Source organism: Orbus hercynius (genome assembly GCF_003634275.1).
In the GTDB taxonomy this organism is placed as follows: Bacteria; Pseudomonadota; Gammaproteobacteria; order Enterobacterales; family Orbaceae; genus Orbus; species Orbus hercynius.
In genome coordinates this window covers 230,687-346,029 of record NZ_RBWY01000002.1, presented here as the reverse complement: position 1 = coordinate 346,029, position 115,343 = coordinate 230,687, and the positions used below count along the sequence as shown (strand labels likewise).

121 protein-coding genes, 1 other RNA gene and 1 pseudogene (2 of these 123 running past the window's edge) are annotated in these 115,343 nt (G+C 39.0%); 54 read left to right on the top strand and 69 right to left on the bottom strand.

The window, feature by feature from the left end; translation table 11 throughout:
• On the top strand, positions 1 to 1,622 hold the 3' portion of the coding sequence (gyrB, locus tag DES39_RS07215) for a DNA topoisomerase (ATP-hydrolyzing) subunit B (protein ID WP_121145109.1). 790 nt of this gene lie to the left of the window's left edge; only the last 1,622 of its 2,412 coding nucleotides appear in the window; the start codon falls outside the window, past its left edge; it ends in the stop codon at positions 1,620 to 1,622.
• Positions 1,623 to 1,705: 83 nt separating this feature from the next.
• Here the strand turns inward: gyrB and DES39_RS07210 are convergent, their stop codons facing one another.
• Positions 1,706 to 2,887: an FAD-dependent monooxygenase gene (locus DES39_RS07210; protein ID WP_170143363.1), complete on the bottom strand. Its 1,182-nt coding sequence runs from the start codon at positions 2,885 to 2,887 to the stop codon at positions 1,706 to 1,708.
• Between the two features lie 362 nt (positions 2,888 to 3,249).
• On the opposite strand from DES39_RS07210, the gene DES39_RS07205 reads away from it, so the two are divergent.
• The gene (locus tag DES39_RS07205; protein ID WP_121145107.1) at positions 3,250 to 3,933 is read left to right on the top strand and encodes a LexA family transcriptional regulator; all 684 of its coding nucleotides are present in this window, start codon (positions 3,250 to 3,252) and stop codon (positions 3,931 to 3,933) included.
• A 57-nt stretch (positions 3,934 to 3,990) separates the two neighbouring features.
• On the opposite strand, the gene aroG is transcribed toward DES39_RS07205, so the two are convergent.
• Positions 3,991 to 5,046: a 3-deoxy-7-phosphoheptulonate synthase AroG gene (gene aroG / locus DES39_RS07200; protein ID WP_121145106.1), complete on the bottom strand. Its 1,056-nt coding sequence runs from the start codon at positions 5,044 to 5,046 to the stop codon at positions 3,991 to 3,993.
• Between the two features lie 165 nt (positions 5,047 to 5,211).
• Here aroG and DES39_RS07195 point away from each other — a divergent pair, with 165 nt between their 5' ends.
• The gene (locus tag DES39_RS07195; RefSeq protein ID WP_121145105.1) at positions 5,212 to 6,132 is read left to right on the top strand and encodes a LysR family transcriptional regulator; all 921 of its coding nucleotides are present in this window, start codon (positions 5,212 to 5,214) and stop codon (positions 6,130 to 6,132) included.
• Positions 6,133 to 6,225: 93 nt separating this feature from the next.
• Positions 6,226 to 6,681 (top strand): DUF2628 domain-containing protein, encoded by a 456-nt coding sequence (locus tag DES39_RS07190; protein WP_121145104.1) that lies wholly within the window; start codon positions 6,226 to 6,228, stop codon positions 6,679 to 6,681.
• A 52-nt stretch (positions 6,682 to 6,733) separates the two neighbouring features.
• Here the strand turns inward: DES39_RS07190 and DES39_RS07185 are convergent, their stop codons facing one another.
• The gene (locus DES39_RS07185; protein ID WP_121145103.1) at positions 6,734 to 7,774 is read right to left on the bottom strand and encodes a tagatose 1,6-diphosphate aldolase; all 1,041 of its coding nucleotides are present in this window, start codon (positions 7,772 to 7,774) and stop codon (positions 6,734 to 6,736) included.
• Between the two features lie 388 nt (positions 7,775 to 8,162).
• Here DES39_RS07185 and DES39_RS07180 point away from each other — a divergent pair, with 388 nt between their 5' ends.
• Positions 8,163 to 9,476, top strand: a complete 1,314-nt coding sequence (locus DES39_RS07180; protein WP_121145102.1) for an MFS transporter — start codon at positions 8,163 to 8,165, stop codon at positions 9,474 to 9,476.
• A gap of 51 nt (positions 9,477 to 9,527) precedes the next feature.
• Here DES39_RS07180 and DES39_RS07175 read toward each other — a convergent pair whose 3' ends face one another.
• Complete coding sequence (locus DES39_RS07175) at positions 9,528 to 11,492, bottom strand: MacB family efflux pump subunit (RefSeq protein ID WP_121145191.1); 1,965 nt, start codon at positions 11,490 to 11,492, stop codon at positions 9,528 to 9,530.
• 4 nt (positions 11,493 to 11,496) lie between these two features.
• Positions 11,497 to 12,681, bottom strand: coding sequence for an efflux RND transporter periplasmic adaptor subunit (locus DES39_RS07170; RefSeq protein WP_121145101.1), 1,185 nt, complete (start codon positions 12,679 to 12,681; stop codon positions 11,497 to 11,499).
• A 498-nt stretch (positions 12,682 to 13,179) separates the two neighbouring features.
• Between DES39_RS07170 and lptC the strand changes: the two genes are divergently transcribed.
• The 6 genes from lptC to DES39_RS07140 all read left to right on the top strand — a co-directional run bounded on the left by lptC (position 13,180) and on the right by DES39_RS07140 (position 18,060).
• Positions 13,180 to 13,764, top strand: a complete 585-nt coding sequence (gene lptC / locus DES39_RS07165; protein ID WP_121145100.1) for an LPS export ABC transporter periplasmic protein LptC — start codon at positions 13,180 to 13,182, stop codon at positions 13,762 to 13,764.
• Positions 13,765 to 13,775: 11 nt separating this feature from the next.
• The gene (gene lptA / locus DES39_RS07160) at positions 13,776 to 14,324 is read left to right on the top strand and encodes a lipopolysaccharide transport periplasmic protein LptA (RefSeq protein ID WP_121145099.1); all 549 of its coding nucleotides are present in this window, start codon (positions 13,776 to 13,778) and stop codon (positions 14,322 to 14,324) included.
• Between the two features lies 1 nt (position 14,325).
• On the top strand, positions 14,326 to 15,051 hold the full coding sequence (lptB, locus tag DES39_RS07155) for an LPS export ABC transporter ATP-binding protein (protein WP_121145098.1): 726 nt from the start codon (positions 14,326 to 14,328) through the stop codon (positions 15,049 to 15,051).
• Entirely contained in the window at positions 15,051 to 16,481 is a 1,431-nt protein-coding gene (locus tag DES39_RS07150; protein WP_121145190.1) for an RNA polymerase factor sigma-54, read from the top strand. Before lptB ends, DES39_RS07150 begins: the two co-directional genes overlap by 1 nt.
• A 37-nt stretch (positions 16,482 to 16,518) precedes the next feature.
• Positions 16,519 to 17,379, top strand: coding sequence for an RNase adapter RapZ (rapZ, locus tag DES39_RS07145; RefSeq protein WP_121145097.1), 861 nt, complete (start codon positions 16,519 to 16,521; stop codon positions 17,377 to 17,379).
• Positions 17,380 to 17,688: 309 nt separating this feature from the next.
• On the top strand, positions 17,689 to 18,060 hold the full coding sequence (locus tag DES39_RS07140; protein WP_121145096.1) for a DUF805 domain-containing protein: 372 nt from the start codon (positions 17,689 to 17,691) through the stop codon (positions 18,058 to 18,060).
• Positions 18,061 to 18,079: 19 nt separating this feature from the next.
• Here the strand turns inward: DES39_RS07140 and DES39_RS07135 are convergent, their stop codons facing one another.
• From DES39_RS07135 to rpmB, 5 genes are all read right to left on the bottom strand, one after another.
• Entirely contained in the window at positions 18,080 to 18,907 is an 828-nt protein-coding gene (locus DES39_RS07135) for a divergent polysaccharide deacetylase family protein (protein ID WP_170143362.1), read from the bottom strand.
• Complete coding sequence (gene envC, locus DES39_RS07130; RefSeq protein WP_121145094.1) at positions 18,904 to 20,118, bottom strand: murein hydrolase activator EnvC; 1,215 nt, start codon at positions 20,116 to 20,118, stop codon at positions 18,904 to 18,906. The genes DES39_RS07135 and envC overlap by 4 nt, the downstream gene beginning before the upstream one ends.
• Before the next feature lie 143 nt (positions 20,119 to 20,261).
• Positions 20,262 to 21,812: a 2,3-bisphosphoglycerate-independent phosphoglycerate mutase gene (gene gpmM / locus DES39_RS07125; RefSeq protein ID WP_121145093.1), complete on the bottom strand. Its 1,551-nt coding sequence runs from the start codon at positions 21,810 to 21,812 to the stop codon at positions 20,262 to 20,264.
• A 297-nt stretch (positions 21,813 to 22,109) separates the two neighbouring features.
• Complete coding sequence (rpmG, locus tag DES39_RS07120; protein WP_121145092.1) at positions 22,110 to 22,277, bottom strand: 50S ribosomal protein L33; 168 nt, start codon at positions 22,275 to 22,277, stop codon at positions 22,110 to 22,112.
• Between the two features lie 22 nt (positions 22,278 to 22,299).
• Positions 22,300 to 22,536 (bottom strand): 50S ribosomal protein L28, encoded by a 237-nt coding sequence (gene rpmB, locus DES39_RS07115; RefSeq protein ID WP_121145091.1) that lies wholly within the window; start codon positions 22,534 to 22,536, stop codon positions 22,300 to 22,302.
• A gap of 441 nt (positions 22,537 to 22,977) precedes the next feature.
• On the opposite strand from rpmB, the gene plsB reads away from it, so the two are divergent.
• Positions 22,978 to 25,407, top strand: a complete 2,430-nt coding sequence (gene plsB, locus DES39_RS07110) for a glycerol-3-phosphate 1-O-acyltransferase PlsB (protein ID WP_121145090.1) — start codon at positions 22,978 to 22,980, stop codon at positions 25,405 to 25,407.
• Between the two features lie 2 nt (positions 25,408 to 25,409).
• Here the strand turns inward: plsB and ubiA are convergent, their stop codons facing one another.
• The gene (gene ubiA, locus DES39_RS07105) at positions 25,410 to 26,255 is read right to left on the bottom strand and encodes a 4-hydroxybenzoate octaprenyltransferase (protein WP_121145089.1); all 846 of its coding nucleotides are present in this window, start codon (positions 26,253 to 26,255) and stop codon (positions 25,410 to 25,412) included.
• A gap of 241 nt (positions 26,256 to 26,496) precedes the next feature.
• On the opposite strand from ubiA, the gene slyD reads away from it, so the two are divergent.
• From slyD to DES39_RS07085, 3 genes are all read left to right on the top strand, one after another.
• Entirely contained in the window at positions 26,497 to 27,105 is a 609-nt protein-coding gene (gene slyD / locus DES39_RS07095; RefSeq protein ID WP_121145087.1) for a peptidylprolyl isomerase, read from the top strand.
• Between the two features lie 157 nt (positions 27,106 to 27,262).
• Positions 27,263 to 27,910, top strand: coding sequence for a RadC family protein (gene radC, locus DES39_RS07090; protein WP_121145086.1), 648 nt, complete (start codon positions 27,263 to 27,265; stop codon positions 27,908 to 27,910).
• A 111-nt stretch (positions 27,911 to 28,021) separates the two neighbouring features.
• Positions 28,022 to 28,240: a SlyX family protein gene (locus DES39_RS07085; protein ID WP_121145085.1), complete on the top strand. Its 219-nt coding sequence runs from the start codon at positions 28,022 to 28,024 to the stop codon at positions 28,238 to 28,240.
• 88 nt (positions 28,241 to 28,328) lie between these two features.
• On the opposite strand, the gene rplQ is transcribed toward DES39_RS07085, so the two are convergent.
• The 36 genes from rplQ to gntR form a co-directional block, all read right to left on the bottom strand.
• On the bottom strand, positions 28,329 to 28,721 hold the full coding sequence (gene rplQ / locus DES39_RS07080; RefSeq protein WP_121145084.1) for a 50S ribosomal protein L17: 393 nt from the start codon (positions 28,719 to 28,721) through the stop codon (positions 28,329 to 28,331).
• 29 nt (positions 28,722 to 28,750) lie between these two features.
• The gene (locus DES39_RS07075; protein ID WP_121145083.1) at positions 28,751 to 29,740 is read right to left on the bottom strand and encodes a DNA-directed RNA polymerase subunit alpha; all 990 of its coding nucleotides are present in this window, start codon (positions 29,738 to 29,740) and stop codon (positions 28,751 to 28,753) included.
• Positions 29,741 to 29,764: 24 nt separating this feature from the next.
• Positions 29,765 to 30,385 carry a 30S ribosomal protein S4 gene (rpsD, locus tag DES39_RS07070; protein ID WP_121145082.1) on the bottom strand — a complete coding sequence of 207 codons (621 nt, stop codon included), beginning with the start codon at positions 30,383 to 30,385 and terminating at the stop codon, positions 29,765 to 29,767.
• A gap of 34 nt (positions 30,386 to 30,419) precedes the next feature.
• Entirely contained in the window at positions 30,420 to 30,812 is a 393-nt protein-coding gene (gene rpsK, locus DES39_RS07065) for a 30S ribosomal protein S11 (protein ID WP_121145081.1), read from the bottom strand.
• 15 nt (positions 30,813 to 30,827) lie between these two features.
• Complete coding sequence (gene rpsM, locus DES39_RS07060) at positions 30,828 to 31,184, bottom strand: 30S ribosomal protein S13 (RefSeq protein ID WP_121145080.1); 357 nt, start codon at positions 31,182 to 31,184, stop codon at positions 30,828 to 30,830.
• Between the two features lie 175 nt (positions 31,185 to 31,359).
• On the bottom strand, positions 31,360 to 31,473 hold the full coding sequence (gene rpmJ, locus DES39_RS07055) for a 50S ribosomal protein L36 (RefSeq protein WP_025314403.1): 114 nt from the start codon (positions 31,471 to 31,473) through the stop codon (positions 31,360 to 31,362).
• A gap of 26 nt (positions 31,474 to 31,499) precedes the next feature.
• Positions 31,500 to 32,843, bottom strand: coding sequence for a preprotein translocase subunit SecY (gene secY / locus DES39_RS07050; RefSeq protein WP_121145079.1), 1,344 nt, complete (start codon positions 32,841 to 32,843; stop codon positions 31,500 to 31,502).
• 8 nt (positions 32,844 to 32,851) lie between these two features.
• Positions 32,852 to 33,286, bottom strand: coding sequence for a 50S ribosomal protein L15 (gene rplO / locus DES39_RS07045; protein WP_121145078.1), 435 nt, complete (start codon positions 33,284 to 33,286; stop codon positions 32,852 to 32,854).
• 6 nt (positions 33,287 to 33,292) lie between these two features.
• Entirely contained in the window at positions 33,293 to 33,472 is a 180-nt protein-coding gene (gene rpmD, locus DES39_RS07040) for a 50S ribosomal protein L30 (protein ID WP_039103338.1), read from the bottom strand.
• 6 nt (positions 33,473 to 33,478) lie between these two features.
• Positions 33,479 to 33,979: a 30S ribosomal protein S5 gene (gene rpsE / locus DES39_RS07035; RefSeq protein WP_121145077.1), complete on the bottom strand. Its 501-nt coding sequence runs from the start codon at positions 33,977 to 33,979 to the stop codon at positions 33,479 to 33,481.
• Positions 33,980 to 33,993: 14 nt separating this feature from the next.
• Entirely contained in the window at positions 33,994 to 34,347 is a 354-nt protein-coding gene (gene rplR, locus DES39_RS07030) for a 50S ribosomal protein L18 (protein WP_121145076.1), read from the bottom strand.
• Positions 34,348 to 34,356: 9 nt separating this feature from the next.
• Positions 34,357 to 34,890, bottom strand: a complete 534-nt coding sequence (gene rplF, locus DES39_RS07025; protein ID WP_121145075.1) for a 50S ribosomal protein L6 — start codon at positions 34,888 to 34,890, stop codon at positions 34,357 to 34,359.
• An 11-nt stretch (positions 34,891 to 34,901) separates the two neighbouring features.
• Positions 34,902 to 35,294, bottom strand: a complete 393-nt coding sequence (rpsH, locus tag DES39_RS07020) for a 30S ribosomal protein S8 (protein ID WP_121145074.1) — start codon at positions 35,292 to 35,294, stop codon at positions 34,902 to 34,904.
• A 17-nt stretch (positions 35,295 to 35,311) separates the two neighbouring features.
• A complete protein-coding gene (gene rpsN / locus DES39_RS07015) occupies positions 35,312 to 35,617 on the bottom strand; it encodes a 30S ribosomal protein S14 (protein ID WP_121145073.1) in 306 nt (101 codons plus the stop codon).
• A gap of 15 nt (positions 35,618 to 35,632) precedes the next feature.
• Positions 35,633 to 36,172, bottom strand: coding sequence for a 50S ribosomal protein L5 (gene rplE, locus DES39_RS07010; protein WP_121145072.1), 540 nt, complete (start codon positions 36,170 to 36,172; stop codon positions 35,633 to 35,635).
• A gap of 13 nt (positions 36,173 to 36,185) precedes the next feature.
• Entirely contained in the window at positions 36,186 to 36,500 is a 315-nt protein-coding gene (gene rplX, locus DES39_RS07005; RefSeq protein ID WP_121145071.1) for a 50S ribosomal protein L24, read from the bottom strand.
• A gap of 10 nt (positions 36,501 to 36,510) precedes the next feature.
• On the bottom strand, positions 36,511 to 36,882 hold the full coding sequence (rplN, locus tag DES39_RS07000) for a 50S ribosomal protein L14 (protein WP_025314392.1): 372 nt from the start codon (positions 36,880 to 36,882) through the stop codon (positions 36,511 to 36,513).
• Positions 36,883 to 37,079: 197 nt separating this feature from the next.
• Positions 37,080 to 37,334 carry a 30S ribosomal protein S17 gene (gene rpsQ, locus DES39_RS06995; protein ID WP_121145070.1) on the bottom strand — a complete coding sequence of 85 codons (255 nt, stop codon included), beginning with the start codon at positions 37,332 to 37,334 and terminating at the stop codon, positions 37,080 to 37,082.
• Positions 37,334 to 37,525, bottom strand: coding sequence for a 50S ribosomal protein L29 (gene rpmC, locus DES39_RS06990; RefSeq protein ID WP_121145069.1), 192 nt, complete (start codon positions 37,523 to 37,525; stop codon positions 37,334 to 37,336). The genes rpsQ and rpmC overlap by 1 nt, the downstream gene beginning before the upstream one ends.
• The gene (rplP, locus tag DES39_RS06985; RefSeq protein WP_039103321.1) at positions 37,526 to 37,936 is read right to left on the bottom strand and encodes a 50S ribosomal protein L16; all 411 of its coding nucleotides are present in this window, start codon (positions 37,934 to 37,936) and stop codon (positions 37,526 to 37,528) included.
• 12 nt (positions 37,937 to 37,948) lie between these two features.
• Positions 37,949 to 38,653 carry a 30S ribosomal protein S3 gene (rpsC, locus tag DES39_RS06980; protein ID WP_121145068.1) on the bottom strand — a complete coding sequence of 235 codons (705 nt, stop codon included), beginning with the start codon at positions 38,651 to 38,653 and terminating at the stop codon, positions 37,949 to 37,951.
• Positions 38,654 to 38,668: 15 nt separating this feature from the next.
• Positions 38,669 to 39,001 (bottom strand): 50S ribosomal protein L22, encoded by a 333-nt coding sequence (gene rplV, locus DES39_RS06975; protein ID WP_121145067.1) that lies wholly within the window; start codon positions 38,999 to 39,001, stop codon positions 38,669 to 38,671.
• Positions 39,002 to 39,014: 13 nt separating this feature from the next.
• Positions 39,015 to 39,293, bottom strand: coding sequence for a 30S ribosomal protein S19 (gene rpsS, locus DES39_RS06970; RefSeq protein ID WP_039103318.1), 279 nt, complete (start codon positions 39,291 to 39,293; stop codon positions 39,015 to 39,017).
• An 18-nt stretch (positions 39,294 to 39,311) separates the two neighbouring features.
• The gene (gene rplB / locus DES39_RS06965; RefSeq protein ID WP_121145066.1) at positions 39,312 to 40,136 is read right to left on the bottom strand and encodes a 50S ribosomal protein L2; all 825 of its coding nucleotides are present in this window, start codon (positions 40,134 to 40,136) and stop codon (positions 39,312 to 39,314) included.
• A gap of 18 nt (positions 40,137 to 40,154) precedes the next feature.
• On the bottom strand, positions 40,155 to 40,457 hold the full coding sequence (rplW, locus tag DES39_RS06960; RefSeq protein WP_121145065.1) for a 50S ribosomal protein L23: 303 nt from the start codon (positions 40,455 to 40,457) through the stop codon (positions 40,155 to 40,157).
• Positions 40,454 to 41,071 (bottom strand): 50S ribosomal protein L4, encoded by a 618-nt coding sequence (gene rplD / locus DES39_RS06955; protein WP_121145064.1) that lies wholly within the window; start codon positions 41,069 to 41,071, stop codon positions 40,454 to 40,456. The genes rplW and rplD overlap by 4 nt, the downstream gene beginning before the upstream one ends.
• Before the next feature lie 16 nt (positions 41,072 to 41,087).
• The gene (rplC, locus tag DES39_RS06950) at positions 41,088 to 41,714 is read right to left on the bottom strand and encodes a 50S ribosomal protein L3 (protein ID WP_121145063.1); all 627 of its coding nucleotides are present in this window, start codon (positions 41,712 to 41,714) and stop codon (positions 41,088 to 41,090) included.
• A 34-nt stretch (positions 41,715 to 41,748) separates the two neighbouring features.
• Positions 41,749 to 42,060 carry a 30S ribosomal protein S10 gene (gene rpsJ / locus DES39_RS06945; RefSeq protein WP_009639175.1) on the bottom strand — a complete coding sequence of 104 codons (312 nt, stop codon included), beginning with the start codon at positions 42,058 to 42,060 and terminating at the stop codon, positions 41,749 to 41,751.
• 350 nt (positions 42,061 to 42,410) lie between these two features.
• Complete coding sequence (locus DES39_RS06940; RefSeq protein WP_121145062.1) at positions 42,411 to 43,505, bottom strand: iron-containing alcohol dehydrogenase family protein; 1,095 nt, start codon at positions 43,503 to 43,505, stop codon at positions 42,411 to 42,413.
• Between the two features lie 80 nt (positions 43,506 to 43,585).
• Positions 43,586 to 44,572 (bottom strand): hypothetical protein, encoded by a 987-nt coding sequence (locus tag DES39_RS06935; RefSeq protein WP_121145061.1) that lies wholly within the window; start codon positions 44,570 to 44,572, stop codon positions 43,586 to 43,588.
• A gap of 175 nt (positions 44,573 to 44,747) precedes the next feature.
• Complete coding sequence (locus tag DES39_RS06930) at positions 44,748 to 45,194, bottom strand: PTS sugar transporter subunit IIA (protein ID WP_121145060.1); 447 nt, start codon at positions 45,192 to 45,194, stop codon at positions 44,748 to 44,750.
• Between the two features lie 14 nt (positions 45,195 to 45,208).
• Positions 45,209 to 45,703, bottom strand: coding sequence for a PTS sugar transporter subunit IIB (locus DES39_RS06925; RefSeq protein WP_121145059.1), 495 nt, complete (start codon positions 45,701 to 45,703; stop codon positions 45,209 to 45,211).
• A 34-nt stretch (positions 45,704 to 45,737) separates the two neighbouring features.
• Complete coding sequence (locus DES39_RS06920) at positions 45,738 to 46,598, bottom strand: PTS system mannose/fructose/sorbose family transporter subunit IID (protein ID WP_121145058.1); 861 nt, start codon at positions 46,596 to 46,598, stop codon at positions 45,738 to 45,740.
• 52 nt (positions 46,599 to 46,650) lie between these two features.
• The gene (locus tag DES39_RS06915; RefSeq protein WP_121145057.1) at positions 46,651 to 47,487 is read right to left on the bottom strand and encodes a PTS mannose/fructose/sorbose/N-acetylgalactosamine transporter subunit IIC; all 837 of its coding nucleotides are present in this window, start codon (positions 47,485 to 47,487) and stop codon (positions 46,651 to 46,653) included.
• 85 nt (positions 47,488 to 47,572) lie between these two features.
• Positions 47,573 to 48,550, bottom strand: a complete 978-nt coding sequence (locus DES39_RS06910; RefSeq protein WP_121145056.1) for a D-isomer specific 2-hydroxyacid dehydrogenase family protein — start codon at positions 48,548 to 48,550, stop codon at positions 47,573 to 47,575.
• 495 nt (positions 48,551 to 49,045) lie between these two features.
• Positions 49,046 to 50,044 (bottom strand): gluconate operon transcriptional repressor GntR, encoded by a 999-nt coding sequence (gntR, locus tag DES39_RS06905; RefSeq protein ID WP_121145055.1) that lies wholly within the window; start codon positions 50,042 to 50,044, stop codon positions 49,046 to 49,048.
• 289 nt (positions 50,045 to 50,333) lie between these two features.
• Here gntR and fmt point away from each other — a divergent pair, with 289 nt between their 5' ends.
• The 8 genes from fmt (at position 50,334) to dacB (ending at position 58,680) form a co-directional block, all read left to right on the top strand.
• A complete protein-coding gene (gene fmt, locus DES39_RS06900) occupies positions 50,334 to 51,293 on the top strand; it encodes a methionyl-tRNA formyltransferase (protein WP_121145054.1) in 960 nt (319 codons plus the stop codon).
• 194 nt (positions 51,294 to 51,487) lie between these two features.
• On the top strand, positions 51,488 to 52,780 hold the full coding sequence (gene rsmB, locus DES39_RS06895; protein ID WP_121145053.1) for a 16S rRNA (cytosine(967)-C(5))-methyltransferase RsmB: 1,293 nt from the start codon (positions 51,488 to 51,490) through the stop codon (positions 52,778 to 52,780).
• A gap of 98 nt (positions 52,781 to 52,878) precedes the next feature.
• Entirely contained in the window at positions 52,879 to 53,529 is a 651-nt protein-coding gene (locus tag DES39_RS06890; protein ID WP_121145052.1) for a hypothetical protein, read from the top strand.
• Positions 53,530 to 53,538: 9 nt separating this feature from the next.
• Positions 53,539 to 54,192: a hypothetical protein gene (locus DES39_RS06885; protein ID WP_121145051.1), complete on the top strand. Its 654-nt coding sequence runs from the start codon at positions 53,539 to 53,541 to the stop codon at positions 54,190 to 54,192.
• 9 nt (positions 54,193 to 54,201) lie between these two features.
• The gene (locus DES39_RS06880; protein ID WP_121145050.1) at positions 54,202 to 55,560 is read left to right on the top strand and encodes a COG3014 family protein; all 1,359 of its coding nucleotides are present in this window, start codon (positions 54,202 to 54,204) and stop codon (positions 55,558 to 55,560) included.
• Positions 55,561 to 55,570: 10 nt separating this feature from the next.
• Positions 55,571 to 56,203, top strand: a complete 633-nt coding sequence (gene lpoB, locus DES39_RS06875; RefSeq protein ID WP_121145049.1) for a penicillin-binding protein activator LpoB — start codon at positions 55,571 to 55,573, stop codon at positions 56,201 to 56,203.
• Between the two features lie 15 nt (positions 56,204 to 56,218).
• On the top strand, positions 56,219 to 57,184 hold the full coding sequence (locus DES39_RS06870; RefSeq protein WP_121145048.1) for a hypothetical protein: 966 nt from the start codon (positions 56,219 to 56,221) through the stop codon (positions 57,182 to 57,184).
• 26 nt (positions 57,185 to 57,210) lie between these two features.
• Positions 57,211 to 58,680: a serine-type D-Ala-D-Ala carboxypeptidase gene (gene dacB, locus DES39_RS06865; protein ID WP_121145047.1), complete on the top strand. Its 1,470-nt coding sequence runs from the start codon at positions 57,211 to 57,213 to the stop codon at positions 58,678 to 58,680.
• A gap of 49 nt (positions 58,681 to 58,729) precedes the next feature.
• Here the strand turns inward: dacB and DES39_RS06860 are convergent, their stop codons facing one another.
• Both DES39_RS06860 and DES39_RS06855 read right to left on the bottom strand, forming a co-directional pair.
• Positions 58,730 to 59,356, bottom strand: coding sequence for a LysE family translocator (locus tag DES39_RS06860; protein ID WP_121145046.1), 627 nt, complete (start codon positions 59,354 to 59,356; stop codon positions 58,730 to 58,732).
• Entirely contained in the window at positions 59,353 to 60,819 is a 1,467-nt protein-coding gene (locus tag DES39_RS06855) for an LTA synthase family protein (RefSeq protein WP_121145045.1), read from the bottom strand. Before DES39_RS06855 ends, DES39_RS06860 begins: the two co-directional genes overlap by 4 nt.
• 221 nt (positions 60,820 to 61,040) lie before the next feature.
• Between DES39_RS06855 and DES39_RS06850 the strand changes: the two genes are divergently transcribed.
• Positions 61,041 to 62,108, top strand: coding sequence for an MJ1255/VC2487 family glycosyltransferase (locus tag DES39_RS06850; RefSeq protein WP_121145044.1), 1,068 nt, complete (start codon positions 61,041 to 61,043; stop codon positions 62,106 to 62,108).
• Positions 62,109 to 62,127: 19 nt separating this feature from the next.
• Positions 62,128 to 62,625, top strand: coding sequence for a type 3 dihydrofolate reductase (folA, locus tag DES39_RS06845; protein WP_121145043.1), 498 nt, complete (start codon positions 62,128 to 62,130; stop codon positions 62,623 to 62,625).
• 86 nt (positions 62,626 to 62,711) lie between these two features.
• On the opposite strand, the gene relA is transcribed toward folA, so the two are convergent.
• From relA to coaD, 3 genes are read right to left on the bottom strand one after another with little or no spacing between them, the layout of a single operon-like run.
• Positions 62,712 to 64,958 carry a GTP diphosphokinase gene (gene relA, locus DES39_RS06840; RefSeq protein ID WP_121145042.1) on the bottom strand — a complete coding sequence of 749 codons (2,247 nt, stop codon included), beginning with the start codon at positions 64,956 to 64,958 and terminating at the stop codon, positions 62,712 to 62,714.
• Complete coding sequence (gene rlmD, locus DES39_RS06835) at positions 64,924 to 66,294, bottom strand: 23S rRNA (uracil(1939)-C(5))-methyltransferase RlmD (RefSeq protein ID WP_121145041.1); 1,371 nt, start codon at positions 66,292 to 66,294, stop codon at positions 64,924 to 64,926. The genes relA and rlmD overlap by 35 nt, the downstream gene beginning before the upstream one ends.
• A 4-nt stretch (positions 66,295 to 66,298) precedes the next feature.
• The gene (gene coaD / locus DES39_RS06830; RefSeq protein ID WP_147405427.1) at positions 66,299 to 66,781 is read right to left on the bottom strand and encodes a pantetheine-phosphate adenylyltransferase; all 483 of its coding nucleotides are present in this window, start codon (positions 66,779 to 66,781) and stop codon (positions 66,299 to 66,301) included.
• Positions 66,782 to 66,937: 156 nt separating this feature from the next.
• On the opposite strand from coaD, the gene DES39_RS06825 reads away from it, so the two are divergent.
• Complete coding sequence (locus DES39_RS06825; RefSeq protein ID WP_121145039.1) at positions 66,938 to 67,768, top strand: glycosyltransferase family 2 protein; 831 nt, start codon at positions 66,938 to 66,940, stop codon at positions 67,766 to 67,768.
• Positions 67,761 to 68,519, top strand: coding sequence for a glycosyltransferase family 2 protein (locus DES39_RS06820; RefSeq protein ID WP_121145038.1), 759 nt, complete (start codon positions 67,761 to 67,763; stop codon positions 68,517 to 68,519). Before DES39_RS06825 ends, DES39_RS06820 begins: the two co-directional genes overlap by 8 nt.
• 5 nt (positions 68,520 to 68,524) lie before the next feature.
• Here the strand turns inward: DES39_RS06820 and DES39_RS06815 are convergent, their stop codons facing one another.
• The gene (locus DES39_RS06815; RefSeq protein WP_121145037.1) at positions 68,525 to 69,094 is read right to left on the bottom strand and encodes a YiiX/YebB-like N1pC/P60 family cysteine hydrolase; all 570 of its coding nucleotides are present in this window, start codon (positions 69,092 to 69,094) and stop codon (positions 68,525 to 68,527) included.
• A 1-nt stretch (position 69,095) separates the two neighbouring features.
• The gene (locus DES39_RS06810; RefSeq protein WP_170143361.1) at positions 69,096 to 69,680 is read right to left on the bottom strand and encodes a biotin transporter BioY; all 585 of its coding nucleotides are present in this window, start codon (positions 69,678 to 69,680) and stop codon (positions 69,096 to 69,098) included.
• A gap of 335 nt (positions 69,681 to 70,015) precedes the next feature.
• Here DES39_RS06810 and DES39_RS06805 point away from each other — a divergent pair, with 335 nt between their 5' ends.
• The 8 genes from DES39_RS06805 to priA all read left to right on the top strand — a co-directional run bounded on the left by DES39_RS06805 (position 70,016) and on the right by priA (position 80,461).
• Positions 70,016 to 71,572, top strand: coding sequence for an anthranilate synthase component 1 (locus DES39_RS06805; RefSeq protein ID WP_121145035.1), 1,557 nt, complete (start codon positions 70,016 to 70,018; stop codon positions 71,570 to 71,572).
• A complete protein-coding gene (gene trpD, locus DES39_RS06800) occupies positions 71,572 to 73,221 on the top strand; it encodes a bifunctional anthranilate synthase glutamate amidotransferase component TrpG/anthranilate phosphoribosyltransferase TrpD (RefSeq protein WP_121145034.1) in 1,650 nt (549 codons plus the stop codon). The genes DES39_RS06805 and trpD overlap by 1 nt, the downstream gene beginning before the upstream one ends.
• A gap of 35 nt (positions 73,222 to 73,256) precedes the next feature.
• Entirely contained in the window at positions 73,257 to 74,627 is a 1,371-nt protein-coding gene (trpCF, locus tag DES39_RS06795; protein WP_121145189.1) for a bifunctional indole-3-glycerol-phosphate synthase TrpC/phosphoribosylanthranilate isomerase TrpF, read from the top strand.
• A gap of 13 nt (positions 74,628 to 74,640) precedes the next feature.
• Complete coding sequence (trpB, locus tag DES39_RS06790; RefSeq protein ID WP_121145033.1) at positions 74,641 to 75,834, top strand: tryptophan synthase subunit beta; 1,194 nt, start codon at positions 74,641 to 74,643, stop codon at positions 75,832 to 75,834.
• Positions 75,831 to 76,655, top strand: a complete 825-nt coding sequence (gene trpA / locus DES39_RS06785; RefSeq protein WP_121145032.1) for a tryptophan synthase subunit alpha — start codon at positions 75,831 to 75,833, stop codon at positions 76,653 to 76,655. The genes trpB and trpA overlap by 4 nt, the downstream gene beginning before the upstream one ends.
• A gap of 190 nt (positions 76,656 to 76,845) precedes the next feature.
• Positions 76,846 to 77,697, top strand: a complete 852-nt coding sequence (gene ypfJ / locus DES39_RS06780) for a KPN_02809 family neutral zinc metallopeptidase (RefSeq protein ID WP_121145031.1) — start codon at positions 76,846 to 76,848, stop codon at positions 77,695 to 77,697.
• 70 nt (positions 77,698 to 77,767) lie between these two features.
• Positions 77,768 to 78,226, top strand: coding sequence for a DUF1097 family protein (locus DES39_RS06775; protein ID WP_121145030.1), 459 nt, complete (start codon positions 77,768 to 77,770; stop codon positions 78,224 to 78,226).
• 45 nt (positions 78,227 to 78,271) lie between these two features.
• Positions 78,272 to 80,461, top strand: coding sequence for a primosomal protein N' (gene priA / locus DES39_RS06770; RefSeq protein WP_121145029.1), 2,190 nt, complete (start codon positions 78,272 to 78,274; stop codon positions 80,459 to 80,461).
• An 83-nt stretch (positions 80,462 to 80,544) separates the two neighbouring features.
• On the opposite strand, the gene fbaA is transcribed toward priA, so the two are convergent.
• Both fbaA and pgk read right to left on the bottom strand, forming a co-directional pair.
• Complete coding sequence (gene fbaA, locus DES39_RS06765; protein ID WP_121145028.1) at positions 80,545 to 81,624, bottom strand: class II fructose-bisphosphate aldolase; 1,080 nt, start codon at positions 81,622 to 81,624, stop codon at positions 80,545 to 80,547.
• An 88-nt stretch (positions 81,625 to 81,712) separates the two neighbouring features.
• Positions 81,713 to 82,873, bottom strand: coding sequence for a phosphoglycerate kinase (pgk, locus tag DES39_RS06760; RefSeq protein WP_121145027.1), 1,161 nt, complete (start codon positions 82,871 to 82,873; stop codon positions 81,713 to 81,715).
• A gap of 188 nt (positions 82,874 to 83,061) precedes the next feature.
• Here pgk and rpsT point away from each other — a divergent pair, with 188 nt between their 5' ends.
• The 6 genes from rpsT to rnpB all read left to right on the top strand — a co-directional run bounded on the left by rpsT (position 83,062) and on the right by rnpB (position 87,835).
• Complete coding sequence (rpsT, locus tag DES39_RS06755) at positions 83,062 to 83,325, top strand: 30S ribosomal protein S20 (protein WP_121145026.1); 264 nt, start codon at positions 83,062 to 83,064, stop codon at positions 83,323 to 83,325.
• Between the two features lie 142 nt (positions 83,326 to 83,467).
• Positions 83,468 to 84,148 (top strand): SPOR domain-containing protein, encoded by a 681-nt coding sequence (locus DES39_RS06750; RefSeq protein WP_121145025.1) that lies wholly within the window; start codon positions 83,468 to 83,470, stop codon positions 84,146 to 84,148.
• A 42-nt stretch (positions 84,149 to 84,190) separates the two neighbouring features.
• Entirely contained in the window at positions 84,191 to 85,054 is an 864-nt protein-coding gene (locus DES39_RS06745) for a virulence factor BrkB family protein (RefSeq protein ID WP_121145024.1), read from the top strand.
• The gene (gene dtd / locus DES39_RS06740) at positions 85,051 to 85,485 is read left to right on the top strand and encodes a D-aminoacyl-tRNA deacylase (protein WP_121145023.1); all 435 of its coding nucleotides are present in this window, start codon (positions 85,051 to 85,053) and stop codon (positions 85,483 to 85,485) included. Before DES39_RS06745 ends, dtd begins: the two co-directional genes overlap by 4 nt.
• 167 nt (positions 85,486 to 85,652) lie before the next feature.
• Positions 85,653 to 87,332, top strand: coding sequence for a C4-dicarboxylic acid transporter DauA (gene dauA, locus DES39_RS06735; RefSeq protein ID WP_121145022.1), 1,680 nt, complete (start codon positions 85,653 to 85,655; stop codon positions 87,330 to 87,332).
• 122 nt (positions 87,333 to 87,454) lie between these two features.
• Positions 87,455 to 87,835, top strand: an RNA gene (rnpB, locus tag DES39_RS06730) — RNase P RNA component class A.
• A 35-nt stretch (positions 87,836 to 87,870) separates the two neighbouring features.
• Here rnpB and DES39_RS11125 read toward each other — a convergent pair.
• The 6 genes and pseudogenes from DES39_RS11125 to DES39_RS06700 all read right to left on the bottom strand — a co-directional run.
• Positions 87,871 to 88,524, bottom strand: a pseudogene (locus DES39_RS11125) (DedA family protein); the annotation flags it as partial.
• Between the two features lie 30 nt (positions 88,525 to 88,554).
• On the bottom strand, positions 88,555 to 90,012 hold the full coding sequence (gene tldD, locus DES39_RS06720; RefSeq protein WP_121145021.1) for a metalloprotease TldD: 1,458 nt from the start codon (positions 90,010 to 90,012) through the stop codon (positions 88,555 to 88,557).
• A gap of 49 nt (positions 90,013 to 90,061) precedes the next feature.
• Entirely contained in the window at positions 90,062 to 91,531 is a 1,470-nt protein-coding gene (rng, locus tag DES39_RS06715) for a ribonuclease G (RefSeq protein WP_121145020.1), read from the bottom strand.
• 11 nt (positions 91,532 to 91,542) lie between these two features.
• Positions 91,543 to 92,031, bottom strand: a complete 489-nt coding sequence (gene mreD / locus DES39_RS06710) for a rod shape-determining protein MreD (RefSeq protein ID WP_121145019.1) — start codon at positions 92,029 to 92,031, stop codon at positions 91,543 to 91,545.
• Positions 92,024 to 92,911, bottom strand: a complete 888-nt coding sequence (mreC, locus tag DES39_RS06705; protein ID WP_121145018.1) for a rod shape-determining protein MreC — start codon at positions 92,909 to 92,911, stop codon at positions 92,024 to 92,026. The genes mreD and mreC overlap by 8 nt, the downstream gene beginning before the upstream one ends.
• Before the next feature lie 57 nt (positions 92,912 to 92,968).
• A complete protein-coding gene (locus DES39_RS06700; protein WP_121145188.1) occupies positions 92,969 to 94,012 on the bottom strand; it encodes a rod shape-determining protein in 1,044 nt (347 codons plus the stop codon).
• A gap of 414 nt (positions 94,013 to 94,426) precedes the next feature.
• Between DES39_RS06700 and accB the strand changes: the two genes are divergently transcribed.
• The 7 genes from accB to DES39_RS06665 all read left to right on the top strand — a co-directional run bounded on the left by accB (position 94,427) and on the right by DES39_RS06665 (position 101,508).
• The gene (gene accB, locus DES39_RS06695; RefSeq protein WP_121145017.1) at positions 94,427 to 94,894 is read left to right on the top strand and encodes an acetyl-CoA carboxylase biotin carboxyl carrier protein; all 468 of its coding nucleotides are present in this window, start codon (positions 94,427 to 94,429) and stop codon (positions 94,892 to 94,894) included.
• A gap of 63 nt (positions 94,895 to 94,957) precedes the next feature.
• Complete coding sequence (accC, locus tag DES39_RS06690; RefSeq protein ID WP_121145016.1) at positions 94,958 to 96,304, top strand: acetyl-CoA carboxylase biotin carboxylase subunit; 1,347 nt, start codon at positions 94,958 to 94,960, stop codon at positions 96,302 to 96,304.
• 225 nt (positions 96,305 to 96,529) lie between these two features.
• On the top strand, positions 96,530 to 98,194 hold the full coding sequence (recN, locus tag DES39_RS06685; RefSeq protein ID WP_121145015.1) for a DNA repair protein RecN: 1,665 nt from the start codon (positions 96,530 to 96,532) through the stop codon (positions 98,192 to 98,194).
• Between the two features lie 124 nt (positions 98,195 to 98,318).
• Positions 98,319 to 99,545, top strand: coding sequence for a bifunctional phosphopantothenoylcysteine decarboxylase/phosphopantothenate--cysteine ligase CoaBC (gene coaBC, locus DES39_RS06680; RefSeq protein WP_121145014.1), 1,227 nt, complete (start codon positions 98,319 to 98,321; stop codon positions 99,543 to 99,545).
• Positions 99,529 to 99,987, top strand: coding sequence for a dUTP diphosphatase (gene dut, locus DES39_RS06675; protein ID WP_121145013.1), 459 nt, complete (start codon positions 99,529 to 99,531; stop codon positions 99,985 to 99,987). The genes coaBC and dut overlap by 17 nt, the downstream gene beginning before the upstream one ends.
• Positions 99,988 to 99,989: 2 nt before the next feature.
• Positions 99,990 to 100,577, top strand: a complete 588-nt coding sequence (gene slmA / locus DES39_RS06670) for a nucleoid occlusion factor SlmA (RefSeq protein WP_245959575.1) — start codon at positions 99,990 to 99,992, stop codon at positions 100,575 to 100,577.
• A 106-nt stretch (positions 100,578 to 100,683) separates the two neighbouring features.
• Positions 100,684 to 101,508, top strand: coding sequence for a mechanosensitive ion channel domain-containing protein (locus DES39_RS06665; protein WP_121145011.1), 825 nt, complete (start codon positions 100,684 to 100,686; stop codon positions 101,506 to 101,508).
• Positions 101,509 to 101,569: 61 nt separating this feature from the next.
• Here DES39_RS06665 and cysE read toward each other — a convergent pair whose 3' ends face one another.
• The 4 genes from cysE to DES39_RS06645 are packed head-to-tail and all read right to left on the bottom strand — an operon-like array spanning position 101,570 to position 104,411.
• Complete coding sequence (gene cysE, locus DES39_RS06660) at positions 101,570 to 102,346, bottom strand: serine O-acetyltransferase (RefSeq protein WP_121145010.1); 777 nt, start codon at positions 102,344 to 102,346, stop codon at positions 101,570 to 101,572.
• Between the two features lie 55 nt (positions 102,347 to 102,401).
• Positions 102,402 to 103,436, bottom strand: coding sequence for an NAD(P)H-dependent glycerol-3-phosphate dehydrogenase (gpsA, locus tag DES39_RS06655; RefSeq protein WP_121145009.1), 1,035 nt, complete (start codon positions 103,434 to 103,436; stop codon positions 102,402 to 102,404).
• 21 nt (positions 103,437 to 103,457) lie between these two features.
• Positions 103,458 to 103,955 carry a protein-export chaperone SecB gene (secB, locus tag DES39_RS06650; RefSeq protein WP_121145008.1) on the bottom strand — a complete coding sequence of 166 codons (498 nt, stop codon included), beginning with the start codon at positions 103,953 to 103,955 and terminating at the stop codon, positions 103,458 to 103,460.
• Positions 103,956 to 103,979: 24 nt separating this feature from the next.
• On the bottom strand, positions 103,980 to 104,411 hold the full coding sequence (locus DES39_RS06645; protein WP_170143368.1) for a rhodanese-like domain-containing protein: 432 nt from the start codon (positions 104,409 to 104,411) through the stop codon (positions 103,980 to 103,982).
• Positions 104,412 to 104,861: 450 nt separating this feature from the next.
• Between DES39_RS06645 and glnA the strand changes: the two genes are divergently transcribed.
• The 5 genes from glnA to DES39_RS06620 all read left to right on the top strand — a co-directional run bounded on the left by glnA (position 104,862) and on the right by DES39_RS06620 (position 110,380).
• Complete coding sequence (gene glnA, locus DES39_RS06640) at positions 104,862 to 106,271, top strand: glutamate--ammonia ligase (protein ID WP_121145007.1); 1,410 nt, start codon at positions 104,862 to 104,864, stop codon at positions 106,269 to 106,271.
• Positions 106,272 to 106,358: 87 nt separating this feature from the next.
• The gene (gene glnL / locus DES39_RS06635) at positions 106,359 to 107,411 is read left to right on the top strand and encodes a nitrogen regulation protein NR(II) (protein WP_121145006.1); all 1,053 of its coding nucleotides are present in this window, start codon (positions 106,359 to 106,361) and stop codon (positions 107,409 to 107,411) included.
• A 12-nt stretch (positions 107,412 to 107,423) separates the two neighbouring features.
• Positions 107,424 to 108,956, top strand: a complete 1,533-nt coding sequence (glnG, locus tag DES39_RS06630) for a nitrogen regulation protein NR(I) (RefSeq protein ID WP_121145005.1) — start codon at positions 107,424 to 107,426, stop codon at positions 108,954 to 108,956.
• Positions 108,957 to 109,155: 199 nt separating this feature from the next.
• Positions 109,156 to 109,752, top strand: a complete 597-nt coding sequence (locus DES39_RS06625; protein WP_121145004.1) for a Dps family protein — start codon at positions 109,156 to 109,158, stop codon at positions 109,750 to 109,752.
• Between the two features lie 79 nt (positions 109,753 to 109,831).
• Complete coding sequence (locus DES39_RS06620) at positions 109,832 to 110,380, top strand: NADPH-dependent FMN reductase (protein ID WP_121145003.1); 549 nt, start codon at positions 109,832 to 109,834, stop codon at positions 110,378 to 110,380.
• Between the two features lie 40 nt (positions 110,381 to 110,420).
• On the opposite strand, the gene DES39_RS06615 is transcribed toward DES39_RS06620, so the two are convergent.
• The gene (locus DES39_RS06615) at positions 110,421 to 111,191 is read right to left on the bottom strand and encodes a TerC family protein (RefSeq protein WP_121145002.1); all 771 of its coding nucleotides are present in this window, start codon (positions 111,189 to 111,191) and stop codon (positions 110,421 to 110,423) included.
• 120 nt (positions 111,192 to 111,311) lie between these two features.
• Here DES39_RS06615 and mutH point away from each other — a divergent pair, with 120 nt between their 5' ends.
• Complete coding sequence (gene mutH, locus DES39_RS06610) at positions 111,312 to 112,001, top strand: DNA mismatch repair endonuclease MutH (protein WP_121145001.1); 690 nt, start codon at positions 111,312 to 111,314, stop codon at positions 111,999 to 112,001.
• On the opposite strand, the gene argA is transcribed toward mutH, so the two are convergent.
• Entirely contained in the window at positions 111,998 to 113,326 is a 1,329-nt protein-coding gene (gene argA / locus DES39_RS06605) for an amino-acid N-acetyltransferase (protein ID WP_121145000.1), read from the bottom strand. The two genes, mutH and argA, sit on opposite strands and share 4 nt — an antisense overlap.
• Before the next feature lie 256 nt (positions 113,327 to 113,582).
• Positions 113,583 to 115,343, bottom strand: partial view of a glutamine--fructose-6-phosphate transaminase (isomerizing) gene (gene glmS, locus DES39_RS06600; RefSeq protein ID WP_121144999.1) — the 3' portion only. Its footprint extends 72 nt past the window's final position; the window shows 1,761 of its 1,833 coding nt (coding positions 73-1,833); its start codon lies off the right edge, out of view — the gene reads right to left on this strand; its stop codon occupies positions 113,583 to 113,585.

Below are 115,343 nucleotides of genomic sequence, written 5' to 3'. Positions count from 1 at the left end.
ATATTTACTGTTTTACCAACAATATTCCACAACGCGATGGCGGTACTCATTTAGCTGGCTTTAGAGGTGCAATGACACGAACCTTAAATAACTATATGGAGAATGAAGGATATAGTAAAAAAGCTAAAATAAGTGCAACTGGAGACGATGCAAGGGAAGGTCTAATTGCCGTTGTTTCTGTTAAAGTTCCCGATCCTAAATTCTCCTCGCAAACCAAAGATAAGTTGGTTTCATCAGAAGTGAAATCAGCTGTTGAATCGATTATGGCGGAAAAATTATCTGAATATTTACTTGAAAAGCCAGGTGATGCAAAGATTGTTGTTGGTAAAATTATCGACGCAGCAAGAGCACGAGAAGCCGCTCGTAAAGCACGAGAGATGACTCGTCGAAAAGGTGCACTTGATCTCGGTGGTTTACCTGGAAAACTGGCTGATTGTCAGGAAAAAGATCCAGCATTATCTGAATTATACTTAGTGGAAGGGGACTCGGCAGGTGGCTCTGCCAAACAAGGGCGTAATCGTAAAAATCAGGCTATTTTACCGTTAAAAGGTAAAATTCTAAATGTTGAAAAAGCGCGTTTTGATAAAATGCTGTCCTCACAAGAAGTTGCTACCTTAATTACCGCACTAGGTTGTGGTATTGGTCGCGATGAATATGATCCAAATAAAATGCGCTACCATAGCATCATCATCATGACCGATGCTGATGTGGATGGATCACATATCAGAACGTTATTATTAACCTTCTTCTATCGTCAAATGCCTGAAATTATTGAACGTGGCTATGTCTATATCGCACAACCGCCACTTTATAAAGTGAAAAAAGGTAAGCAAGAACAATATATTAAAGATGACGATGCCATGACTGCATTTCAAATTGCCTTAGCACTTGAGGATGCTTCTTTGCATGTTAATAATCATGCTCCAGCATTAGCAGGTGAGCCACTAGAAAAGTTAATTGCAGAATACCAAAAAGTTGAAAAATTGTTAGGTAAAATGGAACGCCGTTATCCAAAAACGCTATTAGCGGAATTAATTTACCATGATGTACTAACTGAAGCGATGATGCTAGATCAGCAACTCACAGATAGCTGGGCCAGCAAAATCATCGAAAAACTCAGTACCAAAGAGCAAAATGGTAATCTTTATCATTATGATATTGAATATAATGAAAGCAAAAAGCACTATATTCCTGTGATCAAAATCCGAACCCATGGTGTAGACAATCGTTATCATCTTGATCTGGCTTTTGCACACAGTAACGAATATAAAAATATCCTGCATTTAGGTTCACAATTGAAAGGACTCATTGAAGAAGGTGCTTTTGTAAAACGCGGCGAAAGAAAAGAGGCCATCACCAGTTTTGAAAGTGCAGTAGAGTGGCTAATTAAGGAATCCAAAAGAGGATTAACCATTCAGCGTTATAAAGGTCTTGGCGAGATGAATCCAGATCAGCTATGGGAGACGACAATGGATCCAACTAGTCGTCGAATGCTGCAAGTCAATATCAGAGATGCTATTGCTGCAGATCTACTATTCACCACGTTAATGGGCGATGAAGTAGAACCTAGACGCGCATTTATTGAAGAAAATGCGTTAAAGGCATCAAATCTAGATTTTTAATTGATTGATTTTTCTAATTAATAAAACCAGCCAATCATATGCTGGTTTTTTTGTCATCGCTGAAAAGAATAATGAGTTTTAATCTATATTCCTAATGCATATTTGATCAAATGTTTCTTAATGGGTGATGCCATATTAATAACATTCATACCAATGCCTCTAGCACGTTTTTTTAGCCACGATTCTCCCTCAAACATATCCTGAATCATTTGCATAGCGCTTAGCATGGCAATCACATCTTTATTACGAATGCGCTGATATGCCCTAAATTGCTGCTTCAACCCAATGTCTTGATCTGCGGCATAACTTTTTAGGATGACATTGACCAACTGTCTGGAGTCCTCAAGCCCCAAATTAACACCTTGGCCGGCTAAAGGATGAATCGTATGGGCAGCATCACCAATTAAAATCAGTCGATCTTGTACTGATTGAGGACAGTAACGAGCAGTCAAAGGGAAGGCTAACCGTTCACTCATAACACGGCAATCCCCCAAACAAGCCTCGGTCACGTTAGTCAATGCTTGTGCGAATGAAACATCATCCATTGCTAACAATTCTCTCGATGGTACCGGTTTTGCAGACCATACTAAGCAACTGGTATTTGATTGCCATAACGGTAGAAATGCGACAATTCCATCTGGATAAAAAATTTGCCGAGCACAAGCTCGATGAGGAAGCTGGGTCTCTACTGTTGCAATTATGGCTTGATGACGGTAAGGTCTTTGAATTAAAGGCACCCGCTGTTTTTGTCGAATCAATGAATTGGCACCATCAGCGGCAATAATTAGCTTAGCCGAGATTTGCTGACCATTGTCGAATTGCACAAACCCTCTATCACTACTGAAAAAAAGTTCCTGGACATTATGGTGTAAAAAATGAACATTTGGTTGACTAATTGCCCGTTGATAAAGGACATTTAACATCAGTTGATTTTCTATAATATAACCCAAATTAGAATAATCATAATGAGTACTATCAGCAGCGAGTCTTGCATTGCCGTGCTTTTCAAACACATCAATTGAATCAAATGCCAGAACACGATTACTCTCTTCAATATCTCGCCAAACACCAATATCTTCAAAAAAACGCTGACTCGCTAAATTGATCGCAGAGGCTCTGATCATGGGCTGCTCTGTAATAAGTTGGCGATAAATATCGTGCTTTGCATCAACAACGGCAATATTCATAGTTGACTTACATAAGGCATTGGCCGTTGCTAACCCAACTAATCCGCTACCAACCACAATTACATCAAAATCGACCACAATATCCTCTTATATCCAATCTTTTGATTGTGTCAAAGCATATCATAATTTGAGAACAATAAATATTATAGAAAAAACCCACATAAGTGGGTAAAAATTAGATGAGTTTAAAATGAAAATATTTCACCCTGGTAAAATAACACGCTTAAAAAAATAAAACAACTTTTTTAAATCGCAAAACGTGTTAATTAGTTTAAAATAAAAATAATAATCACGTTTAACACCAAAAATAAAACTTTAAATTTAAAGATACTCTAAAAAAAACATTAAATCTTTTTAAAGATATTGCATTATTGAATTGTAATTTAACAAAAAAATGATTTATAATTATTTTTTTTACGCATAAAGAATAGGAAATACTTGTGATAATAAATAAAAGTGTGCAAACATTCAAGAATCGTTTAACTGAGGTTATGCAAGGCGATTCCGTATCTGTATTTGCTAAAAAGTGTAACATGTCAGAAACAGTAATAAGAGACTATTTATCAGGAAAAACATATCCCTCGCTTAGTCGTCTGGCTTCTATCGCCGAGAAATGTAATGTTTCTTACTGCTGGCTGGCAACTGGCCATAAGCTGGAAGATATCAGTGATACTGAAAATGATAATGTCTACAACGAATATATTCATCGTATTCCAGTCTATGCGAAACAATTGCCAACCATTGAAGAGGCTAGAACACAAAAATACGTGCGAGGAACGCCGCCAGTGATGAACTACCCAGCACTTGATGGGTGGTTAGAATATCGTGGTTTAGATGCCAAAAAACTCATTATCTATTGGGCCAAAGGCGATCTTATGGAGCCTGAGATCAAGCATAATAATGGCTTGATCATCAATACTGATATTCGTGAAGTTGTTGATGGGGCAATTTATCTGCTTGAGTACAAAGATATGACACTTCTTAGACGTATCCGCTTAACACTTGATGGCTGGGAACTGCAATGTAATAATGATCGCTGTGCAACGATCTCAGTTCTTCGTAAAGATTTTAAACAATATAAAGTGGTCGGGTGTGTTGTACAAATCATTAAAGATTTGTACTAAACGCGAGATCATGGCTAATTACAGCCGATAAGATAATTGCGCTTATCGGCTATTGAATTACGCGTTGCGCCGTTGTTTGACTGCCAGTGCTAATACATCTAATAACGCGGCTGAATCATCCCAACCGATACAACCATCTGTAATACTTTTACCGTACACTAACGGTTGGTCGCTATCTGGGTTTTGCGTCCCTTCAACAAGATGACTTTCTATCATCACACCTATAATTGCCTTCTCACCCTCTGCAATTTGCTGTGCAACAGCATTACCAACATTTATTTGCTCTTTAAATTGCTTACGGCTATTAGCATGACTAAAATCAATCATAATATTCGATTGCATACTGGCGTGTTCTAAATCCTGTTTCACCGCAGCGATATGTGCAGCACTATAATTAGGTTCCTTACCGCCACGTAAAATAATATGGCAATCAGGGTTACCCGTAGTTGAAACAATCGCAGAATGACCAAATTTGGTTACCGATAAGAAACAATGTGGCGCATTTGCAGCGTTAATTGCATCGATCGCGACTTTCATTGTTCCATCGGTACCATTTTTAAATCCAACAGGGCATGACAAGCCTGATGCTAATTCACGATGCACTTGAGACTCAGTTGTTCTTGCGCCAATCGCGCCCCAACTCATTAAATCCGCTAAGTACTGAGGTGAAATCATATCTAAAAATTCGCTCGCCGCAGGTACACCCAACTCATTGATATCAATTAATAGCTTACGTGCAATTCTAAGCCCTTCATTTATATCAAAGGTATGGTTAATGAAGGGATCATTAATTAAGCCTTTCCAACCAACTGTTGTTCTTGGTTTTTCAAAATAAACTCGCATCACAATTTCTAACTCATTTTGATATTGAGCACGCAGGCTGTTAAGGCGGTTTGCATATTCTAATGCAGCCTTCGTATCGTGAATAGAACATGGTCCAATTACAACCAATAAACGATCGTCTTGATGGGTTAATATGTGGTGAATTTTCTGGCGGGTATCACAAACCAGATTAGCCACAGAATGTGTTACGGGAAATTTTTCTAATAACGCAATCGGAGGTAAAAGTTCTCGAATACTCGAAATATGGACATCATCATTTTTATAATTCATTTTCATACCTAGCTACTTAAACAAAACTAGACTAGTATATACCCAGTTAACAAAAAAATGATAATTTAGTTTATTGCCCGTAGGTAAAACAATTATCTTAGACTCGGACACTTAAGTAGATTTGTTGTTTGAATATGATCAAACGTTGATATTAGAGAATAGCCAATGAAATTAAATCAACTCCGTTATATTATTGAAGTTGCTCGCACCGGTTCAATGAATGAGGCCGCTAAAAAACTATATATCACCCAACCGAGCCTATCTACAGCAATAAAAGAGCTTGAGGACGAATTTGATTTAAAAATATTTATTCGTACCACAAAAGGCGTATCTTTAACGACCGAAGGCACTGAGTTTTTAGGCTACGCCAAACAGATTCTCGAACAAACCGAACTACTGGAACAACACTATAATAAAAAATTACCATCAAAACAGTTATGTAGTATATCCACTCAGCATTATGCCTTTGCGGTTAATGCATTTGTTAATCTAATCAAAAAGAATCATACTGATGAGTATGAATTTACATTAAGAGAAACTCGCACCCATGATATTATTACCGATGTCACCACTTTACGTAGTGAAGTTGGTATTTTATATCTAAATGATTTCAACCAAAAAGTGATTCGGCGACTACTCAAAGAGAATAATTTAACATTCTATCCATTATTTGACGCCGATCCCCATGTGTTTATCAGTACGAAGCACCCGCTAGCGCTAAATAGCAAAATCACATTAGAAGAGTTAGAAGACTACCCTTACTTGTCATTTGAGCAAGGAGAGTATAACTCTTTCTATTTTTCAGAAGAGATCTTAAGTACGGTATATCATAAAAAAAGTATTCATGTGAGCGATCGCGCCACGTTATTCAATTTACTACATGGATTAAATGGCTACACAATTAGTACCGGTGTCCTAAGCACTGATTTAAATGGTTCTGATATTGCCTCAATCCCATTAAAAACAGAGGAAAAAATTCTGGTCGGTTGGATTACGTCTCAAAAAGTTCAGTTAAGTCAATCTGCTCAGCACTATATTAGTGAATTAAAAAGATTAATTGAACAATATGGATTTAAACTAAAATAAATACTCGGCAAAATTTTCGTCGCGATATTGTTTTTTATAAAAAAAATACTATACAATACCAATTCCTTTATTTATTGAAAATAAAACAAAAAGATGAAAAATTATAAATTATTTAAACATGATGATGGGCGAATTGAGGCAGTAAAACAAGGTTGGTCGTGGCCTGGATTTGTGTTAGAAATTTTTGGGTTAGGATTTATTTGGGGATTAGTCAAAAAATTATGGTTTGTAGCGATTTTATTAATCATATTTAGAATAGCACTGTTTATAATCTCAGATAGTGTTTCGCCAGATATGGATGGATACACGTCTTCTTATCAATATCAAAATGCACTTAATACAGCACTAATGTGGTCCATCGTATTTTTTATTGTTCAACTTGCTGTAGCTATTGTGATTGGCGTTCAAGGCAATAGTCTTCGAGAAAAAAATCTCATCAGTAAAGGATATGAACTCGTAGGTACAGCAGAAGCACTCAATCCAGATATGGCAATTTTTGAAATGAAAAAAGCTGAGAGTCAACATCACGATATCGTTTCCCATCTGTAATTCAATAAAAATGCCACCTTGTATATTGTGGCATTTTATTGACGACAAGCAGTTAATCAGCTAAGTTAATATCAAATACCTCAATATTATCTAGGCCACCATAAGCATGGTACCAAGGATGTGCATACTGTGTTAAAATTTTATTAAGATGCTCAACATTATCGCGACCAACCGAGTCTAACCATTCAAGAAGCCCTGCTTTTCCGCCTTTTCCATAAGCAGCGACGCCATCAAACCAAGTTGCCCTACCGCCTAAAATACCACTATATTTTGCGCCAGATTGACCTGCAAATATAAGCTCCTCATGGAAAGTCTTAGTCGGTACGCCAGCACTTAAATAGATAAATGGGCGCGTTGTTGCATCACTCGCTTCTTTAAAATAATTCGCGGCATCTTTTTGCGAATAAACGATAGGATTATTGTCGTTAAATCCTGCTACGTATTTAAATAACACCGGCACTTCAACTTTTAATACATCAATGTGGTATGCTTTTTTGGTGAACTCTTCAATGGTTTTTATCACTTTACGAGGTTTTATTTTCGCAAATTCAGGGCTTTTATCATCAATTATCTCATTATCATACACAATAGGCTCAACAAACACAGGTAAATCCACCGCTCTTGCTTCTTCGCCTAATCGCTCTAAAAAAGCATGTTTTTTATCTAAAATATCCTTTGGGTCATCTGGATTATAGTAAACTAATACTTTTGCCGCATCTGCCCCTTTCTTAATTAAACGCTGAATGGACTCTTCCGGTAAAAGTTCAGGTAAACGGCCTGGTGTATTCACATCATATCCCGTTTTTTCATATGATAGGATCAGTCCTGAATTGGCATTTTTAGCATTCATTCCTTTAAAACCATACTCTTCATCCAATAAAATGGCACTCACATACTTGGTCAACTCTTGAGAAACTAACTCTTTAAACTCGTAAACCATATCAACATGATAGCGTTCTTTGCCAACAGCACTTTCCATCATTTTAACCATTGATCCTCGTTGATCAATCGCTAATGCGGCAATCACGCCATCATGATTGGATAATTGCTGCATACAATTAAATTTTCTGCGGGAGATTCTCTTTTTAGACATGTTCAATACTCCTAATGTTGATAAGTGGATGTTTTTATAGTGTAAACCTATAACTGGACTAGAGTGGTGAAAATTGTGCTTATTTTAAGCATCATAGTGCTGATTATGTTATTTGCAAGGCCGTAGATGATATCAAATATGAGTTTATATTTACCTACTCATTTAAAGCAGCTGCTCGAAAATCAACAATATCACCCAACACATAATATTGATAATCAAAACATAGGTAAAACAAATCTTATTAGAAGATTGTCGTAAATTAAGGTATATTTAGCATCAATTTTATTGCCTCGATACTGACTTATCGTGTTGTTTTCCTTACTAATGCAATAATTAAAACGATTTTCATTACTTAATCAATACTAATTATAAAACTAGGTTATATCATATGGATCATTCTGTCACGTCAACATTACAATCTCATCCATTACAAGCACAAGATTATAAAACCCTTGCGCTCGCATCACTTGGAGGTGCACTGGAGTTTTATGATTTTATTATCTTTGTTTTCTTCTCTACGACGATTGGTCATTTGTTTTTTCCACCCGATATGCCGGGTTGGTTAAGCCAAATACAGACATTTGGCATCTTTGCAGCGGGCTATTTAATTCGTCCTTTTGGTGGTATTGTCATGGCACACTTTGGTGACAAATTTGGTCGCAAAAAAATGTTCACATTAAGTATCTTACTCATGGCACTACCGACTTTATGTATTGGTTTATTACCGACTTATGCTACGCTTAATTATGCCGCACCAATTCTATTGTTGATAATGCGATTATGCCAAGGACTCGCCGTAGGCGGCGAAGTGCCAGGCGCATGGACATTTGTTGCCGAGCATGTACCACCTCGTCGTGTTGGCCTAGCATGTGGCATATTAACGAGTGGACTCAGTTTAGGCATTTTATTTGGCTCACTCATTTCAACTGCCATCAATATGATCTTTGTTGGCGAGGCAATGAATACTTGGGGCTGGCGTATTCCCTTTATTATTGGTGGTGGATTTGGCTTTTTAGCGATGTATTTGCGTCGCTGGTTAAAAGAAACACCGATTTTTATCGCGATGCAGCAACGTAAATCGCACGAGTCAACTCAGCGCTTACCGGTCTTAACCGTTCTCATTTATTACCTGCCACAAACGCTATTATCAATGTTATTAACGTGGATTTTATCAGCAGGTATTATGGTTGTTATTCTCATGGCACCAATTTATCTACAGCAGCAATTTGGTTTCTCAGCAACAGAATCATTACAAGCCAATACTTGTGCCATCATTGGCTTAATTATCAGCTGCACAGTATATGGGGTTTTAGCAGATAAATTTATGCTCGGCAAAATTATCATCATCGGTAGTATGATTGCCGTTATCACCATTGCAGGGTTCTATTTTTCCCTTGAACATCATGCTGAGTTATTATTTATCACATATCCTCTTGCTGGCTTTGGCGTCGGTATTGTCGGTTCATTTGCATGTTTTATGGTGAAGGCGTTTCCAACGGCAGTGCGTTATAGTGGCGTGTCATTCTCATTTAATATGGCATATGCGATTGCCGGAGGCATCACGCCATTACTGCTGTCAGTTTTCACCAATTTATTTAGTAAACTCGCACCGGCCTTTTATGTCATTTCACTGTTTGCACTCGGGGCAATCATTGGCATTATTTTATTAATCAATAAACATATCACCAAAGAGATGACGTAATCACGAAATAAGCTCACCACTATTTTATAAAATCAAATAGTGGTGACGTATTTATTCTCGCTCTAATGCGTAAATAGGATCTAAACCAGCTGCTCGTTTAGCTGGAAAATAGCCAAAAACAATCCCAATAAGACTCGAGCATGTAAAGGCGGCAATAATGGCTGATAATGAAAAGATCATCGAAAATGTGGTGACAAAATAAGCAAACAATCCACCAATCAGTAAAGATAATAAAATCCCCAATATTCCACCAATTAAACAGACTAATACAGCTTCAATCAGGAATTGTTGTAAAATATCGCTTGATCTTGCCCCAACAGCCATCCTGACACCGATTTCCCGTGTTCTTTCCGTAACAGACACTAGCATAATATTCATTACCCCAATACCACCCACAATCAATGAAATCAAAGCGATAGCGGATACTAATAGCGTCATAGTTGCTGTTGCCGATTCGATCGTTTGGCGAATCGAGTCGGAATTAAAAATGAAGAAATCTCTGGTTCCGTGCCTTTTGAGCATAATACGCTCAAGATCTTGCTCCGCAACAGAGAGATCGATATTATCTTTTACCCTAACCGTAATACTCTTTAACGTCGTTTGACCAATCATACGATTAATGACCGTTGAATAAGGTAACCATACATTTAAGCTTTCATTGCTCCCCCAACCTTGATTTTTTCGCGTTGCAACACCAACGACCCTAACGGGTAATTGCCCAACGTAAAATACTTGCCCGATAGGGTCTTGATTAGGAAATAAGCGTTTCACTGTGTTTTCATCAATAACGACATCTTGAGCAGAATTAGTAATACTATTAGCATCGAAGAATTTACCTTGCATGATATCATAGCCCCTAACCGCAAAAAACTGCTCGCCGACACCATTTACCGTGCCAGAAAGTGCTTGATTATCTTTTCTAAAATAAACACTCGTTGATACATTCGGTGTTGCACTATGAACATAACTCTGCTGCGCTAACGCATCAGCATCGGCCGAACGTAAGGTATTAATCCTCCCCGCATTACGATCACCAAAACCGGTACCAGGAAAAATCTCTAACGTACTCGTTCCCATCGAACTGATATCGGCTAAAATTTGCTGTCTTGAACCTTCTCCCAACGCCACCACCGATACAACAGATGCAATACCAATAATAATTCCAAGCATGGTTAAAAATGTACGCAGTTTTTGAGAAAGCATCGACAAAATGGCCATTTTAAAGGCATCTTTAAAGCGATCTGCTTTTGCCGATAAGGTATCTTGTGTTTTAGTAATATCAATCTGTTTAACTTCATTAGGCTGATTAGCATTCACCGCAAACGCAGGGTTTTGCGTATCGGCAATAATTCGCCCATCACTGATTTCAATAATCCGCTGCGCGCTTTGTGCAATATTGGGATCATGCGTAACAATAATAATCGTGTGTCCTTGTCCATGCAATTCGCGCAAAATTGCCATGACCTCATGACCGCTTTTTTGATCTAAAGCGCCAGTAGGTTCATCAGCTAAAATAATTTGCCCTCCGTTCATCAAAGCACGACCAATACTAACACGTTGCTGTTGCCCGCCAGATAATTGTGTCGGCTTATTGTGCATTTTATCTGCCAGTCCGAGCCTTGTTAAAATGTCACTTGCTTTTTGATGCCGTTGTGCTTTTTTGCATCCAGCATAAATTGCCGGCACCTCAACATTACCTTCAGCGGTTAACGCATTGAGTAAATGATAACGCTGGAAAATAAAGCCAAAATGTTCTCGCCGTAGCTCGGCTAGTTCGTCAGGCGTAAGTTTACTCGTTTCTCTTCCTCCAATGGTATAAACGCCATTGGTAGCTTTATCTAAGCAACCTAATATATTCATTAGTGTTGACTTACCCGAACCAGATGAACCAACAATCGCCACCATCTCGCCTGCATTGATTGTGAGATCAATATTTTTTAATACTCTAATTGTCGACTCCCCTGCGGGAAATTCACGAACAATATTTTTTAATTCAATGAGTGGAATGTTATTCATCACATTAAAATCCCATTCGTGGCGTTCTAGACTTGCTGACAGAACCACCATCCAAGCGACTCACCACAATAGTATCACCCAAATCAAGCCCAGATTTGACTTCTACATTAACATTATTATCAATACCAATTTCAATCGCTTTTTCGCGAATATTTTGCCCATCATCTAATACAAATACCGTTGCTTTGCCATCACCAAAATTTTGTTGAATCGAGGTAGATGGTATATAAAGTACATTTTCTGCATTAGCTAATACAATGTAAACCTGAGCAGTCATCGAAATACGTAAAAGATGTTCAGGATTATCCACATCAAATAATCCATTGTAATAAATAGCAGTAGTCGTTGTGGTTGAAGTCGATGTTTCGTTATTAATCGAAGTTGGTGCTGGCTCAACCGCGCGAAGAGTCATACCACTAAAATGCATATTCGGTCGTCCCAGAATCGTAAAGTATACAGGCATACCCGTTTTGACCTTAATAACATCAGCTTCTGAAATTTGAGCCTCTACAGTCATTTTATCAAGCTGGGCAACTTTAACAATCGTTGGCGCACTTTGCACCGAGTTAACCGTTTGACCTTCTTCTACGGGTGTTGCAACCACAATCCCATCAATCGGTGAAGTGATTTTTGTATAACCAAGATTAACTTCAGCAGTGTCTACTGCAATTTTAGCTCGGATAATATCAGCATCAAGCGAAGCGATATCCGCCTTAATAACATCTAGTTGCGCCTCAGCGGCATCTAAATCAGATTGTATACCAACACCTTTATTCACCAATTTCAATTGGCGTCCATAAGTTAACTGATAATTTTTTAAATTCGCCTCTTTTGCTGTTCGTTGTGCTTGTAAGCTTGCTAATGATGCTTTTGATTGCATTAAGTCATTTTTTTGTTTAAGGTCATCGATTTCAGCAATCATGTCCCCGGCTTTTACTTTATCACCTAATTGAACATATAACTTTTGAATCTGACCCGAAACTTGTGCGCCGACATTCACTAGTTTAAATGCGCTAATTTTCCCATCAGCGAGTACCGTCTGCTCAATATGACCTTTTTCAACTTTAGTCGTAATATATCGCGTATCTGACTCCTCAGTAAAAAATAGACGACTTACGCCATAGATAATGATAAGTATCACTAGTAACACAAGAATATATTTAAATTTTATTTTTCTCAAAAATGTCATTAATAACTAGCCTCAACTAAATAAATTTCCACAGATATCTCAACTAAGGAGATAAAAACCGATACCATCTTTGGTGTTATCGTGTAATATAACTAATTATTGCAGTAAATAGCTAATAATAAATTGTAATGATAATAAAAACAGCTTAGCGATTTAGATAAAAATTTACTTAGCCAAGTACTTCCTCTTTGTATAATGACTATCCATGTTGCCGGAAGCATTCCAGCTATTGTGCGGTATTCTATTTTTGCTTATCAACAAGGTGTGCCAACTTAATCTAATTGGTTATGTGAAAACGATGCAGTCCTAACGCTGAAATCGCTGATTGTGCAATCAAAACACATATCGATGTTTTAACTGAAATGTAAAAAACAATACTCATAAAAATCGCATAACCGTTTAATGTAAGATATTATTTTAAGCAAAATTAACGTAAAATAGGCTCAATAGCTAGCGCATACAGTAAGATATTCATTATAAGGATCTCACACATTGGCAATGAAGAAAAAAAATATCATTTATATTTTACTCATTATTCTAATTATCGGTATTTATTATTACCAACGAGAAGAGAGCAATGCTAATTTGGTTGAAACAATTGACTTAGCGACTCAACCTATCTATCAAAGTGATCGGATGGAAACAACAATATATGATCCGGTCGGTAATTTAAGTTACAAAATTATTGCCAGCCAGGTAAAACATTTTGACAGTCAAGGCGAAACATTATTTCAAATGCCAAATATTACATTATATAATCGAGACGTGATAGAAACTTGGCACATTTCTGCAAATCAATCGACATTAACACGTGATAAACTTTTATATCTTGAGGGCAATGTGATACTGCAAAATATTCTACCCGATTCACAATTACAAAAAATTATCACAGATAATGCGACTGTTGATTTAACGACTCAGGTTGTGACGTCTAAAGATTTTGTAACAATTGAAGGGACAAATTTCACCTCAACAGGTACAGGCCTCTTCGGTAATTTAAGAAATAAAACAGCCGATATATTAGAAAATGTAAAAACTTATTATAATACACCCAACATTCAAACTCAGAGCCCAACTAACTAAGGATACCACTAATGAGACGTCATGTTCCCTCTCGTTCCACAAAAATTAAATTTATGTTAGTTGGCCTAATAATTAGTTTACTATCATCATTATCACACGCTCAAACATCACCAAGTGCAACGATTAACAATAAACCAATTTCGATCGATGCCGATAATCAACAGATAGATTTAAAAAACAATACCATTACCTTTACAGGGAATGTCGTTATCATTCAAGATAATTTGGAAGTCAAAGCGCATACGGTCGTCATTACCGATATGAATAGTAAAGAGAACCAAATCATTACCGCCAATGGCAGTCCTGTATATTTCAAACAAATGAATGCCCAGTCGCCAAAACAGACAATTATAGGCCATGCTAATCAATTAATTTATCAAGTTAAAGAAAACAGTGTTACGCTAATTGGTGATGCAGAGTTATTACAGCAAGATAATCACATTGTGAGTAATAAAATTATTTATGATGTCAACCAGCAAAAAATTCTCGCACAAGCAAATAAAGGTAGCAGAGTAAAAACGACAATCATTCCTAATCAAGTCCAAGAGATAAAACGATAACATGGCCACTCTACAAGCAGTCAATTTAGCGAAAGTATATAAAAATCGCCGCGTTGTTGAAGACGTCAGTCTTACTGTCAACTCAGGTGAAATAGTTGGTTTATTAGGACCGAATGGCGCAGGAAAAACTACAACATTTTATATGGTAGTAGGTATTGTGCCTCTGAATGCAGGTAATATTTATCTTGATAATAAAGACATTAGTTTATTACCGCTACACGAACGTTCTCGAATTGGTATCGGTTATTTACCACAAGAGGCATCTATCTTTAGGCGTTTATCGGTTTTTGACAATATCATGGCTATTCTCGAAACCCGCAAATCGTTGACAAAAGAGCAGCGAGTCGAAAAAGCACAAGCGTTACTCGAAGAATTTCATATTACTCATATCCGCGACAGTATAGGGCAAGCTTTATCAGGGGGAGAAAGACGACGAGTGGAGATAGCCAGAGCACTGGCTGCTGATCCCAAGTTTATTCTACTAGATGAACCTTTTGCCGGTGTAGATCCCATTTCGGTTATTGATATTAAAAATATCATTAGAGCACTACGCGATAGAGGACTTGGTGTTTTAATTACTGATCATAATGTGCGTGAAACCCTCGATGTATGCGAACGCGCTTACATTGTTAGTAAGGGACATTTGATTGCTGAAGGTAGCCCAAATCATATCCTAAACGATGAACATGTTATACGTGTTTACTTAGGTGAAGAATTTAGGCTATGATGAAACCGAGTTTACAACTAAAGATTTCACAGCAGCTGACAATGACCCCACAACTGCAACAAGCCATTAGGCTGTTGCAACTTTCTACTCTTGAACTATGTCAAGAAATTCAAACTTCATTAGAAAATAACCCACTACTCGAAATTGACGAGCATTATGAGGAAATCACAGTAGAAGCGCAAAGCGAAACAGATATCATCGACACATATGAAATGATGGAAAATCGTGAAATTTCTGAAGATATTCCATTTGATGCCTCTTTAGAGGATATCTATACAGCCGGAACCCCATCAGGCACGCATTCCGACTATCGTAATGATGAATTTTCCCTTTATCAAGGCGAAACCCATCAGACCCTTAATGACTACTTAATGTGGCAACTCAATTTGAGTCCATTTAGCGAACGAGATAAAACAATTGCCGTTTCGCTCATTCAAGCTATTGATGATAGAGGCTATTTAACCTGCTCATTACAGGATATTTTAGAAGAACAAGGTAATGAAGATATCGAAATTGATGAAGTAGAAACGGTGTTAAAGCGTGTACAGTATTTTGATCCAGTAGGTATCGGCGCAAGATCATTACAAGAGTGCTTATTAATTCAAATTAATCAATTAATACCAATAACTAATGAAATTAAACTTGCAACATGTATTATTAAAGACTATTTGGATCAACTTGGCCAAAAAGACTATAAATCTTTGACTAGACAGCTTAATATTACACCCGCGCAATTAAAACAGGCCATTGATATTATACAGCAATTGCAACCCTATCCTGGTGAGTCGATTAATACCTCACCACCAGAATATGTCATCCCAGATGTGTTAGTCAAAAAAGTCTCTCAAAAGTGGCATGTCATAATCAATCATGATTCATTTCCAAAACTTAAAATTAACCAACATTATGCTTCAATGGTAAATATTTCTAATGAAAGTGATGGGCAATATATTCGGCAATCGTTGCAAAACGCAAATTGGTTAATCAAAAGCATCGAAAATCGCAATGAAACACTGACTAAAGTCAGTCAGTTTATTGTCGATCATCAACAAGACTTTTTTGAATATGGTGAAGAACACATGAAACCAATGATATTAGCGGACATTGCCAATGCGATTAATATGCATGAATCAACAATTTCACGTGTGACAACATTAAAATATTTACAGTGTCCACGTGGTATTTTTGAATTAAAATATTTTTTTTCGAGCCATGTGACAACAAAATCCGGCGGCGAGGCATCTTCGACAGCAATACGAGCTTTAATCAAAAAATTAGTCCAAAACGAAAATAGCCAAAAACCGTTAAGTGATAGTAAAATAACTAATCTATTAAAAGATCAAGGTATGATAGTTGCTAGGCGCACGATAGCAAAATATCGAGAATCTTTATCGATTCCGCCATCAAGCCAACGTAAGCAGCTTAAATAACCTACCCTTCAAATTAACAGAGTAAAGGATTCAGATTATGCTATTAATGATAGTAAGTGGTCGTTCAGGTTCAGGAAAATCCATTGCTTTAAGGGCATTAGAAGATATGGGATTTTACTGTGTTGATAACATTCCAATTATACTGCTTCCCGAGCTTGCCAAAGTATTAGAAGATAGTAAAACTCCCGTTGCCGTAAGTATTGATATTCGAAACCTACCCGCAAGTTTTATTCAATTTGGTGAGATTATTACACAACTACCCAAATCGATTACGCCACAAATTCTGTACTTAAATAGTAGTCGTAATACCTTAATCCGCCGTTATAGCGAAACAAGGCGCAATCATCCTTTAGCCATACAGGGGAGATCGCTTGAAGAAGCTATCGATTTAGAAGAGCAATACCTTGAACCACTTCGAGACCGTGCTGATTTAATGATTAACAGTGATAATTTATCTGTTCACGAATTATCAGATATTTTACGTCAACGTATTTTAGGTAAAAAAGAACGTGAATTGACCATTATATTTGAATCCTTCGGCTTTAAATATGGATTACCAACCGAGTCTGATTTTGTTTTCGACGTGCGCTTTTTACCAAATCCTCACTGGGATCCAAGTCTAAGGCCACTAACCGGTTTAGATGAGGCGGTACAACAATATTTAGCTAAGCACTGGGAAGTCAACAATTTTATCTACCAGACCGCAAACTATATGCAGCAGTGGTTACCTTTACTGCAAAAAAATAATCGCAGTTACCTCACAATTTCTATTGGTTGTACCGGCGGTCAGCATCGCTCGGTCTATATTGTTGAAAAACTGGCTAAATTATTTAATGTTCATGGTCAACAAGTGCAAACCCGCCACCGCAGCTTAGAAAAAGGTTTGCATCAAAAGTAACAGCAACGCTATCTTTTTAATTGATGAAAAGATAGCTGTTTTTTGCAATACTTATTTTTATTTTGGTTCGTCTATTGATAATACTGTTCAGCTAAACTACCCATTCACAACTGTTGTCATCGCTAAATAAAAAGCACTAGCATCATACAAGCCATAATTGATCTTGATTAATTTCTAAGACAACACACGATAAGATGATGGCAAAAAGCCTAGCTAGTTTCAGTTTATTTTTCACTATTTTTCGATTAAAATAACGACGCAATAGATAACATCTCTATTGAAAATTAACAATATAAAAAAGGATAAGAAATGGATTGGTATTTAAAATGTATTAAAGATAATTACGCTAATTTTAATGGTCGTGCTCGTCGTAAAGAGTTTTGGATGTTTACGCTATTTAATTGGATTGTGATTTTTGTTCTCATGATTCTAGCTGGAATTTTCGGTTCTTTCAGCCACTCATTGGCAAGCATTGTTGTTTTTATTTATTTTATATTTGCCGCAGCAGTTATTATTCCAACGATTGCCGTCACTGTGCGTAGATTACACGATACAGGAAGATCTGGTTGGTGGTACTTAATTATCTTTGTCCCGATTGTTGGACCAATTATCTTATTAGTGTTTATGTTTCTTGATTCTATGCCTATAGAGAATCAATATGGGCTAAACCCTAAAGCGTAATCTAAAATTAAACCGGAGATTAATCCGGTTTTTTATTAGTTTGTTTTAACAACATGTAGTCAAATACTTTCTGCTCTATCTCTCTTTTATACTGTTCGGCTAAATCACCTAATGTAATTTTTTCGGGTGCTAAAACTAAGCTGCTTACATTGACTAGCTCAATATCATCGGGTAATTGAATGAGTTTTTCCTTCAAGACCTTAACCGTTGCATTATAAGGATGACCAATGGCGATCGCACTGCCATGTTTTTGTGCAAACCTGATCGCAATATCCAATTGATGAGCAATTGACTGTTCGTCTTGAGAATCATCGAGAAAAACATTCCGAGTCGCATAAGCAACGCGATACTCTTGCGCAGCAATTATAGCCTGACTTCTCGCTATCGTTCTGCTATCTAAAAAGAATAGTGAATACGGTGATAAGCTACTCATCACTTTACGCATTCCCGCCAAATCTGATGTCATCAAGCTGCCCATGTGATTATTTACACCAATCGCATAAGGAACTTTTTCAACAGACTCATCAATAATTCGCTTAATCTCCAACTCGCTCATGGATGGAAAAAGCGTATCAATTTCAAGAGGCTGCTTACCCATTGGCGCCATCGGTAAGTGAATAATCACATCTTTATCATTTTGATGAGCAAGTGTTGCCATATGAGCTGCATTAGGGGAATGGGGTAGCACTGCAATCGTAATTGGATAAGGCATTAATATAAGCTGTTCTTCATTATGCTCACGATAACCAAAATCATCAATCACTAGAGCCAATTTTGCCGCATCCGCTAGCGGAATAATCATCAAAAAAACTAAAATCACACGAACGAATAATATTAACTGTTTCATTTTTTTAACCATGCACTTGGATTGAGTGCTTTACCATCCCGGCGAACTTCAAAATAGAGCGAAGCGCTCCCTTGCCCTCCCGTATTCCCCACTAAAGCTATGTCTTGCCCTTGTACAATTTTATCGCCAACATTCACTAATACTCGTTGATTGTAACCATATAACGTCATATCACCTTTACCATGCTCTAAAACAACGATAAAACCGTATCCTTGTAACCAGCTCGCTAAAATTACGCGACCATCAGCAATTGCTTTAACTTTAGTCCCTTCTTTAGCACTAATAACAAGCCCTTTCCAACGTAACTCACCCTGCTGTGGTTCACCAAATTGATATACAATCTTACCCGATACTGGCCACTCTAACTCGTGATTAGGCTTGCCAATTCCGCTTACTCTTGCCATCAGTGCTCGTTCGTTTTTAGTCGGATTATAGTTATAGTTTTTCTGTTTATCTTTAATCTTATCAGCTTGTTTTGCTTCATCTTCTGCAACTTTCTTACTCTCTTGCTCCGCCTTGGCAATTTGTACTTTAAGCCGCGTTTCATTCTCTTTAAGCTCATCAAGTTTTTGCTGATTTAATTGCATGGATTGATCAAGTGCATTAATGGTTTTTTGTCGTTCTTTTTGATTAACCACCAGTGAATTTCGTTGCTGCTTTTGCTCAACTTGTAAGATTTGCTGAGTTTGATGTTTTTGTTCTAATAAATGTCTTTTCTCGGATAATGCTGCCTGAATCTGCTTGAGCTGATTAATTCTATTTTGGCGCTCGATATTGATATATCCGTAGTAAGCAATAATACGTTCATTACGATCACTTTGTTGACCAGAGAAAACTAGTTCCATACTACTTGTTTTACCGAGTCGAAATGCGCCTTCTAACTGTTTGGCCAAAATACTTTGTTGTGCTTGCTGTTGCTTTTCTAAGTCATTAATTTGTCGGCTAAGCTCAGCAATCTCTTCTGATAAATTACGCAGAAGTTGATCTGATTTATCTAAAGATGCTAATAATGCCGCAATTGCAATCTCTTGCTTTTTCAGATCAGCCTGAATTTTAGAACGCTGCTGTTTTTGTGCGGTGAGTTTCTTTTCTTGTTCAAGAATAGATTGTCGAATAGATTGTAGATCTTGTTTATCATCAGCATGACCATACGGCAGAACAAATAATATCCCACTGAATATAAATAGTAAGCTGAAGAAAATAGAGCGCATTGTTATCGATTATCGGATTTATTAAATAGAATTATATATTTTATTTATTGTCCACTATAACCGATTGCTTTATTGCTGACAAACAGAATATCAAACAAAGTGCTCTAACAAGTAGAGCACGTTACATTTTGATAAAAATAAAATTACTTATTAATAAATAAAACATTACCTGTCATTTCTGCCGGCACATCCATATCAATTAATGTCAGCATTGTCGGCGCTAAATCAGACAGCTTACCACCTTCTACCGCTTTAACCGATTTAGATCCAACATAAATCAATGGCACCGGTAAATTCGTATGAGCAGTATGTGCCTGGCCTGTTTCGTCATCACGCATTTTTTCTGCATTACCATGATCTGCCGTAATTAATAGTTGACCGGCAACTTTATTAACCGACTCAACAACGCGTCCAATACAGTGATCTAGAGCTTCAACCGCTTTTACGGCAGCATCAAAAACCCCTGTATGACCAACCATGTCACCATTAGGATAGTTACAGATAATAACATCATATTTTTGGCTTTCAATGGCTGCCGTTAATTTATCCGTTAATTCTCCCGAACTCATTTCTGGTTGTAAATCATATGTTGCAACTTTTGGTGAGTTAATTAAAATGCGATCTTCATTAGCAAATGGTACTTCTAGCCCACCATTAAAAAAGAATGTCACATGTGCATATTTTTCAGTTTCTGAAATACGCAATTGAGTTTTATTATTTTTAGCTAACCACTCACCAAGTGTATTAGTCAATGATTCTGGTGCATAAGCGACAGTTGACTTAATGTCACTTGCATATTCAGTTAATGACACATAATGAGCAAAATTAACTATGCGCTGGCGTTTAAATCCATCAAAATCGTTACTAATAAATGCGCGCGAAATTTCACGAGCACGATCTGCTCGGAAATTCATAAAAATTAGGCTATCGCCATCTTGCATTACTGCACTTGGCTCATCTACAGCTTGAATCACCGTTGGTTTTACAAACTCATCATTTTCATCACGATGATAAGCAGCTTGTAATCCTTCAACAGCGGAAGCGTAAGTAAACTCACCCTTAGCATCAACTAATAAATTATAAGCTTGCTCCACACGATCCCAACGATTATCACGATCCATTGCATAATATCGCCCAACTAAAGAAGCAACGCGACCTTTGCCTAACGCTTTAAACTTATCAGAGAAAGCTTGTAAGCTCGCTTGTGCGCTTCTTGGTGGTGTATCACGACCATCTAAAAAGGCATGCAAATAAAGTTTAGTTGCACCACGAGCAGCAGCTAACTCAACCATCGCCATGATGTGCTCTTCATGGCTGTGTACACCACCCGATGATAGTAATCCCATAATATGAACAGCTTTATCACTTTTAACCGCATCATCAATCGCTTTAATTAGCACCGGATTTTGCTCAAACTCACCGTCCATAATTGCTTTAGCGACACGAGTTAAATCTTGATATACAACTCTTCCTGCGCCAATATTAGTGTGTCCAACTTCAGAGTTACCCATTTGGCCAAATGGCAAACCCACCTCCATACTAGAGGCATTAATTAAAGTATTTGGGCAAGTCTTGATTAAATTATCCATAACAGGCTTACGTGCAGCTGCAATGGCATTATCTTTTTGATCTTCTCTATGACCATAACCATCTAAAATCACAAGGACAATTGGTTTTTTGTTTGTATTGCTCACATTTGCTCCTAAATTATCTTAATATACCAATCTAAACTGCTCGTATTTTACTACAGATGCCCATTGTGGTATAGGGTTATCCTTTTTAGCAGGTGCTATGTTGCCAATAATTTATCAATCAAAAAGTTAACTTGTCAGTGCTGATGTTTAATGTAATAGCTAGTTTGATGAGGGTGCCCTAGTAAAATAGGAATTTGACTCGAAAAAATATATTTTGGTAAAAATAGGCTATTTACTCGTCATATTTCATTAATAAAAAAACCCAGCAAACGCTGGGCTTTTTTATCTAAATTAAGATTACTTAATTTTAGCTTCTTTATATACAACATGCTGACGTACAACGGGATCATATTTTTTGATTTCCATTTTTTCAGGCATTGTTCTTTTATTTTTGCTAGTGGTATAAAAATGACCAGTACCAGCAGAAGAAACTAATTTAATTTTTTCACGTACACCTTTAGCCATGATAATTTTCCTCTATAGCTTCTTAGTATTTTTCGCCACGGGCACGAAGTTCAGCTAAAACTGCATCAATACCCTTTTTATCGATAGTGCGCATACCTTTAGCTGATATACGTAATTTTACAAAACGTTTTTCACTCTCAACCCAAAAACGGTGAGTTTGAAGATTTGGCAGAAAACGACGTTTAGTAGCATTCATCGCATGTGAACGATTGTTTCCTACTAATGGTTTCTTGCCTGTTACTTGGCAGATTCGTGACATGTCAATAATTCTCCGAAATTTCAGTGCTTAGGCCTTGGATACAATATGTTAATGGAACATTAACCTCGTCAGGCTTTAGTCTTCTATCAGGTCGTTGAGATAAGTCTTAACAACAATAGACCAACTACTCATACTATACCCACAATAATTAAGGTAGCGAAGTATACGCTGTTATGCAAATATTCTCAAGTATTATTACATGTTACAATAAAAAAATCTTATTCAAATAAAAACATTGCACTAAAACAGTGTGTAGAAGCAGACTATACTTATCTATGTTGCTATAATTAGATTGTTTTATCATCGATATAATCTCAAAATTTACTCAATTTTATTATATTTAGCGTATCGTCAATAAGTTTTATTGGGCATATACTATCCTTTTCACTGATTTTTGCTATCATATACTATTTGAAATTAATATTCTGAGTTGTTGAAATTATGTCAAAGTGGACAACCTCTTGGTGGGCAACGACTTGTTTTTCAGTAATCAATATACCTGTCCGATTATTTGTAAAAAGCAAGTCAATTCCGACTGATCCGATTAGTGAACTCAATATAGATAAGTCTAGACCGATTCTCTATGTATTACCATACAACTCAAAAATCGATCTGTTGGTTTTGCGTTCGCTGTGTAAACAGCATCAATTACCCGATCCATTAAAAGGTATCAATACCAATCATACTGTTTTACCAGCTTATCTTTATATTGATAAAGGGCCCGGTATCTTTGCTTCAAATCAACAAAAAAATAGGTCAATCAATATTATTAAACAGTATATTGATGCGCACCAACAAAATGAACAGCTAGATGTACAAATGTTGCCCGTGTCGGTTATGTTTAGCCGTGCTCCAAATAAAGAAGGTAAAAAGAAACTCTCTTTACAAGTACTTGGTGGCATACGTAAGTTCATAAAGATGCTGTTCTCCGGCAGAGATTGTTATACACGATTTTCGAATACCGTGTCATTTAAAAACATAATATTATCTACACCAACAAAAGACATTGATAAACTATCACTAAAATTATCACGTGTAGCACGTATTCATTTTGCCAAGCAGCGTACTGCGTCTGTAGGCCCTATGCTACCAGTTCGGCAACAAATGTTAAATAAGTTGCTTAATAGTCCTGTCCTTACCGGAATAATACAAGACGAGGCTAAAAATAAAAATATTTCTGAGGAAAAAATCAGAAAAGATGCGTTTGGAATGCTAAATGAAATCGCCGCCAATTTTACCTATCGAGCGTTAAAATTAACAGATTACGTTCTAACATGGGCATGGAGCCGATTATATCAAGGACTCAAAGTCACCAATGCCGATCCCGTTAGAGAACTTGCACAAAACGGACACGAGATCGTCTATACGCCTTGCCATCGCAGCCATATGGACTATTTATTACTTTCATATGTTCTCTATCGGCAGGGGTTAGTCCCACCACATATTGCGGCAGGTATTAACCTCAACTTCTGGCCGGCGGGCCCGATCTTTCGCCGGCTTGGCGCATTCTTCATTCGGCGATCATTTAAAGGTAATAAACTGTATACTGCAGTATTTCGTGAATATTTAGCTGAGCTCTTTATTCGTGGCTACTCAGTTGAATACTTTATTGAAGGCGGGCGATCCCGCACTGGTCGTCTACTCGATCCCAAAACAGGCATGCTAATGATGACCATTCAGACTCTGTTACGTGGCGATCCAAGGCCGATTTCTATCGTACCAGTTTACATTGGCTATGAGCATGTATTAGAAGTAGCAACCTATGCCAACGAATTGCGCGGCGCAACAAAAAAGAAGGAAAGCTTGTGGCAAATGCTCAAAGCCTTTCTTAAGCTTAAAAAACTTGGGCTTGGTTACGTAAATTTTGGTCAGCCAATTCCGCTAAACCAATTCTTAAACCAAAATATTCCTGAATGGCGTGAAGCCATAGAACCGACAGGGACAGCGAGACCAAATTGGTTAACGCCAACAACCAATTTATTAGCTAAAAACATTATGGAAAACATCAATGCATCAGCAGCAGTCAATGCAATGAATCTATGTTGTTCTATCTTACTGGCCTCTCAGCAACGTGCATTAACTAAAAAACGCTTACTCGAGTATATGGATAGTACACTATTTTTACTAAGAAATGTGCCCTATTCAGATCTCATTACAGTACCTCATAAAAGTTCAGAAGAATTATTTGAACATGCCAAAGCAATGGGTAAATTTGTCATTACTGAAGATGAAGTTGGTGAAATTGTTAGTTTGAGTCAAGAACAAGCCGTATTAATGACTTTTTATCGTAATAACATTCAGCACTTAATTATTATTCCGGCGTTGATTGCCAAAATACTACTGAAACATAATCGGATTTCACAACAAGAGTTAGTTGAACAAATACTCAGATTCTATCCACTGCTTAAATCGGATTTCTTTCTCTATTTTGATGAAGAACAACTATTAAATTATGTTCATAAAATCATTGTGAATTTAGCTGAGATGAATTTAATTAACTATACACAAGAGCGCATTACACTTAATTATCTTAAAATTGCCTCACTTCAACTATTAGCCTCCAATGCAAATGATACTTTACAACGCTATAGCATTGCATTCTCACTGTTGCAGAAAGACCCGACCATAAGCAGAATGACGCTTGAAAAAGAGAGCCGACTCATTGCAGAAAGACTCTCTGTATTACATGGCATTAATGCACCAGAATTTTGTGATAAAGGCGTATTTTCTACATTGATAACAGCATTAAGAGAACAGGGATATCTTGATGATAAAAATGAAGCTAATCTTGATAAGATTAGCTCTATGAATCAAATTTTGCAACCGCTTATCGCAAATCAAGTTTTACAAACCATAGAAGAAATATATTAAGCCTAAAAATGATTTACCAGTAGACCAATAAAGATGCTCAAACCGATATAGTTATTATTTAAGAATGCTTTAAAACAGCATTCTCTATTTCGGTTAGCAATCAATGTCTGTTGATAAATAAAGAGTAGTACTACAGCAAATAAAGCAAAATAAAAACTGACAGCTAACTGATTGATTACAGCAATCATGATTAATAACAATACAGTCATGGTCTGCAATATTGCGATACATAATTTATCGTTTTCCCCAAATAAAATAGCCGTTGATTTAATCCCTATTTTTAAATCATCATCACGATCAACCATCGCGTACATTGTGTCATATGCAATAGTCCAACAAATATTTGCAATACATAATAGCCAGCAAGTCAGTGGAAAAGAACCCAGCGTTGCGGCATAAACCATCGGGATTCCCCAGCTAAATGCAATCCCCAGAATCAATTGGGGAAAATGAGTAAATCTTTTCATAAATGGATAGACTAGCGTCGTTAAAAAAGCAAAACACGCAATTAACCAAGTAAGAGGGGGTAACGTAAATAGTAATAATACCGATATAACAATTAATACTAAAAATATGAACAATGCATTTTTACTTGTTAATTGACCACTTGCTAAGGGTCTATTTCGTGTTCTTAAAACGCTACCATCAAATTTTCTATCGGCAAAGTCATTCACAACACACCCAGCAGAGCGCATTAAAAAAACACCTAGCGTAAACACAATAAATAATTTCAGCGTTGGCTCTCCAACTAACCATAGCGCCCATAATGTTGGCCACAATAATAACAATGTCCCAATGGGTTTATCCAGACGCATGAGTTTACAATAGGCTAATGCGAAATTTTTCATATTAAAATGACCTCACAATAAGTCGGTATATCACAAATTATAGTGGAATATATGATAGTTGTGAAACCAATAATCCAATATCCGATTAAATACAAATGGTGGCTAAGACAAATGAATTTAATGATCATATTAAAACGGCATAATGTCATATTACTCAATATAATTTTTAAAAATAAAGATACATTATGCTTTTTTTCAGCTAAAATCGTCGCATCTTTTCTCGCTAAAGACTGGAGATAAAATGAAAATAGCAAAAGATAGTGTCGTAAGTATAGCTTATCAAGTTCGCACAAAAGATGGTGTCTTAGTTGACGAAGCAACAGTGGTTGCTCCGCTTGAATATCTACATGGCGCAGGTAATTTAATTAAAGGTCTAGAAGATGCTTTAAATGGCCATCAAGCTAATGATAAATTTGATGTTGACGTTGCATCAAGTAACGCTTATGGTGATTACAATGACAATCTAGTACAAGAAGTACCACGTGAAGTGTTTGTCGGTGTTGATGATCTTGAAGTAGGCATGCGTTTTCTTGCAGATACCGAACATGGTCCAGTACCAGTCGAAATTACAGCTATTGATGGTGATAAGATTACTGTTGATGGTAACCATATGCTTGCCGGACAAGATCTAAAATTTAGTGTTGAAGTCATAAATGTACGTGAAGCAACTGAGGAAGAACTTGCTCATGGACACGTTCATGGCACACAGGGTCATAGCCATGGAGGCTGTGGCTGCGGAGACCATGGCGGTGGTGGGTGCTGTAGTAACGACGATGATGGTTATCACAGTGACAGCGATGAAGATGATGGTTGCTGTGGTGGTCACGGTGGCTGTGGATGTAAGCACTAAGCTAATTCAAAAAAGCGCTAAATCTTTAGCGCTTTTTATCCCACAGAAAAACGCTTTTGCGAGCTCGTTACCATATTTCAATATTTAAGCTGTACCATCTCCCTATTTCTAGCAAAATTTAACTTTTAATTAATTATTAATAATAAGGTTAAATCCAATGATGCCAAGAGAAAAATTACTACAATTTGGCGCTGCAGCGCTATCTGATCATGAATTGCTAGCACTTTTTTTAAGAACAGGCACCAAAGGTATCCCGGTCTTACGTCTATCACAAATGCTATTGTATGAATTTGGATCCTTAAATAAACTCATGAATGCCAGTCATGGTGATTTTTGTAAAAAACAAGGGCTCGGTACAGCCAAATACACTCAGCTTAAAGCAGTTATCGAATTATCTTCTCGCTATTTGAAGGTACAAATGACGCAAGAAGATTCACTTACTTCACCAAACCTAACTTACCATTACCTGGCAAGTCGACTAGCAGATGAGGAACGAGAAATTTTTTTAGTGATTTTTCTTAATAACCAAAATCATGTTGTTTGTACCAAAGAAATGTTTGTAGGCACTTACAATTCTGTAGAAGTGCACCCTAGAGAAATTATTCGTGAAGCTTTAAAGCATAATGCCGCAGCGCTTATTCTTGCGCACAATCATCCGTCAGGAGTTGCTGAACCCAGCCAAGCCGATCGCAATATTACTTATCAAATAGAAAAGGCATGTGATTTAGTTGATATTCGCATTATTGATCACTTTGTTATTGGCAAAGGCGAATATGTGTCATTCGCTGAGCGGGGTTGGTTATAAAATCATCCTTCACAAAAATATCTTGATTGTTAAAACAAGTATCTTACGCTGACTCTCGCATCTTATGTTATTTTGCATTATGATAGCAGTAAAATTAAGGAAGAACATAACATGAAAAATGACAAATTAAGTGAACAAATTGAACGATTAGAGACCAAAGTCAGTTTTCAAGAATTAACAATTGAAGAACTTAACCAAATGGTGGTCCAATTACAATCAGATATGGCTAAAATAAAAGAGCAGCTGACATTGCTATCAAAAAAATTGCAAACTACCCATGCATCAATTATCGCCGATGCATCAGAAGAAACACCACCGCCCCATTATTAAAATACCCCAATAAATTGACTTAGCCACAATATTTCAGAGTTTAAGACAAAAAAAACCGACATATAGTCGGTTTTAATATGATACAGCACTATTCAGCTGTAGCAACTTTTGACTCATCGATTTCAGGGCGATCGACTAACTCAATATAAGCCATTGGAGCATTGTCACCAGCTCTAAAACCACATTTCATAATGCGAATATATCCACCAGGACGATTAGCAAAACGTGGACCTAAATCTGAAAACAATTTTTTTACCGCATCCGTATTACGAATACGAGCAAAAGCCAAACGACGATTAGCTACACTATCAGTTTTAGCTAATGTTATTAACGGTTCAACTACTCGACGCAGCTCTTTAGCCTTAGGTAAAGTTGTCTTGATAATTTCGTGCTCGACAAGTGAACTTGTCATATTACGAAACATCGCCTGACGATGGCTGCTATTACGATTAAGCTGACGACCACTTTTACGATGGCGCATAACTTTATCCTTCTTATATAAACTTTATATTAGTCTTCAACAATACTTGCCGGTGGCCAATTCTCAAGGCGCATACCAAGAGATAGACCACGAGAAGCGAGCACATCCTTAATTTCAGTAAGTGATTTCTTACCTAAATTAGGCGTTTTTAAAAGCTCAACTTCAGTACGCTGTACTAAATCACCAATGTAATGAACTGCTTCTGCTTTCAAACAGTTTGCAGATCGAACAGTTAACTCCAAATCATCTACTGGACGTAGTAAAATTGGATCAAATTCTGGTTTGTCTTCTTTAACTTCTGGTTGACGAATATCTCGTAAGTCAACAAAAGCTTCAAGTTGCTCAGCCAAAATAGTAGAGGCTCTTCTAATTGACTCTTCGGGATCAATCGTTCCGTTAGTTTCCATATCGATAACTAACTTATCTAAATCCGTACGTTGTTCAACACGGGCTGCTTCTACAGAATATGCAATCTTATCAATTGGACTGAAACATGCATCAACTAATAAACGACCAATTGGACGATCTTCATCTTCTAATCGAACTCGTGCTGAAGCAGGAACGTATCCACGACCTCTTTGCACACGAATTCTCATATTAATTGAAGCATTAGCGTCAGTAAGATGACAGATCACAAGATTAGGATTGACGATCTCAACATCACCATCATGAGTAATATCAGAAGCAGTCACAACACCTGATCCAGATTTATTCAGTGTTAACATTACATCATCTTTACTATGTACTTTTACTGCCAACTTTTTCAAATTCAACAGAATATCAAGTACATCTTCTTGGACGCCTTCTTTAGTACTGTATTCATGCAAAACGCCATCGATCTCAACTTCCGTTACAGCACATCCCGGCATTGATGATAATAAAATACGGCGCAGTGCATTACCTAGTGTATGACCAAATCCACGCTCTAGTGGCTCTAAGGTCACTTTTGCATGAGTATGGTTGTATTGAACAACATCAACTAGGTGAGGTTTTAAAAACTCTGTTACAGAACCCTGCATTGTGTCCTCTCTTAAGTACTAACTTTACTTAGAGTAAAGTTCGACGATCAAATGTTCATTGATGTCAGCTGATAAATCAGCACGTTCAGGAATTCGCTTGAATGTTCCTTCCATTTTGCTGGCATCAACTTCTAACCAAGTTGGTTTTTCACGTTGTTCTGCTAACTCTAACGCAGCTTTAATACGTGCTTGTTTTTTAGCTTTCTCACGAACGCTAACAACATCTTCAGCTGAAACCTGATAAGAAGCGATATTAACAACATGACCATTAACCAACACAGCTTTGTGGCTGACTAATTGACGAGCTTCAGCGCGAGTTGCACCAAATCCCATGCGATACACAACATTATCTAAGCGTCGTTCTAAAAGATTTAACAAGTTTTCACCTGTATTACCTTTGATACGAGCAGCTTCATGGTAATAGTTACGGAATTGTTTTTCTAAAATACCGTAAATACGACGAACTTTTTGTTTTTCACGTAACTGAACACCATAGTCAGATAAACGTGGCTTACGCGCACCATGCTGACCTGGAGCCTGTTCTAGTTTACATTTACTTTCAATCGCGCGAACACCTGATTTAAGAAATAAATCAGTACCTTCACGACGACTTAATTTGAGTTTTGGTCCCAAATATCTTGCCATTTTCTTTCTCCAATAATCCTAAAACGTCAAGTGTTTAAACACGACGTTTCTTTGGTGGACGACAACCGTTATGAGGAATCGGAGTAACATCAGTGATGTTTGTGATGCGATAACCCGCTGCATTCAATGCACGAATTGTTGACTCACGACCAGGACCAGGTCCTTTTACCATAACTTCCAGATTCTTAATTCCGTATTCTTTCACAGCCTCAGCACAACGTTCTGCTGCAACTTGCGCAGCAAAAGGCGTAGATTTTCGAGAGCCTCGGAATCCTGAACCACCAGCGGTTGCCCAACCTAATGCATTACCTTGACGATCGGTAATTGTCACGATTGTATTATTGAAAGATGCATGAACATGAGCTATACCATCAGAAACTTGTTTTTTTACACGCTTACGTGCAGCACGAACAGGTGTCTTTGCCATTCTTAATTACCCCGATTATTTCTTGATAGGCTTACGCGGTCCCTTACGGGTACGTGCGTTAGTCTTTGTACGTTGACCACGAACTGGAAGTCCACGGCGATGACGTATACCACGATAACAACCAAGGTCTAATAAACGCTTGATACTCATAGTCACTTCACGACGCAAATCACCTTCAACAGTGAATTTTGCAACTTGTTCACGTAACTGTTCAATCTGATCTTCAGATAGTTCTCTGATCTTAACATGCTCAGCGATACCTGCAGCTTCACAAATGATTTTGGCACGAGTATTACCGATACCATAAATCGCTTGTAGAGCGATAACCGCATGTTGTTGATCAGGAATGTTAATGCCTGCTATACGGGCCACTATGCACTCCTATTAGTTAATATTAATATAATTTAAGTCACCTCTATACCGAAAAGCCCGTTTTCAGGATACTCAAATAAAGGGACCACAATAATTATAGGCTGGCTATTCTAGCCAGCTTTACTATACTTTGGCAAGTAAAATATGCAAAGTCCAACTTAAAAGTTAAGATTACTTAACCTTGGCGTTGTTTATGCTTACCTTCAACGCAGATAACACGAACGATACCATTACGTTTGATGATTTTGCAATTTCTACATAATTTCTTGACTGAAGCACGAACTTTCATTTTTTTCTCCGTAACTTCGGGCGATCTTAACGACCATAGCCTTTAAGATTCGCTTTCTTTAAAACGGACTCATAACGATTTGGCATCATCAGAGTCTGTACCTGAGCCATAAAATCCATGATTACAACAACAACAATTAATAGTGATGTTCCACCAAATTGGACTGGAACCTTCATTGCAGAAGTCATAAACATTGGAACCAAACAAACAAAAGTGATATAAAGAGCACCAACTAACGTTAAACGCGTCATAATTCGGTCAATGTATTTCGCTGTTTGTTCACCAGGGCGAGTTCCTTGAATAAATGCGCCTGATTTTTTTAGCTGTTCCGCGGTTTCACGAGGATTAAATACTAATGCTGTATAGAAGAAGCAGAAAAAGATAATCGCAGCAGCATAAAAAATAATATAAAGCGGCTGTTCATGTGAAAAATACTGCCCAATCACAACAAAAATATAACGCCAACCTTGTCCATCACCTTGTAACCATGATGCCATCATTGCTGGTAACATCACAATTGTTGAAGCAAAAATAGCAGGAATAACCCCAGCCATATTAATCTTCAATGGTAGATGGGTACTTTGTGCCGCATAAACGCGGCGCCCTTGTTGCCGTTGTGCGTAGTTTACCACAATACGTCGTTGACCACGTTCAACAAAAACAACAAAGTAAGTAATACCAATAACTAAGGCTGCAACAACTAATAATAATAGCGGGTGCAATTCGCCTAAACGAGCTTTTGCAATAGTTTCACCAATAGCATGGGGGAGGCCTGCAACAATACCAGCAAAGATAATAATTGAGATACCATTACCCACACCGCGTTCAGTGATCTGTTCACCAAGCCACATTAGAAACATAGTGCCAGTAACTAAACTTACTGAGGCGATAAAATAAAAAGAGAAACCAGGATTAATAACCACTTGACCAAATCCTGGAATCTGAGGTAAACCTGTCGCAATACCAACAGCCTGTAAAATCGCAAGAACTAAAGTACCATAACGCGTATACTGACTAATTTTTTTACGACCTGATTCACCTTCTTTTTTCAACTCTGCAAGCTTAGGATTTATCGCCGTTAATAACTGCACAATAATTGATGCAGAAATATACGGCATGATACCTAATGCAAAAATTGAAGCTCGGCTTAACGCACCACCTGAGAACATATTGAACATGCCAATAATACCATTATTACTTGCAGCTTGTGAAAGTAACTTGGTTAATGCCTCAGTATCGATACCAGGAACGGGAATAAAAGAACCAATTCGGAACACAACAAGCGCTATAAGAACAAATATTAATCGCCTTTTGAGCTCACTGCCACCGCCTCTCGTACTTTGGAAATCTAATCCTGGTTGCTTTGCCATCTTTCTAATTATTCCTCGATTTTTCCACCAACAGCTTCAATTGCAGCTTTCGCACCTTTAGAAACACGAATACCACGAACTGTTACTGGTTTAGTAATTTCACCTGCTAACATTACTTTTGCAAATTCAATTTGTGTACCAATTACGTTTGCGGCTTTAAGCGAATTTAAATCAACAACATCACCTTCGACTTTCATTAATTCTGAAAGACGAACTTCAGTTGTTACTAAAGATTTGCGTGAAGTAAAACCGAATTTCGGTAAACGGCGATATAATGGCATTTGACCACCCTCGAACCCACGACGAACACCGCCGCCTGAACGAGAATTCTGACCTTTAACACCACGACCACCTGTTTTTCCTAATCCAGATCCAATACCTCGGCCTAGACGCTTAGATGCATGCTTTGAACCTTCAGCAGGAGATAAAGTATTTAAACGCATTACCTATTACTCCTCTACTTTAACCATGTAATAAACTTGGTTAACCATACCGCGCATCGCTGGTGTATCTTCGCGCTCAACAGTATGACCAATTCCACGTAATCCTAATCCACGTAACGTAGCTTTATGCTTTGGTAAACGTCCAATAGAACTGCGAGTTTGTGTAATTTTAATCGTTTTTGCCATGGCTCATTACCCCAAAATATCTTCGACGGTTTTACCACGTTTTGCTGCGACCATTTCTGGTGATTTCATATTTTCTAATCCATCAATAGTTGCACGCACCACATTAATTGGGTTTGTAGAACCATACGCTTTAGCAAGAACGTTGCGAACTCCGGCAACTTCAAGTACAGCACGCATTGCACCACCGGCAATGATACCTGTACCTTCTGACGCTGGTTGCATGTAAACGCGTGAACCCGTGTGAGCACCTTTTACTGGATGCTGTAACGTGTCATTGTTTAATGCTACATTAATCATGTTACGACGTGCTTTTTCCATCGCTTTTTGAATAGCGGCTGGAACTTCACGAGCTTTACCATAACCAAAACCGACACGACCATTACCGTCACCAACCACTGTTAGTGCAGAAAAACTAAAAATACGGCCGCCTTTAACGGTTTTTGAAACGCGGTTAACTGCGATTAGTTTTTCCTGCAGTTCACCAGCTTGTTTTTCGATGTTTGACATCTTTAACTCCTACCTTAGAACTGTAGGCCAGCTTCGCGAGCAGCATCTGCTAGCGCCTGAACTCGACCATGATATTGGAAACCAGAACGGTCAAAAGAGACATCTTTAATATCTTTCGCCAATGCACGTTCTGCAATTGCTTTACCAACTGCCGCTGCTGCTTCTTTGTTTCCTGTGTATTTTAAATTTTCACTGATAGCTTTTTCAAGTGTTGAAGCGGCTGCCAGTACTTCAGATCCGTTTGGTGCGATAATCTGCGCATAGATATGACGCGGAGTACGGTGGACAACAAGACGTGTTGCCAGTAACTCACGCATCTTAGCACGCGCTTTTGTGGCACGACGGATACGAGCTGATTTCTTATCCATAGTGTTACCTTACTTCTTCTTAGCTTCTTTAGTACGCACGATTTCATCGGCGTAACGAACACCTTTACCTTTATAAGGCTCAGGACGACGATAAGCACGGATATCTGCTGCAACTTGTCCAATTAACTGTTTATCAGCACTTTTCAGGATGATTTCAGTTTGAGAAGGACACTCAGCGGTCACACCTGCAGGTAATTGATGCTCAATTGGATGAGAAAATCCAAGTGATAAACCAATTGCATTACCTTTAAGTTGTGCACGATAACCCACACCAACTAGCTGAAGTTTTTTAGTGAATCCGGCAGTAACACCTATCACCATTGAGTTAACCAATGCTCTTGCGGTTCCTGCTTGTGCCCAAGCATTAGCAGCGCCTTCACGTGGAGCAAATTTAATTGCGCCATCTTCTTGGTTAAGAACAACAGCATTATTAATTGAACGAGATAACTCGCCATTTTTACCTTTAATCGTAATTTCCTGACCGTTGAGTTTTACCTCTACGCCAGCAGGAATAACGACAGGTGCTTTAGCAACACGAGACATTTTTTTCTCCCTTACGCTACGTAGCAGATAATTTCACCACCAAGACCTGCTTGGCGTGCTGCACGATCAGTCATAACACCTTTAGAAGTAGAAATAACTGCGATACCTAATCCTGCCATTACTTTTGGTAATTCATCTTTACGTTTATAAATACGTAAACCAGGACGACTAACGCGTTTGATACTTTCTACAACTGCCTTACCTTGGAAATACTTTAATGTAATTTCCAATTCAGGTTTTGTGTCACCTGTAACTTTATAGTCTTGGATATAACCTTCTTCTTTTAGCACGTTGGCAATTGCCACTTTTAACTTAGAGGAAGGCATGGTGACCGCAACTTTGTTCGCAGCTTGCCCATTACGAACTCGGGTCAACATATCTGCGATAGGATCTTGCATGCTCATCTATAACACTCCTCTGATTACCAACTTGCCTTTTTAAGACCAGGAATTTCACCGCGCATAGCAGTTTCCCTAATCTTAATACGGCTTAGACCAAACTTACGAAGGACGCCATGAGGACGGCCCGTTTGACGACAACGGTTACGTTGACGAGATGGACTAGAATCTCGAGGAAGCGTTTGCAATTTAAGCACTGCATTCCAACGATCTTCATCTGTTGCATTCACATCAGAGATGATCGCCTTTAATTCTTGACGCTTTGCAAAGTATCTATTTGCTAGCTTTACGCGTTTTTTATCACGCTCAATCATTGATTGTTTAGCCATTAGTTTACCCTACCCTTACTTGCGAAATGGAAAGTTAAAGGCAGACAACAACGCGCGGCCTTCATCATCTGATTGTGCAGTAGTCGTGATAGTAATATCTAGACCACGAACACGATCGACTTTATCATAGTCAATTTCAGGGAAAACGATCTGCTCACGAACACCCATACTATAGTTACCACGACCATCAAAAGATTTTGCGCTTAAACCACGAAAATCTCGAGTACGTGGTAGTGCTATATATACAAGACGTTCAAAGAACTCCCACATACGTTCGCCACGTAAAGTTACTTTACAACCAATAGGATACCCTTGACGGATTTTAAAACCAGCAACTGATTTGCGTGCTTTAGTGACTAGTGGTTTTTGACCACTGATAGCAGCTAAATCTGCTACAGCATTATCTAATAATTTCTTATCAGTAATAGCCTCACCCACACCCATATTCAAGGTGATCTTTTCGATCCGAGGGACTTGCATGACAGATTTGTAGCCAAACTGTTCTTGCAGTTTATTTACTACCTGTGCATTGTAGTAATCATGCAGTTTCGCCATCGTACACTCCAAATTACTTAATTGTTTCATTAGTAGACTTGTAGAAGCGGACTTTTTTGCCATCTTCAAAACGGAAGCCTACGCGATCAGCTTTGCCTGTAGCAGAGTTGTAAATTGCAACATTAGAAACATTAATAGCTGCTTCTTGTTCAACAATCCCACCCTCTTGATTTAATGCTGGTACTGGTTTTTGATGTTTTCGCACCAAATTAATACCTTCAACAATCACTTTGCCTGTAGACAAAACACTTTTAACTTTACCGCGTTTACCTTTATCTTTACCAGTTAACACGATAACTTCATCTTCTCGACGGATTTTCGCTGCCATTACCCGCTCCTTACAGTACTTCTGGTGCTAGTGAAATGATCTTCATAAACTTCTCAGAACGAAGTTCACGAGTGACCGGTCCAAAAATACGCGTACCAATCGGCTGCTCACTATTATTATTTAAAATAACACAAGCGTTACGATCGAAACGAATGACAGATCCATCAGGGCGACGAACTCCCTTTCTAGTGCGCACCACAACAGCTTTCAGTACATCACCTTTTTTTACTTTACCACGTGGAATTGCTTCTTTAATGGTAACTTTGATGATATCACCGACTGCCGCATATCGACGGTGCGATCCACCCAGAACCTTGATACACATTACGCTACGTGCGCCAGAGTTATCGGCAACATCAAGCCTAGTCTGTTCTTGGATCATTTTAATGCTCCGTATTAATAAATTATTGTCTAATCTACCTTCATCCATATCAATTACCATGGATAAGAATAAACAACCAAATCCCCAATTATCATGAGGGTGCATAGTATAACACCACTCAATCCAAATGGGTAGTATAAAATAAACGGCTATAGTTAGCCGTTTATGATATTATGTACAATTTTTAATCAAAAAGATTAAACAACTGCCTTTTCAACGATTCGAACTAAAGTCCAAGACTTAGTCTTAGATAAAGGACGACACTCTTTAATTTCAACAGTATCACCAATACCACACTCGTTATTTTCATCATGTACATGCAATTTAGTCGTACGCTTAATGAATTTACCATATAAAGGGTGTTTCACTTTACGTTCAATAGCAACTGTAATAGATTTATCCATTTTGTCACTAATCACACGACCTTGCTGAGTACGAATATTATCAGTCATTACGCACCCGCCTTCTCAGTTAATAATGTTTTAACTCGTGCAATATCACGACGCACTTGTTTAACTAAATGAGTTTGTTGTAACTGTCCACCCGCTAACTGCATACGTAAATTAAATTGTTCACGTAATAAGTTTAGAAGTTCAGTATTTAACTCTTCAACGCTTTTTTCGCGTAGCTCTTTTGCTTTCATTTACATCACCGTCTTAATTACAAAGGTGGTTTTAATCGGCAGTTTTGCCGCTGCCAACGCAAATGCTTCACGAGCAACTTCTTCCGGTACACCATCCATTTCATAAAGGACTTTACCTGGTTGAATCAGTGCAACCCAATATTCAACGTTACCCTTACCTTTACCCATACGCACTTCAAGTGGTTTTTCAGTAATTGGTTTATCAGGGAATACTCGAATCCAGATTTTACCTTGACGCTTAACTGCACGAGTCATAGCACGACGCGCTGCTTCGATCTGGCGCGCAGTCAAACGACCACGACCAACAGCCTTCAGACCGAAAGTACCAAAACTGATATCGGCACCTGCAGCAAGACCGCGATTGCGACCCTTATGCATTTTACGGAATTTTGTACGCTTAGGTTGTAACATCAGCGACGCTCCTTATTGTTTCCGGCCTTTACGCTGCTTTTTCGGTTGAGCCGCAGGTTTATTTTCTGCTTCTGCAACGGCAGCCATACCACCAAGGATCTCACCTTTGAAGATCCACACTTTAACACCAATAATACCATAAGTTGTTAGTGCTTCAGATAACCCATAGTCGATATCAGCACGTAATGTATGTAATGGCACACGGCCTTCACGATACCATTCAGAACGAGCGATTTCAGCTCCACCTAAACGACCACTGACTTCAACTTTGATACCTTTAGCGCCAGCTTTCATTGCATTTTGTACTGCACGTTTCATTGCACGACGGAACATCACACGACGCTCTAATTGTGCAGTGATACTGTCAGCAACTAATTTTGCATCAAGCTCAGGCTTACGAACTTCAGCAATATTGATTTGCGCAGGAACGCCTGCAATATTTGCTACGGCATTACGTAATTTTTCAACGTCTTCACCTTTCTTACCGATCACGATACCAGGACGAGCCGTATGAATAGTCACACGAATGCTTTTAGCTGGACGTTCGATCACAATTTTCGAGATTGACGCTTGTGCTAACTCTTTATTCAAGAAATTACGCACTTTAAAATCGCCATCTAAATTATCAGCGAATTCTTTTGTATCTGCATACCAGGTAGATGTCCAAGGTTTGACAATACCTAATCGGATACCATTTGGATTTACTTTTTGACCCATTGCTATTCTCCAGACCTAGCGATCAGACACGATCACAGTTATGTGACTCGTACGCTTCAAAATTCGATCTGCACGACCTTTAGCTCGAGGCATAATACGCTTCATGCTAGGGCCTTCATCTACGAAAATTTTTGCAACTTTCAGATCATCAATATCAGCACCATCGTTATGCTCTGCATTAGCAATTGCAGACTCCAATACTTTTTTAACTAATACAGCCGCTTTTTTATTGGTGTAAGTTAAAATATTAAGTGCTTGCGACACACTCTTACCGCGAATAAGATCAGCAACTAAGCGAACTTTTTGCGCAGAAGAACGAGCGTGGCGATATTTTGCAATTGTTTCCATCTCTTTCTCCTACTTATTTCTTCTTAGCTTTCTTATCTGCTGCGTGACCGCGATAAGTACGAGTCGGCGCGAATTCACCCAGTTTATGACCAACCATTTCATCGGTGACATAAACAGGAACGTGCTGACGACCATTATGGACAGCGATGGTCAAACCGATCATGTTAGGAAAGATCGTTGAACGACGGGACCAAGTGCGCAAAGGCTTCTTGTCTCCGCTTTCCACCGCTTTCTCTACCTTCTTCAGCAAGTGTAGGTCAATAAAAGGACCCTTCTTGAGAGAACGTGGCATAGCTAATCCTCTATTTAATTATTTTTTATTACGATGGCGAACAATGTACTTATCAGTACGTTTGTTGCTACGCGTTTTCAATCCTTTGGCTTTTTGACCCCATGGCGACACAGGATGTTTACCAAAGTTACGACCTTCACCACCACCATGCGGGTGATCTACTGGGTTCATCGCTGTACCACGTACAGTCGGACGAATACCACGCCAACGGCTTGCACCAGCTTTACCTAATACGCGAAGCATATGTTCTGAATTACCTACTTCACCAATGGTTGCGCGGCAATCAGCTAATACTTTACGCATTTCGCCAGAACGAAGACGAAGAGTCACATATGAACCATCTCGTGCAACAATTTGCACATAGCTACCAGCTGAGCGAGCAAGCTGACCGCCTTTACCTGGTTTCAATTCAATATTGTGAACAGTAGAACCAACAGGGATATTACGCATTGGCAAACAGTTACCTGTTTTAATCGATGCATCAACACCAGATTGGATCGGATCTCCAGCTTTTAGTCCTTTTGGAGCTAAAATATATCGACGTTCACCGTCTTTATATAACACTAAAGCGATATTCGCGCTACGGTTTGGATCATACTCCAAACGCTCAACTACTGCAGGGATACCATCTTTATTTCGCTTAAAGTCAACAATACGATAATGTTGTTTATGACCACCGCCAATATGACGAGTAGTGATACGACCATTATTATTGCGACCACCAGTTTTGCTTTTTGAATCAAGCAACGGTGCATAAGGTTTTCCTTTATGCAACTCTGGGTTAACCACTTTAACAACGTGGCGACGACCCGGAGATGTAGGTTTACACTTAACAACTGCCATTGTTCTTACTCCTCCGAATTACTCAGCGACGCCCGCAAGGTCTAAGTTCTGACCTTCCGCTAAAGTGACGTAAGCTTTTTTCCAGTCGCTACGACGACCGATTTGTTGACCACGACGTTTCACTTTACCTTTTACGATAAGCGTATTAACATCATTTACCTTAACTTCAAATAGTTGTTCAACTGCGGCTTTGATCTCTTTCTTAGTAGCATCTTTAGCAACTTTTAATACTAACGTATTTGCTTTTTCCATTGAAAGAGATGCTTTTTCAGAAACATGTGGTGCGCGCAGGACTTTTAGTAGACGCTCTTCACGAATCATGCTACTTTCTCCTCTGCTAACATTGCCTCAACTTGTTTCACTGCATCAACAGTCATCACAACTTTGTCAAACGCAATTAAACTAACTGGATCAATACCCGCAACATCACGCACATCGACTTTATAGATATTACGTGAAGCTAAGAATAGGTTTTCATCAACTTCAGAAGTAATAATCAATACATCGTTAAGATCCATATCTTTTAATTTCTGAGTTAATAACTTAGTCTTAGGTGCTTCTACAGTGAACTTTTCAACAACCACTAAACGTTCTTGACGCACTAATTCAGAGAAAATACTCTTTAATGCTCCACGATACATTTTACGGTTAACTTTTTGGCTATGATCCTGATTTTTAGCAGCAAATGTAACACCACCACTACGCCAGATTGGGCTCTTAACAGAACCTGCACGAGCGCGACCAGTACCTTTTTGACGCCATGGTTTTTTGCCTGAACCAGCAACTTCAGCACGAGTTTTTTGACCACGAGTTCCTTGGCGAGCTCCTGATGCATATGCAACAACAACTTGGTGAACTAATGCTTCATTAAAATCACGTCCGAAGGTAGTTTCAGAAACAGAGATCGCTTGCGCGTCTTTAACTACTAATTCCATTTCACTCTCCTCGACGTTAAGCTTTAATCGCTGGTTTAACAATAACGTCACTATTGATTGCGCCAGGTACTGCACCCTTAATTAAAATAAGGTTACGTTCTGAATCTACGCGAACAATATCAAGGTTTTGAACAGTTACACGTTCATTACCTAAGTGACCTGCCATTTTACGACCTTTGAACACTTTACCCGGGGTTTGATTTTGACCAATAGAGCCATGACCACGGTGTGCCAAAGAGTTACCATGTGTAGCATCTTGAGTACGGAAATTCCAACGCTTAGTAACGCCAGCAAATCCTTTACCTTTTGATGTACCAGTAACATCCACTTTTTTAACGTCAGTAAATATATCGACATTAATACTTTGACCTACCGCAAATTCGCCTTCTTCAAAACGAAATTCCCATAGACCACGACCAGCTTCAACACCAGCCTTAGCAAAATGACCTGCATCAGGTTTGTTTACACGGCTAGCTTTTTTGCTACCTGTGGTAACCTGAACAGCTTGATAACCATCATTTTCAAGTGTTTTAACTTGAGTAACGCGGTTTGCTTCAACTTCAACTACGGTTACAGGGATAGAAACACCATCTTCTGTGAAGATTCGTGTCATTCCCACTTTTCGACCGACTAAACCAATCATTGTTTCAACCTCTCAATCTTTACCAATCTAGGCCTTAACCTAAACTGATCTGCACGTCGACACCAGCAGCAAGATCTAGACGCATCAATGCATCAACTGTTTTTTCAGTTGGTTCAACGATATCAACTAGACGTTTATGAGTACGGATCTCATATTGATCACGCGCATCTTTATTAACATGCGGAGAAATCAATATTGTGAAACGCTCTTTGCGCGTCGGTAATGGAATAGGACCACGAACTTGCGCACCAGTGCGCTTCGCAGTTTCAACGATTTCCGCAGTAGATTGATCGATCAAACGATGATCAAATGCTTTTAGACGGATTCGGATTCTTTGGTTCTGCATGAGACCAGAGCTCCATTATAAAAAAGTTATAACAAAAGACTACTCCTCATATCCTGTTTCGATTGACAGGAGAGTGTAATCCGTTCTTTTACGTAACCCCCAAATCGGGAGTATTGTAGCGATATAATCTAAATTATATCAAAAATAATCTTCACCTTAATCGGCAAAGTCTGGTTATTATACTGAAATTATCGAGTGATGCAAGTTTTAATCATGTAAATTCTTAAGACTGTTTCCCTTCAATCAATCTATAAACCTTCAGCAAATACTAATAAAACCGCACATTAGCTTACCTTATTAATCTAGTGCGCTAATTGCTAGGCTAAATTAATAAGGAAGTAAAATAGAAACTATTGATTTTTGTTTATGAAATCGATTAACGATTGACTTTCTCTTAATGCGTTTAAAATAGATTCAGCACTAATGTCAAACGGCATCATTTTATATGAGTTCGGCTTAATTTTAGTGCGATTGGCAATTTCAACTAGTGTTTCATCTGATATAGCTGATGATAATTGTGCTGGTGTCAATGGCATATCTAAACGCGCTAACCAATTAAGTAACGGTAATCGATCTTGTGGATTTGGGTATTCTAAAATAGCTTGAATTGCCAGACCATAACCGACTTTTTCACCATGAACCCATTTTAGTACATCAGGAATATGCGTTAAGCTATCGTGAATCGCATGAGCAATCCCCGTTCTTTGCGCACTATCTCTCACGCTATTGGCAAGTCCCGCTAACGCAATAGTCGCATCAATGGTATGGCTGAGTGATTTGGTTACTTGGCCTGCTTTATAATCCTCAATTGCCTGATCACTGTGCTCAACTAAAATATCATACGTTAATTTCGCCACTTGCAGCTGAAGTAATAAATTAACGTCATCGCTTGTTTTTAAATATGGTGAAAACTCATACCATTTTGCTGCTGCATCAATAATACCTGCTTTTAAAAAACGAACTGGCGCTTTAACAATGACTTTAGGGTCCACTAAAATCCATTCAGGATAACGCGATAATGGAAAACTTTTTACATGTGCACCTTTATCATCATATAACACACTAAATGGTGACCACGCTGCACAAGTCGCCGCAATCGTTGGAACTTGAATAACCGGTAAAGGACCTGCAAGCTCGGCAACCACTTTACTGCAATCCATAATCGTGCCGCCACCCACGCCAATAACTACTGATGATTTTTGGGCATTAACTTCATCAGCGACCGCGGTGAGTTTTTCTAAATTACATTTATATGAAATGAGTTTAACGGTAAATTTTACATTCGCAGCTTGTAGCGATTTTTCAATCACAGCCCCCGTTTGTTGCCAAGCTTTCTCTCCAGCAATAATAAAAGCATCTTGACCACATTCAGCAACATAATTACCGACTTGAGATAAAATATCCGACGCTTGTAAATAATTTTTTGGTGTTTGTATTTTTAACATATGTCGTCCTATAGCAATATCTTTCGTTATACAATTCAGACTTAAACTTAGGCGTTTAAATCCATCAAATCACTGAATAATTACATTTTGGCACTGCGTTTATTGGTTTTATCGTCAGCTAACTCGTCATCACTGCTAACTAATCGTGAGCATAAGTTCAGTATCGTCTCGGTATGCTTCTCAATTCGCTCAGCAGATAATGCATTGTCTTTACTGGAATTAGCATAGTTGACTTTGACTCGTTTTAATCTATCTAAATGGCCGGATGTAAGTAATAGATAACGTTTAAATTGAGTATCAATATACCCTTCCGTAAACTCGATATCCTGATCCTGTAAATTCGGCGTATAACTATCAGGCTTGAATATCTGGATCTGTTCATCATTACCAATACTATCAACAAAGATAATAGTTTTTTTAAGAATATCTTTTGAGTAGCTTTCTAACATTCTCAAACCAAAGGAATTAGTGCATCCACCATCAAGTAACACAAATGCTATTTTTCTTTTACGTTTTTTATCTAGCTTACTCATCACATTAAGCAATAGAATCAAACTAGAACTATTGCACACAAAATTTTTCTGATTTGGTACACCGCTGTGATAACGCACGATAAAATAGAATAAGACTATTGTTGTTAGTAAAGATAGTAATCCTGAGAAACTGATCAAACCCACTTCACGAATACCGGGAATAAAAAGAAACAGGTTTAAGGCAATTGAAATTAGAAATGCAATGATTATCGGTAATAAGCTAATTAGATAATTTTTTTTATCAAAATAGCTATTAAATGCGTACTTGTTGGTTAGATTAAAATTTTTAACGCCCGTATCATAGTGTGTGCAGATAATGATATCGGCTTTATGTAAATCGCCAATATAACCATTGTAGAAATTTTGATGTCGTCTTTTAGTCAGTTGTAATCTAGCTAATTTTGCATCTAATTGATACCCTAATTGCATCACTTCTTTGCTAAATACGCGCAGAAAGGAAATTTTTTCTTTAGCAAAAAAACGTCTGCCGAAGATAATACAATACCGTAATATAAGATCAGTTAAGGAATCCATTAATAAAATACCTAATCTAATGCGAATGTTATATGGAAAAATCTTAGCTAGAATAAAATAAATTAATTCTTCAATATGCTATCTATTTTACAGCATACGACTAATCGAGACCCATTACGTTAAATTGATGTGATTGGATGAATAACCTAGCGCTATTCATCCAATAGAAGGAAAACTAGTAGTCATCCCCATCACTTGCCGAGCTATTTGCAGCTTGTAACTCAGCTACCGCATCTTTCATATTTTCAATGCCAGCATTAATAGAATCTTGTGCAAGCTCTTCAAGAGATGAAAAATCACGGTTGCAAACCGCAGTAATCACCATTGGTAAACTCATACCAGTGACAACACGTGTTTGTATATTAAGCTTATCCCACTCAGGTAAACATTTCATTGAAGCGTTATAAGGCGATGCACCAAATAGATCAACAAAAATAAGCACGCCGTCTCCAGAATTCAGCGCTTTCGTTTTTGCTAAAATGTCTGTCCCTAAATTTGCAATATCTTGACCCGGTATAAGTGCCAGTGTATCAAATTGGCCGATATCACCAACAATCATCCCAACGCTATCTTTAATACCTTCAGCCATTTTGCCGTGACTAACTAATAATACACCGATCATAACTTACTCCTCAATTAAGCAAACATTTTGACAGCTTCATCTAATGAAACTTTTTTCAATGAAGGTGTTGCCTGGAAATAAATATCAATGCCTAAGCTTTGTTTTAAATCCACTAAAAGATCTAATTGCTCTTTATTAATTGCCACTTCGTTGATGACTTTAGTGGTGCCTGGAGTCTGTGGAATACCACCGATATTTAATTCAGCAACCGGTACACCTGCTTTAAGTATTTTATACATCACTTCAATGCTTTTAGTAATTAACATCACATTAAAATCATCATACTGGCGATCATTCCAATAACGTACTGCGCCATCTTCTTTTAATACGCGTATTTTATGACCTGTTTGTGAACCCGCACTAACAATAATGTTTTTTGTAAACTCATCGTTGGCAGACACATCATCTGCCACAAATAGTGCATTAGCACCTGCTGATTTTGATACATTGGTTGCAACCTGACCGTGAATTAAACGGCTGTCAACTCGTGCTAAAACAACTTTACCCATAATAAAAACCCTATTTTTTTAAAATTACAATATCTTATAACACACCAATTGCCGCTAATACCGCAAGGATAACTGTTAATCCCACTAAAGCATTGGTTACTTTTAAACCTTTTTTCACGAAATAAACATAAAGACCAGCAACAACTAACAATGGCAAAACACCTGGTAAAATTTGATCCAGCAATTGTTGAATAACAAATTGCTTGCCAGAGATATCAAATTGTAAACTAGATGAAACTTTAATATAGCTTGCAGCCAAAATACCCATCATGAAAAGACCAAGTATTGATAGACCTTCAATCAGCATTTGCATTTTCGCGCCGACAACTTCAGCTCCCGCATTTCGCCCTAATTTGAAACCTAACTGAGCAAAATAATAACCAACCGCTAATTGATAAAGCACAAACGCAATGAATGGGAATAACGCACCCGCAGCCGATCCTTGTTGTGCCCAAGGTAACGCGATCGCAATAAAAATATACTGGACTGTACCAGAGTCAATCGCATCACCAATACCGGCTAATGCTCCCATTAAACCTGCTTTAGTATTATATAACAAATTATCATCAATACTGATTGGTTTGTTTTCATATATTTCATTCGCTCTTACCGATTCGAGAGATGACATAATCCCCGTAATCGTTCCCCCACCCCAAGTTAACTGAGTATTAAAGAATAGCAAATGACGTTGATACGCCGCGGCAAGCTGTGCTTTATCTTTATACAATTTTTTTAAAATTGGAATCAATGCCCACATCAATGACGCAGCAAGGTAGCGGTCAAATGAATGGGGAATTTCATTGGCGTAATACCATCTTAACCAAGCAAATGTCACGTCACGTTTGGTGATCTCTTGCGGTTTTAAATCAATACTTTGTTGTGTTATCTCACTCATACTCTTTTCCTTCTAATATTCTGTTTGTAACAATGACAATCGTTTGCAATGATTAATAATCATCGTCATCATCACGAGTGTTAGCTGAATTATTTGACGTGCCACGACCTAAAGTGTCTTTCACGGAATTAAATGTTTCGCTTTTCACTAGTACAAATAAGAATGCGATAATTGCGCCGATAATCGCGTAAGTTACCATGGTAATGTTTAACGATTTTGTTGTAACGGCAAGGAAATATGCCAACACGAAGAAAATCACATAATTACGTTTACCAATAACATAAACCGTTAATGCAATACCAACCGCAGCTAAACCACCACCAATAACACTCAAAATATGGAATATAATGTTGCCTTCATTTTGCCTAATCAGATCAGCAATAACCGGTGCACCATAATAAAGTACGACAAAAATGAATGGAATAAAGATAATAAATGAACAAATTGTTGGTAAAATAATAATCGAGAATGTTAATCCTGAACTATTTCCTTGCTCGGCATACTTTTCAGTAAATTTTTGCATAATAAAGGTATTAACAAAAAAGCGGAACTGATAAAGATAAGAGCCAAGTAACCCAACGGGTACAGCAATACCAACCGCGGCAGTTGGTTGCATATTACTCAACAATGCAACTGGCACAGCAATCGCTGCAGCAACTGCAGGCTCTGACGGCATTTGACCACCAGGAGAAAACACGCCCATATACATCAATTGAATCGCGGCGGTTATCATCATTGCCTGCGCAATATCACCAAAGACAACCCCAACAACTAACCCGGTCATTAGTGGTGTAAAACGTAGCGTTAACGTTGCCCCCCCTAATGCCCTCGACATAACTAAAGCGACCCAAATTGCAATAACCGCAGCTTGAAGAAATGTGACTTCCATAAATAACTCCGTAAAGTTAACATTTTAAATAATTTGATAAATACTCAGTAGTAAACTGAAATATCGTTAATCCTTTATTGGGTTGTTATGAAACAACGCTAACTAAAGGGGTATTACTAACTAAATTTTCAACATCGCTGACACACTTATCGCCCATTCCTCTTAAGCATTCAATCGCATAAGCTGAAGTATGTGGTGTCACTAACACTTTGTCATGTTTGACTAGCGGATTATCATTAAATGAGGGTTCTTTATACATAACATCGGTCGCATAGCCAGCAACAATACCATTATCTAATGCTTGTAAAAGTGCTTCTTCATTCACTAATTCAGCTCTTGCTGTATTGGTGATATAAACGCCTTTCTTCATTAAAGCAAACTGCTTTTGTTGCAAAATATGATAGCTAGTTTCATTCAAAGAAGCATTTAATGAAATCACATCAGCATGTTGTAACAAATGGTCTAATTCGACGACCTCAACATTATGCTTTTTGGCCCAATCTAAATCAACGTTGGGATCAACGACAAGAAGTCTGGCATTAAAGCCATGCTTAAAGATTTCAGCAACCCGGCTCCCAATGTTACCGCAACCAATAACACCGACCGCTTTACCCGTCACATTCATACCTAGGAAAGTTGCTCTTTTAACCCATTGGTTCTCTTTAACCGCTTGTTGTGAATCAACTGTTCTTCTCACTAAAGCAAGTAAATTAGTCACTGCATTTTCAGCAACGGCATCTCGTTCAACTAAAGCCGGAACAATCGTCACAATCGTACCATGAGCTTTAGCCGCTACAACATCAACATTGTTAAAACCAATGCCATGACGCGATAGTAGTAGTAACTCGTCTTTATGATCAAAGAAATCTTTATTAAAAAATGGTCTGACACTGGCAATAATAATATTAAACCCCTTTAAAGCTTGGGCTAAATCTTTACCACTAATATCATTATCAAAAACAAATGATTCAACTTCACCTATTTTTTTTAATCGTTCCATTTGATCTGGAAAGTACTTACCAAAACTACTGGAATTGACGATTGCTATTTTGTAACTTTTCACAAGAAACTCCTTGTTTTTATTCTACCGTAAAGTTAATAAACATATGACCAAACTATTGAGATTAGCTATTAGCTCAATACTCAATAAATTATTATCATTGTTGAGCACCTATCAAATTGATGCCGCTTATAATCCTGACTTGAAAAATCAATATTTATGTGTAATTTGGCATATTTAAATGAATATCGAAGCAATACGATTCACAACCAATATTCCCTTTTCCTTTTATTTTCCCAACATTTCAATACATTTCTTAGCAAAAACTAGGATAACAAAATGGCATCATACCGTGTTACAACCGATTATTCGTTTTCACGACATTGAAAATGTTACTGGTAACATATTTCTGTTACACAATAAAATCAACTCTTAGAATAGAGAATTGTGATTGTAATCACAATTTACATTTTTGGTCAGCATAAAGCGGACAATACATTAACTCGTGCTATTTACGATGATATGCTTTCAATCTCAGTCTGATATTTTATAAGATAATTAAATACTTTCACCCGCTAAATACGTTACAGACAAATCAACAACTTTCTGCTCAATAACTTCATTATTGAGCCGCTTGAGTATTAATTCTGCAGCGATTCTGCCCATATCAACACGAGGCGTTAATACCGACGTCAGTTGTGGAGTTACCGCTTGACTAATATTATGACCATGAAATCCAGCAATAGCTAATTGTGCCGGCACACTAATTTTAAGCCGTTGACACTCAAAGAGCACCCCTAACGCTAAATTATCGTTACTGCAAAATATGCCATCTACATTTGGAAACTCACGTAAGGCTTGGTGTAATAATTTCCCACCAAGAGTATAAGAAGAGACTTCTTTACTTGTAATAGTATAATTGGCTAGGCCGTGATCGGTCATCGCTGCAATATACCCTTGCTGACGAATCACACTGCGTTCATCTGAACGCGCACCAAAATAGACAATATTTCGTTTTCCCTTGCCAATCATAATATTAATCATATTTTTTGCCGCAGCAAAATTATCAAATCCAACCGCCATATCAATGCAAGGCGATACACTATCCATAATTTCAACAATTGGTATATGAGCAATTTGTAACATTTTAACTGCGGCTGGCGTATGGCTTCGTTCAGATAAAATAATACCATCAATGTTATAAGAGAGCAGCGAGCGTAAACGCATTTCTTCTTTTTGCTTATCATAGCTAGTATGAGCAATCATTGTTTGATAGCCATATTTATCGGTTACCATTTCAATGCCTTTTAATACATCAGCAAAAACATGGTTAGTCAACGAAGGGAAAAAAACCCCTATCGCATGACTCTTCGCATTGGATAAAATATCTGGCGCTTTATTGGGGATATACCCTAATTCATCGATGATGGCGGCGATTTTTTGCCTTAATAACGGTGAAACCAAATTCGGATCTTTCATAAAACGACTAATTGTCATTTTACTCACTCCCGCAAGGTTAGCGATATCAAGAAGTCCTAGTCGACGTTTTTTATTCATATTTATTAGGCGTAAAATTTGATTTCATGATGAGAATGTGGCACCTTACCACGGTAATTTTTCAATTTGATAAAATAGCTTCGGCTTTGAATTATATTACGATATATTTTATCCTAGCACAAAACCTTACCAAGATATTTTGTGGGTAATCAAAAAAAACGCACATCGACTTCATATAATACTAATCCAATATCAATAATCTTGAAAACGCCAAAACAGTAAAAATACGCTATACTACCCATAAAAGCAGATAAATTTTATTGATGACATATTTTGCAGGTAACAGAAAATGACCAACACACATTCATCACCGCCACTTAAAATTATTTTTGCTGGCACACCCGATTTTGCTGCAAAGCATTTAGAAGCGTTAATCCATTCTCAGCATGAGGTTATTGCCGTATTAACTCTGCCTGACCGCCCAGCAGGAAGGGGCAATAAACTCACCGCTCCACCAGTAAAGCAGTTGGCCATCGACCATAATATTACCGTTTATCAACCCGCAACGCTAAAAACAGCAGAAGCACAGCAAACTATTGGCGATCTCAATGCCGACATTATGATCGTTGTTGCCTATGGTTTAATTTTGCCACAAGTTGTACTGGATACCCCGAAATTAGGCTGCTTAAACGTACATGGTTCATTATTACCTCGCTGGCGCGGTGCGGCGCCAATTCAGCGCGCTTGTTGGGCGGGTGATCTTGAAACGGGTATTACGATTATGCAAATGGATGCAGGATTAGATACTGGCGATATGTTATTTAAAGTCAAATGCCCTATCGAAAAAACAGATACGAGTGCCTCATTATACGACAAACTTGCGATATTAGGGCCAGATGCACTACTTGAAACCTTAGCGCAAATCACCGCAGGCAAAATTACCCCCGAGAAGCAAAATTCATCTGAAGTAACTTATGCCGAAAAACTCTCTAAACAAGAAGCAAAGCTCAACTGGTCATTATCCGCGGCGCAATTAGAACGCTGTATCAGAGCATTTAACCCTTGGCCAATCAGTTATTTTGAAATTCATGGTGAACCAATCAAAGTTTGGCAGGCAACGGTTATTTCACACTCAACAACCCAGCCGCCAGGTACCATTTTACAAGCAGATAAACACGGCATACAAATTGCCACCCAAGATGGGATTTTAAATTTAACCCAGCTACAACCCGCTGGTAAAAAACCGATGTCCGCAGCTGACCTGTTAAATTCACGTAAAGCCTGGTTTAGCGTTGGTAACACCATTTAATTACCCTTATTTGGCACATTGTTGGTGCTCAGATTAACCAACACGATATTCGTCAGGTTGTCGTGCAAATTGCTATCACCAATGAGCGAATAAGCTAGCCTCATTTTGTTTCATCATGAAATGCATAAAATCACTTTACAGTCCAAAAGATTAAGTTATGCTTATCGCCAGATCATACAAAGGTAATTGTAATAATGACATCATCCAACAAACCACAATCAGAACGATATAATCTCCGGGCACTCTGTGCGCAGGCTATTTTAGAGGTCCTTGAGCACGGTGCTTCGCTCAGTCAGCCTCTCAATAGTTATGCTAATAAAGTGAATGATAAAGATCGCGCTTTAATGCAAGAAATTTGCTTTGGCATTATGCGTATGCTACCTGAACTCGAATTTTACGTACAGAACTTAATGGATAAAGTCTTTACCGGTAAAAATCGGGTAGTTCATTATCTATTACTGGTTGGGCTTTACCAAATTCTTTATACCCGAATTCCCGAACACGCTGCGGCAAGTGAAACCGTAAATGGCGTTGTCGTATTAAAAAAACAACAACTCAAAGGGGTCGTTAACGGTGTATTACGCTCATTTTTACGACAAAAAACTGAGTTAAACGAGCAATTTAAACAGCAAGGCAACACGTCATTGCACCCAAATTGGCTTCTTACTCGAATCAAACACGCTTATCCAGATAGCTGGCAAACGATCATCAATGCCAATAACCAAAGACCACCGATGTGGATTCGGGTAAATAAGCAACACGATTGTGTAAAGGAGTATCAACAAAAGCTGCACACCAAAGGAATCGACACGCTTACTGATAATAACCTTGATTGCGCACTGAGAGTCGTTTTACCTGTGCCAGTTAATCAATTACCTGACTTTGAACTTGGTGCTGCTACCGTACAAGATTTATCAGCGCAGCATGCCGCTTACTTACTTGCACCTCAAGATCATGAAACTATCTTAGATCTCTGCGCTGCACCAGGAGGTAAAACGACACATATTTTAGAATTAGCGCCACAAGCTCAGGTGCTTGCGGTCGATATTGATTCTGAGCGCGTTAAGCGTATTCATCAAAATCTTAAGCGCTTAAAGCTACGGGCTGAAGTAAAAATCGGCGATGGCCTAACGCCAGAGCAGTGGTGTGAAAACCAGCAATTTGATCGTATTTTACTCGATGCACCTTGTTCGGCAACCGGCGTGATTCGTCGTCATCCTGATATCAAATGGTTAAGACGTGACAGTGATATTGCTGAGCTGGCAAAATTACAGTACCAAATACTCGTCAACATTTGGCCTTACCTCAAATCAGGCGGAATTTTAGTGTACGCAACCTGCTCAATTTTGCCCGATGAAAACAGCGCACAGATATTGCGTTTTTTAGCTGACCATGATAATGCAAAGCAAGTAGGAGAAATGCAGCAATATCTGCCAGATGAAAATGGTGGTGATGGTTTTTTCTACACAAAATTACAAAAATCTTAAAAAAAGCAGCGATTTATTTACTGATAACAATTAGAATAACGTATATAAATCAAATAAATGATATTATTTCAAAAAATTATAACAAAGCTACATCAACCATGACTCTAATCACTCATCGCTATTTTAGTTTATGTCTAATACTATTAACTTGCTGCTTAGCACTGCTCAGTAGCGTGCTATTAGACTATGATTTCTTACTCCGCTTCGTTGATGAAGGCGGATTTATTGAAACATTGACGCTATTCTTTTACGCTATCGCCGCAGTATTTGCTTTGTGGTATGGACGTAAAACGATCAGACTGACTTCTCGTGTTGCTATTGCCATTTTAATGATTGCCATGCTAGCTCGCGAAGCTGACCTGCATAAAGTATTTGGCATGAGCATGCTCAAAATTAAGTTTTGGCTTACAACAGAGTCCACATTTACCGCCAAACTTGCCGCGATATTGATTATACTTTTTTTAGCATTCGCGCTTTATATATTAATACGTAATGCTGGCAAGCAGTGGTTATCTGATTCAAAACACGGCTTAGCTTATGCCATTACGCTTTGGCTTTTTTTGGCCGTGCTGGTAATATCAAAAATCATCGATCGTTCAGTCAATATGATTGACGAAATGACTAATTGGATGGCCCCAACTTGGGTGGTGGCAATACAACTACCTCAAGAAGAGTATCTTGAATGCCTCTTACCACTTTTGATTATTGTTGCCATCATACAATATAACCACAATAAAAACATAATATAGGAATACATTATGAATTGGATAAAACGCCCATATTCTGCGGTCTACTTAACCATTTTCACCATGGTGTTAGCATTACTCTGCTCTGTCTTTTTGGACCATGAGTGGCTGCTCGATTTCGTTGATGAAGGCCATTTTGTTGAAAGTCTGACCTTGATTTTCTATGTTATTGCTATCGTCTTTGTCATTTTTTATAAATTAGGCACCATCAAATTAAGCTATCGTTTTTCACTCGTCTTTATTTTGTTTGCCATGATGGCCCGCGAAGCTGACTTACATAAAATATTCGGCATGAGTATGCTAAAAATCAAATTCTGGTTAACCGATGCTGCCGATTTACAATCTAAGTTTCTATCCGCACTCATTATTCTGGCAATCTTATACGCTATTTTTTATATCATTTTAAATAACTATAAAACATGGTATAACGATCTTAAACAGAAGTACGCCTATGCCATTAGTGTTTTGATGTTCTTCATCGTTTTAGTCGTATCAAAGATTCTTGACCGTTCTTTCAATATGATTAATGAAATCACTGGCTGGATGGCACCAAGATGGATGATAGCCGTTCAGCAGCCACAAGAAGAGTACCTGGAATGTATTTTACCCATTCTGATTATGATTGCCGTTATCCAGTATATCGATAAAAAATATCAGCAAAGATAATTATTTTCAATGCTTATCATGACACGTGTTCGCCTCACCTGTATTATCTCACTACTGACAACGTTGAGTGGGTGCGCGGCATTTTTAGGTTTTAATGAGGATCTCAATCAATACGAGCAGCAGCTAATTAACCATAATTGTGATTACACGCCGATTGATGCCCAAATAAAAAGTGACCCCTTACTTTGGACGCTAAATGGCGGGGCCTTAGCGCGCCAGTGCAGCGACTATAAAAAGAGTATTGAATATTTAGATCAAGCAGAAGCCATCTTCAAGCAACAAGAGACTGCGTTGGAGATTAATAGCATTGGTCATTCTGTTGCCTCGATACTGGTGAATAATAATATTAATGACTATCAAGGCGAAAACTATGAAAAAATCATGATGAATGTCTATAAAGGACTTAACTTTATGTCACTCAATGATTTTGATTATGCCAGAGTAGAGTTTAATCGCGTGTTAGATCGACAACGACGCGCAACCGAGTTCTTTGAAAAAGAGATTGATAACGCTTATAACCAATATAATCAGTCTGAGTACATGCGTGAAATATGTCAGCCTGTCGCAGAAAACACAAAAATTAGCCGTTATAATGGTGATATCACACCAGAAATGATCTACCCTAATTTTGTCAATCCATTCGCGACATATATCAGCGCACTGTTTTTCTATTTAGATAAGGACTACAGCAAAGCCCGTGATCTCTTTAAGCAGACCACGCGCATGTTACCTAACCAACAACAGGTGCAAGCCGATCTCAAATTAGCCGAGCAAGGCGCACAAACAAAACAGCATTACGCTTGGTTAATTTATGAAAATGGTCAAGGCATGATTAAACGCTCATTTACTTACCGTTTTCCGGCTTACTTGTTTACCGATAAAGTCGTGACGAGTGATGTCAGTTTACCAACAATCTATAAACGCTCGGTATCTTATCCCTACTTAAAGCTCAATCAAACGAAGACAACTGAAATCACCAACATGGATAATATTATTCAAATTGAGTTTAGTAAAAAACTACCTGGTATTATTACCGAAGCGATGCTCAATATGGTGGCTAAATCAGCGATGCAATATACGCTAGAGAAAAATCTGGAAGAGTATGGCGGTAAATTATGGGGATTTCTGTACCAATTAGCCACAGATACGGCGGATGTCAGACAGTGGCGAGCAATGCCGAAAAATTTTCAAATTGCCAGAGTACCCATGACCGACAACCGGCTCACCATATATAAACCCGATGGCTCTATTTTGACACAAATCGATTCACTCCAACCCGATCGTGATGCAGTTATTTACATTAAATCCGATCTAGTGGATCATAATACCATTCACATTATACAAAAAAGCACAAACCATAACGATTAATGAGGCTTATATGATTAACTTATTCAAACCATTTAACAAATATACCACTATCATCGCATTAGGCGTCGCGCTCTCACTCTCGGGATGCTCATCAAATGTTGAATATGTCACCGCTGATAATGCAGCAGATGCAATTAGTTTAGGACTTGATAGCCAAGATTTTGAGCAAGCGGCACAAGAAGCACTCAATTCATTACTAGCAAGCAATGCCTTAAACAAACCTGGCGGAGGTCGTTACGTGGTCGCTATTGGTAAAGTAATCAACGATACAACACTCCGTATTGATACCGACATGTTAGTGAAAAAAATTCGTATCGGCATGTTACAATCAGGTAAAGCCGTTGTGACAACAGCAATTGCAGGTAATAGTAACAATGTTGATGATCTTATCTATGATGTGCGTGAACTACGAGGAAACGATGAATTTAAGCAAGATACCATCGCAGGTAAAGGCACCTTATATGCACCTGACTTTTCATTAACCGGAAAAATATTACAACGTATTTCTCGTACCGGTAAAAATAAGCAACTGGTAGAATATTACCTACAGCTTACATTAACCGATATCAAAAGTGGGCTAGCCTACTGGGAAAATGAAAGCACGGTCCGTAAACTCGGCAGCAATAAATCAACCGCTTGGTAAAACAAAGGAAGGATGATGAAAACACCAATAAAATTCAGTCTTAGCATAATTGCGGTATTACTCCTATCGGCTTGTAGTACCTCAAAACCAATGCAATCGCCAGAATTTAGCAACGAAACCAATGCCAGTAGCAGTGAGCAAATTGAGAATAATAGCCGCTATGAGAATAGTTTAGGTGAAACACAAATCGAACGCTATGAAATGGTTGTTTTACCAACGCAAGTTGATTTGACCACACAAAATACGTTCCCACTTTCACCAAGTGCCTTATCAAAAACGTTATCACATGATATCGCAACAGCACTATATGAGACGCATCGCTTTGATATTTTAGCGAATGAGAGTGAGGACGTGTCAGAAGAACAAGACGAATCATCACGAAAAAATACGGCGGATTTTTATCTTAAAAGTACGTTAAATCAACTCGATACTCAAGAAACGGTGCGGATTTTAAAAGCGACGGGACAAGGCGTCGAAGAAAAAACCGTTGCCGCAACAGTGCTTTATCAGATTATTGATGCAAAAAGCAATAAGATTGTTTTTAGTCGTTCACTTAATTATCAACTAAAAAGCACAACTTACAACGAAAGTTTTAGCACAACCATTAATAATACTCTTCATTCTGTTGCCAATTTAATGAAAAACGAAATTATTAACGAAATTTATCCAATCAGAATTTTGGCTCAAGAACAAGGCGAGATTATTTTAGATTACCCGTTACCACAAAACGCACAGTGTGATGTCATGCGCTTAGGTAATAAGGTAAAAGATGTCTATACCGAAAGCTTACTGGGATATGAACAAAATATCGTCGGGAAATTATTAATTACTCGCTCAACAAGTGTTATCGCTTATAGTCAACTCGTCTCGGGGCAAGCGAATAAAGGCGATATTTGTAAACCAATACAAGCTTCAATGTTGGCTGCACCCGTATTAGTTACGCAGACACAACAAGGTGGCGTAGTATTACCATTTGATTAATTGATACAATACAGACAGTGTTAAATATGAAAAAGCTAGCCAAAACGATCATTAAATTCATGGTATTGATTACAATTATTAAAGTGACCAATGGCTATGCACAAGCGCAAGATTCCCTTGCGCCCTATTTACCGCTGTTACCAAACGGTACTGATTTATCTCTTTTAGTGCAAACAGTCGAAAAGAATCCAGCTACCATCCTCGCTTACCAAAATGACCAATTTAAACAGCCCGCTAGCGTACAAAAATTGATTACAGCACTTGCAGCTGAACTTGAATTAGGACGAGACTTTCGGTTTATTACACGCTTACAAACCAATGGTAAAATCACCAACAAACAGCTCAATGGTGATCTTGTCGTGCAAATGAGTGGCGATCCGACATTTAATCGCAAGCAACTGCGTGAAATGTTATCTGTGCTAAAACTTAAAGGTATCGATAAGATTAACGGTAACATTATTATCGATAGTTCGATATTTGCCGGTCATGATAAAGCGTCAGGTTGGTCATGGAATAACTTAACCTCGTGCTATAATACCGCGCCATCAGCAATAATTATCGATGGAAATTGTTTTTACGCAGGTATTTTACCCGCACCTAAAATCGGCGAAAAAGCCACAACCTCGGTCTCAGCGATTTATCCAATCAAACTCACTAGCAATGTTCGTACAATTAGCAATCTTAGTGATGCGGTAGAAGATAAATACTGTGAGTTAGATATGACTACCTCGGATAAAAATCACTACAATTTATCTGGCTGTATCAAGCACAGTAGCCAAAAAAGCTACTTAAAATTTGCTGTGGCTGATGGATTTAATTACTTTGCATCAATATTAAAAACCGAGCTAGCACAAAAAAAGGTTAAATTTACTGGCAAAATCATCGAAACCAAAGAGCCGATTATCGTCTCGCTCGTGCCTTTAGCAACCAATCAATCCGCACCACTGAGTGATCTGCTGACTATCATGTTAAAAAAATCGAATAATCTGATTGCTGATACGGTTTTTCGTACGATAGGCGCACACTATTTTAATATGCCAGGAACGTGGCAAAATTCTAGCGATGCGATTAAGGCCATTTTACTGAAAAAAGCCAATATTGATTTAGAAAATGCCGTGATTGTTGATGGCTCAGGATTATCCCGCCTAAACTTAATTGACGCCAATAAGCTTATGCAGGTACTACAATATATTGCCGCCAATAATGATGCATTACAAATGATTGCTATGCTGCCTGTTGCCGGCGTTGATGGCACGTTACAATATCGTAAAAGCTTTTCAAATAATGGTTTAAAATCAATTATTTATGCAAAAACGGGTTATCTGGAAGGCAATTACAATCTTGCGGGTTTTATTAAAACCAAAGAGAATCATTATATTGCCTTTATTCAATTTATTTCAGGCTATCATTACATGACCGATGATAATAAACCCCAAAATAGCGCGATTATTGAGTTTGAAAAAAATCTCTATCAAAACTTACTCAACACTAACTAATCGCATCGAGTTTGAGGCAAACTGATGAGTTAGGGAAATCTTGCCCCCTTTAAATTGCCCCTAGGGCCACTTTAATACCAAGGGCAATCAATACTAAACCTAATAGCTTATCAATAATAAATTGCATTTTAAAATAACGTCTTTGTACCGCCTCTGATTGAAAGACAAAAACGACAAAAGGCCACCAGATAAGTGCCTCCAATAAAATAATCACCGAGACGGTTAATTTATCGAGTAGCGAGGAATCGACGGTTAAAAATTGAGTAAAAATCGCCAGAAAAAATAGTGTGGCTTTGGGGTTTAACAAGTTACATAAGTAACCTTTTATGAGTGCTTTTGTATAACTGATGTTATGTTTCTTCGCATTATGACCAAGATAAATATTCCCATGCACTTTACTAAAAATAGCCTTAATCCCTAGCCAAATTAAATACAGCGCCCCCACATAGCGTAATAGCGAAAATAACCAAGGTGTTGTTTTAATAATGATCGCAATGCCGGCAACGCAGTAAACCATATGCGTCATAATGCCGAGTACCACACCTAAACATGTCATCATGGCGTAGCGACGTGGGTAACTTAAACTACTTTTCACTACGAAAAAAAAGTCAGGTCCTGGCGATATCATTCCCAAAAAACCAATTGTCGCGACCATCAGCAAAAGATCTAATGTCATGGCTGTATCACTCCCGCTGAGCGATTTAATGTCGCAATATTGGTTATGTTGTTTTCAATCATCGCTGCGCGATTTTCACCATTACCAATTGAAAAACTATCGGTCCAAAAGCGAGCATTCGTTTTAATTTGTGCGCCATCAAGAATAATACGCGGTAAATCCAACTGATAAATATTGCCTTCTTTCGCCGTATATTCACCTAAATCAGCCGCTTGTGCATTCGTTAACAAATATAGAAAACGCGGATTTTCAGATAAAGTCGCAATCGTTTTCGTACCGGATCCCATCATCAAATGATCAGGGAAAATATAGAACACCGTATTGGCCAATAAGCCTTTTTGCTCTAAATAATCAATAAACTGACCCAGATTGTAATCAAGCGATGCCGCGGCAAATGACATGTCATCAAGCTGTTTATCAATCACATTTTCCATTCTCTGATCATAAAATCCATTAGGAGCGTGTGTTGAAATCGTTGAAATAAATAATGCAAATGGCTGATCGCTCTTCGATAATTCCTCAACCTGATGCTCCGCTATATCAAACGTATCTTTATCGTATAAACCAAACGGCGCAGTTGGGTATTTGCCGGGATAATTTTTTTCACTGATAATATCAACGCCAAATAACGAAATAATATGCCCAATTCCGGCAAAAGTTGGGCTACCAATAATATAGCGTGTTTGGTAATCGGCTTTATGCAATACATCACCTAAACTCACCAACTGGGTTTGCGAGATATCACTTAACGGTGAAGTATTTACGCCGCCAATTAAAAATGGCATCCCAGTCATATACGTATACATCGAAGCCGTCGTCCATGAACTGCCCATACCCATCGGAATATTGGGATAAAACGAATACTGATGCTTAAGCTTATTTAAATTCGGCGTGATATTTGGCCTGTCCAAAAATCCTTGTTCAAATGACTCTAACGAAAGCACAATAATGTTTTTGCCTTTCGTTGCCTCAATGTCCTCTTTAACTGGATAAGATGCTAAATTTAACGCCCCCAATGCATCATTAAAAGCCACTTTAGGGGCGCGAATCACGCGATATATCTCCACTAATTTATCAATAGGTCCATTGTGATAATTTAGCGAAAATAACGCAATAATAAGAATAGCTAACCGAATGATAAAATGTAACTTTTGCTGAAAATAAGTTGACAGCTTGACCAATAAAAAAACCAGCACAAAAAATGCAACTATCGCTAACAAAGCTTGGATCTTAAAAATAAAGAGACCTTCAATAATATCGTTAATATTTAAATTAACATAGAATTGATAATTGATAAAACCACCACTAAAATAGATAGAAATCAATTCCATAACAATAAAAATCGTCATTAAAGTAACAATGACTAATTTGACTTTTTTGGATGAAACAAACGAGGCAAGCACAATCGAAATCATCAATAGCGGAACAATAATCCAAGCATTCACAGGAAATAAAGCAAACATGTTATTTAGTTAAGGTAATTTTTAATGGCGCTTAGTATATACCACAATTTAGCCAACATGCAGCCTTTAATCATCACAAGCGCAATAAAACAGCAGAGAATTAACGTAATTTAATGAATTAATTTAGTCTTTATTGGTCAGATTTATATCAAAGAAAACAGAGATTCTGATATGATAATAAAACTCATAATAATATCAGTGCAATATAACAAGGGTAGAGAATGAAGATCTTGTTTGGAGTACAAGGGACCGGAAATGGACATATTAGCCGCTGTAGAACACTGGCAAAGGCCTTAAAAACAGCTGGAGCAGAAGTCGATTATATCTTAAGTGGCCGTGACGCTAAAGATTACTTCGATATGGATGCATTTGGCCAATATAAAACCTATGAAGGGATGAGTTTTGCAACCAAGAATGGCAAAATTAACCTGCGCAAAACCGTACAACGTATTCGCGCTTTTCGCCTCATTAAAGATGTTCGTGATCTCGATTTATCACAATATGATACTATTATCAGCGATTTTGAGCCAGTCAGTGCTTGGGCTGCCCACCATCAAGAACGTGAATGCCTAGGTATTAGTAACCAGGCTGTTTGCCAATATTTCAAACCCAAAGAATACGGCATTTTGGCCAGTATCATTATGAAATTCTACGCGCCTGTCACGCAGCCAATTGGTTTACACTGGTTCCATTTTGGTCACACTTTAGTGCCACCAATGATAGATCCGCTAATAAACCAACATGAAAATGGTAAAATTGTGGTTTATCTGCCCTTTGAATCAATAGAAGATATTATTCATACCTTAATTCCGTTTAGCCAAGAGTATGAATTTGAGTGTTTTCATCCCGATGTTAAGCAAGAAAGTAGCAATAATTTCATTAAACTCATGCCATTGAGTAGAGATAGCTTTACCCATGCGGTCGCCTCTTGTTCTGGTATTATCGCCAATACAGGATTTGCGCTGATTTCTGAAGCGTTAGTACTCGGCAAAAAAATTCTTACTAAGCCGGTATCAGGACAATTTGAACAAATTTACAATGGTGAGTGCTTATCTAAGCTAGACTTAGCGACAGTGATGAATACCTTAGATAAAAAAACAATTGAACAATGGCTAAAACAATCCTCGCCGTCAGCGGTGATTTACCCCGATGTAGCAACCGAGCTTGCTAACTGGATTGTGGCAGGACGGCAAGAAACATTATCGTCACTGAGCAACCGTTTATGGCAACAAACTGTATTCCCGGCGCATGTTCAGCAAAAAATTAAAGCACTAGGCTATGCCATATAATGTATTTGAAAGGAAAAATATGATTATCAGTCTTATCGTCGCGATGACACATAACCGTGTTATTGGCCTAAATAACCAAATGCCATGGCATTTACCGGCAGATTTAGCTTGGTTTAAACAAAACACCGTCAATAAACCAATTATTATGGGACGAAAAACATTTGAATCGATTGGACGTCCTTTACCGAATCGCCATAATATTATTATTAGCCGAACCCCGAAGCCGAGTGATAACCCCCAACTAACTTGGGTATCATCATTAACAGAAGCGATCAATCTCGCCAAAAATAGTGAAGAAGTTTTGATTATTGGTGGCGGTAACATTTACCAACAAGCGCTACCCTACGCCAACCGTCTTTATTTGACCCATATTGATGCGCAATTACCAGGTGATACCTGTTTTCCTGACTATCACCGCGAACAGTGGCAAATGATGTTTACTGAGCATCATCACGCGGATGAAAAAAACCAATATCCCTACACATTTGAAATTCTTGAAAAACCTAACCAGCGATAATGCATCGGATATTAAGTGTTATCAACTTAATATCCGATTAACAGCGCGCTTTTATTTCAAATACCACCGATTGTTACACTTAATGATTAACTCACTAAGCGCTTTGCTTCAATAACATCGGGCAATTGTGTTAATTTCGTCAGCACTCGATTAAGTGAATCTTGGCTACTGACTTCCATATCCATATCAATCGTTGCAATTTGCTGCTTAACATCACTACGACTTGAGACCCCTAGCACATTGACTTTTTCATTGGCCAAAATCGTTGTAATATCACGTAATAATCCATTGCGATCATTGGCAATAACTCGCATCACCATACTGTAGCTGCTCACATTATGACTATTCCATGATGCATCAACAATGCGTTCTGGGGCATGATCTTTCAGTTCAAGCAACTGTTCGCAATCGGCACGGTGAATTGAGACGCCGCGGCCTAATGTAATAAAACCGACGATATCATCACCCGGAATAGGGCGGCAACATTTGGCAATCGTCATCATCAAATTACCAACGCCATCAATAATAATTTCACTGTGGTTTTTCTTACTGTTTTTAACCTGGGTGTTGGATTTTTGCGTTATCTGCTTTAATGCCGCTTGATCTTCTTCTTCCGCCGTTGGTCGGTTAAACTGCGCATTAAGATAGTTAGTTAATTGATTAATGCGAATGTCACCACTACCAATACCGGCTAACACTTCATCAAAAGTATGGGCGTTATAGCGATTGACTAATAATTTTTCAACATCCCTTATCGTCAATTCAAGTGATACCAGCTCGTTATCTAAAATATCCTTACCGGCCATAATATTTTTATCACGGTCTTGCTTTTTAAACCAAGCTTGAATTTTTGCCCGAGCCCTACCACTATTAATAAAGCCTGCATTTGGGTTTAACCAATCTCGGCTAGGGTTTGGCTGCTTTTGCGTAATCACTTCAACTTGATCACCCATTTTGAGCTGATAAGTAAACGGCACTATCCTGCCACTAATTTTGGCGCCAATACAGCGGTGTCCGACATCGCTGTGAATGTGATAAGCAAAATCCAGTGGCGTAGAGCCGACCGGTAAATCAACCACATCACCTTTTGGTGTAAAGACATAAACGCGATCATCAAACACCTGACTACGAACTTGCTCTTGGATTTCACCGCGCTCTGACATTTCTTGCTGCCAAGCGAGCAGTTTTCTTAACCAGCTAATACGCTGATCATAAGCAGTCATCTTATCCGTACTGCCTTCTTTGTATTTCCAATGAGCAGCAACACCTAACTCAGCATCATCATGCATTTGCTGCGTTCGAATCTGAATTTCAATGACTTTGTCTTCTGGGCCATATACGACGGTGTGAATCGACTGATAACCATTCGGTTTAGGATTAGCGACATAATCATCAAACTCTTTAGCAATGTGCTTGTATTGACTATGTACAATACCCAATGCGGCATAGCAATCTTCAATTCTATCGCAAATAATTCGCACGGCACGGATATCATAGAGTTGTTCAAACTGTAAGTGCTTACGCTCCATTTTTCGCCAAATACTATAAATATGTTTTGGTCGCCCATAGACTTCAGCGCGAATATGATCTTGGTGCATTAATTGCTGTAAATTGTCCACAAACTCATGAATGTAACGTTCACGGTCCATGCGTTTCTCATGCAATTTATTAGCAATTAAGCGGTATTCATCGGGATGCAAGTAACGGAAACAAAAGTCTTCAATCTCCCATTTGAGCTGACCAATACCTAAACGATTGGCTAATGGGGCATAAATATTGAAGCACTCTTTAGCGGCTAAAACCTGTTTTTCTCGTGGAGCATGAATCAAATCGCGTAAATAGGTAATTCGTTCAGCGAGTTTAATCACGACGCTGCGAAAATCGTTTACCATCGCCAATAACATTCGTCTGATACTATCAATTTGTTCGAGTGTCGCACTACCATTACGCACCGCTCTAAGCTGGCGAATTTCTTTCATCCGAATAATGCTAGACACAAGATGCAAGATTTCGCGATCAAAAACCTCACTAATATCTTCACGGCGAATAATTTTAGCATCAAGGAAAGGGAATAATAATGCCGCACAAAGACTATCAATATCCATATTTAAGGTCGATAAAATCTCTACCATTTCAATCGCATTCTCAAAGCAGTGATATTGCTCCGGCGAGCCAGCACTACTTTCAAAACAAAAGTCCCATACTGCTTTGAATTTTTCGTAAGCATTGGGTTGATTTAAAGATAAAATTTGTTTAGCCCACTGTTCAGCATCAAACTGTGCTAATGCATAACGCTCATTAGTATGTTGGTGTGCTTCTCGTATTGATACCATTTTCTTTTATCCCTAAGTTTGTAAACAATAACATTGACTCAATGTGTTTGGTTTGGGGAAACATATCTAAAATTGACGCATTGGTGATGCGATAACCTGCTTGTAATAATTTAAGACTATCGCGAATCAGTGTTGCCGGATTACATGAAATATACACAATATGACTTGGCGCATGGGCAATGAGTTTATCAATCACTTGATATGCGCCCGCTCTAGCGGGATCGAGCAAGACTTTATTAATACCCGGAACGAACCATGTCATGTTATTCTCGGTTTCCTCAAGATTACTGACAAAAAACTCAACTTGCGCCGTTAACTGCTGACGATTTGATGTGACGTTATATTGGGCTTTTTCAACTAATGCATTAACCCCTTCAACACCGATGACTTGCTGACAGAGCGTCGCCAGTGGTAGCGAAAAATTGCCCATGCCACAAAACAGATCAAGTATCCGGTCATCGGCTCTGACATCAAGCCAATCAATAGCCTGCTCGATCATCTTTAAATTAATGTCGCGATTAACTTGAATAAAATCCAGTGGGCTAAATGTTAACTTTAATTGATTGACACAATAGTAATGTTCACTCAACCCGGCAAAGTGCATCAGTTCATCGCCGTATAGGTACAAACTTATCTTATGATGTAGCGCAAATTTGTGTAGTCGTAACCTATCTTGCTCAGATAACGGTCGAATATGTCTCAAGACACAAATCGTGCCACTATCAACATCAATTAGCTCAATGTGCCCCAGCGCTTTTTTATCTTTGATCCCATATAAACAGGTTTTTAATGGTTGAATCAAATCCGCTAGCGCCGTGACTAAAACAGGGCACGCGTTGATATCAACAATATGGTTTGATTCCAACTGCCTAAAACCAATCACGAGATGATTTTTGTCGCACATAATGGCTAAACGCGCTCGGCGACGATAGTGATAAGGCTTAGCAGCAATAATATTAATATCATTGACCGCAATAGCATAACCCGTTTCTTTTTTTAAGTGATCCGATAAAGCTTGCGCTTTAACCGTATGTTGCATCGAACTGGGCATATGCTGCATTTCGCAGCCACCACAAACATGATAATGTGGACAAATGTGCTCAACACGTTGTTCACTTTTAGTCCGGTACTTGAGCACTTTAGCCTTAGCATATTGCTTTTTATCCTCTGTTAATCTAACGTCAACCTCTTCAGAAGGTAAGGCATTTTTAACAAAGATCGTTTTACCATGATAATGAGCAACACCTTGACCAAAAGCATCAATAGTATCGATATGCAGTGTTATCGCTTTTTGCTGTGGAGCAGATTTTTTTACGGGGGAATAAAATACAACCATAATATTACTTCGATGCAATTCTCTTTAATAGTGCAATTTTAACATGCTGAGGAACTAATGTTGAAATCTCGCCTTCATGCAACGCAACATCTTTCACAATAGTCGATGAAATAAAGCCAGTAGCCAATGAAGGCATTAAAAAGATTGTATCTAAATCCTCTTTTAAATTACGGTTAATCTCAGCCAATTGCCGTTCATATTCAAAATCATAAGTTGTACGCACACCACGAACTAATACTGTCGCCTGATGATCTCTGGCAAAATTCGCCATCAAATTTGAGTAACCAATGACTTCAACATTTAATAAATGTTCAAGCGCAGAACAGGCTAAATCAACTCGCTCAGCTAGCGTAAATAAGGTATTTTTTGCTGGATTTTCAGCAACCGCGACAATTAACCGAGGAAACAAGACAGAAGTTCTGGCAATCAGATCGACATGTCCATTGGTAATAGGATCAAACGTACCAGGAAAAATTGCTGTAAGCATTTTTTTCATTTGTAAACCTGTGTATGATATATAAAGTATGAAAGGCTATATCATAACCTAAATTTAGTGAGAATTGTTAGCAAATATACAGCTTATTTATATTAGGCTAAAATAATTCAACACGTCTCTTAGCATGAAAACTATTCGGATTATATTATGCAACCAAAATCGGTTTCTTTAATTGTCACCACCTATAATTGGCCTAAGGCACTTGAATTAGTGCTCAGATCAATTGAACGCCAATCAATGTTGCCCAATGAAGTGATTATTGCTGACGATGGCTCAACGGATGACACCAGACAACTCATTAACCAATATCAACAACACTTTCCCGTACCGTTAATTCATAGCTGGCAAGAAGATACAGGCTTTCGCGCAGCTCGATCACGTAATCTAGCTATTGCCCGAGCACAAAGTGACTACATTGTAATGATTGATGGTGACATGTTATTGCATCGTCATTTTATCCGTGATCATAAGCGAATAGCTAAACCCGATTATTTTATTCAGGGTCGGCGAGTTATTTTAACACCAAGACTGACAGAGCAACTCTTTCACGATCACAGTTTATCGCTCTCTTTATTTTCTGCCGATATTAAAAATAAAATGAATGCCATTTGCAGTCCTTTATTATCGACATTAATGAGCCCTCTTCTCTCAAAGAAATCCTACCACTCTATTCGGAGTTGTAATCTAGCGGCATGGCGATCTAACATTATAACCATTAATGGCTTTAATGAGGATTTTGTAGGCTGGGGTCGGGAAGATAGTGAGTTTATTGTGCGGTTATTAAATAGCGGGATCAAGCGTCAGGATTTACGTTTTGGTGGTGTGGCATACCATTTATTTCATCATGAAAATACGCGTAGTAATCTCGCTGACAATGATAAACGACTCGCTTTAGCCATCAGCAATAAAGAATGCTATTGTCAACATGGCATCAAACAACATCTAGCGTATCATACATCTGAGGTTAAACATGCTTGAAATATCGGTCTTAATTGTGGCCAAAAATGAACAACATAACATTGGTGATTGTATTAAAAGTTGCCAATTTGCTAAAGAAGTGATCGTCATTGACGATTATAGCAGTGATGATACGGCTAAAATCGCAACTAGCTTAGGTGCAAAAGTTATTCAACGTGCGCTAGCAGGAGATTGGGGGGGGCAGCAAACATTTGCAATCGAACAAGCTAGCTATGACTGGATTTTTCTGATTGATGCAGATGAGCGAGTATCTGATGAACTGGCGCAGCAAATTAGCGAAGCCGTGAATCGTAACGATAAAACAGCTTACTGGATTCAGCGACAAAATAAATTCCGCTTTAATAAAGCAACTCATGGTATTTTACGCCCCGATTTTGTTTGCCGCTTAATGCCAAAACAAGGGACTTATGTAGAAGGTTACGTGCATCAACAGATCGTAACACCATACCCAAGTCAAAAACTATCGGGATATTTATACCACTATACCTATGATAATTGGGAACAATATTTTAATAAATTTAATAAATACACAACATTATCAGCTGAAAAATATAAAAAAAATCATAAAAAATGCTATTTTTTTAAGGACATTATGTTAAGGCCATTGTGGGCATTTATGAAAGTCTATTTTATTCAAGGTGGCTGCTTGGATGGTAAAATGGGATGGATTTTATCGGTAAATCACTATTTTTATACGATGAATAAATATGTCAAACTGTACTATCTGTATAAATCAAATGGCAAACTTTAAGCCATTTATCTTATGATTGGAAATACCGAATCATACAGCGATGTTTGTCTTAACAGCTGTTGAGGGTTCGAACCTAATGTTCCTTGTGGGATAACCCGCCCCAAGGAACGATAATATTCAATCCAGTAAGGCAGAATCTGCTTAGTCACAATATCACCAAAGTTCATCGGATAAAGCTGAAAATAATGCTGGCCATTAGGATATGAAAAGGCTTCAATAATCAATTCACTGCAATAAAGGCCCGCACCGTTTGGTTCAAAACTATGATTATAAGGTAAACCTAAGTAGCCATAAGCTTTAGTCATGGCCAACTTAGCCAGTGCACTATCTTTAATAATAGCCGCCAGATGATAACATCCATCAGATAAAAAATTACTTAAAGTACGCTCAATCACACCATAGCCCCGCGTGGCTTCAATCACTGAATCATTACCGACATACAAACCGACATGATTAATAGTACAAGTCAGAGCCGTAGATTGCTCAAAGCGACTCGACGCATTCACCGCACAGTGAAATGATTCTTGTTTCTTCAGGCTTTGAAAAATAATGGTTCCGGCTTTAAGGTAAAGCATATTAGTATTTAGCGCGATATCGCCATAGCATAAACATAATCACCGTTGCTAATACAAATTTGAGCAAATCTAAACCCACAAAAGGTAAGTAACCGACTTTGATGGCGGCCATTAAGCTGATGTTAAAGTAAACCGCTAAGTAGAGTACCCCAAACACAAATAAAATTTGATGAGCAAAGGCAAATGCTAGCAATCCTGATAATAGTTTACGATCATAGCCACGTTCACTTGCTAGACCAGAAAAATACGCACTTACGACATAGCCATATAAATAACCAGCAGAAGGCGACGCTAACGCCATAATGCCACCGCTGCCGTTAGCAAAAACCGGTAGACCTATTGCGCCAACCGCTAAATATTGTAATAAGGCAAGTGCACCTAATCTTCGACCTAAAAATGCACCAACCAGTAATACAGCCAGAGATTGCAGGGTAAATGGCACGGGATAAGCTGGGATACTGATATTTGCCGCACATGCCAAAATACAGGTTGCAATCGATGTTGCCAGTAATTTACGCTGCCAAGTCGTTAGTGTAATTAATGTGGTAACAAGGGTAGGATAAGGTGTAATCGTGTGTTGTTTCATCGCCAATTCATTCTGCATAAATTAAAAGATAATTATCATGCCTGATTTTATTTAACATGTAAACTATTTAATATAAATTAAGTTTACATTATATTTTAATGAGATGTGAGATAATATAAAACAATATTTGCTTGACAAAATAAGCGTGGACTAGTTTAATAGTACAAAATAGTATTTGGATAGCAAATAATGACAGGCTTAATGACGGTTGTATCTTCTTGGTGGCGCATTACATTTATTGGGTAATGTGTTTTTTGCTATATGAATAAAATCCACAAAGCCCGCTAATGCGGGTTTTTTTATGCCGTTTAGTCTCATGATTAGGAATAAATAAAATGCCTAAATTAAAACAGCTCAAACAATCAATTGGTTATCACAATGATCCAACCCAAATTTTTAACCATATTTGTACAAACCGCCCTGCAACGTTATTGTTAGAGTCTGCAGAAATTGACAATAAGCAAGGAATTAAAAGTGTCATGATTGTCGATAGTGCACTGAGAATCACCGCCTTAGATACAACCGTTGAAGTGGTAGCACTGACAACCAATGGATTAAGCCTACTCCCCCTTCTGGCACAATCTTTCCCAGAACATGTGCAAAAACAGCAGTTAACACCGCACACCTTAACGCTTAACTTCCCACCTATCAGCCACTTACAAGATGAAGATTCTCGTTTAACCTCACTCTCAATCTTCGATGCTTTACGTAATACGCTTAAACTCGTTAATATTCCGAGCGACACAAGTACTGATGCGATCTTTCTGGGTGGTTTATTTGGTTATGACTTAGCCATGGGCTTTGAAAATTTGCCTCACTTACCCGCAAAGCAGCGCTGCCAAGATTACTGCGTCTATCTGGCAGAAACACTGCTTGAGATCAACCATAAAAACCAAACCGCAGAGCTAAGAGCGAGCTTATTTACTAGCAACGCAGCAGAAGAAAGCCGACTTAAATCAAGATTACAAGAACTCAGCGCGCAACTAGCACTGCCACTTAAACCGATCGCCCAACAAACCTTATCGCAGTGCGATGTTAGCTGTAACCTCAGTGATGATGACTTCAATACCATCATCAAAAAGATGCAAGATGCCATTGAACAAGGTGAAATTTTCCAAGTTGTGCCATCAAGGCGATTTCAATTACCATGTCCACAGCCCTTAGCCGCTTACCATATCTTAAAACAAAATAATCCAAGCCCTTATATGTTTTACATGCAGGACCAAGACTTCACCATTTTTGGGGCCTCACCAGAGAGCGCGTTAAAATATACCAAAGAGACCAACCAAGTCGAGATTTATCCTATCGCCGGTACCAGGCCTCGTGGCCTGTCAGCGACAGGGGAAATTGATCATGATCTCGATAGTCGCTTAGAGCTGGAAATGCGCACCGATAAAAAAGAGTTAGCAGAGCATCTGATGCTAGTTGATCTGGCTCGTAACGATTTAGCCCGCATTTGCGAGCCCGGTTCACGCTATACCAAAGAGTTACTCAAGGTTGATCGTTACTCATTTGTTATGCATCTCGTTTCACGCGTTGTTGGTAAGCTACGTATGGATTTAGATGCCTTACATGCCTATCAAGCCACAATGAATATGGGCACATTAACTGGCGCGCCAAAAGTTCGTGCAATGCAGCTCATTGCTGAAGCAGAAAAAGTCAAACGTGGCAGCTACGGCGGCGCAATTGGTTATTTTACCGCTAATGGTGATTTAGATACCTGTATCGTTATTCGTAGTGCTTATGTCGAAGATGGTATAGCAACAGTACAAGCAGGCGCTGGCGTAGTGCTAGACTCAAACCCACAAGCAGAGTCAGATGAGACACGTAATAAAGCCAGAGCCGTCATTCGTGCCATTACAACCGCGCATAACGTAAAAGGAGCATTCTAATGGCCAATATCTTATTTTTAGACAACATTGATTCTTTTACCTATAACTTAGTCGATCAACTACGCTATAGCGGTCATCATGTTACCATTTATCGTAACACGTTACCGGCACAGCTGATTATAGAAAAATTATCACATATGCAAGATCCAATTTTATTCTTATCGCCAGGCCCCGGTGCACCAAGCGAAGCTGGTTGCATGCCTGAACTGTTAAAACAGCTCAAAGGGCAACTGCCTATTATCGGTATCTGTCTGGGTCATCAAGCCATTGTTGAATCTTACGGTGGCACGATTGTACCAGCAGGCGATATTCTACACGGTAAAGCCTCATTGATTGAACATGATAACCAACAGATGTTTCATGATCTCCCCAACCCATTACCCGTTGCACGTTACCACTCATTAAAAGCGGAAAATATCCCAGCCGAATTAACCATTAATGCTTACTTTAATAATATTGTGATGGCGGTACGTCATGACCAAGACCGAGTGTGTGGGTTTCAATTCCATCCAGAGTCGATTTTAACCATTCAGGGCGTCAAATTACTTAATCAAACGATTGAATGGGCATTATCACGGGCACAATCAACGACTGAAACGACTGCACCGCATCAACATCCGCATACCGTGCAAGACAAACAAGAACGCCATATCCAGCCAATTTTAGACAAACTTTATCAAGGTAAAACCCTGACCAAAGATGAAAGTGAAGTGTTATTCAATCAAATTATCCAAGGGAAATTGCAACCGACTACTCTTGCAACAGCAATTATTAGTATGAAAGTTCGCGGTGAAAAACCCGAAGAAATCGCTGGTGCTGCAACCGCTTTACTTAACAATGCTGATGATTTTGCAATACCAGATTATGATTTTACCGATATTGTTGGCACGGGCGGTGATGGCACTAATAGCATCAACATCTCAACAGCAAGCGCATTTGTCGCCGCCGCAATGGGATATAAAGTTGCCAAACATGGAAACCGAGGCGTTTCGAGTAAATCAGGCTCATCAGATGTACTGGCGGCGCTTGGCATCAAACTCAATATGTCAGCAGATATTGCCAGACAAGCACTTGATGATTTAGGGGTCTGCTTTTTATTCGCGCAGCAATATCATTCGGGCTTTCGTCATGCTGCCCCTGTTCGTCAGCAGCTTAAAACGCGAACCATTTTTAATATTCTCGGCCCATTAATTAATCCAGCGAGACCTAAGCGTATTTTGTTGGGCGTATATCATCGCGATCTCTTAGCACCAATCGCCCAAACATTATGTATGCTAGGCTATACGCATGCGCTGGTCGTGCACGGCGCAGGAATGGATGAAGTTGCCGTACATGGCACAACCTATGTCGCCGAAGTTAACAACGGAAGCATTGAATACTACGAGGTTAACCCGCAAGATTTTGGCTTAGGGACTTACACCTTAAAAGATATTGAAGGCGGTACACCAGAACAGAATCGTGATATGTTAATTGATATTCTACAAGGACAAGGTCAGGCGGCTCATCAAGCAGCGATTGCCGTGAATGTGGCTATGCTAATGAAGCTATTTGATCACAATGATTTAAAAGCGAATGCTAAGCAAGCAATGGATATGATGCGCACCGGAAAACCTTATCAATTATTATCGGCATTGGCTGAGCGAGGTTAATGATGGCAATTGAATCCCTACGTAATGATGTGCAAATGGCGACGGTCTTGAAAAAAATTATCGCCGATAAAGCCATATGGGTTGAGCAGCGCAAGCTACAGCAACCGTTATCAATATTTATTAACGATCTGCAACCGAGTGATCGCAGCTTTTATCAAGCCTTAACCAAGTCACATTCGGTGTTTATTCTTGAATGCAAAAAAGCCTCGCCGTCAAAGGGGCTGATCCGCGATGACTTTAATCCACAAGCAATTGCAAAAGTCTACCAACATCATGCTGCCGCGATCTCGGTCTTAACCGATGAAAAATACTTTCAGGGCCGTTTTGATTTTTTACCCATCGTGAAAGCCCACACCCATCAACCAATCTTGTGTAAAGATTTTATTATTGATGAATATCAGGTTTATCTGGCAAGGCACTATCAAGCTGATGCCGTTTTATTGATGTTATCGGTATTAAATGATGAAGAATATCAACAGCTAAGCGAGCTTGCCCATCGCCTTCACATGGGCGTGCTAACCGAAGCGAGTACCGCCGATGAAGTTTTGCGCGCAGTTAAGCTCAATGCCAAAGTCATCGGCATTAATAATCGCGATTTACGTGATCTCAGTGTCGACCTCAATCGCGCTAAACAGCTCGCACCGATGATTCCAAGTGATCGCATTATCATCAGCGAATCTGGCATTTATACGCATAACCAAGTTCTGGAACTGAGCCAATACGCTAATGGTTTTTTAATTGGTAGCGCATTAATGTCAGAGGCTGATTTAGAATTTGCCATTCGCAAAGTGATACTGGGTGAAAATAAAGTCTGTGGTCTGACCACACCAAATGATGCACAATCAGCGTATGATGCCGGCGCTATTTATGGCGGGCTTATTTTTGTACCAAGCTCACCGCGTTATATTACGCCTAATCAGGCACAATCCGTTATGGCTGGCGCACCACTGTGCTGGGTTGGCGTGTTTAAAGATCAAAATATTGCTGAAATTGCCCGTATCGCTCACTCACTAAAATTATTTGCCGTCCAGCTCCATGGCCAGGAAGATGATGCCTATATCGCGCAATTACGCACACAATTACCGGAGCATTGCCAAATTTGGCAAGCAATCAGCATTCAAGCGGATATCCCAGTTTTAAATAATCCCCAGGTTAAACGTTATGTATTCGATCACGGTAACGGCGGCAGCGGTAAAGCATTCAATTGGCAATTACTGGCGAATCACTCCCTTGAGAAAGTGATTTTAGCCGGCGGTATTAGTCCAGATAATGCGCAGCAAGCAATCGAAACAGGTGTGCTTGGGCTAGATGTTAATTCCGGTGTTGAAATATCGCCGGGCGTCAAAGATCATCATAAAATCGCGCAGTTATTTGCCGTACTGCGCAATTACCCCTATCGCAATTAAAAGGAAAAGCATTATGTCGAAATTAGATCCCTATTTTGGTGAATTTGGCGGCCAATATGTCCCGCAAATTCTCATTCCCGTACTCGATGAATTAGAAGCCGCTTTTCTGGCAGCCAAAGATGATCCAGCATTTCAAAAAGAGTTCAGCGACTTATTAAAAAATTATGCCGGTCGTCCGACCGCCTTAACACTGTGCCGCAATTTAACCGCCGGCACCAACACTAAACTGTACTTAAAACGAGAAGACTTAGTGCACGGCGGTGCACACAAAACTAACCAAGTATTAGGCCAAGCGTTACTCGCTAAACGAATGGGCAAAACCGAAATTATAGCCGAAACTGGCGCAGGGCAACACGGCGTAGCATCAGCATTAGCCTGTGCATTATTGGGCTTAAAATGCCGAATCTATATGGGTGCAAAAGATGTCGAGCGACAAGCACCCAACGTGTTTCGTATGCGACTAATGGGCGCAACCGTGATCCCGGTTACTAGCGGCTCAGCCACCTTAAAAGATGCCTGTAATGAAGCACTGCGTGACTGGTCAGGTAGCTACGCAACCGCTCACTATATGCTAGGAACCGCAGCCGGGCCACACCCATTTCCAACCATTGTTCGTGAATTTCAGCAAATGATTAGCGCAGAGGCGAAAGCACAAATCCTCGACAAAGAGGGACGACTACCTGATGCCGTGATTGCCTGCGTCGGCGGTGGTTCGAATGCCATTGGCATGTTTGCCAATTTTATTGATGAAAAAGACGTTAAACTAATTGGCGTAGAACCGGGCGGTCACGGTATCGAATCGGGTCATCATGGCGCATCGCTAAAACATGGGAAACTAGGCATATACTTTGGGATGAAATCGCCAATGATGCAAACGGAAGAGGGTCAGATTGAAGAGTCTTATTCGATCTCCGCTGGACTTGATTTCCCATCGGTTGGTCCACAGCATGCTTACCTCGATAGTATTGGCCGCGCTGAATATGTGTCAATTACCGATGATGAAGCATTAGATGCCTTTAAAGCCTTATCTCGACATGAGGGCATTATTCCTGCTTTAGAATCATCCCATGCGTTAGCTTATGCACTAAAACTCATTAAACAGCAACCCAATAAAGAGCAGCTATTGATTGTCAATTTATCAGGTCGTGGTGATAAAGATATTTTTACGGTTTATGATATTTTAAAAGCAAGAGGAGAAATCGAATGAGTCAGTTAAGTAATCCACATCGTTACCAAACACTATTTACTCAGCTTGCTAAAAACAACCACGGTGCTTTTGTGCCATTTGTTGCACTCGGTGATCCGACCCCAGAATTGTCACTAAAAATTATTGATACTTTAGTCACCGCTGGTGCTGATGCATTAGAATTAGGTATTCCCTTTTCAGATCCGTTAGCCGATGGTCCAACAATACAAGAGGCGAATTTACGCGCATTCGCTGGAGGCATTAATGTTGAAAAATGTTTTGAAATTTTAGTACAGGTGAGAGCGAAGCACCCAACTATCCCTATTGGGCTACTTATCTATGCGAATCTGGTTTTTAAGGGAGGTATCGATAATTTCTATCTGCGCTGCGCCAAGGCGGGCGTTGATTCCGTACTCATTGCCGATGTTCCCTTATCAGAATCAGCTCCGTTTAAAGCTGCGGCATTAAAACATGGTATCGATCCAATCTTTATCTGCCCACCTAATGCGGATGATGATGTGATACAAGCGATTGCAGCTCATGGTCAAGGATATACCTATTTAGTGTCCAGAGCGGGAGTAACTGGCACCGAAAATAAAGCCAATACACCATTAACCCATTTAATCGCCAAACTGAAGCAATATGGTGCACCACCGGCTATTCAAGGCTTTGGTATCTCAACACCAGAACAAGTGAGCAAAACGATTCAAGCTGGCGCAGCCGGTGCGATTGCAGGCTCAGCAACCGTTAAAATTATTGCAGAGAATCTTGATAATCCAGTAGTGATGTTAGATAAATTAGCCGCATTTGTTCACACGATGAAAAACGCGACTCAACGATAATATTTTGCCATAATAAAGCGTGCAGCCACTAGCTGTGCGCTATCGCGAGGCTAAATTAAATACTTAATTTTAACCACCCACTTAGTAATCATCATACTGAGTAGTATCAATATATTTTCAACAACACACATAGCATCAAGACGTATTCTACTCTAAAATATCAATTATTTCATTTCGATAAGGCAATGTTATGCGCTGGCAAAATAAACGAAGTAGTGACAATATTGAAGATCGCCGCTCTCAATCTGGTTCTAGCATAGGAGGCCGTATTCCTATCCAAGGTAAAAGTGGCTTCGTTTTATTAGTTATCATTCTCGTTGCCGGTTATTATGGTGTAGATTTAACTGGATTACTTAATGGCTCATTGAATGATACAGAGCAAAGTACTTATGCCAGTACGCCAACAGAGGAGCAAGAAGCGGCAAAATTCACATCCGTTATTTTAGCCTCAACAGAAGATTACTGGCAGCAGCAATTTAATCTAATCGGTAAGCAGTATATCGAACCTAAGCTTGTGCTATATAAAGGCTCTACCACAACGGCATGTGGCATGGGTCAGGCTATAATGGGGCCTTTTTATTGTAGTGTCGATAAAACGGTTTACCTCGATTTATCATTTTACCAAGAGATGAAGCGCCAACTCGGTGGTGGCGGTGATTTTGCTCAAGGTTATGTCATTGCCCATGAAATTGGCCATCATGTACAAAATTTATTAGGTACGTTTGCCTATATTGATAAGCTTGGTCAAGGTCAATCTCAACGTATTAAAAATCAACTGTCAGTACAACTTGAGCTTCAAGCCGATTGTTATGCCGGGCTTTGGGGACATCAAATGAGCAAAGAGAATATCCTTGAAGTAGGCGATCTTGAAACAGCGCTCAATACCGCAGAAGCAATCGGTGACGATCGCCTTCAACAACAAGGTTCTGGCAAAATTGTTCCCGATAGTTTTACCCATGGTACATCAGCGCAGCGTTATCAATGGTTCAAACAGGGATTTGATAGCGGTAAAATGACCCAGTGTGAGCTATTGCCACAATAAGTGCACCAAAAATAGCATATTTTACAATAAATAATAACGACCAAAGAGTCTGAAGATATAAGGAAATAGTATGAGTAAAACCGTTTTTGCCGCACTTATCACCGCATTACTCGCCTCGGCATTAGTCTGGATGAGTCATTATCTGCAACTACCATTTTGGTACTGTTTATTAAGTAGCGCGCTTTTTTTCGCTGCCCCACAAGCCAATTTGCTTGGCCTTGTAACCACACTATTTACTGCATTATTAGGCATTTTATTTGGCGTGATTTATATGCAAATTATGCCACACTTAGGGCATTTCGCCTATAAAATGGAAATCATTATTGCCGTTATGGTATTTTTACTTTATTTAATCACCCAAACACAGTACTTAAAATACTTTGCCTGTTCATTAATAACATTATCATTGCTTGTGATGCAAAACGGCGACTGGGTGCTGATTTATCAGGCAGTAGTGCTAGGTATCGTATTTGGATTTATCGCCAGAGTAATCAGCATAATGATGACAGGTAAAAGTTTGCAGCAATAAAAATATGTTACTATAGCCATTATTTTATTATTACACTGATTCACTATGCTCATCGCTCAAGTTGCTCTGCCCATTCGACTACATCAAGTCTTTGATTATCTTGTACCTGATGATCAAGCTCACTTGGTGATGGTCGGCCAACGGGTTAAAGTCCCGTTTGGTAAGCGCCATGCTATTGGTATTATTACCAATACCAGCGCTCATAGCGAATTCGACATTGAAAAACTCAAAAGCATTGATGAAATTATTGATGAATGCCCGTTATTTTCAGCACAAATGTGGCAATTTTTACGTTGGGCTGCAGACTATTATCATTATCCGCTTGGCGAAGTATTATTTCACGCAATTCCCGTGCTATTACGACAAGGCCGCCCTGCCGCCATGACCGAAACTTTGGTATGGCAATTAACCGAACAAGGAAAAAACGTTGATAGCGAGCAGCTGTCTCGTTCAAAAAAGCAACAGACATTACTACGCTTAATGCAAAAGCAGCAATCTCTGGATGCAACGGATTTTTCGCCTGCAGTCTATCATGGGTTATGCAGCAAAGGTTTGATCGCCAAAGTCGCCATAACGACAGCAAAAAATGATTGGCAACAAACGGTATTAACCAATCCAAGCCCATTTGCACTTAATGCACAGCAGTATGATGCCATTATGGCAATCGCGCAACAATTAAACCATTTCGCCGCATTTTTACTCGATGGTGTAACAGGATCGGGGAAAACAGAGGTCTATTTAAACGCGATCCAAGCGGTTATTGAACAAGGTAAACAAGCACTGGTTCTGGTGCCTGAAATCGGTTTAACGCCACAAACTATTGCGCGTTTTAAACAGCGTTTCAATGTGCCTATTGCGATTTTACACTCCGCTATGAGCGAAAAAGTACGTCTATCAGCGTGGCTGCAATGCCAAAATGGTGAGATTGCCATCGTTGTTGGCACACGTTCTGCGCTGTTTAGCCCATTTAAAAATCTGGGTATGATCATCATCGATGAAGAGCATGACGGCTCTTATAAACAGCAAGAAGGTTGGCGCTATCATGCCAGAGACTTAGCGATGGTGCGCGCTAAAATCGAAAATGTGCCGATTATTCTAGGTTCAGCCACGCCATCATTAGAAACCCTCAATAATGCGAAACTTAACCGTTATCAGCACTTAATGCTGACCGAAAGAGCCGGTGATGCTAAATTAGCAAAACAGACTATTTTTGATATAAAAGGTTTAGTCTTATCAGCCGGTTTATCCCAGCCGCTGATTAATCAAATTAAAGTCCACCTGGCCAATAATAATCAAGTGATGTTATTTCTCAATCGACGAGGCTTTGCTCCGTTATTGATTTGCCACGATTGCGGCTGGATAGCAGAATGCCCTCGTTGCGATCGGCCTTATACCTACCATCAAAAACAGCATAAACTTATTTGTCACCATTGTGATACGCCAAGAACAATCCCGGATCAATGCCCAAAGTGTGGTTCAACCCATTTAGTCCCAATTGGTTTTGGTACAGAACAACTTGAGAAACACCTTAACCAGCTGTTCCCCGATGTGCCAGTTAGCCGTATTGATCGAGACTCCATCAGTAAAAAAGGTGCTTTAGAACAGTATTTACAAGCAATCAATCAAGGCGGTAAACACATTTTGGTTGGTACACAAATTTTAGCGAAAGGTCACCACTTTGCAGATGTAACGTTAGTCGGTATCGTCGATGTTGATGGCGCGCTATTTTCAAGCGACTTTAGAGCAACAGAGCGCTTTGCTCAAATCTATACCCAAGTCTCAGGCCGAGCAGGACGAGAAAATAAAGCTGGTGAAGTGATTTTACAAACTTACCATCCCGATCATCCTTTACTCAATGTTTTGCTGCAACAAGGATATCAAGCATTTGCCCAACAAGCCCTGCAAGAAAGACAAATGACACTCTTACCGCCATTTAGTTATCAAGCCTTAATCCACGCAGCAGATCGCAATAATCAATATGCGCCGCAATTTTTACATACTATCGTTAACTGGTTAAACTCGCATTTTACTGACCAATCACTATGGTTACTTGGCCCCGCTCAAGCAAATCAAGCTAAAAAAGCGGGATATCATCGTTGGCATTTATTATTACAGCACCCACAGCGGGCGAAATTACAAAGCATATTACATGAACTTGTCATGGCTATTGAAAGCTGGCCTGAGGCGAAAAATTTACGCTGGAGTATTGATGTCGATCCGCTTGACGTGAATTAATCGGCTTAACGACTGTTAGCCTTTGATTACCGAGATAAAAAAAGCCACGCTTTGCGTGGCTTTTTAGTTAACACAGCAAAAACTTATAATACATCAATTGCATTAAGCTCTTTAAATGCTAACTCTAAACGAGCCATCATTGACTCTTCACCTTTACGTAACCATACACGTGGATCATAGTATTTTTTATTCGGCGCATCTGCACCTTCTGGATTACCTAATTGAGCCTGCAAATAAGCTTCGTTTTCTTTATAGTAATTTAAAATACCTTCCCAATTCGCCCATTGAGTATCGGTATCGATATTCATTTTCACTACACCGTAGCTGACTGCTTCTGCGATTTCTTCTGGCGTTGAACCAGAACCACCGTGGAATACAAAATTCAATGGTTTGCTTGGTAAACCAAATTTCTCTGCCACATATTTTTGTGAGTTATCAAGAATTTTTGGCGTTAATTTCACATTACCCGGTTTATACACACCGTGTACATTACCAAATGCCGCTGCGATAGTAAATCTTGGGCTAATAGCACTTAGTCTTTCATAAGCATAAGCAACATCTTCAGGCTGAGTATAAAGTGCTGAGCTATCCATGTGGCTATTATCCACACCATCTTCTTCACCGCCAGTACAACCTAATTCTAACTCAAGAGTCATACCAAGTGATTTCATACGCGCTAGATATTGGCAGCATAGATCAATATTATCTTTTAAGCTTTCTTCAGATAAATCAATCATATGAGATGAGAATAGTGGTTTACCTGTACGAGCAAAATGCGCTTCACCCGCATCTAATAATCCATCGATCCATGGTAATAATTTTTTCGCACAATGGTCAGTATGAACTAATACTGGTACACCGTATTTTTCAGCAACAAAATGCACATGTTTAGCACCAGAGATCGCTCCGAGTACCGCACTACCTTGACCTTCTAATTTAAGACCTTTACCAGCAATAAATTGTGCGCCGCCGTTAGAAAACTGAACAACAACAGGTGAACGTACTTTTGCAGCTGTTTCAATTACAGCATTAATCGTATCGGTGTTAACACAGTTAACCGCCGGTAATGCAAAATTATTATCACGAGCGATCTGAAAAAGTTTCTGCACATCATCGCCAGTCACAACACCAGGTTTAATTACATCTGAAATCTTAGTCGTCATTATTTTTTACCTATAGATTTTTTATCAATATAAACAGAAAAGGATGAGATTATTCCTCATCCTTGATCAAGCAGGGATAATTATACAATTATTTCCCTCTGGCTTCTAGCATTGCAACCGCTGGAAGAACCTTACCTTCAACAAATTCAAGGAATGCACCACCACCAGTTGAGATATACGAAATTTTATCTTCAATGCCAAAGAGATCAATTGCAGCCAATGTATCACCGCCACCAGCGATTGAGAACCCTGCGCTATCGGCAATCGCTTTAGCTACAATCTCAGTACCACGACGGAAATTAGCAAACTCAAACACGCCCACAGGGCCATTCCACAAAATGGTCTTAGCATTTTTGATAATTTGAGCTAACTCTTGCGCCGAAGCATCACCAATATCAAGAATTTGTTCATTTTCTTTAACGTCTTTCACTGATTTCAACGTTGCTGTTGCGGTCTCACTAAACTCAGTTGCCACGCGAACATCCTTCGGTACCGGAATTTGACAGTTTGCCATCAATTTTTTGGCTTCAGGAATTAGGTCTGCTTCGTAAAGTGATTTACCCACATTATAGCCTTCTGCGGCGATAAATGTATTGGCAATACCACCGCCAACAATGATTTGATCAGCAATCTTTGATAATGAATCAAGTACGGTCAATTTCGTTGATACTTTAGAACCAGCAACAATAGCAACCATTGGTCTTGCTGGATTATCAAGCGCTTTACCTAATGCGTCTAATTCTGCCGCTAATAATGGACCTGCGCAAGCGATAGGTGCAAATTTACCGGCGCCATGCGTTGATGCTTGAGCTCGGTGAGCAGTACCAAATGCATCCATTACATAAATATCGCACAATGCAGCATATTTTTTAGAAAGCACTTCATCGTCTTTGCCTTCACCCTTATTAAAACGAACATTTTCTAATACAACAAGTTCGCCTGCTTTGACATCAACACCCTCTAAATAATCTTTGACTAATCGAACAGGGAAACTCACGTGCTCTTTTAAGTAATCAACTACTGGTTGTAACGAGTATTCCGAGTTATACTCACCTTCAGTTGGGCGTCCGATGTGTGAAGTGACCATCACTTTTGCACCTTGCTTAATAGCAAGTTCAATCGTTGGCAATGAAGCACGAATTCGGGCATCAGACGTTACTTTACCCTTTTTAACTGGCACATTGAGATCAGAACGAATAAAAACACGTTTACCTTTAAGATCAAGATCAGTCATATTAATAATAGCCATGAAATTTCCTCTTTCAAAATAATCAAATTCAATAAACTGTAGACAGTTTAACACAAATATTTTATAGCAGATAAATTTAAAATAGGATTTAGCAAAAATTTCTTATTGACAAAATTAGGTAAATAAGGCATATTTTCCCGCCTTAATGATAATTACATTTATTAGTTCATCTAATTTGGGAGTTGACCTTGGCTAATATTAAATCAGCTAAGAAGCGTGCAGTTCAATCTGAAAAACGCCGTAAACACAACGCTAGTCGTCGTTCAATGATGCGTACTTATATCAAAAAAGTCTACGCAGCTATTGCAGCGGGCGATAAAGAGTCAGCACAAAATGCGTACAAAGATATGCAAGAAGTTGTTGATCGTCAAGCGGCTCGTGGTTTAATCCACAAAAATAAAGCTGCGCGCCATAAAGCGAATTTAATTAAACAAATTAATGCGATTGCATAATTGTTTATAAACCTAGTAATACACTGAGTTTTGGGTGTATTTTAGATTTCAATTTAATAAAAAAGTGGTGAAAGCCACTTTTTTTATTTGTATATTATGGTAATTTATCGCATTAAAGTTTAAAGTCTAAAGAGAGTCTACTGTGGCACAGCGTGATTATGTCAAAAAGAAAACGAAAGCAAAAAGCAATTCACGTATCATTCCCAATTTGATGATGGCTATCGCCGTGATATTGGTTATCTTATTTGTCGCGATTTTGTACTTTGTCTCCACAAATAAAACAAAAAAACCTGTTATTCCAACGGCAAATGTGACCGAACGACCACAAGCCACACTTCCTGATAAACCTGAAGAACGCTGGACCTATTTAAAAGAATTAGAAAACCCAGATGGTGATAATCAAATTCTATCATCACAAATCCCCCCATCGGCTCAAGAAAAAGAACGTCAAAAAATTCTAGATAGCTTTAGTACCGATAAGCAAATCGTTCCCCCAAAAGCTCCTGTGGCTATTGGTAATGCAATTAATTCCGTGCAAAACAATACTCAAGCTCCGCCTGTAAAAATCGAGCCACCAAAAACGCAATCGAGTAGCAGTGAACAAACTGGCACATGGTTATTGCAATGCGGTGCATTTAAAGATAAGGGAAATGCCGAGTCATTAAAAGCAAAACTTGCAATGATTGGCGTGAGCGGCTTTGTCAAAAATGAAAAGTTTTATCGTGTACTAGTTGGCCCTTACCCATCCAAAGCAGAAGCAGACAAAGTGGTTGCAATGCTTAAAAGCAATGGCACAACGAGTTGTATTACAACCCAAAAATAACTGTTTACTATAGGTCATGCTGACATGGTGCTAATAGATAGAATGAAGCCAACAATCACTAATCTTTTGCGGTTTATCGTCATTTTATGGCAAAGAATCAATCGTGATAGATTAACAACATCGGCAGCAAGCCTTGCCTATACGTCCATTTTAGCACTGGTGCCATTAATCACGGTTATTTTTTCACTGCTCTCAGCATTTCCGATATTTAATGAAGCTAGCCAAGCTTTTCGTACGCTGGTTTATAACAATCTTGCACCAGCTGCAAGTGATACTATCCAAGAATATTTGGATCAATTTATCGCCAATACTAACCGCATGACAGTATTTGGTTTAATTGGTTTAATGGCTACCTCATTACTACTTATTCGCTCAATTGATAATGCCTTAAATTATATTTGGCGTACTAAGCGCACACGTTCAATCATGTATAACTTAACGATATATTGGACTATATTGACACTCGGGCCAATGCTCATTGGAGCGAGTATTGCCATCAGCTCTTATATTTTTTCAGTAAACTGGTTATCTGATAACCCGGTAAGCCACGTTTTTTTAGGCTTCTTGCCATTTGTTATCTCGGTTATTGGTTTTTGGTTATTATACTGCATCGTACCGACCGAATCAGTACCAATAAAAGAGTCCATGATAGGGGCAATTATTGCCGCAATGTTATTTGAGTTAGGTAAAAAAGGCTTTACACTATATGTCTCATCGTTCCCCACTTATCAGTTAATTTACGGTGTGCTGTCATCAATACCATTACTTCTGATTTGGATCTATTTCTCTTGGTGTATTATCTTATTTGGCGCTGAATTTGCCTCGGCATTATCAGAGTTTAACAACCGCCGTAAAGCGCTAACGAATCAATCGACTTCAATCAACTCGGGAACCAACAATCTATGATTGCCCTTATTCAACGCGTCACCAACGCTAGCGTTAAAGTCGAAAACAAAATAGTTGGTCAGATTGAGCAGGGTTTACTGGTTTTACTTGGCGTTGAACAACACGATGATGAACAAAAAGCACAGCGACTATGTGATAAAGTTCTTGGATACCGTGTGTTTGGCGACAGCGATGGCAAGATGAATCTGAACGTGCAACAAATTCAAGGGCAAATACTGGTTGTATCACAATTTACGTTGGCAGCCGATACCCAAAAAGGTATGAGACCAAGCTTTAGTAAAAGCGCTCCGCCAATTCTTGCAAAGCACCTATACGAACACTTTGTTAACTATTGCCATAAAGTGCTACCAACCCAAACAGGTATATTTGCCGCCGATATGCAAATATCATTGGTCAATGATGGCCCCGTAACTTTCTGGTTGCAAATCTAATATCAATCCCTCGCAATAAACGAAGTAAGCCAGATCAACGGGAAAAAATTATTTGGATAACCCTTTTATTTTTGTGGAAAAGGCGTATCTTATTTAACCATCTCCATTGATATGTTCAGTGCCATTCTCTTTTTACATAATGGTCAAACCAAGAGTGAAATGACAAAATGAAGTGGTATAGTTTATCTCAAATACAGATCGGTACAGCCTTTAGAGTGTCTTGTCTTAAAGAACCTTATCATAAAACACGATTACTTAAAGATATCCTTGCCGGCATCACTGTTGGCATTATTGCGATTCCACTAGCGATGGCATTAGCAATTGCCAGTGGCGTTGCCCCACAGCAGGGTTTATATACCGCCATTATTGCGGGTTTTATCATTGCATTAACCGGTGGCTCTCGATTTAGTATCTCAGGTCCTACCGCCGCATTTGTGGTGGTTTTGTATCCGATGTCACTACAATATGGCTTATCAGGCTTATTGATCGCAACCTTGTTATCTGGCTTTTTCTTAGTCCTGATGGGCGTTGCACGATTAGGCCGTCTCATTGAATACATCCCATTGCCAGTCGTTTTAGGATTTACTTCTGGCATTGCGATCACTATCGCAACCATGCAGTTTAAAGATTTTTTTGGATTAACTATCGAACAGATGCCCGAAACCTATACAGGCAAAATCTCAGCAATCATCCATGCTTTTCCCTCTTGCAATATCGCTGATATGTTAATCGGTATTAGCACCTTATCCGTATTGATTCTCTGGCCCAAACTGCGCCTGAGATTCCCCGGCCATCTGCCTGCTTTAATCGCTGGCATTATTGTCATGATGATTCTACAACAACTTGATTTTAACGTTGCAACAATTGGCTCAAAATTTCATTACCAATTAGCTGATGGTTCTATCGGATACGGCATTCCTAACGTTTTACCTGAGTTGGCACTGCCATGGGAACTCGCCGATTTTAAGTGGCATTGGTCAACAGTAACAGCCTTAATGCCAATTGCGTTAACGATGGCGATGTTGTGCGCAATTGAATCACTGCTCTGTGCAGTTGTACTTGATGAAATGACCCATACCAAACACAATTCCAACAGTGAGCTCATTGGGCAAGGACTCGGTAACATGATTGTGCCATTTTTTGGCGGTATTTCTGCAACCGCGGCAATCGCTCGCTCGGCAGCAAATGTTAAAGCGGGTGCCACCTCGCCGTTAGCCTCTTGTTTTCATGCTTTAGTCGTTTTGCTCGCTTTAGTCAGCCTTGCGCCTATTTTATCGTTTTTACCCCTCTCAGCAATGGCTGGATTACTGATAATGGTTGCTTGGAACATGAGCGAAATACAACGCGTGATTTATATGCTTAAGCGAGCACCAAAAGACGACATGATTATTATGCTGATGTGTCTGTCATTAACGGTATTATTTGATATGGTTATTGCTATTAGTTTTGGTATTGTGCTGGCATCATTACTGTTCATGCGCCGAATATCACAGATGACTAAACTGGTTGAATTAACGCAAAGTAATGAAAAAATGCTGGTCATTAGAATTAATGGGCCACTGTTTTTTGCGGCAGCAGAGAAAATATTTTTAGCGCTTTATCATCGAATTAACGGGTATAAGCACATCGTCTTACAATGGGATGCCGTGCCGATTCTCGATGCAGGAGGGTTAAATGCCCTAACGCATTTTATTGAAGAACTGCCAGATAATGTAGAACTGGCAATAACAGAATTGCAATTTCAACCGTTAAAAACGCTAGCCAGAGCGAACATTATACCAATTCCTAATAAACTGGTCTTTTATTCCACATTAGATGAAGCGCTTGCGAGCATCCCAAAGGAATAATACAAAAAGAAACAGAGAGCATGGTCAAAAGTCACCCATTAAACCAATTAGTCCCTCGCTTGCACAGGTCATTTGTTGCGAAAACATTTACAACTGGCTGTTATTAGCGTATGCTCGTCAGCGAAATCAACCAGACAATCGCTGCTTTGTTGTTGTCCGCAAGGAGACAAACAGAGGAGAGGAAAGTCCGGGCTCCATAGGGCAAAGTGCCAGGTAACGCCTGGGGGGCTTTTGCGAGAGCGAAAGTTCACGACAAGTGCAACAGAGAGTATACCGCCGATGGCTGCTTGCAGCACAGGTAAGGGTGAAAGGGTGCGGTAAGAGCGCACCGCGCAACTGGTAACAGTTGTGGCACGGTAAACTCCACTTGGAGCAAGGTCAAATAGGGATTCATTGGCGCGGCCCGCGTTGAATCCGGGTAGACTGCTTGAGCTAATACGTGAGTATTAGCCTAGATGAATGATTGTCCTCGACAGAACCCGGCTTATCGGTTGATTTCTTTTTCTTTCTCTTGTGTTGCCGCCGCTTTAGACTGATTTTTTGACAGCTTACGTTTAACAACTACGCCAACTGAAGCAATAAGCCCAAGCATTAAGAGTAATACCGGTATTAACATCAAAAAGGTCATGAACTCTTTTTCATAAGCTTTGAATATCGGTGATAATCCAAATAAGTAACCGAGTGTGACAATCAAGAAAATCCAGAGTGTTGCACTGACCCAATTATAAAGATGAAAACGATTGTTTTTTAACCCTGAAAGGCCGGCCATAATAGGCAAAGCTGTGCGGACAAACGGAATAAATCGGCCAATAAATAACGCTTGTAAGCCATACTTATGAAACAGTAATTCGGTCCTTTTATGATATTTTTCGGGTAAATGAGCCATCCAATTTTTGATAATTTTAGTATTACCAAGCCAGCGGCCTTGTAGGTAGCCAAGCCATGTTCCACAGGCAGCGCCAAAAATCAACACCACATTAATCAACCCAAAATGGAAAATATCTAAGCTGATAAGCACACCCGTCAAAAATAGCAAACTATCGCCCGGTAAAAAAGCAGCGGGTAAAATACCATTTTCCAATAACAAAATGACAAACAACATGCCATAAAGTGTCCATAATACTTTAGGATCTTGTAAAACAACCAAATCCATCGCTAAAAAAGCATGATAGAGTGTAATTATTGTGTCCATTTATTCTTTATCTCGTCAAATAAAACATTACTAACCGTTAATAGTACCACCAACCGTTAGATTATCCACTTTTAATGTTGGTTGCCCAACACCAACTGGCACGCTTTGTCCTGCTTTACCGCACACGCCAACGCCAATATCAAGACGCATATCATTACCAACCATCGAAATATTTTGCATCGCCTCAATCCCCGAACCAATTAGGGTTGCACCTTTAACAGGATGGGTAATTTTACCTTTCTCAATCAAATACGCTTCTGACGTTGAAAACACAAATTTACCCGATGTAATATCAACCTGACCACCAGCAAAACCTGGAGCATACAAACCGTAATCGACGCTGCTAATAATTTCATCAAACGTTGATTGACCTCCAAGCATGTAAGTATTGGTCATTCTTGGCATCGGTAAGCACGCATAGTTCTCACGTCGTCCATTGCCCGTCGATGCTGTGCCCATTAATTTGGCGTTTAACTTATCAAACATATAGCCTTTTAAGATACCATTTTCAATTAATACGGTACGCTGACCAGCAACGCCCTCATCATCAATCGTTAATGAACCTCGATGATCTTTTAGCGTGCCATCATCAACAATAGTACATAAATCTGATGTGACTAATTCGCCAATCTTACCAGAAAAAACCGAGCTCTCTTTGCGATTAAAGTCACCTTCTAAGCCATGACCAACTGCTTCATGCAGCAAAACAGCCGGCCAGCCAGCACCTAATACAACCGGCATAGTACCTGCCGGAGCTGCCACCGCCGATAGAGCAAGTCGTGCCAGCCTTACCGCTTCTTTGGTATAAGTATCAGCCTGACTCTCTCCCGTTGCCGGATTAATCGTAAAGAAATAGTCATAACCAAATCGGCCACCACCACCACAACTACCACGCTCACGTACTCCATCTTTCTCGACTAATACTGATACCGACAAACGGACTAACGGGCGAATATCAGCCGCAAATGTGCCATCAGTTGCAGCAATGAGCACATCCTCATAACTTCCTGATAACGACGCGGTCACATCAATAACATGGCTATCGAGTGAACGAGCTAAGCTGTCAATATGTTGGAGTAGCTGTATTTTTGTCTCTTGCGGCAAACTATTAATTGGATTGACACTGGCATAAATCGCCAATTGTTCGGTCGCTTTTAGTGGCGTAACCATAAGTGGCTGACTCTGTTTTACGATACTTTGCGCAGCAACTGCACTTTGCTCGAGCTTAGCAAGCGTAATATGATCAGTATAAGCAAATCCCGTCTTTTCACCAGAGATAGCTCGAATCCCAACCCCTTGATCTCGGTGAAATGAGGCATTTTTAATAATTTTATCATCCAGCGTCCAGCTTTCATAATAGCCAGATAAAAAATACACATCACCATAATCAATGCGACGCGCAGATAAAATATCTAATAGATTAGCTAAATCGCATTGCTTTAAATTATTTTCAGCAAGTAAACGCTCACTGACATCAGTTACTAGCATACATTCCTTAAAAGATAGCAAATATTATGATTTAATTGGTGAAAACCAATTACATTAATACCACATCGTACTGTTCTTGAACGTACAGCGGATCAAGTTTCACTTCGACGCGTTTTCCAACAAATAATTCGACTTCAGCTAAGGCATGAGACTCATCGACTGTTAACGCTTTTGCCACCGCGGTCGATGCATACACCAAGAAATATTCACTTCGATGAGCTTTATGCACACGGACAATCTCACGCAGAATTTCATTACAAACCGTTTCAACGGATTTAACCATACCACGTCCATGACAAGCGGGGCACTCTTCACATAATATATGCTCAATGCTCTCTCGAGTGCGTTTGCGTGTCATTTCGACTAAACCAAGCGCTGAAAAATGATTGACTGATGTTTTAGCGCGGTCTTTGCTCAGCGATTCTTGTAACGATTGTAATACCCTTTCACGATGGTGTGCTTCTTGCATATCAATAAAATCAATAATTACAATACCACCTAAATTGCGTAATCTTAACTGCCTTGCAATTGCGATGGTTGCTTCTATATTGGTATTAAAAATGGTTTCTTCAAGGTTACGATGCCCAACAAATGCACCCGTATTAATATCGATAGTGGTCATTGCTTCTGTTTGATCAATAATTAAATAGCCACCTGATTTGAGTTTAACTTTACGCTCTAAAGCACGCTGAATCTCATTTTCAATATCATGTAGATCAAAAATAGGACTATTAGCTTTATAGTGCACCAGCTTACTGGTGACTTCTGGCATAAATTCCTGCGTAAACTCAGATAGTAAGTCAAAGGTTTGCTTAGAATCAACCAATATACGCTCAATCGGATCACCGACAAAATCCCTTAAAATGCGCTGTGATAGATCAAGCTCACCATAGAGTAAGTTCTTACTAACTGGGCGGGACATTCTAGCCTGAATTTTTTTCCATAACCGACTTAAAAATGCAACATCTTGCTCTAATTCATGCTGGTTTGCACCCTCTGCCGCCGTCCTGACAATAAAGCCGCCTTCCTCGGTAATGTATTTTTCAACAATCTCTTTTAATCGTGCTCGCTCTTCTTCACTTTCAATACGCTGAGAAGTGGCAACATGGGCTGAATTTAAGCCAGGCATAAAGACTAAGTAACGTGATGGTAAAGTGATATCAGTGGTCAGCCTTGCACCTTTTGTGCCAATTGGATCTTTGACGACTTGTACCATAAGATCTTGTCCTTGACGAACAAGCTCAGAAATATCTTTAACTTGGAACTGCTCTTTATCAGATACACATTCAGTATAAGGCATGATATCAGATGCATGCAAAAATGCGGCTTTTTCAAGACCAATATCAACAAATGCCGCCTGCATACCGGGTAAAATACGAATAATTTTACCTTTATAAATATTTCCGACAATCCCTCGCCTAGACTCTCTATCAACATGGATTTCTTGTAAAATCCCGTCTTCAATATACGCAACTCGTGTTTCCGATGGAGTCACATTCATCAACAACTCTACAGACATAATATCCTCGTTTAATCTATTGCAAAAGCACGCCTAATTTGTCGTAATAATAAAAATAACCATGTCCATATGACGGCATCAATAAACGCTGATAAGAAAATTAGAGGTGATATCGTAATCATTTGATATATCAAAATTTCAAATATAAATAACATCAAATCATAACAACAAGATAATCCAAAAATAATAAAAGATTGTTGCCATAAAGCAAGATTTCTAACCAATTGAAAACGGAAAAGTATTAAATAGGCAATAAGTGCAAAGATAAATGCATGCACGCCTAATACCGTTCCGGAAAAAAGGTCCAAAATAATCCCCACTAAAAATGCCGTCCAAATGCCAACTCGATGAGGAAGTGCTAATACCCAATACATTGTAATTAACATTAACCAATGTGGTTTTAACATATAAAACGACGATGTCCATGGCATAATTTGTAATAATAACCCAATAAATAATGTTACCCAAATCATCCAATAGTTATGTGAAAATTTATTCATGAGTTGGCGCCTCTTGTACCACAGCCGGTATCTCGGTTGTCTGCGGTTTATCCTTTTTGTTCTGTTCGTTCCATAACAATAATAGATAACGCAAACGTTTTAGATCCGCGGTAGGCGTTGCTGAAATCACCGGTGTCGAATCATGTAAATCGAGCTTAACCGAACTAACAATAGCGACAGGATACCCTTCGGGGAAACGCCCATCAAGACCGGAGGTGACAAGCACATCACCGACTTGTACATCCACATTATTCGGTAAAAAATCTAATAACAAATCATTACTACAACCATTACCGACCGCAACCATTGCCATGTCATTTCTTAACACTTGCACGGGTATAGCATGTTGATTATCACAAAGTAAAATTGCCCGGCTTGTATTATCTGCCGTCTTATAAATCTGTCCAACAATACCCTTCTCATCAACAACAGGTTGGCCTACAAATACGCCGTCTTTTTCACCCTTGTTTAAGACAATTTGATACACATAAGGATCTGAATCGGCCAATAATACTTGCGCAACTTGCTTATATTCATCATGTTGTAAAGGTGAGCCGAGCAATTCTCGCAGCTTGTTATTCTCTTTTTTTAGAAAAGCCAACTGTAATAAATCACTTTGCTGACTCTGTAATTCATTTTTTAGATATGTATTCTCATCAAGCAATATTTGACGGGTTTTAGACATAGTATATAAAGAATCAAAGGTTGCTCGTGGTGAATTTGAAATATAATATAATGGTGAAATGATCGTATCTAAATAAAAACGCGCAATCGCAAAAGATCGGTAATTAACATCAGAAACAATCATGGCAACAGCTAAAATTAATGCAACAAAAAGCTGTAGTGCGAGCGGCGTTCCTTTGGTAAATAATCGTTTCATAACAAAAACCACCTTTTATCAATAATATAAAACGTGGTTTTAATAATTGAATGCTGACTAATCTTCACTAAACAGATCACCGCCATGCATATCAACCATATCCAATGCCTTACCACCACCTCTTGCAACACTGGTAAGTGGATCATCAGCAACAACAACATGAATACCCGTTTCAGCAGAAAGTAGCTTATCAATATTACGCAGTAAAGCTCCCCCACCGGTCATCACCATACCATGTTCAGAAATATCAGATGCAAGCTCAGGAGGGCACTGCTCTAAGGCAACTTTAACCGCGCTAACAATACCACTTAATGGTTCTTGTAATGCCTCAAGAATTTCGTTAGAATTTAGTGTAAAACTACGTGGCACACCTTCGGCTAAATTACGCCCGCGCACTTCAATCTCCAGTACTTCATCACCAGGATATGCACTACCAATGGTATGTTTAATTCTTTCTGCCGTTGCTTCACCAATTAAGGCACCATAATTACGTCTAACATAGTTAATAATTGCTTCATCAAAACGATCACCACCAATTCTAGCAGAAGCAGAATAAACGACACCATTCAACGAAATAACCGCAACTTCGGTAGTACCACCACCGATATCGACAACCATTGATCCCGTTGGTTCAGAAACTGGCAAATCGGCACCAATTGCTGCGGCCATAGGCTCTTCAATTAAATAAACTTCCCTTGCACCTGCACCTAAAGCTGATTCGCGAATAGCTCGGCGCTCAACCTGAGTCGCGCCGACAGGTACACAAACTAAAACACGTGGACTTGGTCTTAAAAAGCTGTGGCTATGAACTTGTCTAATAAAATGCTGCAACATTTTTTCTGTCACAGAAAAATCAGCAATAACACCGTCTTTCATTGGCCTAATAGCAGCAATATTTCCTGGTGTTCGGCCTAACATTAATTTGGCAGCATGCCCAACGGCAGCAACACTTTTTGGCGCGCCACTGCGATCTTGACGAATCGCAACAACAGACGGTTCATTAAGTACAATTCCTTGACCTTTAACGTAAATAAGTGTATTTGCAGTACCTAAATCGATAGACAGATCATTAGAAAAAAGACCACGGATTTTTTTGAACATAATAAAAACTCTTCCTACATTTAATAGTATAAACATGATTTCAATTTGTGGAGGGAATGCAGGATGATCCATCCTATCGTTCCGGTGACAATTTGATACATTAACATGACATTATTGTAGCGCAATTATAAACTAACGCCTAGTTAGAAATCGTAACAAAGCTGAATATTTAGATTATTTATTTGCAACTTTTTGACGGAAAAAACATCTAAGTAAGAGATATGTAATGACAAATGAATTTTAACGGTGTATCCTTGCCCGCTAATATAATTTGTCATAAAAACAATAAAAATTTCGGCAAACTTCGGTTAAACTAAGCTATTATAGCTTAGTCAACATACAAATATAACGAACGAATGGTGATGCATTCATTGCTTATCATTTCATTTTATGAACAATAATACGGTGTTATTCATGGATATACGTAAAATTAAAAAATTGATTGAATTAGTTGAAGAATCTGGTATTTCAGAATTAGAAATTTCAGAAGGTGAAGAATCAGTTAGAATAAGTCGAGCGCTACCTCAAGCAGCTTATCCCGTACAAAATATTCATGTAGCACAGCCGGCCCCTAACGTTGTCAACACAACTATCGAACAACCAACTCAAAGTTCAGCATCTTCGAATAATGATCATTGTGCCGTTAGTGGCCAAACCATTAAATCACCGATGGTTGGAACGTTTTACCGTACCCCAAGCCCTGACTCAAAATCTTTTGTTGAAGTGGGTCAAAAGATCAACGTTGGTGATGTATTGTGCATTGTCGAAGCAATGAAAATGATGAATCAAATCGAATCTGAAAAAGCAGGCGTAATTAAAGCGATTTTAGTAGAAAACGGCCAACCTGTTGAATTTGATCAACCCTTATTTGTGATCGAATAAAATTAATTTGTTGATAATGTTTTCAAACAAATCCCTTATTCACAAATCTGCATAGAGGTTAGTATGCTTGATAAAATTTTAATTGCCAATCGCGGCGAGATAGCTTTACGTATTTTAAGAGCATGTAAAGAGCTTGGTATCCGAACCGTTGCCGTGCATTCAACAGCAGATAAAGACTTGAAACATGTTCTACTTGCTGACGAAACCGTGTGTATTGGACCTGCACCATCAGCCAAAAGTTACTTAAATATTCCGGCATTAATCGCAGCAGCAGAAGTCACTTGTACATCAGCAATTCATCCAGGTTATGGTTTTCTTTCTGAAAATGCTGACTTCGCTGAACAAGTAGAACGTTCTGGATTTATTTTTATTGGTCCCAAAGCTGATACTATTCGCCTAATGGGTGATAAAGTATCGGCGATTAATGCCATGAAAAAAGCGGGTGTTCCTTGTGTTCCAGGATCTGATGGTTCACTTGGCAATGACATGGAATTAAACAAAAAAATTGCTAAAAAAATTGGCTACCCAGTCATAATTAAAGCATCGGGTGGGGGTGGCGGTCGTGGTATGCGAATTGTTCGTCATGAAAAAGATTTAGAACAATCGATCAAAATGACTAAAATGGAAGCCAAAACCGCATTTAATAATGATATGGTCTACATGGAAAAATTTCTTGAAAATCCACGCCATATTGAGATTCAAGTGCTTGCTGACGGTCAAGGTCATGCAGTTTATCTAGGTGAACGTGATTGCTCAATGCAAAGACGTCACCAAAAAGTTGTTGAAGAAGCACCTGCGATTGGCGTTACACCTGAAATGCGCAAATTTATCGGTGAACGTTGCGCGAAAGCATGTATTGAAATAGGCTATCGTGGCGCAGGTACATTTGAATTCCTATTCGAAAACGGCGAATTCTATTTTATTGAAATGAATACCCGTATCCAAGTTGAGCATCCAGTTACTGAAATGATTACTGGAGTTGATTTGATTAAGGAACAAATTAGTATTGCATCAGGACAGCCATTAAGCATTACACAAAATGATATTCACATTAAAGGTCATGCTATTGAATGTCGAATCAATGCTGAAGATGCTAAAACCTTTATGCCATCGCCAGGAAAAATTACTCGATTCCATGCTCCTGGGGGATTTGGTATTCGCTGGGAATCACATATTTATGCCGGATATACAGTTCCACCACATTATGATTCAATGATAGGTAAACTTATCACTTACGGCGAAACGCGTAGCATTGCGATTGCTAGAATGAAAAATGCACTCGCTGAACTTGTGATTGATGGTATCAAAACAAATATTGATTTACACGTTAACATCATGAATGATGAAAACTTTGAAAAAGGCGGCACAAATATCCATTATTTGGAAAAGAAATTGGGTATTTACGAGTAATCGATTCAAATAACATATATAGAGGGGTAACCCTCTATTTTTTTATGTGTGAAATTAAAATAACGGCCTACACACCACAATTTAAATATAGATTAAGATTTATCTCTCATGATATCAAACGTCATAATCATACCCATCTATAATATTAATATAAAATAACTGTATTTATTTACAGTAATATAATGATACAATACTAACCTATGCCACTAAAATTACTATTCTAATATGCTGACACAACTTACTGTTAATAACTTTGCAATTGTTGATAACTTACTCGTTGACTTTAATCAAGGCATGACCGCCATCACAGGGGAAACTGGCGCAGGAAAATCAATTGCCATTGATGCACTCGGGCTATGCTTAGGTGCCAGAGCCGAAGCATCCTTAATTAAACATGGTAGTGAAAGGCTGGATATTTCGGCTCATTTTCTACTTGATGATACGCCAAGCGCCCTAACCTGGCTCACCGATAATCAATTAAATGATCATAATGAGTGTATTTTAAGACGTGTTATGAATCAAGATGGCCGCTCAAAAGCATTTATCAATGGACGAGCTGTGCCGATCGCACAGTTAAAAGAATTAGGGCAAATGCTCATTCAGATTCATGGTCAACATGAACATCAACAGCTTTTACATCCAGAGTATCAACACCTTTTACTCGATCAATATATGGCAGAAAATACCTTGCTATCAGCCATGAAAGTCGCTTATAAACAATGGAAATCGGCAAAAGAGCAATATCAACAATACCAAAAGTCTCAACAAGAACGAGAATCACATATTCAATTATTGCAATATCAGCTAAAAGAGCTCAATGAATTCTCACCTTCTGAAGGTGAGTATCAACAAATTGATGACGAATACAAACGGTTATCTAACAGCGAACAACTGATTAAATTTAGCAATCAACTCATTAACTTATTAGAAGAAAATCAAGAATTCAATATTTTAAATCAACTCAACAGTGCAACTCACACAGCGCATGAACTTGCACATTTAGATGCACAGCTCGCTGATGTACCAACCATGTTAGCGGATGCGACCATCCAACTCAAAGAAGCAAGCTATGAACTGCACCGCTATGTCGACACACTAGAGATTGATCCCTCTCGCGTCATGCAGCTTGAGCAGCGGCTATCCAAACAAATTTCATTAGCCCGTAAACACCATATCCAACCTGATAAACTACCAGAATTTCATCAACAGCTGCTCGATGAATTTAAACAATTATCAAACCAAGATGAAATGGGCGAGCAACTAAAAAAAGATATTGAACAATACTATCAAGTTGCGCTCGCTTACGCACAAAAGCTGCATGCGAAACGTATCAAAATCGCCGCGGCTTTATCAGAAAAAATTAGCCAAAATATTCAGGCACTTTCGATGCCACACGGGCAGTTTAGTATCGATATTGTCGCAGATCAAAATAAAATAACCGAAACGGGTATCGATCATATTACCTTTTTAGTTACCACCAATCCAGGGCAACCCCTACAACCAATTAGTAAAGTTGCCTCTGGTGGGGAACTCTCGCGTATTGCGTTGACGATTCAAGTGCTTACGGCACAAAAAATGGAAACACCAGCACTCATTTTTGATGAAATTGACGTGGGTATCAGTGGGCCAACTGCCGCTAAAGTCGGTAATTTACTGCGAAAACTCGGTGAGTCCACCCAAGTCATTACCGTGACTCACTTACCTCAAGTTGCTGGTAATGCCCATCATCACTACTTTGTTGCCAAGCAAACTGATGGCAAAAATACGCAAACGACAATCAATCAATTAGATAAACCAAGCCGGTTACAAGAGTTAGCCAGATTATTAGGCGGAGACACCATTACCGAAAATACCTTAGCGAATGCAAAAGAACTATTAATTACGAAGTAGTATTGGCGAAAACCGAAAGTAATGCCTTGATATGATGCCGATTTAAGACAGTATTTGGTTAATATAGAATATAATTCATGTTAAAATATCGCAATCTTTCATGATACAAGACAAGTAGACAACCATGAATTTAACCAATAAACATATCTTAGTTGGCATCTCAGGTGGCATCGCAGCCTATAAATGCCCGGAATTAGTCCGCCAGCTCAAGAAAATGGGTGCACAAGTCCATGTCGTAATGACCGATTCAGCTAAGCATTTTGTGTCCGAATTATCATTACAAGCTGTATCTGGCCATAAAGTCTCTTACGATCTTTTCGATTCATCAGCTGAATTATCGATGGGGCACATTGAATTAGCAAAATGGGCTGATTTAATACTCATTGCGCCCAGTACGGCAAACATCATTGCTAAACTGGCTCATGGCATTGCCGATGATCTATTAACAACACTGTGTCTGGCAACAACCGCACCAATTGCGATTGCGCCAGCGATGAATCAACAAATGTATCAAGCACAGGCTACTCAGCATAATCTTGAGCGCCTGAAAAACCGCGGTGTGCAGATATGGGGACCCGATCAAGGTGAACAAGCTTGTGGCGATATTGGGCCAGGTAGAATGCTTGAACCGCATATGCTGGCACAATATGTCGCTAAATATTTTGCTATAAAACCTGAACTGGCTCATCTTAATATTGTCATTACAGCAGGCCCAACGCAAGAAGCACTCGATCCAGTGCGTTATATTACTAATCATAGCTCAGGTAAAATGGGATTTGCAATTGCACAAGCAGCGGCAAAACTCGGCGCAAATGTCACCTTAATCAGTGGTCCAGTTAACCTTACAACGCCAGAAGGCGTGCAGCGAGAGTCAGTCACTAGCGCGGCACAGATGCACCAAACAGCCTTACAATATGCACAAAACGCTAATATCTTTATCGCCTGTGCCGCAGTTGCCGATTACCGTGCCAAAGTGATTGCGCCTGAAAAAATGAAAAAGCAGTCGGATAGTGATGAATTAACTCTGACGCTAGTTAAAAATTCAGATATTGTTGCCGATATCGCAGCTATGCAGCAACATCGACCTTTTGTGGTTGGGTTTGCCGCTGAAACAAACAATATCGAAGCCTACGCATTAAAAAAACTGGTGAGCAAAAATTTGGATATGATCTGTGCCAATGATGTCTCATCGAAAGAACAAGGTTTTAATGCTGACAATAATGCCCTAACCCTCTATTGGCAGTCAGGCAAATTAGCATTACCATTAACGAATAAAAATCAGCTAGCCACTCAGCTAGTCACTGAAATCATTAAACACTACAACGAGTATAATAATGAAAAAGACAATTGATATCAAAATCTTAGACACACGACTTGGTAACGAGTTTCCGCTACCTACTTATGCAACTGAAGGATCAGCAGGTATTGATTTACGTGCGATGTTTGATACAAAAACAGAAATCAAACCGGGTGAAACTGTTTTAACACCAACTGGCCTTGCCATGTTTATTGCTGATCCTAACTTAGCGGCCCTTGTTCTACCTCGATCTGGATTAGGCTCAAAAAATGGTATTGTACTCGGTAACTTAGTGGGCCTTATTGATTCAGATTACCAGGGGCAACTATTTGTTCCCGTATGGAATCGCAGCCAGATCCCATTCACAATAGAACCCGGTGATCGTATTGCACAACTAATTATTGTGCCGGTTATTCAAGCTGAATTTAATATTGTTGATAAATTTGATGAGTCATCTCGTGGTGAAGGCGGCTTTGGTCATTCAGGTAAAAAATAACCGTGACAACGAAACGAAGAAATCGCAAAGAAGATATTTTACAAGCATTAGCTACAATGCTTGAATCAAATGAAGGCTCACAGCGCATTACAACGGCAAAGCTAGCGGCAACAGTTGGTGTTTCTGAAGCGGCGCTATATCGGCACTTTGCCAGTAAAACCAAGATGTTTGAAAGCCTTATTATCTTTATTGAAGATAATTTACTTTCGCGGATTAATCTTATTTTACAAGATGAAAAAGATACCGAAATGCGGCTGCGTTTAATCACCGCCCTCATTCTTGGCTTTGCGGAAAAAAACCCTGGCTTAACGCGCATTATGACTAGCCATGCGTTAATGTTTGAGCCAGAAGTACTGCAAGATAGAGTTAGTCAACTTTTTGAGCGCATTGAAACACAAATAAAACAGGTATTACGTGAAAGAAAATTACGAGCTGGCATTGCATACATGACAGATGAACGAATTCTAGCAAGCCAAATACTCGCTTTTTGTGAAGGAATGATAGCACGCTATGTCCGTTCAGGTTTCAAGTATTCACCCACTTCTGACTTTGAATCGCGCTGGTCATTAATCGAAAAACAGTTAGTTTAGTTAGCAATATTAGATTTTACACAATTATGCTACGAAATACGCAAATGCAGTTAAATTGTCAGTCTCGTAGCCAATTTTATCTGTAACAGGTATAAGGTGATTTGCAATGAATGTTTTTGAAAAACTGGCTCAATTTATTGAAAAATACGACAGTGTCGTGCTGGAATATCTCTTCCATATTGGATTTGCAATACTAATCTTTTTACTCGGCCGGTTTATCGCATCTTTTGTAAGTAAACAACTCCGTAAAATTCTGTTAAACAGAGATGTTGAAACCACTATTGTAAAATTTACCTCTTCCTCCGCTCGCTACACCATTATGGGCTTTACAGTAGTTGCGGTTCTTGGACAATTAGGTGTTCAAACCACTTCAATTGTTGCAATTATTGGTGCGGCAGGTTTAGCAATTGGCTTAGCATTACAAGGCTCGCTATCTAATTTTGCAGCAGGCGTGTTGCTGATACTTTTCCGACCGTTTAAAGTTGGCGAGTTGGTCGTCATCAGCAGTATTCAAGGTACGGTAGATGCCATCCAAATATTTTCAACAACGATTATCACCCCAACAGGTGAAACTGTTACGATACCAAATAGCCAAGTACTTGGCACCAATATCATTAACTATACCCGCCAACCTAACCGCAGAATTGATCTCAATATTGGCGTCGACTATAGCGCAGATATTAAACAAGTCTACAGCATATTGCAAAATTCAGTCGAGAAAACACCAAAAATTCTAAAAGATCTTGGTATAACAATACGTTTTAACGAACTTGGTGGCTCATCAATCAATTTCGTGGTATATGTTTGGGCAACCAATGAAGATTACTCATCGGTAAGAACCGTACTACTTGAAAATATTAAAGTGGATCTTGATAGCAGTCAGATTAACATTCCCTACCCAACAATGGATGTCAATATTAAAAAGTCATAGCACAATCAATACAGCAGACATCTTAAAGGCACTCATACAATAGGTGCCTAAACGATCTATTCTAAATATCTTGGTCCATATTTAAGGCCGGCTTATCACAATCAGGACAACCAACTTCTTTAGCGGGAACACCTGCCACGGTAGTATGAGCCGGTACGGGACTTAAAACCACAGAGCCTGCACCAATTTTAGCCCCTCGCCCTATTTCAATATTACCCAAAATTGTCGCATTAGCACCAATCATCACACCTTCACGTATCTTCGGATGACGATCGCCATTCTCTTTGCCAGTTCCGCCTAGTGTGACAGATTGTAAAATCGAGACATCGTTTTCAATAACAACCGTTTCACCAATAACAATGCCTGTAGCGTGATCAAACATCACGCCACAGCCGATCTTAGCAGCAGGATGAATATCAACACCAAATACGATGGCAATTTGGCTTTGCAAAAATATCGCTAACGCTCGTCGATTTTGATGCCACAGCCAGTGAGCAATGCGATAAGCTTGTAACGCTAAAAAGCCTTTATAATAAAGTAACGGGGTTGAATAATAATTGGTGGCTGGATCACGCAGATACACGGCAATTATATCAGTAACACTTGCGTGTAAAATCGAGGGTTCAGCCAGATAAGCTTGCCTAATCACCTCGCGAATATCAATCGCAGGCATCACATCATTAGCTAGCTTATTGGCCAAGATATAGCTAATTGCGCTACCAATATTATCATGATTGAGTAATGTGGCATGGAAGTAACTAGCTAGCATTGGTTCGCTCTCGACTAACTGCTGAGCTTCTTCACGAATCGTTTGCCAAAGTGCGTCAGGCATAACCATTTTTTTTACCTTATCCACAAACCAATACCTCTGTTATCTGGCGTATAACAATATGCTATTTTTTCGTATCGTGACTTTTCAATTCTTCTTTTTGCGTACGCCCAAGCAAAGCTTTGGCTGCTTCTTTTGGATCTTTATTACAATAAAGAATTTGGTAGATTTGCTCAGTAATCGGCATATCAACATGATGCTGTTGTGCAAGTAACCAAACTTCTTTGGTATTTTGACAGCCTTCAACTACCTGACCAATGGCAGTTTTTGCTTCATCTATCGTTTTGTTCTGACCAAGCAAAATCCCGAAACGGCGATTTCGCGACTGATTATCGGTACAAGTTAGCACCAGATCACCAAGGCCGGCCATACCCATAAATGTAACTGGGTCTGCACCTAGCGCCGCACCTAAACGCATCATTTCAGCTAGTCCTCGCGTAATCAAGGCGGTGCGAGCATTCGCCCCAAATCCCAAACCATCAGATAACCCAGCACCAATTGCGATCACGTTTTTTACAGCGCCACCGAGCTGCACGCCGACGAAATCTTTGCTGCTATATACTCGAAAACTCTTACCGCAATGGAACAATATTTGTAACTCAGTAAGAAATGCATCGTTGGTTGAAGCAACAGTCACAGCCGTTGGTAAGCCTTGCGCCACTTCTTTTGCAAAAGTGGGGCCTGAAATCACGGCAAGAGGAATCTGCGTTCCCAAAATATCTTTAGCCACTTCTTGTAGCAAACGTCCCGAATTCATTTCAAGCCCCTTGGTCGCCCAAACAATTTTCGATTCGGGTTGTAAAAAGGGTTTAATTTTAGCTAATACGTCACCAAAAGCATGACTCGGCACAACAATTAATAAAATATGTGATGCCATCACTGCTGTTGATAGTGTTTTTTCGATCAAAAGGTTGTTAGGGAATGAAATATCAGGTAAAAATTTACGGTTTTGCCGATCTTGATCAAGCGCATTCATTTCATTAGCATCATGCCCCCATAAAATGGTCTGATGACCATTACGAGCAAGCAAAATAGCCAGCGCCGTGCCATAAGAACCTGCACCAATGACGGTGATTGTAGAATGCGTTTGAAGATCCATATTCACCTGCTAAAAAATGAATTATTGTAAATGCTCACCGTTATTGGCTTGTTGACTGTCAGCTGTGTGATTAGCATTATTTTGTTGTTGGACGTAGTTCATAAATAGCGCATCAAAATTAACTGGCTCTAAATTCACTGTTTGGAAAGTCCCTTTATTCACTAAACTAGAAATGGCTTCACGCGCATATGGGAATAAAATATTTGGGCAAAATGCACCAAGACAATGCTGCAGCTGATTACCCGAAAAACCCACCATTGAGAAAATACCGGCCTGCGTGACTTCACAAATGTAAGCAATCTCATCGTTAGATTTTGTTGTCAAGGTCAGACGTAGTGAAACCTCATAAATTTCATCAGTAATTAACTGAGATGAAGTATTTATTTCAAGATTAACGTCAGGTTTCCACTCCTTTTGAAAAATATGTGGTACGTTAGGTGTTTCAAATGAAACATCTTTAATATAAAGACGTTGAATCGAAAAACTGTGTGATTGTTGTGCATTACTTTGTTCTGTCATAGTTACTTTCCTACTTTATTTATCCTATTTTTTTACTAATGGCAAATTCTCACCATTCCAACCAGAAATACCATCTTTTAATGCAAAAACTTGCTCAAATCCATGCTTAGACAGAATATCACCTGATGCATTAGCGAGCATTCCATTATCATCAACAAGGATAACCGGCGAGGTTTTATACTTTTCAATTAGCTTTATACTACCGTTTTTAATATCAATAGGCAAAATATTCAATGCTTCTGTAATATGCCCTTTCTTGAAGTGATCAGCAGAACGAAGATCAACAATGACAGCCTCTTGCTTATTCATCATATGAATCGCTTGTGCATTTGTAATCGTTTTAACTTTAGTTAATTTACTTTTAACCGTAAGATAAATAATCGCCACAAAAAGTGCAATCCACGCCAATGTCAAAATTGGGTGATTTTTTATAAAAGGGATTATTTCGCTAATCATGTAGTCCATATTAATACAATTACCTGTGTTGGTTGATGTCTTAAAATTAAATGGTGATTATAACGATATTGTTGACCGAAATATAGTCTTGAATCAAAAAGGCAGACATTTTGACTAATTTACGCTAGCGAATGATCACTAACTTCTTCAAATTTTATATCTAAGACAACAAAAATCGTAACAGATGATATCATTTCGAACCAAAGCAGCGTACAATTGCATTAATTTAGTGCATTAATTCCAAATTGGTGCATGAGCAATAAAATCCTAATTGTAGTTTGAGTTATTGACCTTATAATTCTCAATTAAAAAATATAGTATTTTGAAATATATGCTTTATTTTTTATTTTCACATTACTTGAAATGTTGGCATTGTTTTTGCTTATCTTCATTTACTGGAAATTATTTCAATATATTGTTTATATTTCATCCTAATTATGGAGAACCGATATGTCTATAGAAAAAGTTTTAACAATGATTAAAGAAAACGATGCCAAATTTGTTGATTTGCGCTTTACTGATACTAAAGGTAAAGAGCATCACATTACCATTCCTGTAAGCCAAATTGATGCTGATTTCTTTGAAGATGGTAAAATGTTCGATGGTTCTTCAATTGCAGGATGGAAAGGGATTAATGAATCCGATATGGTGCTAATGCCTGACTTAGACAGTGCGGTTATCGATCCGTTCTTTGAAGATGCAACGGTTAATCTGCGTTGTGATATTTTAGAGCCAGCAACGCTACAAGGTTATGATCGCGACCCACGTTCAATTGCTAAAAAGGCGGAAGAGTTTTTAAAAGCATCAGGTATTGCTGATACGGTGATTGTTGGGCCAGAACCAGAATTTTTCTTATTTGATGATGTCCGTTTTGGTACGCCAATGTCTGGCAGCTTCGTGCATATCGATGATATCGAAGCCGCGTGGAATACTGGTACTAAATATGATGAAGGCAATAAAGGCCATCGTCCTGGTGTAAAAGGTGGCTATTTCCCACTGCCCCCAGTCGACTCATCACAAGATATCCGCTCTGCTATGTGTTTAATCATGGAACAATTAGGACTTGTTGTTGAAGCGCATCACCATGAAGTTGCAACAGCGGGACAAAATGAAATTGCTTGCCGCTTTAATACATTAACCAAAAAAGCAGATGAAGTACAAATTTACAAATATGTAGTACAAAACGTAGCACACGCTTATGGAAAAACAGCAACCTTTATGCCAAAACCAATGTTTGGCGATAACGGCTCTGGTATGCACTGCCATCAATCTTTAGCTAAAGATGGTGTGAACCTTTTTGCGGGAGATAAATATGCTGGTTTATCAGAAATGGCGCTATTTTATATCGGCGGTATCATCAAACATGCTAAAGCGATTAATGCATTTTCAAATGCAACAACCAACTCTTATAAACGTTTAGTACCTGGTTATGAAGCACCTGTTATGCTTGCTTACTCAGCACGTAACCGCTCTGCATCAATTCGTATTCCAGTTGTGAGCAGCCCGAAAGCTCGTCGTATCGAAGTACGTTTCCCTGATCCAACAAGTAACCCATACTTATCATTTGCAGCACAGTTAATGGCTGGCCTTGACGGCATTATTAACAAAATCCATCCGGGCGATGCAATGGATAAAAACTTATATGACCTACCACCAGAAGAGTCTAAGTTAATTCCACAAGTTGCAGGCTCATTAGAAGAAGCACTTGAAGCACTGAATAAAGATCGTGAATTCTTAACTCGCGGAAATGTCTTCACTGATGATACGATTGATGCCTATATCGCATTAAAAACCGAAGAAGTTGATCGTGTCCGTATGACGCCACATCCGGTTGAGTTTGAACTTTATTACAGTCTGTAACGCGCATTGTTAATAGACTTACTATTATTAAAATAGTAAGTCTATTAACAATAGCGAATATAGATAACTTTTCTAGGGAGGCAAATTTTGGTCACAAAGCGATTTTCCGAAACTGATGCCATTCTCAATTCATTACTCACCAACATTTTAGTACTCGATAATAAGCTTCATGTTATTTACGCGAATATGGCCGCTCAGCAGTTACTTGCCCAAAGCACTAAAAAACTTTATGGCGCCCATTTTCCATCGCTACTTCAATATTGTTCATTAGATATTTCATTGATGAATATTGCACTAGCACAAGGGCAAGGTTTTACGGATAACGAAGTTAATATCGTCGTCAATACTCAGCTTTATGTACTTTCCTTAACAGCACAACAGTTTAATCATCATTCGATTATTATCGAAATGACTCCACTCAATAATCATAAAAAGTTATCACAAGAACAGTTACAACAAGCACAGCAAACAGCCGCTCGAGAACTGGTTCGCGGGCTAGCTCATGAAATTAAAAATCCCTTAGGTGGTTTACGTGGCGCCGCGCAACTGTTATCAAAAGAGTTACCACAAAATGAATTACAAGATTATACCCGCTTAATCATTGAACAAGCCGACAGATTAAGAAATCTAGTCGATAGATTACTTGGCCCACAACATGTTTTACAGCAAAAAATGGCCAATATTCACCAATCTATTGAACGTACTTACGCTCTATTAAGATTTGAAAAACCAGACAATATCACGATCATGCGCGATTATGATCCCAGTTTGCCAGAATTATTTCATGATCCCGAACAAATCGAGCAAGTTATCTTAAATATTACCCGCAATGCCCTACAGGCGCTAAATAACCAGCCTGATGGTATGATTATCATAAAAACACGTACCGCATTTCAAGTTACAATTCAAGGATCTCGTTATCGTTTATGCGCCAGAATTGATATTGAAGATAATGGCCCCGGTGTTCCAATGCATCTACAAGATACCATTTTTTACCCAATGGTCAGTGGTCATGAAAACGGTTCAGGATTAGGGCTATCTATTGCACGCAATATCATTGATCAACATCATGGAAAAATTGAATTCAGCAGCTGGCCTGGGCATACAATATTTTCTATTTATCTACCGATTCGCCAGTAAAGGAGCAATATGATGAATTATCATATCCATAATATTAGTCCCACGATTAATTGCAGCGATAACAGCACCGCAATTAACAACAAACAAGTTTGGGTAATCGATGATGATAATTCAATTCGTTGGGTACTCGAAAAAGCCTTAACCCAAGTGGGTTTTCTCTGTCGCTGTTTTGACAATGGTCTCAGTGCCCTTAATGCACTTGAAACCACGATTCAAAAACCAGCAGTGCTTATCTCAGATATTAAAATGCCCGAAATAGATGGCCTGACGCTACTTAAATCGGTTAAAGAACATTATCCGAATTTACCGGTGATTATTATGACCGCGCATTCTGATCTTGATGCCGCAGTTAACGCTTACCAAAAAGGGGCGTTTGATTATATCCCTAAACCATTTGATGTCGATGAAATGATACAACTGGTTGAACGGGCAATCATTCAAAACCAAATTAATGGTTCATCACAGATTGAAAATAAATCGACTTCGACTGGTATTATTGGTGAAGCCCCTGCAATGCAAGAAGTATTTCGTATTATCGGCCGATTATCCAAGTCATCGATTAATGTCTTAATCAATGGTGAATCAGGTACCGGCAAAGAGCTAGTTGCCCAAGCCTTACATACTCATAGCCCCAAAGCCCATGCCCCCTTTATTGCTTTAAATATGGCAGCAATTCCCAAAGATTTGATTGAGGCAGAACTGTTTGGTCATGAAAAAGGTGCCTTTACCGGCGCAACACAAATTCGCCACGGACGATTTGAACAAGCCAATGGTGGTACACTATTTTTAGATGAAATTGGCGATATGCCATTAGATGTCCAGACGCGTTTACTCAGGGTACTTGCAGATGGTCAATTCTATCGCATCGGCGGTTATTCTCCGGTAAAAGTCGATGTGCGGATTATTGCCGCAACACATCAAAACTTAGAGTATCGAGTGAAAGAAGGGCTATTTCGTGAAGATCTGTTTCATCGCCTCAATGTCATTAGAATTGTATTACCACCACTTCGTGAACGCGCAACAGATATCCCAACCTTAGCACAGCACTTCTTACAAACCACCGCCAAAGAGCTCGGTGTTGAGCCGAAAATTTTAACACCAGATGCACTACACATTATGTCACAACTAAATTGGCCTGGAAATGTCAGACAATTAGAAAATATCTGCCGCTGGCTCACCGTCATGTCGTCAAGCAAAGAAATCTTACCTCAAGATCTACCGACAGATCTACTGATAGACGAGACACAAATACGTCATAGTGATGAAAGAAACCACACTAATGGATTGGCAACACAGCCTAATATTTCCGCTGAGGAGTGGCAAAATCAACTCAAAAAATGGAGTAAATTTGCGCTATTAGCGGGTAAAGACAATATCTTATCTGAAGTGAATTATCACGTTGAGCGAATTTTACTTGAAACTGCGCTAGAATTTACCCGTGGCCATAAACAAGAAGCAGCAAAATTACTCGGTTGGGGCCGTAATACTTTAACAAGAAAGTTGAAAGAGCTATCAGAATCTATAGCTGAAAATAATTTATCCTGATCAATAATGTCATGGCTAATGAAAATTTTCATCTCGTAATAATCACAATAAGTCGAAAATAAAAGAGTAATGATAGTTAAAAATTTGGTTAATTTGCTGGACATCAACACGTGAAGGTTGTAATTTTATAAATAATAACCGTATGGTTATTAATGAATTTAAATCGCAGTGCAATTACGCTCAAATAAGGAGATTTATTATGGCTAAAAGTACATCTACAGCCAAGAAGGTCACACCAACTACAACTGTAAAAAAAGTAACTGAGAAAACGATTGAACAAGCGAAAAATTTACGTAAAGCTCCACTTTTATTTCCTACCGATTTAGGAGAAAAGGCATCAAAAGATATTTCGGCTGCAATGAATTCTGTATTAGCTGATGTTTTTGCACTCTATTTAAAAACCAAAAATTTTCATTGGCATGTTAGTGGCCCACACTTTCGCGATTACCATTTAATGTTTGATGATCACGGCACAGAAATCTTTGCAATGACTGATCCGATTGCAGAGCGCGTGCGTAAACTCGGCGGCACAACATTACGTTCTATTGGACATATTTCTAAATTACAAAGTATCAAAGATAACGATGCAGACTTTGTTGAACCATCAGATATGTTAGCAGAGTTATGCCAAGATAATATTACCTTAACCTCACGTTTACGTGCAGCTCACGATATCTGTGGTCAATATAATGACACTGCAACCGCAAGCCTCATTGAAGAGTGGATTAATCAGGCAGAACAACGTGCTTGGTTCTTATTTGAAACGAGTAGAAAATCAGATTCATCAGGTCATTAATTATTATTGATGATAAGTTCTCGTCACAATAGTGGCGAGGCTTTTTCTGCCTATCTCTAAAATAAAATGGAGCTTGATAATGAATAAATCGATCGCTGTATTAGTCGGTAGTCTACGTAAAGAGTCTTATAATCTAAAAGTCGCAAACACTTTAGTAAAATTAGCGCCGGCCTCCCTTAAACTAAACATTATCCAAATTGGTGATCTGCCTCTTTATAATGAAGATATTGATACCGCAACGCCACCAGCAAGCTATGCCCGGTTTAGAAATGACATCGCAGCAAGTCAAGGTGTAATATTTGTGACACCAGAATACAATCGCACCACACCTGCCGTAATTAAGAATGCGATTGATGTTGGTTCACGTCCTTATGGTAAAAGTGTGTGGTCTAAAAAGCCTGCAGCAGTAATCTCAGTCTCACAAGGTGCCATTGGCGGTTTTGGTGCTAATCATCACTTACGCCAATCATTGGTTTTTCTAGATATGCCAACCCTACAACAGCCAGAAGCTTACGTTGGTAGCGTAGCTCAATCCTTTGATGAAAAAGGTGAGATTAATGAAAAGACAAAGGCATTTCTAAAACAATTTATCGATGCCTATGCAGCTTGGTTTGAAAAAGTAAAATAGACTAATTTTGATAAAAAAAAGCACCTATCGGTGCTTTTTTTTATTTTTGAGCCTGTTTAAGTTTTTTCGCTCGCCATAAATTCAGTGCTTCTACCGCAAGAGAAAAGAACATCGCAAAGTAGATATAAGCTTTTGGTACATGAATATGTAAACTTTCTATCATTAATACCAAGCCAACCATGACTAAAAAAACAATCGCTAGCATCTTAATTGTGGGATGAGCTTCAACAAAATCACCAATAGCTCTAGCGGCAAACATCATTAACATCACCGCTATTACCACAGCTGCAATCATAATAAAAATGTGATCCGAAAGGCCCACTGCGGTAATAACCGAATCTAAACTGAAAACCATATCAAGCGCCATGATTTCAGCAATCGCCTTACAAAACGATAACTGTTTAATACTTTTACTCTCGTGATGGCCAACTGAGAGCATTTCTTTGATCTCAAGCGAACCTTTCCAAACTAAAAATGCACCACCTAAAAACAACACAATATCTCGGGCAGAGACAGCAAATACGCCAATTAACTCACTCACATCTGCTTGTGAACCCAAAAATTGCCATTGGTGAATATAAAACAACGGATGAGATAATCGAACGACCCAGGCAAGCGAGGCAAGTAATGCAATACGCATAATCATTGCCCCGCCTAATCCTAACTTGCGCCCTAAATTTTGCTGATGTTTAGGCAATCTTGCCACAACAAGAGACAGAAAAATAATATTATCAATACCCAGAATAATTTCTAAAAAAGTCAGAGTAGTTAATGCTAGCCAGGCATTAGGATCAGCTATCCATTCAAACATAATAAAAACTTTACATAATTTTGCATTTGGCTATTTTATACAATAAAATAGCGAATTGATACTAAATTTATCTATGGCGACATCTTTTTAATTATTGCCTACAACACATTGATTTCATAAATGAAAATACACCCTCGTCCAACAAGTGAAGCTGAGTTAATTCAACGCGCAGCAACCATTGCAGGATATTCATTTAAAGCTATTGCAACGCATATTGACCTGACGATTCCAAACGATCTCAGAAGGGAAAAAGGCTGGGTTGGTAAACTCATTGAACTGTACCTTGGTGCCGATGCGGGTAGTAAGGCTGAGCGCGATTTTGCCCATCTTGGTATTGAATTAAAAACCATTCCGATCAATCAACTAGGTCAACCACTCGAAACAACCTTTGTCTGCGTTGCCCCACTAACCGCCAATCACGGTATCACATGGGAAAGTAGTCATGTGAAATACAAATTAAATAAGGTACTTTGGATTCCCGTTGAGGGGGAACGTGATATTCCGCTTGCTGAAAGGCGCGTTGGTACACCAATATTATGGCAACCATCAGCTGGCGAAGAACAACAATTAAAACAAGATTGGCAAGAACTCATGGATATGATTGTTTTGGGGCAAATCGAGCAGATCACCGCCAGACAGGGAGAGGTTTTACAAATTCGTCCTAAAGCAGCAAATGGCAAAGCATTAACAACCGCCTTTAATGAATATGGCGAGCCGATTATGACTCGCCCAAGAGGGTTTTATCTCAAAAAACAATTCACGGCCCAAATATTAAACAACTATCTAAACCAAGTAACGCAGCAAAATTAATCAATATCTAAAATGAGAATTTTGGAGTTCCTTTGATAGTTATAAAGCTGTTTTTTCTTAATGGGTAAGTTATCGACTTGTGCAGGAATAAATCCCTTTTCTCTAAACCAATGAATACTGCGTGTGGTTAAGACAAATAGCTGGCTGATTTTCATTTTTTGTGCTTGCTCAATCAATTTATCAAGCAGCATATCCCCCCTAGCCGAGCTACGATATTCTGGATGGATAGCAACACAAGCCATTTCGGCCATACCCTCCTCAAGATAAGGATACAGTGCTGCGCAGCCAATCGTTGTGCTATCACGCTCAATAATGGTAAATTTATCAATTTCCATCTCAAGTTGCTCACGTGAACGGCGTACGAGAATCCCTTGTTCTTCAAGTGGTCGAATCAGTTCTAAAATACCACCAATATCATCAATGGTTGCTTTACGAATTTGTTCTGAATGCTCCACCGCAACTTGTGTACCAATACCATCTCGCGAGAAAAGCTCTTGTAATATCGCACCATCCACTAAATAACTGACCAAATGGCAACGATAGACATTATTACGACATGCACGTGATGCCACGCGTAAGAAACGAATATCACTAGATAAATACTGATCCTTGCTCATACGCTCTTTAACGTAATTATCAGCGTCATTGGGGAACAGATCTGTAATGACATTCCCATCGCTATCTAAAATACCTTGTTCTGCACAAAAACTAATTAACTTATCTGCTTTTATCTTGATCGCCACTTCCGCCGCCACATCTTCAGATGATAAATTAAAACTTTCGCCGGTAACAGATACCGCAACAGGGCCAAGCAGCACAATCGAACCGTGATTAAGTTGTTCATTAATCGCATCACAATTAATACGGCGAATCTTACCAGTATGGCAATAATCAATACCATCATCCACACCTAATGGTTGTGCAATCACAAAGTTACCACTCACCACATTAATATGTGATCCTTGTAATGGGGTATTATTCAAACTCATCGATAAACTCGCGGTGATATTAAGCTGCAATAAACCGGTCACTTGTTTAACGACCTCTAGGGTTCTGGCGTCAGTGACTCGAGTGTATTTATGATATTTTGGCTCAATATGTAAACTCTGCAACGCATCATCGATTTGATTTCTGGCACCATTGATGATAACTAACTTGATACCTAAACTATGTAACAATCCTAAATCATTAATAATGTTTGCATAATTATGGCTTTTCAACGTTGCACCAGTTAATAAAATAACAAAAGTTTTGCCTTGATGTGCATTGATATAAGGCACCGAATGCCTTAAGCCTTTGACTAATTCTGTTGTGCGCTCTTTCATCTTGACTCAAATACCTAAAAATGAATAAATATGCAGTATTTATGTATTTTTATTTATTTTTTAGCAAATGGCAAGCAATTTTATGCAAATAAATGACATAATCACTCTCTACAATAGAATACAAAAAATAGCGGCGATAAATACGAAAATCAAAGAGGCGAGAAATTGATTGCCGTCGCAAAAAAAGCCAGATATCAGAATACCATTATCCTGACTCTCACAGTTTTTACGCTAGCAATCACTACATAGTAAAAAATTACTCGACGGTTACTGACTTCGCTAAGTTTCTTGGTTGATCAACATCCGTGCCTTTAATTAACGCAACATGATAAGCCAGTAATTGCGTTGGCACAGTATAGTAGATCGGCGCCGTCAACTCTTCAATATGCGGCAGAGAAATCACGGTCATCGTATCATCACTGACAAAACCAGCATTTTCCTCTGCGAAGACATAAAGTTGCCCGCCTCGTGCCCTGACTTCCTCAATATTTGATCGGAGCTTTTCTTGTAAATCATTCGTTGGTGCCATGACAATTACCGGCATTTCTTTATCGATAAGTGCAAGTGGACCATGCTTAAGTTCACCCGCGGCATAAGCTTCGGCATGAATATAAGAGATCTCTTTCAGTTTTAATGCCGCTTCCATCGCAATCGGATATTCATCACCGCGGCCAAGGAACAACGCATGGTGTTTATCGACGAAGCGTGTTGCTAATTTTTCAATTTGGTTCTCAAACATTAATACTTGTTCAATACGACTCGGTAGAGCTTGTAAAGCATGAACAATTGCTTTTTCAGTTTGATCCGACATGCCATGAACACGGCCTAATTTAGCAACTAACATTAACAGCACTGTTAGCTGAGTGGTAAATGCTTTCGTCGAGGCAACACCCACTTCGGCGCCCGCTTTCGTTAATAGCACTAACTCAGCTTCACGAACCAATGTTGAAGCAGCAACATTACAAACCGCTAAGGTACTCAAATAACCTAACTCTTGGGCTAAACGTAACGCGGCTAATGTATCCGCCGTTTCACCAGATTGTGATAAGGTAATAAATAAGCTATTTTTACGACGAGCCGGTTTACGATAACGAAATTCAGAAGCGATCTCAACATCACATGGAATACCTGCTAACGCTTCAAACCAGTAACGAGAAACTAATCCCGCATTATAAGCTGTGCCACAAGCAACAATTTGAATGTGCTCAACTTTTGCTAAAATAGCATCACTATGCTCACCGAGCTCGGACACATCAATAAGACCATGTTTAATACGGCCTTCAAGCGTGTTTTTAATCGCGTTAGGCTGTTCATAAATCTCTTTTTGCATGTAATGGCGATAGCCTGCTTTATCACCAGCATCATATTTGGCATCAGACTCAACTTCTTTACGTGCAACGGGCTGATTAGCTTTATCAAGAATCGTGACTTTACGATGCGTAATTTCCGCAATATCCCCCTCCTCTAAGAAAATAAAGCGGCGGGTGACTGGAAGTAATGCAAGCTGATCGGATGCGATAAAGTTTTCACCAACGCCAAGCCCAATCACTAATGGACTACCTGAACGGGCTGCCACCAAAATATCAGGGTTACGGCTATCCATAATAACCGTACCATAAGCCCCTTTTAACTGCGGAATCACTTTCTGCACGGCGTCAAAGAGCGAGCACTGTAATTGCGTAATAGTATAATGCACTAAATGTGCAATAACCTCGGTATCCGTCTCAGAGCGAAATTGATATCCCTTGGCAATGAGTGTTTCACGCAAAGGCTCAAAATTTTCAATAATACCATTGTGCACAACAGCAATAAAATCAGAGACATGTGGATGAGCATTGAGTTCTGTTGGTTCACCATGTGTCGCCCAACGAGTATGTGCAATCCCAGTTGAACCGGCTAGTGGGTTTTCCTGCACTGCATCACGCAAAACTTGTACTTTACCCACTCGTCTGATGCGTTGTAATTCACCTTGTGGTGAAATAATCGCAACACCCGCTGAATCGTAACCACGATACTC

Excerpts from the sequence above, each read along its gene's own strand:
- aroG (WP_121145106.1), bottom strand. The coding sequence starts at position 5,046 with ATGAATTATAAAAATGATGATGTCCATATTTCGAGTATTCGAGAACTT.
- DES39_RS07195 (WP_121145105.1), top strand. The coding sequence starts at position 5,212 with ATGAAATTAAATCAACTCCGTTATATTATTGAAGTTGCTCGCACCGGT.
- DES39_RS07190 (WP_121145104.1), top strand. The coding sequence starts at position 6,226 with ATGAAAAATTATAAATTATTTAAACATGATGATGGGCGAATTGAGGCA.
- DES39_RS07185 (WP_121145103.1), bottom strand. The coding sequence starts at position 7,774 with ATGTCTAAAAAGAGAATCTCCCGCAGAAAATTTAATTGTATGCAGCAA.
- DES39_RS07180 (WP_121145102.1), top strand. The coding sequence starts at position 8,163 with ATGGATCATTCTGTCACGTCAACATTACAATCTCATCCATTACAAGCA.
- DES39_RS07175 (WP_121145191.1), bottom strand. The coding sequence starts at position 11,492 with ATGAATAACATTCCACTCATTGAATTAAAAAATATTGTTCGTGAATTT.
- DES39_RS07170 (WP_121145101.1), bottom strand. The coding sequence starts at position 12,681 with ATGACATTTTTGAGAAAAATAAAATTTAAATATATTCTTGTGTTACTA.
- lptC (WP_121145100.1), top strand. The coding sequence starts at position 13,180 with ATGAAGAAAAAAAATATCATTTATATTTTACTCATTATTCTAATTATC.
- lptA (WP_121145099.1), top strand. The coding sequence starts at position 13,776 with ATGAGACGTCATGTTCCCTCTCGTTCCACAAAAATTAAATTTATGTTA.
- lptB (WP_121145098.1), top strand. The coding sequence starts at position 14,326 with ATGGCCACTCTACAAGCAGTCAATTTAGCGAAAGTATATAAAAATCGC.
- DES39_RS07150 (WP_121145190.1), top strand. The coding sequence starts at position 15,051 with ATGAAACCGAGTTTACAACTAAAGATTTCACAGCAGCTGACAATGACC.
- rapZ (WP_121145097.1), top strand. The coding sequence starts at position 16,519 with ATGCTATTAATGATAGTAAGTGGTCGTTCAGGTTCAGGAAAATCCATT.
- DES39_RS07140 (WP_121145096.1), top strand. The coding sequence starts at position 17,689 with ATGGATTGGTATTTAAAATGTATTAAAGATAATTACGCTAATTTTAAT.
- DES39_RS07135 (WP_170143362.1), bottom strand. The coding sequence starts at position 18,907 with ATGAAACAGTTAATATTATTCGTTCGTGTGATTTTAGTTTTTTTGATG.
- envC (WP_121145094.1), bottom strand. The coding sequence starts at position 20,118 with ATGCGCTCTATTTTCTTCAGCTTACTATTTATATTCAGTGGGATATTA.
- rpmG (WP_121145092.1), bottom strand. The coding sequence starts at position 22,277 with ATGGCTAAAGGTGTACGTGAAAAAATTAAATTAGTTTCTTCTGCTGGT.
- rpmB (WP_121145091.1), bottom strand. The coding sequence starts at position 22,536 with ATGTCACGAATCTGCCAAGTAACAGGCAAGAAACCATTAGTAGGAAAC.
- plsB (WP_121145090.1), top strand. The coding sequence starts at position 22,978 with ATGTCAAAGTGGACAACCTCTTGGTGGGCAACGACTTGTTTTTCAGTA.
- ubiA (WP_121145089.1), bottom strand. The coding sequence starts at position 26,255 with ATGAAAAATTTCGCATTAGCCTATTGTAAACTCATGCGTCTGGATAAA.
- slyD (WP_121145087.1), top strand. The coding sequence starts at position 26,497 with ATGAAAATAGCAAAAGATAGTGTCGTAAGTATAGCTTATCAAGTTCGC.
- radC (WP_121145086.1), top strand. The coding sequence starts at position 27,263 with ATGATGCCAAGAGAAAAATTACTACAATTTGGCGCTGCAGCGCTATCT.
- DES39_RS07085 (WP_121145085.1), top strand. The coding sequence starts at position 28,022 with ATGAAAAATGACAAATTAAGTGAACAAATTGAACGATTAGAGACCAAA.
- rplQ (WP_121145084.1), bottom strand. The coding sequence starts at position 28,721 with ATGCGCCATCGTAAAAGTGGTCGTCAGCTTAATCGTAATAGCAGCCAT.
- DES39_RS07075 (WP_121145083.1), bottom strand. The coding sequence starts at position 29,740 with ATGCAGGGTTCTGTAACAGAGTTTTTAAAACCTCACCTAGTTGATGTT.
- rpsD (WP_121145082.1), bottom strand. The coding sequence starts at position 30,385 with ATGGCAAGATATTTGGGACCAAAACTCAAATTAAGTCGTCGTGAAGGT.
- rpsK (WP_121145081.1), bottom strand. The coding sequence starts at position 30,812 with ATGGCAAAGACACCTGTTCGTGCTGCACGTAAGCGTGTAAAAAAACAA.
- rpmJ (WP_025314403.1), bottom strand. The coding sequence starts at position 31,473 with ATGAAAGTTCGTGCTTCAGTCAAGAAATTATGTAGAAATTGCAAAATC.
- secY (WP_121145079.1), bottom strand. The coding sequence starts at position 32,843 with ATGGCAAAGCAACCAGGATTAGATTTCCAAAGTACGAGAGGCGGTGGC.
- rplO (WP_121145078.1), bottom strand. The coding sequence starts at position 33,286 with ATGCGTTTAAATACTTTATCTCCTGCTGAAGGTTCAAAGCATGCATCT.
- rpmD (WP_039103338.1), bottom strand. The coding sequence starts at position 33,472 with ATGGCAAAAACGATTAAAATTACACAAACTCGCAGTTCTATTGGACGT.
- rpsE (WP_121145077.1), bottom strand. The coding sequence starts at position 33,979 with ATGTCAAACATCGAAAAACAAGCTGGTGAACTGCAGGAAAAACTAATC.
- rplR (WP_121145076.1), bottom strand. The coding sequence starts at position 34,347 with ATGGATAAGAAATCAGCTCGTATCCGTCGTGCCACAAAAGCGCGTGCT.
- rplF (WP_121145075.1), bottom strand. The coding sequence starts at position 34,890 with ATGTCTCGTGTTGCTAAAGCACCTGTCGTTATTCCTGCTGGCGTAGAG.
- rpsH (WP_121145074.1), bottom strand. The coding sequence starts at position 35,294 with ATGAGCATGCAAGATCCTATCGCAGATATGTTGACCCGAGTTCGTAAT.
- rpsN (WP_121145073.1), bottom strand. The coding sequence starts at position 35,617 with ATGGCTAAACAATCAATGATTGAGCGTGATAAAAAACGCGTAAAGCTA.
- rplE (WP_121145072.1), bottom strand. The coding sequence starts at position 36,172 with ATGGCGAAACTGCATGATTACTACAATGCACAGGTAGTAAATAAACTG.
- rplX (WP_121145071.1), bottom strand. The coding sequence starts at position 36,500 with ATGGCAGCGAAAATCCGTCGAGAAGATGAAGTTATCGTGTTAACTGGT.
- rplN (WP_025314392.1), bottom strand. The coding sequence starts at position 36,882 with ATGATCCAAGAACAGACTAGGCTTGATGTTGCCGATAACTCTGGCGCA.
- rpsQ (WP_121145070.1), bottom strand. The coding sequence starts at position 37,334 with ATGACTGATAATATTCGTACTCAGCAAGGTCGTGTGATTAGTGACAAA.
- rpmC (WP_121145069.1), bottom strand. The coding sequence starts at position 37,525 with ATGAAAGCAAAAGAGCTACGCGAAAAAAGCGTTGAAGAGTTAAATACT.
- rplP (WP_039103321.1), bottom strand. The coding sequence starts at position 37,936 with ATGTTACAACCTAAGCGTACAAAATTCCGTAAAATGCATAAGGGTCGC.
- rpsC (WP_121145068.1), bottom strand. The coding sequence starts at position 38,653 with ATGGGTCAAAAAGTAAATCCAAATGGTATCCGATTAGGTATTGTCAAA.
- rplV (WP_121145067.1), bottom strand. The coding sequence starts at position 39,001 with ATGGAAACAATTGCAAAATATCGCCACGCTCGTTCTTCTGCGCAAAAA.
- rpsS (WP_039103318.1), bottom strand. The coding sequence starts at position 39,293 with ATGCCACGTTCTCTCAAGAAGGGTCCTTTTATTGACCTACACTTGCTG.
- rplB (WP_121145066.1), bottom strand. The coding sequence starts at position 40,136 with ATGGCAGTTGTTAAGTGTAAACCTACATCTCCGGGTCGTCGCCACGTT.
- rplW (WP_121145065.1), bottom strand. The coding sequence starts at position 40,457 with ATGATTCGTGAAGAGCGTCTACTAAAAGTCCTGCGCGCACCACATGTT.
- rplD (WP_121145064.1), bottom strand. The coding sequence starts at position 41,071 with ATGGAATTAGTAGTTAAAGACGCGCAAGCGATCTCTGTTTCTGAAACT.
- rplC (WP_121145063.1), bottom strand. The coding sequence starts at position 41,714 with ATGATTGGTTTAGTCGGTCGAAAAGTGGGAATGACACGAATCTTCACA.
- rpsJ (WP_009639175.1), bottom strand. The coding sequence starts at position 42,060 with ATGCAGAACCAAAGAATCCGAATCCGTCTAAAAGCATTTGATCATCGT.
- DES39_RS06940 (WP_121145062.1), bottom strand. The coding sequence starts at position 43,505 with ATGTTAAAAATACAAACACCAAAAAATTATTTACAAGCGTCGGATATT.
- DES39_RS06935 (WP_121145061.1), bottom strand. The coding sequence starts at position 44,572 with ATGGATTCCTTAACTGATCTTATATTACGGTATTGTATTATCTTCGGC.
- DES39_RS06930 (WP_121145060.1), bottom strand. The coding sequence starts at position 45,194 with ATGATCGGTGTATTATTAGTTAGTCACGGCAAAATGGCTGAAGGTATT.
- DES39_RS06925 (WP_121145059.1), bottom strand. The coding sequence starts at position 45,703 with ATGGGTAAAGTTGTTTTAGCACGAGTTGACAGCCGTTTAATTCACGGT.
- DES39_RS06920 (WP_121145058.1), bottom strand. The coding sequence starts at position 46,598 with ATGAGTGAGATAACACAACAAAGTATTGATTTAAAACCGCAAGAGATC.
- DES39_RS06915 (WP_121145057.1), bottom strand. The coding sequence starts at position 47,487 with ATGGAAGTCACATTTCTTCAAGCTGCGGTTATTGCAATTTGGGTCGCT.
- gntR (WP_121145055.1), bottom strand. The coding sequence starts at position 50,044 with ATGAATAAAAAACGTCGACTAGGACTTCTTGATATCGCTAACCTTGCG.
- fmt (WP_121145054.1), top strand. The coding sequence starts at position 50,334 with ATGACCAACACACATTCATCACCGCCACTTAAAATTATTTTTGCTGGC.
- rsmB (WP_121145053.1), top strand. The coding sequence starts at position 51,488 with ATGACATCATCCAACAAACCACAATCAGAACGATATAATCTCCGGGCA.
- DES39_RS06890 (WP_121145052.1), top strand. The coding sequence starts at position 52,879 with ATGACTCTAATCACTCATCGCTATTTTAGTTTATGTCTAATACTATTA.
- DES39_RS06885 (WP_121145051.1), top strand. The coding sequence starts at position 53,539 with ATGAATTGGATAAAACGCCCATATTCTGCGGTCTACTTAACCATTTTC.
- DES39_RS06880 (WP_121145050.1), top strand. The coding sequence starts at position 54,202 with ATGCTTATCATGACACGTGTTCGCCTCACCTGTATTATCTCACTACTG.
- lpoB (WP_121145049.1), top strand. The coding sequence starts at position 55,571 with ATGATTAACTTATTCAAACCATTTAACAAATATACCACTATCATCGCA.
- DES39_RS06870 (WP_121145048.1), top strand. The coding sequence starts at position 56,219 with ATGAAAACACCAATAAAATTCAGTCTTAGCATAATTGCGGTATTACTC.
- dacB (WP_121145047.1), top strand. The coding sequence starts at position 57,211 with ATGAAAAAGCTAGCCAAAACGATCATTAAATTCATGGTATTGATTACA.
- DES39_RS06860 (WP_121145046.1), bottom strand. The coding sequence starts at position 59,356 with ATGACATTAGATCTTTTGCTGATGGTCGCGACAATTGGTTTTTTGGGA.
- DES39_RS06855 (WP_121145045.1), bottom strand. The coding sequence starts at position 60,819 with ATGTTTGCTTTATTTCCTGTGAATGCTTGGATTATTGTTCCGCTATTG.
- DES39_RS06850 (WP_121145044.1), top strand. The coding sequence starts at position 61,041 with ATGAAGATCTTGTTTGGAGTACAAGGGACCGGAAATGGACATATTAGC.
- folA (WP_121145043.1), top strand. The coding sequence starts at position 62,128 with ATGATTATCAGTCTTATCGTCGCGATGACACATAACCGTGTTATTGGC.
- relA (WP_121145042.1), bottom strand. The coding sequence starts at position 64,958 with ATGGTATCAATACGAGAAGCACACCAACATACTAATGAGCGTTATGCA.
- rlmD (WP_121145041.1), bottom strand. The coding sequence starts at position 66,294 with ATGGTTGTATTTTATTCCCCCGTAAAAAAATCTGCTCCACAGCAAAAA.
- coaD (WP_147405427.1), bottom strand. The coding sequence starts at position 66,781 with ATGCTTACAGCAATTTTTCCTGGTACGTTTGATCCTATTACCAATGGA.
- DES39_RS06825 (WP_121145039.1), top strand. The coding sequence starts at position 66,938 with ATGCAACCAAAATCGGTTTCTTTAATTGTCACCACCTATAATTGGCCT.
- DES39_RS06820 (WP_121145038.1), top strand. The coding sequence starts at position 67,761 with ATGCTTGAAATATCGGTCTTAATTGTGGCCAAAAATGAACAACATAAC.
- DES39_RS06815 (WP_121145037.1), bottom strand. The coding sequence starts at position 69,094 with ATGCTTTACCTTAAAGCCGGAACCATTATTTTTCAAAGCCTGAAGAAA.
- DES39_RS06810 (WP_170143361.1), bottom strand. The coding sequence starts at position 69,680 with ATGAAACAACACACGATTACACCTTATCCTACCCTTGTTACCACATTA.
- DES39_RS06805 (WP_121145035.1), top strand. The coding sequence starts at position 70,016 with ATGCCTAAATTAAAACAGCTCAAACAATCAATTGGTTATCACAATGAT.
- trpD (WP_121145034.1), top strand. The coding sequence starts at position 71,572 with ATGGCCAATATCTTATTTTTAGACAACATTGATTCTTTTACCTATAAC.
- trpCF (WP_121145189.1), top strand. The coding sequence starts at position 73,257 with ATGGCGACGGTCTTGAAAAAAATTATCGCCGATAAAGCCATATGGGTT.
- trpB (WP_121145033.1), top strand. The coding sequence starts at position 74,641 with ATGTCGAAATTAGATCCCTATTTTGGTGAATTTGGCGGCCAATATGTC.
- trpA (WP_121145032.1), top strand. The coding sequence starts at position 75,831 with ATGAGTCAGTTAAGTAATCCACATCGTTACCAAACACTATTTACTCAG.
- ypfJ (WP_121145031.1), top strand. The coding sequence starts at position 76,846 with ATGCGCTGGCAAAATAAACGAAGTAGTGACAATATTGAAGATCGCCGC.
- DES39_RS06775 (WP_121145030.1), top strand. The coding sequence starts at position 77,768 with ATGAGTAAAACCGTTTTTGCCGCACTTATCACCGCATTACTCGCCTCG.
- priA (WP_121145029.1), top strand. The coding sequence starts at position 78,272 with ATGCTCATCGCTCAAGTTGCTCTGCCCATTCGACTACATCAAGTCTTT.
- fbaA (WP_121145028.1), bottom strand. The coding sequence starts at position 81,624 with ATGACGACTAAGATTTCAGATGTAATTAAACCTGGTGTTGTGACTGGC.
- pgk (WP_121145027.1), bottom strand. The coding sequence starts at position 82,873 with ATGGCTATTATTAATATGACTGATCTTGATCTTAAAGGTAAACGTGTT.
- DES39_RS06745 (WP_121145024.1), top strand. The coding sequence starts at position 84,191 with ATGAAGCCAACAATCACTAATCTTTTGCGGTTTATCGTCATTTTATGG.
- dtd (WP_121145023.1), top strand. The coding sequence starts at position 85,051 with ATGATTGCCCTTATTCAACGCGTCACCAACGCTAGCGTTAAAGTCGAA.
- dauA (WP_121145022.1), top strand. The coding sequence starts at position 85,653 with ATGAAGTGGTATAGTTTATCTCAAATACAGATCGGTACAGCCTTTAGA.
- tldD (WP_121145021.1), bottom strand. The coding sequence starts at position 90,012 with ATGCTAGTAACTGATGTCAGTGAGCGTTTACTTGCTGAAAATAATTTA.
- rng (WP_121145020.1), bottom strand. The coding sequence starts at position 91,531 with ATGTCTGTAGAGTTGTTGATGAATGTGACTCCATCGGAAACACGAGTT.
- mreD (WP_121145019.1), bottom strand. The coding sequence starts at position 92,031 with ATGAATAAATTTTCACATAACTATTGGATGATTTGGGTAACATTATTT.
- mreC (WP_121145018.1), bottom strand. The coding sequence starts at position 92,911 with ATGAAACGATTATTTACCAAAGGAACGCCGCTCGCACTACAGCTTTTT.
- DES39_RS06700 (WP_121145188.1), bottom strand. The coding sequence starts at position 94,012 with ATGTTCAAAAAAATCCGTGGTCTTTTTTCTAATGATCTGTCTATCGAT.
- accB (WP_121145017.1), top strand. The coding sequence starts at position 94,427 with ATGGATATACGTAAAATTAAAAAATTGATTGAATTAGTTGAAGAATCT.
- accC (WP_121145016.1), top strand. The coding sequence starts at position 94,958 with ATGCTTGATAAAATTTTAATTGCCAATCGCGGCGAGATAGCTTTACGT.
- recN (WP_121145015.1), top strand. The coding sequence starts at position 96,530 with ATGCTGACACAACTTACTGTTAATAACTTTGCAATTGTTGATAACTTA.
- coaBC (WP_121145014.1), top strand. The coding sequence starts at position 98,319 with ATGAATTTAACCAATAAACATATCTTAGTTGGCATCTCAGGTGGCATC.
- dut (WP_121145013.1), top strand. The coding sequence starts at position 99,529 with ATGAAAAAGACAATTGATATCAAAATCTTAGACACACGACTTGGTAAC.
- DES39_RS06665 (WP_121145011.1), top strand. The coding sequence starts at position 100,684 with ATGAATGTTTTTGAAAAACTGGCTCAATTTATTGAAAAATACGACAGT.
- cysE (WP_121145010.1), bottom strand. The coding sequence starts at position 102,346 with ATGGTTATGCCTGACGCACTTTGGCAAACGATTCGTGAAGAAGCTCAG.
- gpsA (WP_121145009.1), bottom strand. The coding sequence starts at position 103,436 with ATGGATCTTCAAACGCATTCTACAATCACCGTCATTGGTGCAGGTTCT.
- secB (WP_121145008.1), bottom strand. The coding sequence starts at position 103,955 with ATGACAGAACAAAGTAATGCACAACAATCACACAGTTTTTCGATTCAA.
- DES39_RS06645 (WP_170143368.1), bottom strand. The coding sequence starts at position 104,411 with ATGATTAGCGAAATAATCCCTTTTATAAAAAATCACCCAATTTTGACA.
- glnA (WP_121145007.1), top strand. The coding sequence starts at position 104,862 with ATGTCTATAGAAAAAGTTTTAACAATGATTAAAGAAAACGATGCCAAA.
- glnG (WP_121145005.1), top strand. The coding sequence starts at position 107,424 with ATGAATTATCATATCCATAATATTAGTCCCACGATTAATTGCAGCGAT.
- DES39_RS06625 (WP_121145004.1), top strand. The coding sequence starts at position 109,156 with ATGGCTAAAAGTACATCTACAGCCAAGAAGGTCACACCAACTACAACT.
- DES39_RS06620 (WP_121145003.1), top strand. The coding sequence starts at position 109,832 with ATGAATAAATCGATCGCTGTATTAGTCGGTAGTCTACGTAAAGAGTCT.
- DES39_RS06615 (WP_121145002.1), bottom strand. The coding sequence starts at position 111,191 with ATGTTTGAATGGATAGCTGATCCTAATGCCTGGCTAGCATTAACTACT.
- mutH (WP_121145001.1), top strand. The coding sequence starts at position 111,312 with ATGAAAATACACCCTCGTCCAACAAGTGAAGCTGAGTTAATTCAACGC.
- argA (WP_121145000.1), bottom strand. The coding sequence starts at position 113,326 with ATGAAAGAGCGCACAACAGAATTAGTCAAAGGCTTAAGGCATTCGGTG.